General features: G+C 54.8%; 122 protein-coding genes and 2 tRNA genes (1 of these 124 only partly in view). 82 read left to right on the forward strand and 42 right to left on the reverse strand.

Features of this window, described 5'->3' with window-relative positions; translation table 11 throughout:
- Window positions 1-292: 292 nt before the first annotated feature.
- Window positions 293-1,570 carry an ArnT family glycosyltransferase gene (locus QO008_RS04240; RefSeq protein ID WP_307384693.1) on the reverse strand — a complete coding sequence of 426 codons (1,278 nt, stop codon included), beginning with the start codon at window positions 1,568-1,570 and terminating at the stop codon, window positions 293-295.
- A gap of 183 nt (window positions 1,571-1,753) precedes the next feature.
- On the opposite strand from QO008_RS04240, the gene QO008_RS04245 reads away from it, so the two are divergent.
- Window positions 1,754-2,935, forward strand: coding sequence for a coenzyme F420-0:L-glutamate ligase (locus tag QO008_RS04245; RefSeq protein ID WP_307384695.1), 1,182 nt, complete (start codon window positions 1,754-1,756; stop codon window positions 2,933-2,935).
- A 97-nt stretch (window positions 2,936-3,032) separates the two neighbouring features.
- On the opposite strand, the gene QO008_RS04250 is transcribed toward QO008_RS04245, so the two are convergent.
- The 11 genes from QO008_RS04250 to sufC form a co-directional block, all read right to left on the reverse strand.
- The gene (locus QO008_RS04250) at window positions 3,033-3,338 is read right to left on the reverse strand and encodes a CC/Se motif family (seleno)protein (protein ID WP_307384697.1); all 306 of its coding nucleotides are present in this window, start codon (window positions 3,336-3,338) and stop codon (window positions 3,033-3,035) included.
- 41 nt (window positions 3,339-3,379) lie between these two features.
- Entirely contained in the window at window positions 3,380-3,733 is a 354-nt protein-coding gene (locus tag QO008_RS04255; RefSeq protein WP_232006475.1) for a pirin-like C-terminal cupin domain-containing protein, read from the reverse strand.
- On the reverse strand, window positions 3,724-3,861 hold the full coding sequence (locus tag QO008_RS04260; RefSeq protein ID WP_232006476.1) for a cupin domain-containing protein: 138 nt from the start codon (window positions 3,859-3,861) through the stop codon (window positions 3,724-3,726). Before QO008_RS04260 ends, QO008_RS04255 begins: the two co-directional genes overlap by 10 nt.
- 179 nt (window positions 3,862-4,040) lie before the next feature.
- Complete coding sequence (gene murJ, locus QO008_RS04265; protein ID WP_126466251.1) at window positions 4,041-5,600, reverse strand: murein biosynthesis integral membrane protein MurJ; 1,560 nt, start codon at window positions 5,598-5,600, stop codon at window positions 4,041-4,043.
- Between the two features lie 110 nt (window positions 5,601-5,710).
- Entirely contained in the window at window positions 5,711-7,336 is a 1,626-nt protein-coding gene (locus QO008_RS04270; RefSeq protein ID WP_307384701.1) for a DUF1343 domain-containing protein, read from the reverse strand.
- Between the two features lie 119 nt (window positions 7,337-7,455).
- A complete protein-coding gene (locus QO008_RS04275; RefSeq protein WP_126466253.1) occupies window positions 7,456-7,944 on the reverse strand; it encodes a MarR family winged helix-turn-helix transcriptional regulator in 489 nt (162 codons plus the stop codon).
- Window positions 7,945-8,157: 213 nt separating this feature from the next.
- Window positions 8,158-8,583, reverse strand: a complete 426-nt coding sequence (sufU, locus tag QO008_RS04280; RefSeq protein ID WP_126466254.1) for a Fe-S cluster assembly sulfur transfer protein SufU — start codon at window positions 8,581-8,583, stop codon at window positions 8,158-8,160.
- Window positions 8,570-9,817, reverse strand: a complete 1,248-nt coding sequence (locus QO008_RS04285) for an aminotransferase class V-fold PLP-dependent enzyme (protein ID WP_307384703.1) — start codon at window positions 9,815-9,817, stop codon at window positions 8,570-8,572. The genes sufU and QO008_RS04285 overlap by 14 nt, the downstream gene beginning before the upstream one ends.
- A 1-nt stretch (window position 9,818) precedes the next feature.
- Window positions 9,819-10,820: a SufB/SufD family protein gene (locus QO008_RS04290; RefSeq protein ID WP_126466256.1), complete on the reverse strand. Its 1,002-nt coding sequence runs from the start codon at window positions 10,818-10,820 to the stop codon at window positions 9,819-9,821.
- Window positions 10,820-12,226, reverse strand: a complete 1,407-nt coding sequence (gene sufB, locus QO008_RS04295) for a Fe-S cluster assembly protein SufB (RefSeq protein WP_307384705.1) — start codon at window positions 12,224-12,226, stop codon at window positions 10,820-10,822. Before sufB ends, QO008_RS04290 begins: the two co-directional genes overlap by 1 nt.
- The gene (gene sufC / locus QO008_RS04300) at window positions 12,219-12,965 is read right to left on the reverse strand and encodes a Fe-S cluster assembly ATPase SufC (RefSeq protein ID WP_126466258.1); all 747 of its coding nucleotides are present in this window, start codon (window positions 12,963-12,965) and stop codon (window positions 12,219-12,221) included. Before sufC ends, sufB begins: the two co-directional genes overlap by 8 nt.
- A gap of 118 nt (window positions 12,966-13,083) precedes the next feature.
- On the opposite strand from sufC, the gene mutY reads away from it, so the two are divergent.
- From mutY to QO008_RS04315, 3 genes are read left to right on the forward strand one after another with little or no spacing between them, the layout of a single operon-like run.
- Window positions 13,084-14,112 carry an A/G-specific adenine glycosylase gene (gene mutY, locus QO008_RS04305; RefSeq protein WP_307384706.1) on the forward strand — a complete coding sequence of 343 codons (1,029 nt, stop codon included), beginning with the start codon at window positions 13,084-13,086 and terminating at the stop codon, window positions 14,110-14,112.
- The gene (locus QO008_RS04310; RefSeq protein ID WP_307384707.1) at window positions 14,099-14,641 is read left to right on the forward strand and encodes an NUDIX hydrolase; all 543 of its coding nucleotides are present in this window, start codon (window positions 14,099-14,101) and stop codon (window positions 14,639-14,641) included. The genes mutY and QO008_RS04310 overlap by 14 nt, the downstream gene beginning before the upstream one ends.
- Window positions 14,628-15,290: a YoaK family protein gene (locus QO008_RS04315; protein ID WP_126466261.1), complete on the forward strand. Its 663-nt coding sequence runs from the start codon at window positions 14,628-14,630 to the stop codon at window positions 15,288-15,290. Before QO008_RS04310 ends, QO008_RS04315 begins: the two co-directional genes overlap by 14 nt.
- A 64-nt stretch (window positions 15,291-15,354) precedes the next feature.
- Here the strand turns inward: QO008_RS04315 and QO008_RS04320 are convergent, their stop codons facing one another.
- Window positions 15,355-15,708: an arsenate reductase family protein gene (locus QO008_RS04320; protein ID WP_126466262.1), complete on the reverse strand. Its 354-nt coding sequence runs from the start codon at window positions 15,706-15,708 to the stop codon at window positions 15,355-15,357.
- A gap of 31 nt (window positions 15,709-15,739) precedes the next feature.
- On the opposite strand from QO008_RS04320, the gene QO008_RS04325 reads away from it, so the two are divergent.
- Complete coding sequence (locus QO008_RS04325; RefSeq protein WP_307384709.1) at window positions 15,740-16,399, forward strand: thermonuclease family protein; 660 nt, start codon at window positions 15,740-15,742, stop codon at window positions 16,397-16,399.
- Between the two features lie 71 nt (window positions 16,400-16,470).
- On the opposite strand, the gene QO008_RS04330 is transcribed toward QO008_RS04325, so the two are convergent.
- The 13 genes from QO008_RS04330 to rpmH all read right to left on the reverse strand — a co-directional run bounded on the left by QO008_RS04330 (window position 16,471) and on the right by rpmH (window position 26,347).
- Window positions 16,471-17,085, reverse strand: a complete 615-nt coding sequence (locus tag QO008_RS04330) for a cyclodeaminase/cyclohydrolase family protein (RefSeq protein ID WP_307384711.1) — start codon at window positions 17,083-17,085, stop codon at window positions 16,471-16,473.
- Window positions 17,082-17,966: a PhzF family phenazine biosynthesis protein gene (locus tag QO008_RS04335; RefSeq protein WP_126466265.1), complete on the reverse strand. Its 885-nt coding sequence runs from the start codon at window positions 17,964-17,966 to the stop codon at window positions 17,082-17,084. Before QO008_RS04335 ends, QO008_RS04330 begins: the two co-directional genes overlap by 4 nt.
- Complete coding sequence (locus QO008_RS04340) at window positions 17,959-18,783, reverse strand: ParB/RepB/Spo0J family partition protein (RefSeq protein ID WP_307384713.1); 825 nt, start codon at window positions 18,781-18,783, stop codon at window positions 17,959-17,961. Before QO008_RS04340 ends, QO008_RS04335 begins: the two co-directional genes overlap by 8 nt.
- Window positions 18,783-19,532 carry a ParA family protein gene (locus QO008_RS04345; RefSeq protein WP_126466267.1) on the reverse strand — a complete coding sequence of 250 codons (750 nt, stop codon included), beginning with the start codon at window positions 19,530-19,532 and terminating at the stop codon, window positions 18,783-18,785. Before QO008_RS04345 ends, QO008_RS04340 begins: the two co-directional genes overlap by 1 nt.
- A 147-nt stretch (window positions 19,533-19,679) precedes the next feature.
- On the reverse strand, window positions 19,680-20,051 hold the full coding sequence (locus QO008_RS04350; protein ID WP_307384715.1) for a hypothetical protein: 372 nt from the start codon (window positions 20,049-20,051) through the stop codon (window positions 19,680-19,682).
- Window positions 20,052-20,059: 8 nt separating this feature from the next.
- On the reverse strand, window positions 20,060-20,761 hold the full coding sequence (rsmG, locus tag QO008_RS04355; protein WP_307384717.1) for a 16S rRNA (guanine(527)-N(7))-methyltransferase RsmG: 702 nt from the start codon (window positions 20,759-20,761) through the stop codon (window positions 20,060-20,062).
- Window positions 20,742-22,649, reverse strand: coding sequence for a tRNA uridine-5-carboxymethylaminomethyl(34) synthesis enzyme MnmG (gene mnmG / locus QO008_RS04360; protein ID WP_307384719.1), 1,908 nt, complete (start codon window positions 22,647-22,649; stop codon window positions 20,742-20,744). Before mnmG ends, rsmG begins: the two co-directional genes overlap by 20 nt.
- A gap of 9 nt (window positions 22,650-22,658) precedes the next feature.
- Complete coding sequence (mnmE, locus tag QO008_RS04365) at window positions 22,659-24,017, reverse strand: tRNA uridine-5-carboxymethylaminomethyl(34) synthesis GTPase MnmE (RefSeq protein WP_307384721.1); 1,359 nt, start codon at window positions 24,015-24,017, stop codon at window positions 22,659-22,661.
- 35 nt (window positions 24,018-24,052) lie between these two features.
- Complete coding sequence (gene jag, locus QO008_RS04370) at window positions 24,053-24,913, reverse strand: RNA-binding cell elongation regulator Jag/EloR (RefSeq protein ID WP_307384723.1); 861 nt, start codon at window positions 24,911-24,913, stop codon at window positions 24,053-24,055.
- Window positions 24,914-24,915: 2 nt separating this feature from the next.
- Window positions 24,916-25,629 carry a YidC/Oxa1 family membrane protein insertase gene (locus tag QO008_RS04375; protein WP_232006477.1) on the reverse strand — a complete coding sequence of 238 codons (714 nt, stop codon included), beginning with the start codon at window positions 25,627-25,629 and terminating at the stop codon, window positions 24,916-24,918.
- A 17-nt stretch (window positions 25,630-25,646) separates the two neighbouring features.
- A complete protein-coding gene (yidD, locus tag QO008_RS04380; protein WP_126466273.1) occupies window positions 25,647-25,862 on the reverse strand; it encodes a membrane protein insertion efficiency factor YidD in 216 nt (71 codons plus the stop codon).
- Complete coding sequence (gene rnpA, locus QO008_RS04385; protein ID WP_126466274.1) at window positions 25,843-26,208, reverse strand: ribonuclease P protein component; 366 nt, start codon at window positions 26,206-26,208, stop codon at window positions 25,843-25,845. Before rnpA ends, yidD begins: the two co-directional genes overlap by 20 nt.
- Before the next feature lie 4 nt (window positions 26,209-26,212).
- Window positions 26,213-26,347, reverse strand: a complete 135-nt coding sequence (gene rpmH / locus QO008_RS04390) for a 50S ribosomal protein L34 (RefSeq protein ID WP_126466275.1) — start codon at window positions 26,345-26,347, stop codon at window positions 26,213-26,215.
- A 508-nt stretch (window positions 26,348-26,855) separates the two neighbouring features.
- Between rpmH and dnaA the strand changes: the two genes are divergently transcribed.
- The 15 genes from dnaA to arsS all read left to right on the forward strand — a co-directional run bounded on the left by dnaA (window position 26,856) and on the right by arsS (window position 39,905).
- Window positions 26,856-28,187 carry a chromosomal replication initiator protein DnaA gene (gene dnaA / locus QO008_RS04395; protein ID WP_126464491.1) on the forward strand — a complete coding sequence of 444 codons (1,332 nt, stop codon included), beginning with the start codon at window positions 26,856-26,858 and terminating at the stop codon, window positions 28,185-28,187.
- A 149-nt stretch (window positions 28,188-28,336) separates the two neighbouring features.
- Entirely contained in the window at window positions 28,337-29,434 is a 1,098-nt protein-coding gene (gene dnaN, locus QO008_RS04400; RefSeq protein WP_307384726.1) for a DNA polymerase III subunit beta, read from the forward strand.
- On the forward strand, window positions 29,431-29,628 hold the full coding sequence (gene yaaA / locus QO008_RS04405) for a S4 domain-containing protein YaaA (RefSeq protein WP_126464493.1): 198 nt from the start codon (window positions 29,431-29,433) through the stop codon (window positions 29,626-29,628). Before dnaN ends, yaaA begins: the two co-directional genes overlap by 4 nt.
- Before the next feature lie 76 nt (window positions 29,629-29,704).
- Window positions 29,705-30,787 carry a DNA replication/repair protein RecF gene (recF, locus tag QO008_RS04410; protein ID WP_126464494.1) on the forward strand — a complete coding sequence of 361 codons (1,083 nt, stop codon included), beginning with the start codon at window positions 29,705-29,707 and terminating at the stop codon, window positions 30,785-30,787.
- 36 nt (window positions 30,788-30,823) lie between these two features.
- Window positions 30,824-32,743 (forward strand): DNA topoisomerase (ATP-hydrolyzing) subunit B, encoded by a 1,920-nt coding sequence (gyrB, locus tag QO008_RS04415; protein ID WP_126464495.1) that lies wholly within the window; start codon window positions 30,824-30,826, stop codon window positions 32,741-32,743.
- Window positions 32,744-32,752: 9 nt separating this feature from the next.
- Window positions 32,753-35,179, forward strand: a complete 2,427-nt coding sequence (gene gyrA, locus QO008_RS04420) for a DNA gyrase subunit A (RefSeq protein ID WP_307384732.1) — start codon at window positions 32,753-32,755, stop codon at window positions 35,177-35,179.
- A gap of 62 nt (window positions 35,180-35,241) precedes the next feature.
- Window positions 35,242-35,556 (forward strand): STAS domain-containing protein, encoded by a 315-nt coding sequence (locus tag QO008_RS04425; protein ID WP_307384733.1) that lies wholly within the window; start codon window positions 35,242-35,244, stop codon window positions 35,554-35,556.
- The gene (locus QO008_RS04430; protein WP_126464498.1) at window positions 35,556-35,912 is read left to right on the forward strand and encodes an ATP-binding protein; all 357 of its coding nucleotides are present in this window, start codon (window positions 35,556-35,558) and stop codon (window positions 35,910-35,912) included. The genes QO008_RS04425 and QO008_RS04430 overlap by 1 nt, the downstream gene beginning before the upstream one ends.
- A 1-nt stretch (window position 35,913) precedes the next feature.
- Window positions 35,914-36,702, forward strand: coding sequence for a SigB/SigF/SigG family RNA polymerase sigma factor (locus tag QO008_RS04435; RefSeq protein WP_126464499.1), 789 nt, complete (start codon window positions 35,914-35,916; stop codon window positions 36,700-36,702).
- A complete protein-coding gene (locus QO008_RS04440; RefSeq protein WP_126464500.1) occupies window positions 36,702-37,322 on the forward strand; it encodes a phosphate-starvation-inducible PsiE family protein in 621 nt (206 codons plus the stop codon). Before QO008_RS04435 ends, QO008_RS04440 begins: the two co-directional genes overlap by 1 nt.
- Window positions 37,323-37,406: 84 nt before the next feature.
- Window positions 37,407-37,483, forward strand: a tRNA-Arg gene (locus QO008_RS04445).
- A gap of 254 nt (window positions 37,484-37,737) precedes the next feature.
- A complete protein-coding gene (locus QO008_RS04450) occupies window positions 37,738-38,232 on the forward strand; it encodes a MarR family winged helix-turn-helix transcriptional regulator (RefSeq protein WP_164715145.1) in 495 nt (164 codons plus the stop codon).
- A 4-nt stretch (window positions 38,233-38,236) separates the two neighbouring features.
- Entirely contained in the window at window positions 38,237-38,491 is a 255-nt protein-coding gene (locus QO008_RS04455; protein ID WP_307384738.1) for a hypothetical protein, read from the forward strand.
- A gap of 100 nt (window positions 38,492-38,591) precedes the next feature.
- Window positions 38,592-38,867 carry a GNAT family N-acetyltransferase gene (locus QO008_RS04460; protein WP_126464503.1) on the forward strand — a complete coding sequence of 92 codons (276 nt, stop codon included), beginning with the start codon at window positions 38,592-38,594 and terminating at the stop codon, window positions 38,865-38,867.
- A 120-nt stretch (window positions 38,868-38,987) separates the two neighbouring features.
- On the forward strand, window positions 38,988-39,905 hold the full coding sequence (arsS, locus tag QO008_RS04465; RefSeq protein ID WP_307384741.1) for an arsenosugar biosynthesis radical SAM (seleno)protein ArsS: 918 nt from the start codon (window positions 38,988-38,990) through the stop codon (window positions 39,903-39,905).
- Window positions 39,906-39,946: 41 nt separating this feature from the next.
- Here arsS and QO008_RS04470 read toward each other — a convergent pair whose 3' ends face one another.
- A complete protein-coding gene (locus QO008_RS04470; protein WP_307384743.1) occupies window positions 39,947-40,477 on the reverse strand; it encodes a DUF3783 domain-containing protein in 531 nt (176 codons plus the stop codon).
- A gap of 9 nt (window positions 40,478-40,486) precedes the next feature.
- Complete coding sequence (locus QO008_RS04475; protein ID WP_126464506.1) at window positions 40,487-41,920, reverse strand: aldehyde dehydrogenase family protein; 1,434 nt, start codon at window positions 41,918-41,920, stop codon at window positions 40,487-40,489.
- Window positions 41,921-42,074: 154 nt separating this feature from the next.
- Here QO008_RS04475 and QO008_RS04480 point away from each other — a divergent pair, with 154 nt between their 5' ends.
- Window positions 42,075-42,401: a hypothetical protein gene (locus QO008_RS04480; protein WP_307384745.1), complete on the forward strand. Its 327-nt coding sequence runs from the start codon at window positions 42,075-42,077 to the stop codon at window positions 42,399-42,401.
- On the opposite strand, the gene QO008_RS04485 is transcribed toward QO008_RS04480, so the two are convergent.
- The gene (locus QO008_RS04485; RefSeq protein ID WP_126464508.1) at window positions 42,389-43,030 is read right to left on the reverse strand and encodes an HAD family hydrolase; all 642 of its coding nucleotides are present in this window, start codon (window positions 43,028-43,030) and stop codon (window positions 42,389-42,391) included. The genes QO008_RS04480 and QO008_RS04485 overlap by 13 nt on opposite strands.
- A gap of 105 nt (window positions 43,031-43,135) precedes the next feature.
- On the opposite strand from QO008_RS04485, the gene QO008_RS04490 reads away from it, so the two are divergent.
- The 17 genes from QO008_RS04490 to QO008_RS04570 all read left to right on the forward strand — a co-directional run bounded on the left by QO008_RS04490 (window position 43,136) and on the right by QO008_RS04570 (window position 60,461).
- Window positions 43,136-44,173 carry a DNA polymerase IV gene (locus tag QO008_RS04490; protein WP_126464509.1) on the forward strand — a complete coding sequence of 346 codons (1,038 nt, stop codon included), beginning with the start codon at window positions 43,136-43,138 and terminating at the stop codon, window positions 44,171-44,173.
- An 8-nt stretch (window positions 44,174-44,181) separates the two neighbouring features.
- Window positions 44,182-44,565 (forward strand): PaaI family thioesterase, encoded by a 384-nt coding sequence (locus QO008_RS04495; protein ID WP_164715146.1) that lies wholly within the window; start codon window positions 44,182-44,184, stop codon window positions 44,563-44,565.
- Window positions 44,566-44,574: 9 nt separating this feature from the next.
- Window positions 44,575-45,000 carry a PaaI family thioesterase gene (locus QO008_RS04500; RefSeq protein ID WP_126464511.1) on the forward strand — a complete coding sequence of 142 codons (426 nt, stop codon included), beginning with the start codon at window positions 44,575-44,577 and terminating at the stop codon, window positions 44,998-45,000.
- Complete coding sequence (locus QO008_RS04505; protein WP_307384749.1) at window positions 44,990-45,892, forward strand: DMT family transporter; 903 nt, start codon at window positions 44,990-44,992, stop codon at window positions 45,890-45,892. The genes QO008_RS04500 and QO008_RS04505 overlap by 11 nt, the downstream gene beginning before the upstream one ends.
- A gap of 256 nt (window positions 45,893-46,148) precedes the next feature.
- On the forward strand, window positions 46,149-46,889 hold the full coding sequence (locus QO008_RS04510) for a hypothetical protein (RefSeq protein WP_307384751.1): 741 nt from the start codon (window positions 46,149-46,151) through the stop codon (window positions 46,887-46,889).
- Complete coding sequence (locus QO008_RS04515; protein ID WP_307384753.1) at window positions 46,889-47,536, forward strand: DNA alkylation repair protein; 648 nt, start codon at window positions 46,889-46,891, stop codon at window positions 47,534-47,536. Before QO008_RS04510 ends, QO008_RS04515 begins: the two co-directional genes overlap by 1 nt.
- Before the next feature lie 55 nt (window positions 47,537-47,591).
- Window positions 47,592-48,701, forward strand: a complete 1,110-nt coding sequence (locus QO008_RS04520; RefSeq protein ID WP_307384755.1) for a cysteine desulfurase family protein — start codon at window positions 47,592-47,594, stop codon at window positions 48,699-48,701.
- Complete coding sequence (gene mnmA, locus QO008_RS04525) at window positions 48,698-49,771, forward strand: tRNA 2-thiouridine(34) synthase MnmA (RefSeq protein ID WP_307384756.1); 1,074 nt, start codon at window positions 48,698-48,700, stop codon at window positions 49,769-49,771. Before QO008_RS04520 ends, mnmA begins: the two co-directional genes overlap by 4 nt.
- A 13-nt stretch (window positions 49,772-49,784) precedes the next feature.
- A complete protein-coding gene (locus QO008_RS04530) occupies window positions 49,785-50,249 on the forward strand; it encodes a MaoC/PaaZ C-terminal domain-containing protein (protein WP_164715148.1) in 465 nt (154 codons plus the stop codon).
- 198 nt (window positions 50,250-50,447) lie between these two features.
- Complete coding sequence (brnQ, locus tag QO008_RS04535; RefSeq protein WP_307384759.1) at window positions 50,448-51,779, forward strand: branched-chain amino acid transport system II carrier protein; 1,332 nt, start codon at window positions 50,448-50,450, stop codon at window positions 51,777-51,779.
- Between the two features lie 300 nt (window positions 51,780-52,079).
- Entirely contained in the window at window positions 52,080-53,405 is a 1,326-nt protein-coding gene (brnQ, locus tag QO008_RS04540) for a branched-chain amino acid transport system II carrier protein (RefSeq protein WP_307384761.1), read from the forward strand.
- Between the two features lie 132 nt (window positions 53,406-53,537).
- Window positions 53,538-54,416, forward strand: coding sequence for a glucose-1-phosphate thymidylyltransferase RfbA (gene rfbA / locus QO008_RS04545; protein WP_126464520.1), 879 nt, complete (start codon window positions 53,538-53,540; stop codon window positions 54,414-54,416).
- 134 nt (window positions 54,417-54,550) lie between these two features.
- On the forward strand, window positions 54,551-55,969 hold the full coding sequence (gene nhaC, locus QO008_RS04550) for a Na+/H+ antiporter NhaC (RefSeq protein ID WP_126464521.1): 1,419 nt from the start codon (window positions 54,551-54,553) through the stop codon (window positions 55,967-55,969).
- 6 nt (window positions 55,970-55,975) lie between these two features.
- On the forward strand, window positions 55,976-56,524 hold the full coding sequence (locus QO008_RS04555) for a glycoside hydrolase family 73 protein (RefSeq protein WP_126464522.1): 549 nt from the start codon (window positions 55,976-55,978) through the stop codon (window positions 56,522-56,524).
- A gap of 157 nt (window positions 56,525-56,681) precedes the next feature.
- Entirely contained in the window at window positions 56,682-58,808 is a 2,127-nt protein-coding gene (locus QO008_RS04560) for an adenosylcobalamin-dependent ribonucleoside-diphosphate reductase (protein WP_307384763.1), read from the forward strand.
- Window positions 58,809-59,148: 340 nt separating this feature from the next.
- Window positions 59,149-60,291 (forward strand): peptidoglycan DD-metalloendopeptidase family protein, encoded by a 1,143-nt coding sequence (locus tag QO008_RS04565; protein ID WP_307384766.1) that lies wholly within the window; start codon window positions 59,149-59,151, stop codon window positions 60,289-60,291.
- An 81-nt stretch (window positions 60,292-60,372) separates the two neighbouring features.
- Window positions 60,373-60,461: transfer RNA gene (locus tag QO008_RS04570), tRNA-Ser, on the forward strand.
- A 574-nt stretch (window positions 60,462-61,035) separates the two neighbouring features.
- On the opposite strand, the gene QO008_RS04575 is transcribed toward QO008_RS04570, so the two are convergent.
- Window positions 61,036-62,232, reverse strand: a complete 1,197-nt coding sequence (locus QO008_RS04575; RefSeq protein ID WP_126464525.1) for a carboxylate--amine ligase — start codon at window positions 62,230-62,232, stop codon at window positions 61,036-61,038.
- A gap of 184 nt (window positions 62,233-62,416) precedes the next feature.
- On the opposite strand from QO008_RS04575, the gene tpx reads away from it, so the two are divergent.
- The 7 genes from tpx (at window position 62,417) to QO008_RS04610 (ending at window position 66,832) form a co-directional block, all read left to right on the forward strand.
- Window positions 62,417-62,926: a thiol peroxidase gene (tpx, locus tag QO008_RS04580; protein ID WP_126464526.1), complete on the forward strand. Its 510-nt coding sequence runs from the start codon at window positions 62,417-62,419 to the stop codon at window positions 62,924-62,926.
- 2 nt (window positions 62,927-62,928) lie between these two features.
- Window positions 62,929-63,408 carry a 23S rRNA (pseudouridine(1915)-N(3))-methyltransferase RlmH gene (gene rlmH, locus QO008_RS04585; protein ID WP_307384768.1) on the forward strand — a complete coding sequence of 160 codons (480 nt, stop codon included), beginning with the start codon at window positions 62,929-62,931 and terminating at the stop codon, window positions 63,406-63,408.
- 16 nt (window positions 63,409-63,424) lie between these two features.
- Entirely contained in the window at window positions 63,425-63,607 is a 183-nt protein-coding gene (locus tag QO008_RS04590; protein WP_126464528.1) for a CDIF630_02480 family spore surface protein, read from the forward strand.
- A gap of 75 nt (window positions 63,608-63,682) precedes the next feature.
- Complete coding sequence (locus QO008_RS04595) at window positions 63,683-64,249, forward strand: hypothetical protein (RefSeq protein WP_126464529.1); 567 nt, start codon at window positions 63,683-63,685, stop codon at window positions 64,247-64,249.
- A 4-nt stretch (window positions 64,250-64,253) separates the two neighbouring features.
- Window positions 64,254-65,045 (forward strand): nitroreductase family protein, encoded by a 792-nt coding sequence (locus QO008_RS04600; protein ID WP_307384772.1) that lies wholly within the window; start codon window positions 64,254-64,256, stop codon window positions 65,043-65,045.
- Window positions 65,020-65,433 (forward strand): hypothetical protein, encoded by a 414-nt coding sequence (locus tag QO008_RS04605; RefSeq protein WP_126464531.1) that lies wholly within the window; start codon window positions 65,020-65,022, stop codon window positions 65,431-65,433. Before QO008_RS04600 ends, QO008_RS04605 begins: the two co-directional genes overlap by 26 nt.
- Window positions 65,434-65,665: 232 nt before the next feature.
- Entirely contained in the window at window positions 65,666-66,832 is a 1,167-nt protein-coding gene (locus tag QO008_RS04610; protein ID WP_126464532.1) for an MFS transporter, read from the forward strand.
- Between the two features lie 32 nt (window positions 66,833-66,864).
- Here QO008_RS04610 and QO008_RS04615 read toward each other — a convergent pair whose 3' ends face one another.
- Together QO008_RS04615 and QO008_RS04620 are read right to left on the reverse strand one after the other, a co-directional pair.
- Window positions 66,865-67,290 carry a VOC family protein gene (locus tag QO008_RS04615; protein ID WP_126464533.1) on the reverse strand — a complete coding sequence of 142 codons (426 nt, stop codon included), beginning with the start codon at window positions 67,288-67,290 and terminating at the stop codon, window positions 66,865-66,867.
- Window positions 67,291-67,442: 152 nt separating this feature from the next.
- Window positions 67,443-67,853, reverse strand: a complete 411-nt coding sequence (locus tag QO008_RS04620) for a Fur family transcriptional regulator (RefSeq protein WP_232006478.1) — start codon at window positions 67,851-67,853, stop codon at window positions 67,443-67,445.
- Window positions 67,854-68,019: 166 nt separating this feature from the next.
- On the opposite strand from QO008_RS04620, the gene QO008_RS04625 reads away from it, so the two are divergent.
- From QO008_RS04625 to QO008_RS04675, 11 genes are all read left to right on the forward strand, one after another.
- A complete protein-coding gene (locus QO008_RS04625) occupies window positions 68,020-69,033 on the forward strand; it encodes a metal ABC transporter substrate-binding protein (RefSeq protein ID WP_307384773.1) in 1,014 nt (337 codons plus the stop codon).
- The gene (locus QO008_RS04630) at window positions 69,030-69,689 is read left to right on the forward strand and encodes a metal ABC transporter ATP-binding protein (protein ID WP_126464535.1); all 660 of its coding nucleotides are present in this window, start codon (window positions 69,030-69,032) and stop codon (window positions 69,687-69,689) included. Before QO008_RS04625 ends, QO008_RS04630 begins: the two co-directional genes overlap by 4 nt.
- Window positions 69,689-70,495 carry a metal ABC transporter permease gene (locus tag QO008_RS04635; protein ID WP_126464536.1) on the forward strand — a complete coding sequence of 269 codons (807 nt, stop codon included), beginning with the start codon at window positions 69,689-69,691 and terminating at the stop codon, window positions 70,493-70,495. Before QO008_RS04630 ends, QO008_RS04635 begins: the two co-directional genes overlap by 1 nt.
- 59 nt (window positions 70,496-70,554) lie before the next feature.
- Window positions 70,555-71,343 (forward strand): MBL fold metallo-hydrolase, encoded by a 789-nt coding sequence (locus tag QO008_RS04640; RefSeq protein WP_126464537.1) that lies wholly within the window; start codon window positions 70,555-70,557, stop codon window positions 71,341-71,343.
- Window positions 71,344-71,353: 10 nt separating this feature from the next.
- A complete protein-coding gene (gene surE, locus QO008_RS04645) occupies window positions 71,354-72,115 on the forward strand; it encodes a 5'/3'-nucleotidase SurE (protein WP_126464538.1) in 762 nt (253 codons plus the stop codon).
- Window positions 72,105-73,004, forward strand: coding sequence for a DMT family transporter (locus tag QO008_RS04650; RefSeq protein WP_164715150.1), 900 nt, complete (start codon window positions 72,105-72,107; stop codon window positions 73,002-73,004). Before surE ends, QO008_RS04650 begins: the two co-directional genes overlap by 11 nt.
- A 102-nt stretch (window positions 73,005-73,106) precedes the next feature.
- On the forward strand, window positions 73,107-73,886 hold the full coding sequence (locus QO008_RS04655; protein WP_307384774.1) for a hypothetical protein: 780 nt from the start codon (window positions 73,107-73,109) through the stop codon (window positions 73,884-73,886).
- Window positions 73,883-74,194 (forward strand): divalent cation tolerance protein CutA, encoded by a 312-nt coding sequence (cutA, locus tag QO008_RS04660; protein WP_126464541.1) that lies wholly within the window; start codon window positions 73,883-73,885, stop codon window positions 74,192-74,194. Before QO008_RS04655 ends, cutA begins: the two co-directional genes overlap by 4 nt.
- Before the next feature lie 162 nt (window positions 74,195-74,356).
- Complete coding sequence (locus tag QO008_RS04665) at window positions 74,357-75,184, forward strand: deoxyribonuclease IV (protein WP_307384776.1); 828 nt, start codon at window positions 74,357-74,359, stop codon at window positions 75,182-75,184.
- Window positions 75,185-75,304: 120 nt separating this feature from the next.
- On the forward strand, window positions 75,305-76,156 hold the full coding sequence (gene ypfJ / locus QO008_RS04670) for a KPN_02809 family neutral zinc metallopeptidase (RefSeq protein WP_126464543.1): 852 nt from the start codon (window positions 75,305-75,307) through the stop codon (window positions 76,154-76,156).
- 45 nt (window positions 76,157-76,201) lie between these two features.
- Window positions 76,202-76,753 (forward strand): PepSY domain-containing protein, encoded by a 552-nt coding sequence (locus QO008_RS04675; RefSeq protein WP_307384778.1) that lies wholly within the window; start codon window positions 76,202-76,204, stop codon window positions 76,751-76,753.
- An 83-nt stretch (window positions 76,754-76,836) separates the two neighbouring features.
- On the opposite strand, the gene QO008_RS04680 is transcribed toward QO008_RS04675, so the two are convergent.
- The 3 genes from QO008_RS04680 to QO008_RS04690 are packed head-to-tail and all read right to left on the reverse strand — an operon-like array spanning window position 76,837 to window position 78,988.
- Window positions 76,837-77,394 (reverse strand): chromate transporter, encoded by a 558-nt coding sequence (locus QO008_RS04680; RefSeq protein ID WP_307384780.1) that lies wholly within the window; start codon window positions 77,392-77,394, stop codon window positions 76,837-76,839.
- Window positions 77,395-77,403: 9 nt separating this feature from the next.
- Complete coding sequence (locus QO008_RS04685; RefSeq protein ID WP_307384782.1) at window positions 77,404-78,423, reverse strand: PTS transporter subunit IIC; 1,020 nt, start codon at window positions 78,421-78,423, stop codon at window positions 77,404-77,406.
- A complete protein-coding gene (locus tag QO008_RS04690; protein ID WP_126464547.1) occupies window positions 78,416-78,988 on the reverse strand; it encodes a chromate transporter in 573 nt (190 codons plus the stop codon). The genes QO008_RS04685 and QO008_RS04690 overlap by 8 nt, the downstream gene beginning before the upstream one ends.
- 71 nt (window positions 78,989-79,059) lie before the next feature.
- Here QO008_RS04690 and proC point away from each other — a divergent pair, with 71 nt between their 5' ends.
- The 4 genes from proC (at window position 79,060) to QO008_RS04710 (ending at window position 82,738) form a co-directional block, all read left to right on the forward strand.
- Window positions 79,060-79,818 (forward strand): pyrroline-5-carboxylate reductase, encoded by a 759-nt coding sequence (gene proC / locus QO008_RS04695; protein ID WP_126464548.1) that lies wholly within the window; start codon window positions 79,060-79,062, stop codon window positions 79,816-79,818.
- 75 nt (window positions 79,819-79,893) lie between these two features.
- Window positions 79,894-80,466, forward strand: coding sequence for a DJ-1/PfpI family protein (locus tag QO008_RS04700; RefSeq protein WP_126464549.1), 573 nt, complete (start codon window positions 79,894-79,896; stop codon window positions 80,464-80,466).
- A gap of 22 nt (window positions 80,467-80,488) precedes the next feature.
- A complete protein-coding gene (locus QO008_RS04705) occupies window positions 80,489-81,853 on the forward strand; it encodes an MATE family efflux transporter (RefSeq protein WP_307384787.1) in 1,365 nt (454 codons plus the stop codon).
- Between the two features lie 132 nt (window positions 81,854-81,985).
- Entirely contained in the window at window positions 81,986-82,738 is a 753-nt protein-coding gene (locus QO008_RS04710; RefSeq protein WP_126464551.1) for a YwaF family protein, read from the forward strand.
- On the opposite strand, the gene QO008_RS04715 is transcribed toward QO008_RS04710, so the two are convergent.
- Window positions 82,656-83,276 (reverse strand): Crp/Fnr family transcriptional regulator, encoded by a 621-nt coding sequence (locus QO008_RS04715; RefSeq protein WP_164715152.1) that lies wholly within the window; start codon window positions 83,274-83,276, stop codon window positions 82,656-82,658. The two genes, QO008_RS04710 and QO008_RS04715, sit on opposite strands and share 83 nt — an antisense overlap.
- Before the next feature lie 100 nt (window positions 83,277-83,376).
- On the opposite strand from QO008_RS04715, the gene QO008_RS04720 reads away from it, so the two are divergent.
- The 6 genes from QO008_RS04720 to QO008_RS04745 all read left to right on the forward strand — a co-directional run bounded on the left by QO008_RS04720 (window position 83,377) and on the right by QO008_RS04745 (window position 89,623).
- Window positions 83,377-84,912 (forward strand): YjjI family glycine radical enzyme, encoded by a 1,536-nt coding sequence (locus QO008_RS04720; protein ID WP_307384791.1) that lies wholly within the window; start codon window positions 83,377-83,379, stop codon window positions 84,910-84,912.
- Entirely contained in the window at window positions 84,912-85,751 is an 840-nt protein-coding gene (locus QO008_RS04725) for a YjjW family glycine radical enzyme activase (RefSeq protein WP_307384794.1), read from the forward strand. The genes QO008_RS04720 and QO008_RS04725 overlap by 1 nt, the downstream gene beginning before the upstream one ends.
- A gap of 341 nt (window positions 85,752-86,092) precedes the next feature.
- The gene (locus QO008_RS04730; RefSeq protein WP_307384796.1) at window positions 86,093-86,875 is read left to right on the forward strand and encodes a copper amine oxidase N-terminal domain-containing protein; all 783 of its coding nucleotides are present in this window, start codon (window positions 86,093-86,095) and stop codon (window positions 86,873-86,875) included.
- Between the two features lie 241 nt (window positions 86,876-87,116).
- On the forward strand, window positions 87,117-87,530 hold the full coding sequence (locus QO008_RS04735) for a hypothetical protein (RefSeq protein ID WP_307384798.1): 414 nt from the start codon (window positions 87,117-87,119) through the stop codon (window positions 87,528-87,530).
- A gap of 9 nt (window positions 87,531-87,539) precedes the next feature.
- Complete coding sequence (locus QO008_RS04740; RefSeq protein WP_307384800.1) at window positions 87,540-87,929, forward strand: hypothetical protein; 390 nt, start codon at window positions 87,540-87,542, stop codon at window positions 87,927-87,929.
- Between the two features lie 137 nt (window positions 87,930-88,066).
- The gene (locus tag QO008_RS04745) at window positions 88,067-89,623 is read left to right on the forward strand and encodes an acyl CoA:acetate/3-ketoacid CoA transferase (RefSeq protein ID WP_307384802.1); all 1,557 of its coding nucleotides are present in this window, start codon (window positions 88,067-88,069) and stop codon (window positions 89,621-89,623) included.
- Window positions 89,624-89,655: 32 nt separating this feature from the next.
- On the opposite strand, the gene QO008_RS04750 is transcribed toward QO008_RS04745, so the two are convergent.
- Window positions 89,656-91,176, reverse strand: coding sequence for a class I adenylate-forming enzyme family protein (locus QO008_RS04750; RefSeq protein WP_307384804.1), 1,521 nt, complete (start codon window positions 91,174-91,176; stop codon window positions 89,656-89,658).
- A 368-nt stretch (window positions 91,177-91,544) separates the two neighbouring features.
- On the opposite strand from QO008_RS04750, the gene QO008_RS04755 reads away from it, so the two are divergent.
- The 11 genes from QO008_RS04755 (at window position 91,545) to QO008_RS04805 (ending at window position 103,719) form a co-directional block, all read left to right on the forward strand.
- Window positions 91,545-92,207: a GntR family transcriptional regulator gene (locus QO008_RS04755; protein ID WP_126464560.1), complete on the forward strand. Its 663-nt coding sequence runs from the start codon at window positions 91,545-91,547 to the stop codon at window positions 92,205-92,207.
- 80 nt (window positions 92,208-92,287) lie between these two features.
- Window positions 92,288-93,523 carry a CaiB/BaiF CoA transferase family protein gene (locus QO008_RS04760; RefSeq protein ID WP_126464561.1) on the forward strand — a complete coding sequence of 412 codons (1,236 nt, stop codon included), beginning with the start codon at window positions 92,288-92,290 and terminating at the stop codon, window positions 93,521-93,523.
- A 32-nt stretch (window positions 93,524-93,555) separates the two neighbouring features.
- Window positions 93,556-94,347: an acyl-CoA dehydratase activase gene (locus tag QO008_RS04765; protein ID WP_269471178.1), complete on the forward strand. Its 792-nt coding sequence runs from the start codon at window positions 93,556-93,558 to the stop codon at window positions 94,345-94,347.
- A 2-nt stretch (window positions 94,348-94,349) separates the two neighbouring features.
- Window positions 94,350-95,612, forward strand: coding sequence for a 2-hydroxyacyl-CoA dehydratase subunit D (locus QO008_RS04770; RefSeq protein WP_126464562.1), 1,263 nt, complete (start codon window positions 94,350-94,352; stop codon window positions 95,610-95,612).
- A 2-nt stretch (window positions 95,613-95,614) separates the two neighbouring features.
- Window positions 95,615-96,727: a 2-hydroxyacyl-CoA dehydratase subunit D gene (locus QO008_RS04775; RefSeq protein WP_307384810.1), complete on the forward strand. Its 1,113-nt coding sequence runs from the start codon at window positions 95,615-95,617 to the stop codon at window positions 96,725-96,727.
- Between the two features lie 116 nt (window positions 96,728-96,843).
- Complete coding sequence (locus tag QO008_RS04780; RefSeq protein WP_307384812.1) at window positions 96,844-97,833, forward strand: 2-hydroxyacid dehydrogenase; 990 nt, start codon at window positions 96,844-96,846, stop codon at window positions 97,831-97,833.
- A gap of 34 nt (window positions 97,834-97,867) precedes the next feature.
- A complete protein-coding gene (gene brnQ, locus QO008_RS04785) occupies window positions 97,868-99,247 on the forward strand; it encodes a branched-chain amino acid transport system II carrier protein (RefSeq protein WP_307384814.1) in 1,380 nt (459 codons plus the stop codon).
- Window positions 99,248-99,265: 18 nt separating this feature from the next.
- Complete coding sequence (locus QO008_RS04790) at window positions 99,266-100,453, forward strand: pyridoxal phosphate-dependent aminotransferase (protein ID WP_307384816.1); 1,188 nt, start codon at window positions 99,266-99,268, stop codon at window positions 100,451-100,453.
- Between the two features lie 293 nt (window positions 100,454-100,746).
- Window positions 100,747-101,886, forward strand: a complete 1,140-nt coding sequence (locus tag QO008_RS04795; protein WP_126464567.1) for an acyl-CoA dehydrogenase family protein — start codon at window positions 100,747-100,749, stop codon at window positions 101,884-101,886.
- A gap of 21 nt (window positions 101,887-101,907) precedes the next feature.
- The gene (locus tag QO008_RS04800; protein ID WP_126464568.1) at window positions 101,908-102,702 is read left to right on the forward strand and encodes an electron transfer flavoprotein subunit beta/FixA family protein; all 795 of its coding nucleotides are present in this window, start codon (window positions 101,908-101,910) and stop codon (window positions 102,700-102,702) included.
- Between the two features lie 12 nt (window positions 102,703-102,714).
- Complete coding sequence (locus tag QO008_RS04805; protein WP_126464569.1) at window positions 102,715-103,719, forward strand: electron transfer flavoprotein subunit alpha/FixB family protein; 1,005 nt, start codon at window positions 102,715-102,717, stop codon at window positions 103,717-103,719.
- Window positions 103,720-103,844: 125 nt separating this feature from the next.
- On the opposite strand, the gene QO008_RS04810 is transcribed toward QO008_RS04805, so the two are convergent.
- Entirely contained in the window at window positions 103,845-105,026 is a 1,182-nt protein-coding gene (locus QO008_RS04810; protein WP_126464570.1) for an aminotransferase-like domain-containing protein, read from the reverse strand.
- A 382-nt stretch (window positions 105,027-105,408) separates the two neighbouring features.
- Here QO008_RS04810 and trhA point away from each other — a divergent pair, with 382 nt between their 5' ends.
- Window positions 105,409-106,074: a PAQR family membrane homeostasis protein TrhA gene (trhA, locus tag QO008_RS04815; RefSeq protein WP_307384819.1), complete on the forward strand. Its 666-nt coding sequence runs from the start codon at window positions 105,409-105,411 to the stop codon at window positions 106,072-106,074.
- 45 nt (window positions 106,075-106,119) lie between these two features.
- Here trhA and QO008_RS04820 read toward each other — a convergent pair whose 3' ends face one another.
- The 3 genes from QO008_RS04820 to QO008_RS04830 are packed head-to-tail and all read right to left on the reverse strand — an operon-like array spanning window position 106,120 to window position 109,081.
- Entirely contained in the window at window positions 106,120-107,286 is a 1,167-nt protein-coding gene (locus QO008_RS04820; RefSeq protein WP_307384821.1) for a M20 metallopeptidase family protein, read from the reverse strand.
- A gap of 11 nt (window positions 107,287-107,297) precedes the next feature.
- Window positions 107,298-108,092 (reverse strand): nitrilase-related carbon-nitrogen hydrolase, encoded by a 795-nt coding sequence (locus QO008_RS04825; protein WP_307384823.1) that lies wholly within the window; start codon window positions 108,090-108,092, stop codon window positions 107,298-107,300.
- Window positions 108,089-109,081 (reverse strand): aspartate-semialdehyde dehydrogenase, encoded by a 993-nt coding sequence (locus QO008_RS04830; protein WP_126464574.1) that lies wholly within the window; start codon window positions 109,079-109,081, stop codon window positions 108,089-108,091. The genes QO008_RS04825 and QO008_RS04830 overlap by 4 nt, the downstream gene beginning before the upstream one ends.
- A 106-nt stretch (window positions 109,082-109,187) precedes the next feature.
- Here QO008_RS04830 and QO008_RS04835 point away from each other — a divergent pair, with 106 nt between their 5' ends.
- Window positions 109,188-110,342, forward strand: a complete 1,155-nt coding sequence (locus QO008_RS04835) for a homoserine dehydrogenase (protein ID WP_307384825.1) — start codon at window positions 109,188-109,190, stop codon at window positions 110,340-110,342.
- Window positions 110,343-110,395: 53 nt separating this feature from the next.
- Here the strand turns inward: QO008_RS04835 and QO008_RS04840 are convergent, their stop codons facing one another.
- A complete protein-coding gene (locus QO008_RS04840; RefSeq protein ID WP_307384827.1) occupies window positions 110,396-111,445 on the reverse strand; it encodes an ABC transporter ATP-binding protein in 1,050 nt (349 codons plus the stop codon).
- A 184-nt stretch (window positions 111,446-111,629) separates the two neighbouring features.
- Here QO008_RS04840 and QO008_RS04845 point away from each other — a divergent pair, with 184 nt between their 5' ends.
- The 3 genes in view from QO008_RS04845 to QO008_RS04855 are tightly spaced (at most 43 nt apart) and all read left to right on the forward strand, a layout consistent with a single transcriptional unit that may run on beyond the window.
- A complete protein-coding gene (locus QO008_RS04845; protein ID WP_307384829.1) occupies window positions 111,630-111,836 on the forward strand; it encodes a hypothetical protein in 207 nt (68 codons plus the stop codon).
- An 8-nt stretch (window positions 111,837-111,844) separates the two neighbouring features.
- Window positions 111,845-112,915 (forward strand): extracellular solute-binding protein, encoded by a 1,071-nt coding sequence (locus QO008_RS04850; RefSeq protein ID WP_307384830.1) that lies wholly within the window; start codon window positions 111,845-111,847, stop codon window positions 112,913-112,915.
- 43 nt (window positions 112,916-112,958) lie between these two features.
- Window positions 112,959-112,971 carry the start of a carbohydrate ABC transporter permease gene (locus tag QO008_RS04855; RefSeq protein WP_307384832.1) on the forward strand. It continues 863 nt past the right edge of the window, so the window shows 13 of its 876 coding nt (coding positions 1-13); it begins with the start codon at window positions 112,959-112,961; its stop codon lies off the right edge, out of view.

The raw sequence follows: 112,971 nt of genomic DNA on the forward strand, positions 1-112,971 counted from the left end.
ATTCATCGTTCCTCCTGGTTGATTGGTTTTTGTCGACATAATTTTACCAGAAAACGGTGAATCATTTTTTGTTGCACTTAGATTGTAAATTCAAGGCACAAAAAACGCCGCCCTGTACCGGCGGCGCTTTGGGGCGTAAAAGACGCCCTTTCGTCTACACATGACATTTGACAACATAGAATATAGGAAGGAGTGTATCGGGTAGACGATTGACTTTGGAGGTAAATGATATGTTGTATCATCTACTGATTTCATGATATCGTCTTTTCCTCGAAATTGCAAGGGGAAATTTTCAAATTCCGAAACTTTTTTTAAGCCGGCGGCGCCGCACCATGCGCCCGATTCCGTAGACAAAGGCGGCAAATCCCAGCCCCAATGCGATATACCGATAGGGCAAGAGCGTCTGTGCATAGCGGTCGAAGACGTAGGCGTAGGCGTACATGTAGATCTGGATCCAATACATGAGGAGGACAAATAAGACTTCCTTGACGTACTTTCGGCAGACGATCGCCACCACGAGGGCGAACATGGACAGGTAAAACTCGACGGTTCGCGAGAATATGATGGGGTCTTTGGTATGGGGCACCACTTCGTCCCAATAAAAGGTCTCGAAGAGCATCTTCTGCGGCTTGAGCAAGAAATAGCTCCGCAGCATGGAATCGCGGTCGTGCTTCCACCAATAGTCCATGCGCAGCCGCGCCCGCGCCTCGTCGCCCTTCATATAGAAGAATCGGAGGTGCTTTTCGCTCATTTTTCCCTCGTCGTCCACCAGATGGGCGTATTTTTCCATAAGCGGCTCGGTCACCTGCGCATTGTAGTCGAAGGCCTCATCGGGCGGGTAGCCCTCGCCCTGATAGGTGCCCAAGAGCAGCGGGTTGCCGATGCCGTATGTAAGGGGGATCCGTTCCTCAAAGTGGTAGTAATTGCGTATGCTCCAGGGCACGATAAAGAGCGCGAGGAGCACCAGGCCGATAAAGCTCTGCAAATACAGCGTCGTCGACGGGTATTTCTTGAGCGCCAAGTAGGGGATCGGCGCCACAAAGTAAAACATCGCCTGGGCTTTAAGCATCAGACAGCAAAACGCCGCCAAAAAGACGATGACAAAACTGCCCCAGTCTCTGTGCTTCGCCATGCGAAAGACGCCGTAGAGATAGAGGCATGTGAGCATCATAAAGGGCGTCTCGGACAAGATCAGATTGTCCTGCCAGGCGAAATCGGGGGTAAAGAAAAACAGCGTCGGCAATAGCGCCGCGTATTTCGGCGCCCATTCCCGAATGGCGAGATACAGAAACCACGGCGCCAAGGTGCCCATAATACACCAGAGCACTTTGAGGGCGAGCCACAGCCTCTCTCCCGTGCCGAAAAAGGGCACAAAGAGCGAGATCAACGCCGGCATGCCCGGCATAATCTGCGCCGATACGACCCCGTGCATGGTGAGGGTCTTGGTTTCGTAGAGGGTAATCCCCGCCTTGACATAGCTCAAATCGTCGCTTTCCAGTGAATATGTAGGGCCCAGGTGAGAGAGCATATACAGGCGTTCAAAGAGGAGGAGCAGTAGGATCAGGATCATGATCCAATGCTCTCTAAAAAAATGTTTGCGTTTGATGCGTACCGCGCCTTCCACGGCATCCCTTCCCTTCAAAAAAAATTTCGCGATTGCGGTAAGACTCTACCATACAGAATACCACCTTTCTTTCAACTATGGTAGAATAGAAGCAGATTTTATATTGACACGAAAGAGGAGATTGCGATTATGAAACGATATATTGGAACGACGACCCGAGGCATACGCCTGCCCATCGTCCGCGAAGGCGACGACCTGGTAGAGGTGGTCTTCGACTCGGTGGTAAAAGCCGTAGAATCCGAAGACATCCCCGTTCGGGACAAAGACATCATTTGCGTCACCGAATCCCTGCTCGCCCGATGTCAGGGCAACTACGCCACCGTCGACGAAATCGCCGAAGATGTGGCCGGCAAATTCCCCGGCCCCTTCGGCGTCGTCTTTCCGATCCTGTCCAGGAACCGTTTCTCTACGATTCTGAATGGACTCGCCAAGAGCGGCCGAAAACTCCACATTCTGTTGAGCTTTCCCTCCGACGAAGTGGGCAACCACCTTATGGACGACAACAAGCTCTACGGCGCCAAGATCAACCCCTATACCGACGTGCTGAGCGAAGAAGAATACAGACGACACTTCGGCGAAGAAGTCAAACACGAATTTACGGGCATCGACTACGTAAAGCTCTATAAACAAATCGCGCCTGACAGCGAAATCTACTTCTCCAACGATCCCCGCACCATCCTTTCCTATACCGAGGACATCCTCGTGGCCAGCATTCACAGCCGCAACTTTATCAAGCGCGAGCTGAAAGACAACGGCGCCCACCTCGTCTACGGCCTCGACGACATCCTCTCCGATCCCTCCGACGTCCACGGCTATAACGAAGAATACGGCCTTTTGGGCAGCAATATGGCCGGTGAAGAAAAGGTCAAACTCTTCCCCAGAGACGGCATGCCCTTTGTAGAAGAGTTGCAAAAACGCCTGAACGCGCACTTCGGCGTGCATATGGAAGTGATGATCTACGGCGACGGCGCCTTTAAGGACCCGGTGGGCAAGATTTGGGAACTGGCCGACCCGGTCGTATCCCCCGCCTATACCGACGGACTGGAAGGCACGCCGAGCGAACTCAAAATGAAGTACCTCGCCGATACCGAACTCAAGGATCTCCCCAAAGAGGAGATGGAAAGGGTCATCGTCGAACGGATCCACGAAAAAGATCAGGATCTCTTGGGCAAGGACGAAACCCTGGGCACCACCCCCCGGCGCCTCACCGACCTCTTGGGCTCTTTGGCCGACCTCACCTCGGGAAGCGGCGACAAGGGTACCCCCGTCGTCCTGGTACAGGGCTATTTCGACAACTATTCCAATATGTAATTTCGAGCATACAAAAGAGCGACTCCCGTCGCTCTTTTTGTATACGCATCTCCGCACTAAAAAACCGCCCCTTTGCAAAGGGGCGGTTTTTGTATCTTCAGTATTCCGATTCGGCGTTGGCGACATAGAGGGTGGTGATGCCCAAAAATCGCTCCGCGTCGATGCGCACCACGCCGTCGTCGACATTGGTGTAATAGGGATAGTATACGTCGATGCCGTCAACGGTGGTCTTTTTGTAGACATTGGCATCCCGCGTGGGCTTGCCCTTCGAGACCGAAGCATTTCGGATGCCCGGGGCGCCGCAGCAGCCGGAAGCGATCACGTCTACGGAGATGGCGTCGATGCCTTTTTTCTTCAAATATTCCATGGCGGCCGGTGCAATGGCCGCGTCTTTTGCCAACATAGTGCTACTCGTTTCTGTTCGGCGAAATCTATGCGCCGGATTTACTTCGTCTCGGTTTCGTAATCGGCCTTTTGGCGAATAAAGTTGCCGCTCCGCAAGTCGGAAAACGCCTCTTGAATCTCTTCGTCGGTGTTCATAACGATGGGTCCGCCCCAGGCGATGGGCTCTTTGAGGGCGAGGGAGCTCATAAAGAGGATATAGCTCTCGTCGCTGAGACCTTCGACGGTGATCGAATCGCCCTCGGACACCTTGACCGCGGTTTTTTCGGGGATCTCTTCACCGGCGATCTTCGCGTCGCCCAAGAGGGTAAAGAGCATTACCGAACGCGCGGGGTCGGTTTCGATGGTGAGGGATTTCCCCTTTTGAATGTGGATGTCGTAGTAGTCTAGGGGCAAATACTCGCTTTGATGGCCCGTATGCCCGCCCGATAGTCTTCCGGATTTTCGCTGTCGAAGGAATCGAGCATCAAAATGGGGTCGAAGGCCTCCATGGTGCCCGGGCCGAGTACGCGTACCAAATGCACGCCGGCGCCGTCGATGGCCGCCTTACCGCGAACTTTTTATGTTACTTTTCTTTCCATTGGTATACTCCCTTCCGTTGCTTATCAGTTGTACATCACTTATACCCTTTTCGTGGAGATTTAACCGCGGCGAAAGGGCGCGCCGGTGGCCACAAAAAAACTCCGCCCGAAGGCGGAGAGTATTAAGCGGCTTTTCGCTGCAAGTATTTGATGCGCACGATCTTTTTGATGTCCTTGGCTTCTTTGAGGCCCAAGAAGTCGAGGATTACAAAGTACAGTACCGCGGAGAGGCCGACGGTTACGAGGAAATACAAGAGCTTTAGGCTCGTGCTCGTTCCGATAAAGCCCGCGCCGAAATTGTAGAAGTAGTAGGCGAATACGCCCATAATCGCCGATGCGATCACGGTCTTTGCGGTGATCTTGACATAGCTTTTCATGCCGATATGGCCGAGCTTCTTCCACAAGAGATAGAAGGAGACGCCGGTGACGACGGTCTGGGCGATCGAGACGGAAAGCGCCAGGCCGTTGATCCCCATAAACCGCACCAGGACGAGGTTGCAGCCCACGTTAAACAATACATTGATGACCCCGAGATAGAAGGGCGTCTTGGTATCTTCCAAACTGTAGAAGACCCGGTTCTGCACATTGTTCACCGAAATCGAGACCAATGCCAGGGTGTAAAAGCGCAGGCAGATCGCCGTCGCGTCCGCATCCGCCGGGGTAAAGGCGCCGCGCATAAAGGCGAGTTCCACGATGGGACGCGCGAGGACGATCAGTCCCGCCATGGCGGGAATGGTGATGAGGAGCACGGAACGCACGGAGCCGTTCATGATCTTTTTGCCCTTCTCCATATCGCCCTCGTCGAATGCCTTGCTCATGGCGGGGTAGATGACCGAGGTGATGGCGGTGATAAAGATTCCGATCACCAGTACATTCAGCTTGTTGGCGTAGTCCAGCCGGCTCATAGAACCCGATACCAAACCCGATGCCAGAGCGCGGTTGACCAGGGTGTTGATATTGTTGACGCTGACGGTGATAATGGCGGGAATCGCCAGCAAAAGCGTCTGCTTGGTGTGCCGATCCGACAGGTCGAGTATGGGCCGAAACCGATACCCGGTGCGGTACGAACCGTAGATGACGGCGATAAACTCCGCCACCACCGCGAGCACCGAGACGACGGTAAGCCCGTAGATGCCGAATTGCGAAGACATGGTGAACAGATACACCAGGTAGACCGTATTCAGCCAGATGGGGACCGATGCGGCGATGCCGAAGCGATTGTGAAAGTGGAGATAGCCGGTAAAGATCCCCTCGTAGGCGGAAAAGACGATGACCGGCATACCCAGCTGAATGAGCTGTATGGTCAGCGCCTTGGTGCGCGGATCAAAGCGCGGCCCCACCAACATGGCGAGAAACGGCGCCCCGACGATGCCCAGAAGCATTATGCCCAAGGTAAGTAAGCTCACGATCACAAATATGTTGTTGGTAAAGCGGTGTTTTCCCTCTTCGCCCTGTTCCGAAAACACCGATTGGAGTCCGGGGATAAAGACCGTACTGATCCCCATAACGATGTACATACTGACGGTGGACGTGGCGGATTGTGCCGCCACAAAGGCGTCTTTTTCGTATCCCGCGCCGAATACCGCCGCTACGAGGGACTCCCTGCCGAATCCCATCATCTTCCCGATCAGGGAAAATAGGATAATCAGCCCCGTAGACTTTGCGATGGATGTCTTTTTCATACTGCCTCCTCACGAACCTCCATTATACCAAAAACCCCCGCGGCGATTCCTAAAATCTCCCTAAGATCTGCGCAAAAAAACCGAATTCGCTGGGAATCCGGTTTCGGGTGCTATTGATACAGCAGATAGGGCGCCCGCTCGGCGCGAAATGCCTCCACATCGCTTTGGTAGGCCGCGACGATCTCCTCGGGACTCTTTCGGGCGCGGAACATCTCGGCGATGGTCTCGGAGCCCTGAATCAGATAAAACATACTGTAGGGCTTTTTGAGCGTCGGCACGTTGATGGGCCGCATCTGATTGGCCACCGCCAGGGTGTAGATGCCCGTACGGGCGGGGTTAAAGCTGTGGGGATCGGTGACCTCTACGCGTACGCCGCCGCGGGATCCCTTGGGTGCCGCCACAAAGCGCACGCCGGGAAGGTTCTTCGCGTTCAGCCTCCTTGCGTATTCGGCGGAGTTCATGTTTTTTCCGCCGACCCAGTGAAACTTTTCGTCCTGGCCGATACCGGTCTCTTCGCCGCTCCCCGTAGCCATATACAAAAAGGCGCTGGAGAGGTTGGGAATATTCGGACTGGTCTGGGCGAAAGGCAGGCCCGTGTCCTGCCACACCATATCGCGGCGCCAGTTCTTTAAGGGCACCACGGTGAGATCGGCGCCGATCTCGCGATTGAAGAACTGCCCCAACTCGCCGGCGGTCATGCCGTGGGCCATGGGCATCTTGTCGATCCCCACAAAGCTCTTAAAGCGCGTCTCGCGCAAAAAGCCCTCGACGATCTCGCCGCCCAGCGGATTGGGGCGATCCAGTACGACGATGGGAATGCCGTTTTCTTTCGCCGCCACCATGGCGTTTTGTAGGGTGGAGATATAGGTATAGGTGCGGCTCCCGATGTCCTGCATATCGTAGAGGAGCACATCGATGCCCTTGAGCATTTCCTTGGAGGGCTTGCGGGTGGGCCCGTAGAGACTGTAGACGGGCAGATTCATATTTTTGTCGAAATAGCTCGCCACATAGGCGCCCGCCTTCTGCTTGCCGTCGAGGCCGTGCTCGGGGCTATAGAGGGCGACGAGTTGTGCACCGGGATACGCCTTCAGCTTTTCGGCGACCGGGCGCCCTTCGGCGTCCACCCCGGTCTGGTTAGTGATCAGTCCGACGCGCTTTCCGTCGATAAGGTGCTTGTACTCGGTCAACAGCCGCTCGTTTCCGAGAACCACGCGTCCCGCCTCCGGTGCGGGTTGGGGCGCGGGGTCGTTCTTGGGAACGTAGGACGGCGTCTCAACGATAGCGCGGTTATTCGCCTTGTCGTAGCGAACCCTAAAGCCCAAAATCTCGCCCATATCCCGCAGGCGGAAATAGTTAAAGCCGTGGATATTGTAGCAGGCCTGCATGCGGTCTTGGGGAGATTTGCCCAGGACGATCAGCTGCATCTCTTTTTTGAGCGCCCGCTCCCGTGCGCCGCCGGACCGGTCGCCGGGGAAAGAGCGGTAGCGTTCTTCGGTGTTTACGGTGATGACGCGATTGTTGCCGTCGAGGGAAAAATCGAGCTTTCCCGCAAAAACCGCCGCGAGATCCCGCAGGCGGTAATAGTTGTTGTCGTGTATGTTGTAGCCCTTCAGATCCGTCACTTCGCCGTCTACGACGAGGGTCTGGGGGCTCTGAATTCCCTCTGCGCGCTCCGCCCGCACCGTTACGGGGAACAGGAGGAAAAACGCGAGGAATATAGAAAATAATTTCTTCATGAACGACTCCTTTCCCGTCTATTATAAGCCCTTTTTTCGAAAAAGATGTCGAACGAGCCGGTTTGACTTAAATTTGAAATGAAAAATAGTCTATGTAGAGACGGAAAGGCGAACACGCCTTAGCGGTTTTTTCTGCGCCGGCGCCGCTGTTCGTCGCGCACTTCGCGGAGGCGGTCGGATTCGTTAAAGAGCTCGTCGACGGTCTCCATGGACTTCAGCAAAAACCGAAGATCGCCGTCGGTAAGATACTCGCCGAGCTTGTCGTAGAGCGGCGCGAGCATGGAGCGAAACTCCTCCACATAGCCATCGCCCTTTTCGGTCAAAAAAACATAGACGATGCGCGAATCCTCCGTCGATCGCTCTCGGTATACGAAGCCCTTTTCCTCGAGCACCGTACAGATCTTCGAGATATTGCCATGGTCGCGGTGCAGGGATCGGGCGATGGAGCGGATCGAGGTATCCTCTAGAGCGTCGATCTGTCCCAAGACGAGAAACTGCAACTGCGTAAGGGAGTAGCGGGCGGAAAAATAGTCGGTCAGCGCACTCCGGGTGTCGCATGCCTCTTTAATCAGCCGCCAATAGGTCCACATAAATTCTCTTGTATCCACAATGTCCCCCCTTCTTCGGTGTGAAATTTATAGAAATTATTCTGAATAATTATATACGTAATCTCTATTGGATTATATCATACGGGGTAGCGAAAAAAATATGTTTTTACCCCGATTTCTTTCTATTTTTTTATATATTCTTGTTAAATACCGCCTTTCCTTCGGCTCTCTGTCCGAAAAAGGTGATAAAAATAGAACATGCAGATACATGTTCTATTTTTCCAATATGCCTTTGAGCGTATACCACGGGAGGACGGCGCACTTAACCCGAGCGGGCAATTGTGCCACGCCCTGAAACGCCATGGCATCTTCCAGCTCCTCTTCTTCGTCTTCGGAGAGCGAGACGCCTTTGATCATATCGATAAAGGTATCGGCGAGCGCCAAGGCCTTTTCTTTGGTCTTGCCGCGCACGGTGTCGATCATAATAGAAGTGGACGCCTGAGAGATGGCGCACCCCCTGCCCGTATAGGACAGGTCTTTGAGGATATCGCCGTCCATTTTGATCTGCAGAGTGATCTCGTCGCCGCAACTGGGGTTGTGGCCCAGTTCGCAGTAGTCGGGATCGTCCAGATCTTTTTTGTTGTGTTCGCTGCGCGATTCTTCCATAATCAGCGTGGTGTAGATTTCATCGAGTGCCAAGGCCCATCACCCTCCTGACTTCGTCGAGGCTCTTGATAAAGTATTCGACTTCTTCCATGGTGTTGTAGACCGCAAAGGACGCGCGGCACGAGAAATACAGATCGAAACTGCGGTGCAGGGGCTGCGCACAGTGGTGGCCGCTGCGAATGGCGACGCCCTTGGAATCGAGAATCGACGCCACATCGTGGGGGTGCACTTCCTTAAAGTTAAAGGTGATCAGCCCGCCCCGCGGCCCTTCCGGCCGGGAGAGGATGTCGATGTCGTCCATCTTCGACATCTCGTCGTAGGCGTAGTTCAAAAGATGGCTTTCGTATTCGTGGATGTTTTCCATGCCGATGTTTTCCAGGTATTCGATCGCCGCCGGCAAACTCGAGGCCGCGCCCACATCCTGGGTGCCCGCTTCGAAGCGCGCCGGCGCATCGAGGAAGGTCGCCCGGTCTTCGTAGACGTATTCGATCATGTCGCCTCCGTACATATAGGGCTTTAAGGTGTTTAGGAGATCGAGCTTGCCGTAGAGGACGCCCGCGCCCATAGCGGCGAGCATTTTATGCCCGCTAAATACGAAAAAGTCGCAGTCCAAATCCCGCACGTCGACGGGCATATGGGGCGTGGATTGCGCCCCGTCGACCACCGCGCGCGCCTCGGGGCTCACGGTTCTGAGGTGCGCGATCATCTTTTTGACATCGGGCATGGTCCCCAGCACATTGGAGCTCTGGGTAATGGCGAGGAGTTTGGTCTTTGACGTAATTTTTTCTTCCACTTCGGAGAAGGGAATCGTCTTTTTGTCGTCGATATAGAGATAGACGAGCTTGGCACCGGTCTTTTCGGCGACATATTGCCAGGTGACGAGATTGGCGTGGTGTTCCATGATTGAGAGGACGATTTCGTCGCCCGCTTTGATATTCTCGAGCGCCCAGCTATAGGCGATGAGGTTTAAGGCTTCGGTGGCGTTTCGCGTAAAGACGATCTCTTTTGCGTCCTTTGCGCCGATAAAGTCCTTAACCTTCTCCCGCGCGCCTTCGTACACTTCGGTCGCCGCCATAGACAGGCGGTGTGCGCCCCTGTGGGGCCCGCCGTTTTGATAGCTATAGTAGCGGTTCATGGCCTCCAAGACCTGCCGCGGCTTTTGGGTCGTGGCCGCGGAGTCCAAATAGACCAAGGGTTTGTCTTTTGTCGACAGTTCTAAAAAGGGGAAATCCTTTCGGATCTCCATAATTTCGCTATGCTGTAACATCCTATCGCCTCCCCATACTGTAGTCGAGTTCTCGGTAGATGCGCTCGCGCTCTTCTTCGTAGACGATGCCGTCGATCACCGGCGCAAATTTCGCGTCGACGATCATGCGTTCCGCCGTCTTTTCGTCAAAGCCGCGGGTCATAAAGTAAAAGAGCAGTTCCTGGTCGATCCGCCCCGCACTGGCGGCGTGGTTGCCTTCGACGTCGTGTTCGTGGCTCAACAGCGCCGGCACCGACAGGCTACGGGCGGTGGAGTCGAGGAGGATGGCAAATTCTTCCTCGTTGCCGCGGCTTTCGGCCGAGCCTTCCAAAAAGTCTACCCGACTCTTAAAGACTTTGTAGCTTTCGTCCATCAAGGCGCCGTCTACGATCAGATTCGAGGTGGTGTTTTTCCCCGCGTGGATCATATCGTATTGGAAATCGTATTTCTGTGCGCCCTTGCCCAAAAAGATGGACTGCACGCTCCCCAAGGCGCCGTCGCCCACGAGATTGCAACGCACATTGGAGATTTCGTTCCCGTCGCCCATATGGAACACAAAGGCGTCGAGTTTTGCGCCTTCTTCCACCACGGCGATCAGGGACAGGTAGTTTTCCACTTCGCTGCGGTCCAAATTGGCAAAGTACAAGCGGGCGGTGGCGCCTTCTTTGACGTGGATACGCCCCAAGAGCGAGCGGTACCCGCCGGTCTTGTTCGAGGAGAAGTAGCCGGTCATATGGCACCCGGGCTCTACGATAAAGTCCAGGGTCACCACGGCGTCGTCTTCTCCTTCCATTCGGAAGATACCCAAATCCACGTCTTCTTTCGCTTCAAAGCGCTTATATTTCGTAGAGGCGCTCTCGTGCAGCTCGCGGAGCTCGGCACTTACGCCATAGGGCCCCGTAAATACCGCATCCGCCGGTGCGGGGGTGCTTCCCTTTACATCGGTCGCGGGGATATTGCGTTCGTTTACATTCAAATAATGATAGGTTTTGTATTCCAGTATATTTCCCTTGTGCGCTTTCATCAGCCGATGCTCCCTTCCAATTCCAAAGAGATGAGATTGTTTATTTCCACGGCATATTCCAGGGGCAGTTCCTTGGCGATGGGATCGGCAAAGCCGCGCACGACCGTCGCCCGCGCCTCTTCTTCGGAGATGCCCCGGGTCATCAGGTAGAAGATGACTTCATCGGAGATCCGGCCGATCTTGGCTTCGTGGCCGAAGTCCACATCCCGATTGTTGATGTCGATGGAGGGAATGGTGTCCTGGCGGGATTCGCTGTCGAGCATCAAAGATTCACAGGATACCGTGGACTTGGAGTCCTCGGCGTTTTCGGTGACCTTGACCAGGCCGCGATAGGTTCCGATGCCCCCGCCCTTGGAGATGGACTTGGACTGAATGGAACTCTTGGTGTGGTTGGCGGCGTGAATGACTTGGGCGCCGGTGTCGATGTTTTGTCCCGCGCCGGCAAAGCTGATGCCGGTGTATTCGTTCTGGGCGCCGTCTCCGGCGAGGACAGAAGTGGGATAGAGCATGCTCACCTTGCTGCCGAAGGAACCCGAGACCCATTGGATCTTGGCGTCCTTGCCGACGATGGCGCGCTTGGTGTTTAGGTTATACATATTTCTCGACCAGTTTTCGATGGTGGAGTAGCGCAGGGTGCCGCCGTCTTTGATAAAGAGCTCGACCGCCCCGGCGTGGATGTTGAGCGCATTGTATTTGGGCGCGGAGCAGCCCTCGATAAAGTGGCACTTCGCCCCCTCTTCGATAATAATCAGGGTATGCTCAAACTGGCCCGCCCCCGGCGCGTTTAGGCGGAAGTAGGACTGCAGCGGCACGTCTACGTCGACCCCTGCGGGCACATAGACGAAGCTCCCGCCGCTCCAAACCGCATAGTGGAGCGCCGCATATTTGTGCAGACTCGGCGAAATGCACTTGCCGAAATAGGCGCGCACGATGTCTTCGTATTCTCTCAGCCCCGTTTCGAAGTCGGTGTAGACCACGCCCTGATCGGAGAGATGCTTTTGAATGCTGTGATAGACCACTTCGGAATCGTACTGCGCGCCCACGCCCGAGAGGAAGGATTCCTTTTCCGCTTCGGGGATGCCCAGCTTGTCGAAGGTCTCGCGAATCTCCTCGGGCACGTCGTTCCAGTCGCCGGCGAGGTCGGCGTCCGGGCGGATATAGGTGATGACCTTGTTCATATCCACCTCGGAAAGATCCGGTCCCCATTCGGGATTTTGCTTTTCGTTAAAGATCGCCAAGGCCTCCAGCCGCTTTTCGAGCATCCATTCGGGCTCGTTCTTTTCCTTCGAGATCTCTCTTACGATCTCTTCGCTGAGTCCCTGTTCGGTCTTCTTTCTATACGTGAAGGGGTTCTTTTCGTCGTAGACCCCCCGATCCATTTCTTGAATATCGCTTTTTTTACGCATGGGCCTCTTCCTTAATCCAGCCGAACCCTTCGGATTCGATGCGGTCGATAATTTCGTCGCCGCCCTCTTTTACGATTCTGCCGTCGTTGATGACGTGCACATAATCGGGTTCGATCTCTTTTAATATCTCCCGGTGGTGGGTGATGATAATGACGGAGTTTTCGCCGTTCAGATACGCCTTCAGACCGCGACTCACCGTGGCCACCGCGTCGACGTCGAGGCCGGAGTCGGTCTCATCCAAGATCGCCAGCTTGGGATTGAGCATCAAAAGCTGCAGGATCTCGGTCTTTTTGCGCTCGCCGCCCGAAAAGCCGACATTCAAATAGCGCTCTGCGTATTCGGGCTTCATATCGAGCATTTTCATTTCTTTGTCGACGGCCTTCTTAAACTTCAAAATGGAGGTCTTTTCGCCCCGGGCGAGCTTGGCCTGGCGAATAAAGTTTTCCACGCTGATGCCCGGCACTTCGTGGGGCGTCTGAAAGCTCAAAAACAGGCCCTTTTGCGCCCGCTTGTCGGTGGAAAGATCGGTAATGTCCTCCCCGTCGAAGACGATCTTGCCTTCGGTCATGGTGTAGGCGGGGTTTGCCATAATCACATTTGCCAGGGTGGACTTTCCGCTGCCGTTGGGCCCCATAATTACGTGGACTTCGCCCTTACCGACCTCGAGGTCGATTCCCTTTAAGATTTCTTTTTCTTCTACGGAAGCGCGTACGCCTTCCACTCGCAGTAAAGCATCCATCTATTGAAAATTCCTCCTATATCCTATTGATTTTGTATGATATCTGTTTTTTAACTATAACACGATCCGCGAACACCGTCAATATGCCGTTTTTTGCCCCTTTTGTTATAATAGGAGCATGTCTGTTTCAGAAAAAATTTTACAATGGTACAACCCCCACAAGCGGGGGTTGCCCTGGCGAAATACCCGCGACCCCTACAAGATATGGGTATCGGAGATTATGCTCCAACAAACCCGCGCGGCGGCCGCGGTTCCATATTACGAACGATTTATCGAACGCTACCCCACGGTCGAGGCGCTGGCGGAAAGCGACGAAGATGAGTTGTTAAAATTTTGGCAAGGATTGGGCTACTACTCCCGCGCCAAAAACTTGCGAAAAGCAGCCATGCGCGTCGCAAAAGAGGGCATGCCGAAGGATGCCAAAACCCTCGAAACCCTCCCCGGCATCGGCGCCTATACCGCCGGCGCCGTGGCATCGATCGCCTATGGCGAGCCGGTCGCCGCCATAGACGGCAATCTCCTTCGCATCTTTAGCCGGCTCTATGCGGTAGAAGCGCGGATCGACGAGACGGCGGGCAAAAAAGAGATCGCCGCCCTCGCCGCTGCCGAGATCCCCGAGACGGCGCCCGGGGACTTTAACCAGGCGCTGATGGACCTCGGAAGCGAGATCTGTACGCCCAAGCGCCCGCGCTGCCTCGCCTGTCCGCTCCATGCGGACTGCATCGCTTTTCGAGAGGGCCGGCAAGAGGAATTTCCGCACAAAAAGCCGAAAAAGGAAAAGACGCGGGAACAGTACCTGGCCCTCGCCATACGCCACAACGGCGCATACCTCGTCGAAAAGCGGACCGATGGCCTCTTGTCCTCGCTCTGGGGCTTTCCGCTTCTGCCCGGCCGGTGGAAGAAAGAGGATGTGGAGAAGTATCTCGCGGAGCGCGCCATCGTCGCCAAAGAAATCCGCTTCGGCACGCGCTACGAGCACGTCTTTACCCACAAGATTTGGGAGATTACCGTGGTCGTGGCGACGGCCGAGGCGGTATTTACAGCGGCGGAAGAATACACTTGGGCCGATGTAGACGCCCTTCGGGAAAAATATGCGATCCCTTCGGCGTTTCGGCCCGTATTGGAGGAAATCTATGGATTGGATTAAAACCTACGAACCGCAAAATGCACAAGAGGCGGAAGACAGAGAACATTTGCTCCGCCTGAATGGTAAATTGATCGGCACCGATCGCGCCGATCCCTATCACTACACCACATCGTCGATGGTCCTCGATCGAGAAAAAGGCGCCCTGCTGATGATCTACCATCCTATTTATAAGAGCTGGTCCTGGCCCGGCGGACACGTGGAGCCGAAGGAGGACCTGTTGTATGCCGCACTTCGGGAACTGTACGAGGAGACCGGCATACAATATGTCAAGCCGGCGAAAAAGGCGCCCATCGGCATGCAGCTATTGGCCGTCAAGCCCCACAAACGAAAGGGCGTGCCGGTGGATGCGCACTTTCACATCAATTTTACCTTCGGTTTTTTCGGGAAGACCGAAGATACCCTCCTCGTCGAGGAGAAAAATCGCCTATGGGTGCCGGAAGGCGCCCTCGAAACCTTCGTCACCGAAGACCATATGCTCCCCATTTACCGCGAAATGCTCGAAAGGCTGAAGCGCTATGGCGCGGCGTGAAGTCTCGGAATCGCTGATCTTCGCCACCTTCCTGACGCTGGCGGGCGGCCTGCAAGACAGCTATTCCTATGCCCTTAGGGGCAAGGTCTTCGTCAACGCCCTTACGGGGAATGTGGTGCTCCTCGCGCTGAATGTCGTGGAGGGGAATGGGGCGCAGATCCTTCACTTTCTTTTCGCCATCCTCTCCTTCGCTCTAGGGGTCTATGTGTCCGCCCACTTCGGATTTTTGAAGCGACGGGCGCTAAAGCTCAAGTGGCAGCAACAGGTTCTGTTTTTTGAAATTCTGATTCTTTGCGCGGTGGGGTTGATCCCCGTCGCCTTTAACGACATCGCCAACGGCATGATGGCCTTCTCCTGCGGCATGCAGGTCAATGCCTTTCGCGAATTCGCCGACATTCGCTTTGCCACCACCATGTGCGTGGGCAATATGCGCACGGTCATGGACAATCTGGCGGGCTTTCGGCTGACCAAAAAGCGCAGCCATCTTAAAAAAAGCGGCGTGGTCTTTTATATCGTCTTTGTCTTTTTTACCGGCGCGGCTTTGGGAGGACTCCTCTTTTCCCATATGGGGCTGAAGACCATATGGGTTTCCGCGCTTTTTCTTGCCATCGCCTTTGTGCTTCTGATGAAAGACGAGACCGTTTTATAAGCCATTCTCCATAAAAAAAGGGATATGCGACCGCATACCCCTCTCGCGCCCTTCGGGGCGCTATTTATTTTTCTTCCTCGGCCCATTGCTTCCATACATCCGGCGCATGGCCCAGTACGGCGCGCTTTTTGCTGCGCACGATCGGCAGCTTCATAATTTCCGGATGGTCGATAATATAGGACTCTTTGCTTTCTTCGGTGGCATATTTTACATAGGCGAGGCCGTCCTTGTCCTTGCTCTTTTCGTCGATCCAGGCGTCCAAACCGCCGATCGAAGCGGTGATGGAGTCGAATTCTCCCCAGCTCAGTTCCTTTTCCATCAGATCTACGAATTGAAAGGAAATGCCCCGTTCCTTAAAGAACCGCTGTGCCTTTTTGGTGTCGTTGCTCTTTTTGGTGCCGAAAATTTGAATGCTCATATCCACCGCTCCGATCTGTTATACTATTCTTATGAAGAATTTACGTAATATTATCATAACCTGTATCGTACTTTTTGCCGCCGCTTTGCTTTCCTGTGACGACGTCGGCCCGGCCGATGCCGCCACCGTGACCCGCGTGGTCGACGGCGATACGATCGTCGTTCGAAATACCGAAGAATACCGCGTGCGCCTGATCGGCGTCGATACGCCGGAAACCGTGCATCCCAACGGCATCGTAGAACCTTGGGGAAAAGAAGCGTCGGACTTTACGAAGAAGGAACTCACCGGAAAACAAGTGTACTTAGAATACGACGAGGAACCCAAGGATCGCTATGGGCGCCGCCTCGCCTATGTGTGGACCGAGCCGCCGGAGGGCAGCGAAAAGAAGAAGGAAGACATCCTCTTTAACTGCCGTCTGGTGCGCGAAGGCTATGCCCGCGAGCGCTTTTACCCGCCGAACAAACGGCATCAGGCGCTCCTGCAGGCGGCGGAAGAACGCGCCATGGAGGAGAACAAGGGCTTGTGGCATATCGAAGGCGAAGAAGGCCCCGCCAAGGGCAATCGTCGCAGTAAATTATATCATATGCCCGGCGATCCCCAATATGACAGCATCTCCGAGAAAAACGTCATCTACTTCGACACCGCCAAAGACGCGGAAAAAGCCGGGTATCAGCGTGCGTTTCGCCGCTAGCTCCCAGACAGCTCTAAAAAACACGACCTTGTAGGCACAAGGTCGTGTTTTTTATTGTTCCACGTGGAACATTATTGTTTTTGGCTGGTATCATCGAGCAAAGGCGCCGAAACGAGAATCGCTGCATGCAGCGCTTGCACCTGCTCGGCCGCCGTCTGCACGCGTTCTTCATAGCTACGACGGCGCGCGTCGTCTTTTAGTGCGTCGATATTCAGCTTCGCCGTATACCCCGCGCTGCGAAAGGCCGTAAGGGCAAGATCGGCGGCGATATAGAGGTCGCTGACGGCGTTTTTGGTGATTTGTGCTTTGCAATCATTGAGCAAATTCAAAATCTTTTCGGCCGCCCGCATCGTCGAAATGGGTACTTCAATGGCGCGGATATAGCCCTTTTCAATGGCCTCACGGCGCAATGTCTTTTCGCTTTCCGTCTCTTTCGGCAGGCGAAAGGCGGCGAGCACGCCATCGAAAGCGTGGCCGTCGGCATCGATATTGTCTTCGGCATCCAGTGCGATCTCCGCCAGGACGCCAGAAGCCGGGCCGTCGACGCGGCTGAGCTTTAGGATCATAATGCCGAGAGAAGCCGCCAAGGCCGCGTTTAGGGCGGCTACAGATCCGCCGCCCGGAAGCGAAGAGGTGTCCATCGCCTTTTCGATATAGCGACGGACGGGCAGATCGACGAGTTTCATAGGCGCAAAATCCCTTCCATCACGATGCGCGCGGTGCCGCCGACGAATATGTGGCCGTCTTTTTCGGAGACTTCGATCTCCGAAGGCCGGCCGACTTCCTGTCCCTGGCGGGCGCGGAGGCGGTTCTCCGATAAAATTCCGTTTTCTTTCATATAGAAATAGGTACAGCCGCTTCCGGTGCCGGATCCCGCTTCTTCCCATACACTCACCGAAGGGGAGAAGTTCCGCTGCTCTACGATTTTTTTCTCCTCGTCGTAGTAAAACAGGTGAAAGGACTTACAGTGGTATTTTTCGGAAAGCATGGCGAGGTTGCGCCGCTTGGGGTAGACTTCGTGCAAATCCGCCGCCTTTTTGAGCGGAATGATCATCGTCTCTACGCCGCCGTCGACCACTGCCGGAATCAAATTCACATCTCCCGTGCCGATATGGTCCGCGTCCACCTCAAAGGCCTCCGCCAGCGCCTCCAAGTCTTCGACCGCGCTCGTCACCTTCATTTCGGGAAGCTGCACGTCGACGAAGTCGACCTCGCCGCCGCGAAAACTCAAATACACGCAGAGGGGTCCGGCGCCGGTATACTGCAACACCTTTTTCTTCGATTCGCTGCTGCCGATGTAGCCGAATTTGGCGAGGGTCCAAAAAGTGGCGAGGGCCGCGTGCCCGGAGATCTTGATCTCCTCGGTGGGCGTAAAGTAGCGGGCGCTGTAAATATCGCGGTCCAGCTTTCGGATGCAGATGGTCTCGGGATGGTTGAGCTCCCGCGCGGCCTTTTGCATTTCGTTGTCGCTCATATCGCCCTTGGTGAGTACGATTCCCGAGGGATTTCCCACAAACGAGCGGTCGGTAAAGGCATCGGTAATAAAAAATGTATATTCTCTAGTCATCCAGCTCTCCCCCCATAATCATCTCTACGATGCGGGACAGATCGTCCCCGGAATAGTACTCGATCACCAGGCGCCCCTTTTTGCCGTTGCCCTTGAGTTGTGCCTTGGTGCCCAATCGATCCATCAGTTGTTCTTCGATGCTCCGGTAGTAGGGCGAGATTTTTCGCTCCCGCGGTGCCTCTTTGCGGCTCTGTTCGATCGTCTGTTGTTCGCGAATCATCTTTTGTGCGCGCTTGATCTGCTCCCTGCCGTCTTTGATGCCGAGTAGCAGCTTTCCCTGGCTGATGGTGAGATCCCGATTGCGGAGCATTTCCTGCACGGCGGGCTCGAGCTTCATCAGGCGCATGCTGTTGGCCACATAGGGGCGGGATTTGCCCACCAGATTGGCGAGCTGCTCCTGGGTATAGCCGTACTTTTTTCGGAGCGCTTCGTAGCCTTCCGCCTCTTCCATGGGATTGAGGTCTTCCCGCTGGATGTTTTCGATCAAAGAAATGCGGTCCTGTTCTTCCTCGTTCACGTCGATAAAGCGTACAGGCACATCTTCCAGTCCCGCTCTCTTGGCGGCGCGCAGTCGCCGTTCTCCGGCGATCAGGCGAATCTCTTCGCCTTCCCTTTGTACCAAAAGCGGCTGCAGAACGCCCACCGCCTCGATACTGCGGGCGAGTTCCTCGATCCCTTCTTCTCCGAATCGCTTGCGCGGTTGCTCGGGATTGGGGCGAATTTCCGCAATCGGCAAGGTGTCCGGTTCCTTGCTGTCCAAAGGCGCGGTGTTGAAAAAGTTATCCAGACCGCGACCCAAACCACGCTTCTTCTCCATTATGCGTCCCTCCCGATCAATTCTTCCGCCAAGGCGATATAGGCCTTCGCGCCCCGGCTCTTGGCGTCGTAATCCAATATGCTTTTCCCGTAAGACGGCGCCTCCGCCAATCGTACATTGCGGGGGATCACCGTCGAAAATACTTTGTCCTTAAAGTACGATTTGACTTCTTCGACCACGAGCATACTTAAATTCGTACGCCCGTCATACATAGTAAGCACTACACCTTCGATCTCGAGCGAAGGATTAAAACCGTTTCGCACCAGCTGAATGGATTCCATCAACTGTGATAAGCCCTCTAAGGCATAGTATTCGCACTGCACGGGAATCAAGATGCTGTCGCAGGCGGCGAGGGCCGATATGGAGAGGATCCCCAAGGACGGGGGACAGTCCATCAAAATATAATCATAGCCCTCCAATTGTTTGAGGCGTTCCTTGAGAATCATCTGCCAGCCTTCCGTTTGCGCGAATTCGATTTCGATACCCGCAAGAGTGGAACCGGAGGGGATGAGATCCAGATTTTCTTTGATATGCACCACGGGGTCTTCTTCGGACCCCAATAGAAAATCGTAAATCATATTTTCCCGATCTTTTTCTACGTTCAAACCGCTGGTGGCGTTTCCCTGGGGATCCAAATCCAGAATCAGGACTTTCTTTCCGCCAAATGCCAGCGCATCCGCCAGATTGACCACCGTCGTGGTCTTTCCGACCCCTCCCTTTTGATTAAATACAGCAATATACTTTCCCATGATTCCACTCCTTTCCTACCCATAGTATCAAATACCGGGACAAATAAAAAGAGAGGAATGTTCCACATGGAACATTCCTCTCTGGTGCCTATATGTTTTGTTCCATATGGAACAGTTTTCCGAAAAAATAGTGTTCCATATGGAACATTATTTCTTTCCCTTGCGCACGTATAACACTTTCTCTTCTTTATTTTTCATATCTTTAACGATGATTTTTTCGCGCTCTTCGGCGCCAACGACTTCGTTTCCGCCCGATCTTTGACGGGTGATACGGCGTTTCTTTAAATATTCTCGCTTGGATTCGCGCATTTCTTTATGGGACAAATATAAAAACAGAAGGACACATAACACCAGCGCCACCAAAGCGCCCGTTTTCACCGAGGGAATAAAGTAATCGAAGAGATCGCCGTAATACGCGGCACACAAACACAGGATCGGGATCAGCATACCCGTCGCTATACTTCTGTCTTTCCACAGACAATAGAGAAGAGCCGCGAGGGCGACGGCAAAGACAATCATAGGCGCACCTACAGAGGATTTTTGCGGGGTTTTCCGCCCCCGCGGGGATATTTTTTGGGCGTCGGCTTGCTCTTTTCGATCACCACGAGGCTCCGCTCGTCGCCGCCGGGCAAGTGGATCTCTTTGATTTCGGCAACGGTTCCGCCCAGGATGTCGATGGCGCGCTTGGCTTCCTTTACTTCCTCGCGGCCTTCGGCGCCCTTCATGGCGATCAAATGTCCGCCGACTTCCACAAAAGGCAGGCAGTATTCCGCCAAAATAGGCAACCGCGCCACAGCGCGGGAGAGTACGATCTCGTACTGCTCCCGAAAGGCCGGATCGCGGCCTTCTTCTTCCGCACGTCCGTGATAGGTCTTTACATTCTCAACGCCCAGTGCTTCGATCACAGCGTCCAAGAAGGTGATGCGCTTATTCAAGCTGTCCATCAAATGGACATCTCTATCGGGGAGGGCGAGGGCAAGCACCATGCCGGGAAAGCCGGCGCCGGTCCCTAAGTCCAAAATCTTTCCGTCGCCCTGCATTTCCTCGAGCAATAGCGGAGTCAGGGAATCGATAAAGTGCTTATCGATCATCTCTTGCTCCTCGGTAATACGGGTTAGATTCGTGTGCTGATTCCACTCCAAAAGGATCTCTGCATAGCGATCGAATGCCGAAAGCGGTAGCGGCAACCCGAACGCTTCCAATGCGTCTTTACGCGTCGTCCAATCCACTTTCTCGCTCCCTTCTCTGTTGTTCCAAATAGATTAACAATACATTGATATCCGCCGGCGATACCCCACTGATGCGGCCCGCCTGGCCCACGGAATCGGGTCGAATGCTACTTAGTTTTTCTTTGGCTTCGTTTCTGAGGCCGCGGATGGCCATATAGTCCAGGTCCTTGGAGAGGTGTTTATTCTCCATCTTTCTCGACTTTTGAATTTGTGCCTGCTGCTTTTCGATATAACCCTTATAGCGAATCTCAGTCTCCACCTCCGTTATCACGTCTTTGGAAAGCGTCGGTCGATGGGGGTCGAAGACGGCGAGGTTTTCGTAGTTCAACTCCGGTCGCTGCATAAGATGCAAAAGCGAGATGGCGTTTTTCAGCTCTGCAGAGCCGAGGGTCGCCAGAATGCGGCAGTTTTCTTCGGTGGGATTGATCTGAATCCCCAAAAGACGCTCCCGTTCGCGTTCGATTGCGTCCTTTCGCTCGCGGAAGAGGGCGTATCGGGCGTCGTCGACCAATCCGATTTTGCGCCCGAGCTCGGTCAGCCGCAAATCCGCATTGTCTTGGCGAAGGGTTAAACGGTACTCGGCGCGGGCGGTCATCATGCGATAGGGTTCGCGCGTGCCCTTGGTCACCAAGTCGTCGATTAAGACGCCGATATAGGCTTGGTCGCGGCCCAAGATCAAAGGTTCTTTGCCTTCGATGGCCAACGACGCGTTGATGCCCGCCATAAGGCCCTGTGCCGCCGCCTCCTCATAGCCGCTGGATCCGTTGATCTGACCGGCCATATAGAGATTCGGAACGTCCATGACCTCTAAGGACCGATGCAGCTTGGTCGCATCGATCGCATCGTATTCGATGGCGTAGGCCGGGCGCATAAATTCGCAGTGCGAAAGCCCCTCGATCTCGCGATACAAGCGAATTTGCACTTCCAGCGGCAGGGAAGAGGAGACGCCCTGTACGTAGATTTCCTTGGTGTGCATGCCTTCCGGCTCCAAAAACACCTGGTGTCGATCGCGGTCGGCAAAGCGCACCACCTTGTCCTCGATCGAAGGACAGTAGCGGGGGCCTTTGCCCTCGATATCGCCCAGCGCCATGGCGGAGCGGTGAATGTTCTCGCGAATAATATCGTGGGTAGCGGGGGTGGTATAGGTCAAATGACAGGAAATCTGCTCTTTGTCGGAATAGTCTTTTTGAAAATTCAGAAACGAAAAGGAATGAATCTCCGCATCGCCCTTTTGTTCCTCCAAATGCGTATAGTCGATGGAATCCCAATGCACCCGCGCCGGTGTACCGGTCTTCATGCGAAGGGTGGGGATTCCCAGGGCCTCGATGCGATCCGTTAGCGCATTCGCCGGCTGCATGCCGTCGGGCCCGCCGGAATAATTGACCTCGCCCATAAAGATGCGGCCCCGCAGATAGGTGCCGGTGGCGAGAATGACCTTTTTTGCCTTATATACCGCACCACTCTTACAGACGACACCGCAAAGGGCATCGTCTTCGAAGGAAAAGGCGATCACCTCGTCTTGAATGAGATGGAGCCTGTCTTGGTCTTCCAGCGCCGATTTCATGGCGGCATGATAGTCCCACTTGTCGGCCTGGGCGCGCAGAGAGTGCACCGCCGGGCCCTTGGAGGTATTGAGCATTCTGGATTGAATAAAGGTCTTGTCGATATTTTTTCCCATCTCGCCGCCCAATGCGTCGATCTCGCGCACCAGATGCCCCTTGCCCGTGCCGCCGATATTGGGATTGCAGCTCATGGCGGCGATCGAGTTGAGATTCATGGTCAAAAGCACCACAGTATGGCCCATCCTCGCCGCCGCCAGGGCCGCCTCACAGCCCGCATGGCCCGCGCCGACGACCGCCACATCGGTCTCTTTTGCTAAAAATTCCATAGGCCCTCCTTACTTGCCGATACAAAACTTGGAAAATACGTGGTTCAACACCTCTTCGTCGGCGGTCTGCCCGGTGATCTCGCCGAGCTTTGCAAAGGCGTCTTCGATATAGATCTCGGCCAGATCGAGCCCCACGCCCGCTTCGAGATCCGCGATGCCCTTATCGAGCGATTCTATGGCCGCCTGCAAGAGGTCTCGGTGGCGCAGGGAAGTGAGAAATACGTCGTCCGTGCGGATATCGCCCGCCAAAAACCACGATTCGATCTTTTCTTCCACCGCATCGAGGCCCTCTTCTTCGCGAAAACTGGTCTCGATCACCGCACCGGGAAAATATTCTTCCATTTCTTCGGCGGAGACGGCGCTTCCCAAATCACGCTTGTTCAACAGACACAGCGCCCGCTTGTCCCGCACGCCTTCGATAATTTTCAGGTCCGTTTCCGTCAAGGGATTGGAGGCGTCGAAGATCGCGATTACCAGATCCGCATCCTCCATGCTCTTCAGCGCCCGCTCGATCCCCAATTTTTCGACCACGTCTTCGGTTTCGCGAATGCCCGCCGTATCCTGCACCCGCAGGTGGATGCCGTTTAGGGAATATGACGCTTCGAGGACGTCGCGGGTGGTGCCGGGAATCTCGGTGACGATCGCCTTATCCTCCCGCAAAAGGGCGTTTAAAAACGAACTCTTACCCACATTGGGCTTGCCGACGATGGCGGTGGCAATGCCTTCTTTGACGAGTTTTCCGCGATGAAAGGTCTCCAAAAGGCGCTGCATTTCTTCGCGGATTTTCGTCGCGGTATCGATCAAAACCTCGACCCCCACCGGCTCCACTTCTTCGGTCGAAAAGTCGATCTCCGCCACCAGCTGCGCCAAGGTATCCTTTAGAGACGCGCGAAACCCTTCGATCTTGCGGTACAGGGCGCCGGTGAGTTGGCGAACCCCCTGTTTTTGGGCCGAGACGCTCTCCGCCTCGATCATATCCATAATGCCTTCGGCCTCGGTGAGGTCGAGTTTGCCGTTCAAAAACGCGATCTTGGTAAACTCCCCGGGCGTTGCGCCCACGCAACCCGCCTCCAAAAAGGCGGAAAGAATACGCTCGAGTCCTACGCTGCCGCCGTGCGCCTGAATTTCGACCATATCCTCGCCGGTGTAACTGCGGGGGCCGCGAAAGGCGACCGCCAGCACCTCATCGTAGACCTCGCCGTCCTTCACGAAGTGGCCGTAGAGGAGCTTTCGGTCGTTGGCGGGATCCGACAAAGATTCCCGCCCGGAGAAAAATCGCTCGCCCATTATAATCGCGTCCGTTCCGCTCAGCCGTACGATTCCGATGCCCGCCGGCGCCTTAGCCGTAGATATCGCTGCAATGGTCACGCTATCACCTTCCTATAAAAAAGCCTTCATAGAGACTATGAAGGCTGAGATGTTTCTTTATGAATGACGACCCGACGATGCGGATCCTTTCCCTCGCTCCGGGTGCGGACGCCCTCTACATTGGCGAGGCAGGCATGAATTACGCGCCGCTCCTGGGCATCCATCGGTTCGAGTTTAGCGGACTTGCCGGTCTTTAAGACCTTATTGGCCGTCTTTCCGGCGATCCGCTTTAAAGTGGCCTCGCGCTTTTTGCGATAGCCGCTACAGTCGACGATCACGCGCCGAAATTCCCGGCTGCGCTGGTTGATCATCGCCGAAAGCACCGTTTGAATGCCGTTTAGGGTAGAGCCGTGCTTGCCGATCACAATGCCCGTCTCTTCCTGTTTGCCGTCGATGGCAACCTCGATATTTCGATCCCGAAAATCCACCGAGAGGGTATAACCCAGCTCCAGCGTGGTGAGGATCTGATCGACGTATTCGCGGATAAAGGCTTCGATTTCGTCGTCGTCTTCGAAAAACTCCGCCTCCCGGCGCTCCTCTGCGTCGAATTCCGCTTCCTCGTCGTCTTCTTCGTCGCCTTCCTCGTTCGCCCTATCGATAGACGGCGATGGGGTATCGACGATGGTCGGTTCGGGTCGCATCTTCTGTGTATCCGACGGATCCGGCGCGGCGTCCTTTGTCAGCTCATCGCCCAAAATCGCTTCGACGATGTCTTTGCTGTCGATCTTCTCGGAAACCTTGACGATGGCGTCTTTTCCCCCGATCAGCCCTAAAAATCCCTTCGAGGGTTCTTCAATGATCTCAACTTCCGCGCGATCGCGATCGATGCGCAACTCCGCTAAGGCTTTTTCGACGGCTTCTTCTACCGTCTTGGCCGATTGGATGGAAAAACTCATACCTACGCCTCCGCTTCTTTCTCGACGACCTTATTGCTGATCATCTGTTGCAGTATAGAGAAAATGCTCCCGGTGATCCAGTAGAGGACCAGACCGGCGGCCATTCTTCTCGCAAAGATCAAAATCATCAAGGGCATCATTATGCTCATCGTGCGCATCATCTGCTCCGAAGATTCTGTAGAGGGCGCCTTATTGTTCTTCTGTACTATATAGGTAGACAACCAGGTGAAGAATGCGGCCACAATCGGGAGCGCCAAACCGGTGGGATCCGGATGATCCAGACTCTGAATAAAGAAGAAGTTCTTTTGAATCGCATCGTAAAATCCGGCGTCCTGGAAGGCGAACTTCGTGGGAAATTGGAAAATACGATAAAATGCGATCAATACGGGGAACTGGACCAACATGGGCAGACAGCCGCTCAGCGGATTGAATTCCGCCTCTTTATAGAGCTGTTGCTGTTTCTGCGCGAGAAGTTGCGGATCGTTTCCGTACTTTTTCTGTAATTTTTGTCGTTCCGGTTCCAATTTCGCCATCTTGAGCTGGTTGCGCGTCTGCATAATATTCAGCGGCAAGAGGGCGAAGCGGAAGAGCAGCGTCGTCAAAACAATGGCGATGGCATAAAAGGAGATGGCCTTCGGCTCGGCACCCATAGCCGATACGAAATCGTATACGCCGCGCAGAAGGGTTCCTAACAGTCCCGCTAAGAAATTAATCAAGTAAACTTCCTCCTAGTCTATGGAAGTGGGTCATAGCCGCCCTTGTGGAAGGGGTGGCATCGTAAAATGCGCCTTATACTCAAATAAAGCGCCTTTAAGAACGGATATTTAGAAAAAGCCTCGTAACTGTACTGGCTGCAGGTCGGGTAAAAGCGGCAGTGCGCCCCGACGAGGATATAGCGGGAAATGTAGTTCTGATAAAAACGGATGGCCTTAAGCGCCGCTTTTCTCACGATGTTTCCCTCCCCGAGCGAGTTTCGATACGCGAAAGATATGTTCAAAGGCGGATTGCATGCCCCGAAAATCCAATCCACTCACATTGTCCTTAACCACGAGTACCAGATCGTAGCCGGGGCGCAGGCGGGGATAGATCTCTCCATAAAGATGACGCAATCTGCGTTTTATGAGATTGCGAACAACGGCCTTTCCCACCTTTTTGTTGATGGAAAAACCCATCCTCGAATGGTCCAGACCGTTTTTCTTTACGTAGAGAGTAAAATTTCGATTCCCGAAAGTATGTCTCTTCCGATACACTTTTTTAAAATCCTGATCTTTACGGATAAAATACTTTTTTTCCATGAATTTAAGCGGAAAGTTTCTTTCTTCCCTTCAATCTGCGTGCGCGCAAGACCTTACGGCCGCCGCGGGTTCTCATGCGAGCGCGGAATCCGTGTTCTCTTTTGCGTTGTTTACGCTTCGGTTGATACGTTCTCTTCACAGTGCTACACCTCCTCCTGTGGGATATAAAAGTGCCTAAAAGGCCTATTTTTAAAATACACTCTATATATTATAGGGACCGGAAGGGATTTCGTCAATGTTTTTCGGCGATTTCGGGCAAAAATACGACTCTATTTATCTATCCCGGGAAAACTTGTTTTCCTAAATAGTGAAATTCAGTTGCCCTTATGAGACGTGGCGACCTGTTGATAACTGTTTTTTGATTGTGTATAATTATTTACAGCTTGTGAATAAAAAAATGGGCTGTGGATACTTTGTGAGTTATGCACAGTTTGTGGATATCTTGTGCATAACTCTTGTGCTTTTCTATACATTTCCGAAATTTGAACGAAAATCGGGTCTTTTTATGCACAGTTTCCACAAGTTCACCCTGTTTATACTTTTTTATTCCCCACAATCCACAGCTTTGTGGATTGTTTTATCCGCAATGCATTGTTCCACATGTGCATATGTTAATACATTCGAAAGCCAAAGACCGGGAGTGAAATATGATACCTGACGTACACGCTTTATGGGAAAAAGCCTTCCAGTACATACTCGAAGAAAATCTCTATGAATCTCAGATCAACACTTGGTTTCGACCGATTCGCCCGGTTCGGATCCAGGACGATACGCTGATTTTGGGCGTATCCCGAGAATTCGTACTCAACCACCTGCAAAAAAATAACAACAATTATAAAAACCTTATCCGCCGCGCCGTCAAAGAAGCCGCCGGCAGCGATTTGGACATCCGCTTTGTATTGACCGAGGGCGGCGCACCGGCCGAGCCGCAAAACGACAGCATTCGCCCGGAATACCATCTCAATCCGAAATATACCTTCGATTCCTTTGTGGTGGGACCCTCCAATCAATTTGCCCACGCCGCGTCTTTGGCGGTGGCGGAAAATCCCCGCGAAAATCGCGCCAACCCGCTATTTATCTACGGCGGCGTCGGTTTGGGCAAGACCCATCTCATGCACGCCATCGGCCATTTTCTGCACCGAAACGATCCGTCGAAGCGGATCCTCTATGTCACCAGCGAGCAATTTACCAACGAATTTATCGCCTCGATCCAGACCAATCGCAACGAAGAGTTTCGCAGAAAATACCGCTCCCAGGACCTCCTGTTGATCGACGACATCCAGTTTATCGCCGACAAGGAATCCACCATGGACGAATTTTTTCATACCTTTAACGAACTTCACGGCCGCGATAAACAGATCGTAATGACCAGCGACAAACCGCCCAAGGACATTCAAAAACTCGAACAGCGGCTGATTTCGCGCTTTGCATGGGGCCTGGTGGTAGACATTCAGGCGCCGGATCTCGAGACGCGCATCGCGATTTTAAGAAACAAGGCGGAGAGCGACGGCTTCGACGTTCCCGAGGGCGTCATCAACTATATCGCCACCCATGTGAAGAGCAATATTCGGGAGCTGGAAGGCGCGCTTTCTCGCGTGACCGCCTACGCCAAACTCACCACCGGCGAGATCACCGAAGAGACCGCCGCCATGGTGCTGAAGGACATCTACGAAAACAACAAACCCGTCGCGGTGACTGTGGGACGCGTAAAAGAAATTATCGCGGCGGAATACCATATTTCTCTGGAGGACTTAAACAGCAAAAAGAGATCCCGTCCCATCGCCTATCCCCGCCAAATCGCCATGTATCTGACCCGCAGCATGACCGACCTTTCGCTGCCGAAAATCGGACAGGAATTCGGCGGCCGGGATCATTCCACGGTGATCCACGCCTATGATAAAATTGAGGGGGAAATCGAGTCGGATCCGGAAGTCAGTATGCAGATCGAACGGTTAAAGGAGAAGATTAAGGGCAACTGATTGTGGATAACTCTTCCCGTCCTCCATAGCTTTATGCACACTCTATCCACAGCCTCCTTTCCTACCTCCGCGCTTTTCCGCTTTCTATCCACAAATCCACAGCCCCTACTACGATTACGAAGTATTACTCTTATATAGGAGGAGACAACATGCAGTTTCATATCGACAAATCCGCCCTGTCCTCCGTCGTCTCTACGGTCTCCAGGGCCATATCCGCAAAGACCAATATGCAGATTCTGGAAGGCCTGTATATGGAAGCAAAGGGAGGCGAATTGATTCTACGGGGTACGGATACCGAAATCTCCATCGAATCGAAAAGCGCCTGTATGGTCGATACCGAAGGGAGCATTGTCTTAAATGCCTCCCTCTTTGGCGACATCGTGCGCAAATTGCCGGCCGCCATGGTCCACATCGAAAGCGACGGCCAAAAGGTAAAGATCGTCTGCGAGCATTCCCGCTTCGAACTGATGGGGCAAAATGCCGAGGAATATCCGCAGCTGCCCGAACTCGAAGAAAAGGAATCGGTCGTCGTCACCGCCGACGACCTCTTAAAGGCCTTCAAGGAAACCCAATTCGCCACCTCAAACGACGATATGCGCATCGCGCTTACCGGCGTCTTGCTCGACGTAACGCATGAAGGCATCACATTCGTCGCCCTCGACGGGTATCGCATGGCGATGAGCCGCATCGCGGGCGAGCAACAGCTGGAGCGGGATCTCATCCTGCCGGCAAGAAGCGTCACCGAAATCGCAAAGATGGTGGAGGGAAAAGGCGCGCTTTCTATGGAAATCGGCAGCAACCACCTGTTGATCTGCTTAGACGAAACCAAGTTTTATACGAAGCTCTTAAACGGCGAGTTCTTCCAGTACAATAGCCTGATCCGCCGCGAACACGATGTCACGGTGCGTTTGGAGAAGAAGCCGTTTATCGAAGCCCTGGAACGGGCGAGTTTGATGACCGGCAAGGAGCGCAACGGCCTGGTAAAACTCGAAATCTTTGACGATCGCATCGAAATCCTCTCGAATTCCGAGATCGGAAATGTCCACGAAGTGGTGGAAGCGCAAAAGACGGGAGAGGACCTCACCATCGCCTTTAACGCCCGGTATCTGTTGGAGGGGATTCGCGTCGTCGCAGAAGAAGAAATCGAGATGGGATTTACCGACGCGGTCAACCCCTGTATTATTACGCCGAATGCAGCCGATTCGTATCTGTACTTGGTGCTTCCGGTCCGGTTGGCGAGCCTATGAAGATCCAAACCGAATACATCAAACTCGACAGTCTTATGAAATTGATCAGCTGGGTCGATTCCGGCGGCATGGCAAAGACCGTGATCGCAAACGGCGAGGTGCGCGTAAACGGCGAAGTGGAAACGCGCCGAGGCCGCAAGCTCTACCCCGGCGATTCGGTACAATGGGAGGATCTTTGCGAGACGATCGAGTAGAAAGAAATCCGAACGTTTGTACTCTGAGAACATTTGTACTATACTATAAGAGAATGCGGCCCCGGGGGAGGTATGAATGTATGTAGAACGGTTGGATGTGGTTTCCTTTCGAAATCACGCACAACTCTCTCTTACCTTTCGGGAGGGCATATACAGTCTCTACGGCCCCAACGGCATCGGAAAGACCAATTTTTTGGAGGCCATCTATGTGGCGATGACGGGGCGGAGTTTTCGAACCAATACCCTAAAAGAAGTCATCGCTTTTTCGCGGGAACAGGCGTTTTTGCGCGCGCGCATCCAAACCGATCCCTTTCAAAAGGATCTGGAGATTGCCATCGGCGAAAAGGAGCGCAAATACGTGCGGGACAACAACCCCGTTCCCTCCGCCCGAGACTACGCCCGGGGCCTAGCGGCGGTGGTGTTCGAGCCCAAGCATCTGCGTATGGTGCAGGGCCCCCCGTCCGAGCGGCGCTCGATGCTCGACGAAATTTTGCGTATGAGCTCCGCCGCCTACGACGCCGCCTATAGCGGATATCATCATGTGTTGTATCAGCGCAATTACTTACTCAGAAAGCGAGGAGAGGCGGACCTGTTGGAGGTCTACGATCTCCGCCTTTCCACCTATGCCGCCGTCCTCTTAAAGGAGCGACTGGCCTTTTTAAAGCGCATGTCGAAAGTGGCGGCCGCCTACTATAAAGAAATTTCCGGAGAAAAAGAGAGCTTGGACATTCGCTACAAGGCGACCTTTCCCGTCGCCTTCGGCGGGGATCTCAAGGCGGATTTTTACGAAGCGCTCCGGAAAATGCGAAAAGAAGACTACGAACGGGGCCGCACGGCGATCGGGCCCCATTTGGACGATTTGCAGTTTCTGCTGGACGGCAATGAGGCAAAAAAATACGCCTCCACCGGACAGATCCGAAGCATCGTCCTGGCGGTAAAATGTATGGAGATCCATCGCCTCAAGGAGAGCACGGGGAGCGATCCGGTGGTGCTTTTGGACGATGTGCTCTCGGAACTGGACGAGGCGCGCAGAGAGCGCCTGCTTCGCCATTTAAGGGGACAGTGTTTTATCACCACGGCGGAGTATCTGCCGTTTTTAGAAGAATATTCCCGTCCCCTGGATCTGACGGAAATCAAGAATGCATCGAGAAAGGCCTAGGCTTTGTCCGGGTCTTTTTGCGGTAGAGGAGGGCTTATGGCAAAGGGAAATGAGTATAGTTCCAGCAATATACAGGTACTGACGGGACTGGAACCCGTTCGGAAGCGGCCGGGTATGTATATCGGCTCCACGGGGGCAAAGGGCCTGCACCATTTGGTATACGAGGTCGTGGACAACTCCATCGACGAGATCCTCGCGGGTCGCTGCGATTCGGTATGGGTGCGCTTAAACGACGACGGATCGGCCGAAATCGAAGACAACGGGAGCGGGATTCCGGTGGACATCCACCCCCAAACCAAAAAGAGCACGGTCGAGACGGTACTTACGATTCTCCACGCCGGGGGGAAATTCGACAGCGACGCCTATAAGGTATCCGGCGGGCTCCACGGCGTCGGCGTATCGGTCGTAAACGCCCTTTCCGAAAAGCTGATCGCCGAGGTCAAGCGCGAAGGCAAAAAATTCCGCCAAGTCTTTTCGCGGGGCATTCCCCTGACCGATCTCGAAGTGGTGGAAGAAGGCGTAAAAGAGACCGGCACCAAGATCACCTTTTATCCCGATGCGGAGATCTTTAAGGAGACCACGGAGTTCAGCCGCGAAGTGCTAGCGCGCCGTTTCCGCGAAATGGCCTTTCTCAATAAGGGCGCCTATATCGAGTTTCAGGACAATCGCGACGATGCCGATTTTCGGGAAGTCTACCACTATGAAGGCGGCATTATGAGCTATGTGGAGTATTTGAACCGCAGCAAAAAACCCATCCACGACAAGATCCTCTATGTCGACGAGATCGAACAGGACACCGCCGTAGAAGTCGCCATTCAATACACCGACGGCTACCGCGAGACGGTGCTGACCTTTGCCAACAATATCAATACCGAAGACGGGGGCACGCATCTCTCGGGTTTTCGGAGTGCGCTCACCAAGAGCATCAACGAATACGGCAGAAAATACAATTTTATCAAGGAAAAAGAAGAAAACCTCTCGGGCGAGGACGTGCGCGAGGGCATCAGCGCCGTAATCAGCGTCAAGATTCCCGATCCCCAGTTCGAGGGCCAGACCAAGGCAAAGCTCGGCAATTCCGAGACCAAATCGATTGTGGAGCGGGTCCTTTCGGGCTATTTGGAATCCTTCCTCGAAGAAAACCCCAAAATCGGAAAGATCATCCTGCAAAAGGCGCTTTCGGCGCGTCGGGCGCGGGAGGCGGCGCGTAAGGCGCGGGATCTGACGCGCAAGCGCTCGATCCTCGACAATACGCCCCTGCCCGGCAAGCTCGTCGACTGCCAGCTCGACGACAATCGCGTCACCGAGATCTTTTTGGTCGAGGGGGATTCCGCCGGCGGCAGCGCCAAGGGCGGACGCGACAGCCGTACCCAGGCGATTTTGCCGCTTCGGGGAAAGATTATGAATGTGGAGAAGGCACGGCTCGACAAGATCTTAAATTCTAAGGAGATCCGCGCCATGATCACCGCCTTCGGCACCGGGATCGATCAGGAATTCGACATCGAAAAACTGCGCTACGGCAAGATTATCATCATGACTGATGCGGACGTCGACGGCGCCCACATTCGCACCTTGCTCCTAACCTTCCTGTTTCGCCACTTGCCGCAACTGATTGAAGAGGGCCACGTCTTTGTGGCGCAGCCGCCGCTTTACGGCATTAAGCGGGGCACAAAGGTACTCGAGTACTGCTACAGCGACGCGGAACTGCAGGAGGCGCTCGACCGATTGGGGCGCGACAAAAACCTCAAGATCAGCCGCTACAAGGGGCTCGGGGAAATGAACGCCGAAGAGCTGTGGGAGACGACCATGAATCCCGACCACCGCATTCTGCTTCGGGTCGGGGTAGAGGACGCAAAACAGGCGGACGAGGTATTTTCGATGCTGATGGGCCAGGAAGTGGAGCCCAGACGAGAGTTTATCGAGGAAAATGCGATCTATGTAGAAAACATAGACGCGTAGGAGGACAGAATGGCAAAATTTGCAAACGAAAGCGGCATACAAGACGTCGTCCTGGAAAAGGCCATGCAGAAGGCGTATCTGGAATACTCCATGAGCGTCATCGTGGCCCGGGCCCTGCCCGACGTGCGCGACGGCTTAAAGCCCGTTCACCGCAGAATACTCTACGGCATGCAGCAGCTGGGCCTCGCCCCCGATAAGCCCCACCGTAAGTCCGCGCGGCTGGTCGGGGACGTAATGGGTAAGTACCACCCCCACGGCGACTCCTCGATCTACGACGCGGTGGTGCGCCTCGCCCAGGACTTCAGCATCCGCTATCCTCTGGCAGACGGTCAGGGAAACTTCGGTTCTATGGACGGCGACAGTGCCGCGGCCATGCGTTATACCGAGGTGCGCATGAGCAAACTCGCCACCGAGATGCTCAGAGACATCAACAAAGACACCGTGGACTTCGTGCCCAACTTCGACGAAGAAGACACCGAACCCGCGGTACTGCCGTCGCGCTTTCCCAATCTCCTGGTCAACGGCGCCGCCGGCATCGCCGTAGGGATGGCGACCAATATGGCGCCCCACAATATGAACGAGGTCATCGACGGCACCATCGCCTATATCGACGACGAGGACATCAGCCTCGAAGAACTGATGAAACATATCAAGGGACCGGATTTTCCCACCGGCGCCTTTATTATGGGAAAAGAGGGCATCGTCGAAGCCTATAAGACCGGACGGGGCAAGCTCACCGTCCGCGCCCGGGCGGAAATCGAGCCCTACAAGTCCAAACACCGCATCGTCGTCACTGAAGTTCCCTATCAGGTTAACAAGGCAAAAGTCATCGAAAAAATCGCGGAACTCGTCAAGGACAAAAAACTCGACGGCATCAGCGACATACGCGACGAATCCAACCGCCAGGGCGTGCGTTTGGTGATCGAACTTAAGCGCGACGCCAACCCCAATGTGGTCTTAAACCGCCTCTATAAAGAGACACAACTACAGATCACCTTCGGCATCATCAATCTCGCGTTGGTGGACGGCGTGCCCAAAGAACTCAGCCTAAAAGAGCTGATCCACTACTATGTCGAGCACCAGCGCGAAGTCGTCACCCGCAGGACCGAATACGACCTCGCCAAGGCGAAGGCGCGGGTGCACGTGATCGAAGGGCTTAAACTCGCCATCGACCATATCGACGAAATCATCGAGATCGTCCGCAGCTTCCGCACCGACGACGAGATCAAGGCGGAATTTACCAAGCGATTCGGTTTAAGCGACATTCAGGGACAGGCGATCCTCGATATGCGGATCAAGCGATTAAGCGGTCTGCAGGTAGAAAAGCTGGAAGAGGAATACCGGGAGCTGCTCGCCCTGATCGAAGCGCTGGAAAATATCCTCTCCCATCCGAAGATCCTCGACGGAAAGATCAAAGAAGAGCTGTTGGAGATCAAGGAAAAATTCGGCGATCTGCGCCGCACCGTGATCGCAAGAAGCGAGGGAGAGGTAGAGGATATCGACCTGATCGACGAAGAGGAAGTGGTCGTCACCCTCACCAATTCCGGCTATATTAAGCGCATGCCCGAAGGCACCTACAAGCCCCAGCACCGCGGCGGACAGGGGATCAGCGCGCTGAACAAAAAATCCGATGATTTCGTCACCAGTCTGTTTATCACCTCGACATTGGATCAGATCCTCTTCTTTACGGATCGCGGTCGGGTGTATAAAAAACTCGCCTACGAAATTCCCGCCGCCGGCAGAAACGCCAAGGGCACAGCCATCGTGAATCTATTGCAGCTGGAAGACGGCGAGCAAGTGGAATTTATCGTGCCCATTTCCGAGGTGGACGATACGGACAGCTTGGTCTTAATGACGAAGTTCGGCTATGTGAAAAAGACGGACATCGTAGAGTATCAAAACATCCGCAAAAACGGCTTGATCGCCATCGGCTTACGAGAAGGCGACAGCGTCGTGGGCGGCCACCAAATCAAGGGCGGCGAAGACTTGATGGCAGTCACCCGCATGGGCATGTGTCTGCGGTTTCAAGAAGCGGATCTCAGGAGCCAGGGCAGAAGCGCCATGGGCGTGATCGCCATTCGACCGGACGAAGGCGACGAGGTCGTGAGCTTTGTCATTCCCGAGGAAAACAAGACCCTCGCCGTGATCAGCGAAAAGGGCTACGGAAAGCGCACCGCCATCGACGAATACAAGGTGCAAAACCGCGGCGGCAAGGGCCTTTTGACCTACCGCGTCAAGGAAAAGACGGGGGCGCTGGTCTCCGCCAAAATGCTCGAGGAGAAGGATCAGATGATGATGATCACCGAAGACGGCACCATTATCCGCATTCTCGCCGAATCCGTCTCCTGTCTCGGACGGGCCACCTCGGGGGTAAAACTGATGAATATCAAAGACAGTCGCATCGTAGCCGTGGCCGAATATATCGGCGAAGAATAGAGTAGTATTGCGGCGCTGCGGCCCGAAGGGTATACTGTAAAGAGACAATATAGGAGGATGCCATGTTTAATCTGGAAATACGTGACGAAGGCAATCGACTTCGCATGATCCCCACCGGGGAAATGGATATGTACTACACCCCGCAGTTTAAAGAACAGGCGGTAAAGGCCTATACGGAGAATAAAAAAGATATACTCATCGACGGCGCGGATTTGGAATACGTCGACTCCACCGGCCTGGGCGGGTTTATGTATTTGTTGAATGTGGTCAAAGAACAGGGACACGAGATCGCCATATCGAATCTCGATCCCAATGTAAAAAAGCTCTTTACCATCACGAAATTGGACAAAATGTTTACGATCGAAGGGGATGCGTAATGGCGGATCGAGTATCGGTAAAGATTCCGGCAAAAGCCGCCTATCTCTCCTTGGCGCGCCTGTGCGCGTCGGGGATCTGTGCCAATGCCGATGTGGATATGGATACGCTCGCAGACATTCGACTGATCTTAACCGAAAGCTGCAATCTCTCGTTTCGGATCGGAAGAAGCGAGGAGATTACGATCGTCTTGCTGCCGCAGGAAGACGGATTGGAATTTCGCGTATCCGGCATTGCCGAGCGGGATTTGGAAGACGACGAAATGCTCAGAATTTCTTCTATGATTATCGAATCCCTGGCGGATTCCGTGTCCTTCGGAGAAGACGAGATCGTCGTCGTAAAAAAATTCGGAGACTGATATGGACAAAGAAGCATATTACAGCATGGATCTCCCGCTCTCGAAAGAGACGCGCAAAGAACTTTTTGCGGAATATGCGGAAACCGGCGATAAGGAAACGCGCGATATCCTCATCGAGGAGCACCTGTATATCGCAGAAATTCTGGCGAAGAAATATACGGGCAAGGGCATCGACTACGACGATATCTTTCAAGTGGCCTCTATGGGCTTAATCTTTGCCGTCGAGCGCTACGATCCGAGCAAGGGATTCGAATTTTCTTCATTTGCCACGCCGACCATCATCGGCGAGATCAAAAAATATTTCCGCGACAAGGGCTGGACCATACGGGTGCCCCGCCGGGTGCAGGAGCTGTCGAAAAAGATCAACGACGCCAAGGTCACCCTGGCGCAAAAAGAACAGAAGACGCCGACGATCACAGAGATCGCCGAGTTTTTGGACGTCTCTACCGCCGAGGTCTTGGAGGTGATGGAGGCATCCAAGGTCTATTCGCCCGAAAGTCTCGATATGACCTACGATTCCGGCGGCGACGACCGCGAAATGAACAAGGGCGATCGGATCGGCGTGGAAGAGAGCTATTTTCAAAAGGTCGAACTCAACGACTTTTTGGAGCGGGCCATGGAAAAATTTAACGACGTGGAAAAGACCATTTTGATCGACCGCTATCATCACCGAAAGACCCAGGTTTCCATCGCGGAAAAATTGGGGATTTCGCAGATGACCGTCAGCCGCATCGAAAAAAAGATTTTAGAGAAAATGCGTAAAGAAGTCGAAAAATCGGGAGAGATGTAATGAACCGAAAGAGCAATGTGCTCATCCTGAATAAGCTCCTCTACGTGTTGGAACTCGTGATGTGCGGCGTGATCATTTTGGGGATCGTGATGTCGATCCCCGATCTGTTCAAGTATATGCTCGCCATCGTAAACAGCTCAAAGGACTCCAGCTACCAGCTGTTTCAGAATTTCTTAAGCCACGTCCTGTTAATGGTCATTGGCTTGGAATTCGTGGCGATGTTGATCGCCCACGAGGAATTTCAGATCATCTACATTATGGTTATGGTGGTGGCGCGAAAAATGTTGGTTTATGGCGATACCACCACGGACCTGTTTATCGGCGTCGCCGGCATCGCCGTATTGTTTATCGTACGCAAGTATTTTATGATGCACAAAATCCTCTCCAACGCCGGCGTGGGTATTTTTGAGGCGTCTACGACCCTAAAGGATGTAAACATCCATCTTGTCGAAGACATCCCCGCCTCGGAGGGAACACTGGGGGACTATGTCTTTTCGCTGATGGAAGAAAACGACGCCGTGGAACCCGGTACGGTGGTCGAAGACGAACTCTACGCCTATCAGATCGAAACCGTCGAAGAGGGCGGGATGCGTTTGATCGCCGTGGAGAAGAAAAAATAAAAGAAATCCCGGTAAAAATATGGATAAACTATGTAATTATCATAGGTTGACAATATATAAGAGAGCAAGTAAACTGGATGTTGTGGAGCTGTAGCTCAGTAGGATAGAGCGGTGCCCTCCTAAGGCGCGTGTCGGGGGTTCGATTCCTCTCAGCTCCGCCATTGCATATCGGAAATCCGTTGAACGCTTTTCGATCGGGAAGAATAAAAAAGAACAATGTCCGAAAGGCTTGTTCTTTTGTTATTTAATGGAAATTTCATATAAATTTCATACAATAGTCCGTATAATGTAATGTGAAATCGTAAGAATTTGTTTGGAATCGGGTAGGTATAGAGTGGATACCCGAATGAATCTGTTGCTTTACGAAGGCGTCGCAACGACGATCCTCCGTTTCAGTAAAGGAAAAGGTGATATCGTGGACAATAAAGAAAGATCCCTTTCAGAAGTAATGAATTCGATCTACTTAAAATATAAACTAAACTTCTATCAAAATCTCTACCGCAACAACAGCAATCGGAAGGATTCCTTGACGGTGATGGAAAAGTTCTGTGCCGAGGCGATCTATGCGCTGCACGGCCCCACCATCAACCAGTTGGCGAGCTTTATCCGCGTCAGCCAACCCAATGCGGCCTATAAGGTCAACAATTTGGTGAAAAAGGGCCATGTGGAAAAGGTGCGGAGCCAAAAGGACCGCAGACAGACCCATCTCTTTGTGACCGAAAAGTTTAAGACCTATTATCTGGTAAATTTCGAATACGTCGATACCATTATCGAACGCTTGAAGGAAAAGGTCTCGGAAGAAAAGCTCGAGGCCTTTCAAGAGGTGCTCGAGGCCATGGACGACGGTCTTTTGGAAGAGGTTTCCCGGGAGATGGACAAGCACTATTACAATCCGTATCTAAAAGGGTGATTCGATGGACAAGGGACGCGTGCGCAAATTCCGCAGACTGCAACAGGAAATCGAAGAGGCGCAGCGGGAATACACCGCTTCGTTTTTGCGCGCCTTAAACGAGCGGACCGATAGCGACGAGGACATTCTCGCCTTAGAAGAGTCCCACGCGGTGCTTTTGGGTGAGATCGAAAAATTAAAGCGCATCCTCGCGCGTCCGTACGACATCGAAGAAAACGAGATCGAAAAATCCGATCGCCCCATGCGACCCGCGGAGTAAAGAGACCTTCGGGTCTTTTTTTATTGGATTGGGGGGCGCGCATTTTCCTCGCCCGGCAAAGGGGTATATCCCGAGTAGAAACAATAGAAAGGAAGATACTATGGATATTCGTTTTGACGAATCGGCCCATCGCGCCTACGCCCTAGATGGCGACAAAGAAATCGGGGAAAGTACCTACTCCCCTTCGGAAAAGTATTGGATTATCGACCATACCGAGGTCGATAAGGCTTATGGCGGCCAAGGCATCGCCAAGAAACTGGTCGATGCGGTGGTCGATGCGGCGAGAGAGCGGGGCACAAAGATTATGGCCACCTGTCCCTACGCGCTGAAACTCTTCCAATCCAGCGACGCCTACGACGACGTGCTCTACAAATAAGCCCATTCCATTCAACCCGTTTGTATCTTCGGATAGAAACGGGTTTTTTATGCTTTTTTGTCTGTGTCTATGATATGATGAGCACAGATAGGAATCAGATGTATGTATTGGGAGGATTGTATGAAATTTGCGGAACGGGTCGCCGAACCCCTAAAGACCACCGGCGAAATCGGCATATTGCAGATGAACATTACGGGGAAATGTAATCTTCGCTGCGCCCACTGTCACGTTATGAAAAATTCCGAGCACGAAATCATGTCCGATGCGACCTTGGACAAATGCGTAGAGGCGCTCGAAAAACACGGCTTTCGCACCGTCGACATCACCGGCGGAGAGCCCACCACCCATCCGAAGATCGTGCCCCTGTTAAAGAAGGCGCTCGAGACGGTGGACGAGGTGATCTTACGGACCAACGCCGTAGATATCGACGCGAACCCCGCGTTGATGGCGCTGTTGGACGAAGAAGACATCCACGTCGTGGTCTCTTTGCCCTGCTACACCCAGGAAAATGTGGACGCACAGCGGGGAGACGGCACCTATGAGAAGGTCCTCGCCAATCTGAAGCGACTGAACGAAATGGGATACGGAGACAAAAAGCATCTGTCCTTGGTCTACAATCCCCTCGGGGCATTTTTGCCCGGACCGCAAGTCGGTCTGGAGGCGGATTACAAGGAATACTTGGGCGAAAAAGGGGTCCGCTTTACCGATCTCTACACCATTACCAATATGCCCATGGGCTTTTTTGCGGACAAACTGAAGGAAGAGGGATTGGAAGCGGAGTATCGCAAACTCCTCGAGGACAATTTCAATCCGGAGACGGTCGAAAATGTCATGTGTCGCTACCAAATCTCCGTAGATCCCGCGGGCAATATCTACGACTGCGACTTTCACCAGGCGGAGGGCATTCGCGCCAATGGCCCCCGCACCATCGACGAGGTGCTCGAATCAGACGACCTCGGCCGAGAAATCGTCTGGGTGGATTACTGCTACGGTTGCACCGCAGGGAGCGGTTCCAGTTGCGGCGGCGCCTTGGAATAATTTGATACGCGCATTATAAAAGGAGTCCCGCAGGACTCCTTTTATAATGCCTTTTTCAGTTGCTCTATGACAGCGAGGACGTCTTCTTCTTCCAAGTCGTCGCCCTTTAAACGCAGCGCCTTGGACGCTTCGATCGCCTCTTCTCGCTCCTTGCTCGGCGCATCTTCCTGTTTTTTCAGGGCCTCTTTGACCAAGGGGAGCATCTGCGACCAGGCGTTGACCACGGCGTTTTCCCGCTGGATGTGGTGCAGCAGATATGCGAAGGTCCAGTCCTTGGAGGTTTCGGTGAGCGCCGCTTTGTGGGGAAAGATTTCGCCTTCTTTTCGGAGCGCGAGGAGCATATTCTGCAGCGCTTCCGAGGAAAGAGAGACGAACAGCAGCATTTCCTCTTGGATGGGCTCTGCGGTCTTTCCGGTCTTTTCGTAGCCTTCCAGCCCCGCGAGATAGCCGACCAATTCGCCGATTTCATCTTCTTCTACCGCGCGGGTTTCGATGTCCATCGACTTCGCCACGCGCAGCAAGGTGTCTCTTCTATCGGGATCTTCGATCCCGTAATATACGATCTTTGCCATACGGCCTCCTTATTGTTTCTTCGGATAAAAGACAGTTTGTATTTCGTAAAACTCTCGCAGGCCTTCCTCGGCCCCTTCGCGGCCGATGCCGCTTTCTTTAAACCCGCCGAAGGGCGCGTTTTGGGAACGCGTGCCATCGCCTACGATCACTTGTCCCGCGCGGATTTTGGCGGCTGCTGCCAGCGCCTCTTCGTCGTCGGGACCGAACACCATGGCGGAAAGGCCGTAAATGGTGTCGTTTGCGATCTGAACCGCATCGTCCACGTCGTCGTAGGGGATCAGGCAGAGTACCGGCCCGAAGATTTCGTCCCGGGCGATGGTCATATGATTGTCCACATCGGTAAAGATCACCGGGTCCACGGCGTAGTCGCGGCCGTTAAATGTAGGAACTTCTCCCAATAGGACCTTGGCCCCCTCTTCGATGCCCAGCTTTACATAGCGACGCACCTTTTCGAATTGGTCTTTGCCGTTTAAGACGCCCACCCGGGTGTCGGGATCCTTGGGGTTGCCGAATGTGTATTCGTCGGTGAGATCTTTCAAAATGCGTTCGTAGCTCTCTTTTTCTGCGGCGGGTACCAGCATACGGCTGTGGGCCGAGCAAGTCTGTCCCACGTTCAGATAGAGAGTATCGAGCAGGCTCTTTGCGTACTTGCGCTTTTTCTCCTCGTCGATTCCCGGCAAAAAGAGGCCCGGGCTCTTGCCGCCCATCTCGAGCAGAATCCGCTTGGTGGTAGAGGTAAGCCCCAGGGCGCCCACTCCTTTGCCGCCGTCGGTGGATCCGGTAAAGGAGATCGCATCGACGCGCGGGTCTTTGGCGAGGAGATTGCCGACCTCGCTCCCCTTTCCCGGAAGTAGGGTAAAGACCCCGGCGGGAAGATTCGCCGCCGATGCCGCCTCGGCCCAGAAGTAGGCGGTCAGGGGCGCGGATTTCGAGGGCTTTAGGATGACGGAATTCCCCGCGAGTAAGGCGGGAATGACCTTCCGGACGATTTGGCCGAAGGGGTAGTTCCAGGGCGTAAGCGCCGCCACGACGCCCAAGGGCCGGAGGTATACGTCGTATCCGTCCCGATGTTCTACGGTAGAGAGCGCCTCGTGATCGGCGAGAAAGCCGCGCATGGCGGGGGTGTAGATTTCGAGATGGCCCTTTAGGGCAAAACGCTCGGTGCATCCCAGTTCCCGCGCGAGGATCGGGGCGATCTCGGAATAGGCGCCCACGAGATACTCGACCATAGCGGCGACCGCTTCCCTCCGCTCGGCGGGATCGGTGTTCTGCCAGATGTGATACCCCCGTACGGCGCTTTCGATGGCGCGGTCTACATCTTCCGGTCCGCTCCTGGGCACCCGGGCAATGATCGAAAGATCCGCCGGGTCTTCCACTTCGATATAGGCTTCACTCAGCGGCGCGGTGTAGCCGCCGTCGAGATACAGTTTGTCAAAATCCATGGCTTCCCCTCTCTAATTTTCGTAAAGACTCGTGTTTTGTGTGGATTTTGCATTCCTCTATATAACTACCCGCGGCCATGGGCTTTAATCGAAGGACGCTCGATCGGCGAATTCTCGGAAAGGTGATATAATAGGTCGGGAAAGGGGAGCGGCAATGAATATTTCGATACCGATGTTTAACACGCTGATGGATTTTTTGGAAAAAGAAGACCCCGATTGTGCCGCCTCTCTCTACGAGACGGCCGATGCGGAGTCCGACTATGTATTGGAGGCGATGGGGATTCGCGGCATGGAAGAAGTGGAGATCGATCCCGCTATTTTTGCCGGAAAAAAAGAGCCCCTCTGCGCGGCGTGCGAGGAGGCCCTGGCGGCATACGACCCCGCGCTGAGCTATATCGATGCGCGGGAGTGCGGCAGTCTGGATTTGGTGCATGCATTTTTTCAGCAGCTCTCCGAAACGGCGCCCGATCAACGGCGATAGGCCTTCTGCTTGGACCAGCTTAGTTTCGTGTATCCTTCGGGAATCACGGCGGCATTGATCAGATAACGGTGTTTTACGAGCTCCAGCATGGGGCGGTCGGCGGAGAGGGAGTCGCTATAGGCGACGCTGTTGTCGTAGTCGATCTCGATGCCCTTTTCGGTGAGATGGGCGAGGATATTGTCTACCTTTACCGCGTGTTTGTTGTTTTCCCCGACGATCCGATATTCTGCGTCGGTTTCGGTGCCGATAATATGGTCGAAGGGGAGAAAGTCTTTGATATATTGTAGATAGTCCTGGGCCGAAGCGGAGACCAACATCAGATAATAGCCTTCGGCTTTGAGGCGGCGGATCTCCTCGATCGCCTCTTCAAAGGCGTATGCCATCACATTGTCTTTTACAAAGGCCTTGAGTTCGGCCGGCGTATAGTGGCCGATCATAGAGAGGAATTCTTCTTTGATCGCCTTTTTTAAGTCGTCCCGCCGTCCGGCGAAGACGTGGCCCAGACAGTGTCTGTATAGATTTCTGCGAAATCCCGGCTTTTTCTTGGCGGTTTTTTCGTACAAGATCAGGATCGAATCCTTGGCGATGACGGTTTTGTCGAAGTCGAACAGGGCGATTTTTCGTTTCATTGTACCTCCTCGTCGTGGTTCTAAGGGTATTGTAAACCATCGGCGCGAAAAAGTCAGAGGGTATACCTTCGGGAAAGAATTTTGGTATAGTAGTAGGGTGTTGCCATGGCGACGATTTTACACGTAGATATGGACGCATTTTTTGCGGCGGTCGAAATCCTCGACCGGCCGTCGCTTTCGCATGTGCCCCTCGCCGTCGGGGGCGATCATCCCTCGGGCATCGTCGCCACGGCGAGCTATGCGGCGAGAAAATACGGCATCCACTCCGCCATGCCCATGTTTATGGCAAAGAGCCTCTGCCCCGATCTGGTGGTGGTGCCTGCGAGAAAGGGGCGTTATAGCGAAAAGAGCCGCGAGGTATTTGCGATCCTCGCCTCCTACGGCTATCCGCTGGAGCAGGTCTCTATCGACGAGGCGTATTTGGATCTTACAAAAGAGGAAAGGCCCGTTCCCACGGCGCGGGCCATGCAAGATCGGGTGCGAAAAGAGACCGGGCTCAGCATGAGCTGCGGCCTCTCGTACAACAAATTCCTCGCCAAGCTCGCCTCGGATATGGACAAGCCGGCGGGCTTTACCGTGATTGAAAGAAAAGACGCCCCCGCGATCCTTGCGGCACTGCCGGTGGGAAAGATCCACGGCATCGGCGAAAAGACCGAGGAAAAATTGCATCATCTGGGCATCCATACCGGTGCGGACCTAAAGGCGCTGGAGCGGGAATTTTTGGAGCGGGAATTCGGCAAGTCCGGCCGCCTGCTCTATGAGCGGATCCGCGGAATCGACCGCCGCAAGGTAGAAACCGAGCGGAAGCGAAAGAGCATCGGCTGCGAGGAGACCTTTCGCGGCAATCGCGACCGCGATTTTTTTGTCGAAAAGCTCGCGGCCTATAGCCGAGAGACCGCAGAAAACATGGAAAAAAAGGGATTTGCCGGCGCCTATACCGTGACGGTAAAGATCAAGACGGCGGATTTCGAGATCCATACCAAATCCCGCACCTTCGAGCGGCCCGTCGTCGGCGCGGATGCCCTATACGACGCCGCATCGACGCTGTTTTTTTCGCTCTACGAAGGCGAAAAGCTCCGCCTGTTGGGGCTGAGTGCGTCGAATCTCGTACAAACAGCCACGCGACAATTGCGTTTTTTATAGGAGGTCCCGTGAGAACCGAAACATTTCAATCCGTAAAGGATATTTTTGTAAACTATATTTCCCAATTCCCCATAGAGATCCTGGAGTATTCTGAAGAGAGGGTATACGCGCGTTGGACGGTGGAGGAAAAGGACTTTAATGCCCTGGGGATCGCCCATGGCGGCGCCATCCTTTCGGTGGCTGATACCCTGGCGGGGGCGTTGGGATTTTCCCGCAATCATCTGGTGACCAAGGACCTGCACTTTTACTACCATCGTCCCGTCGAAAAAAAAGATACCTATTTCCGCTGCCGATATGCCAAGGCGGGCCGTCGGTCGTCGTTGATCGAGGTAGAGGTATTACAGGATGAAAAGCTCTGCGCCAAGGGATTTTTTACCATGGTGGAACTATAAGGAGGAACTATGACGTCGAAATTCCGTAGAATCGAAGATTCCGTAGACCACCGCCTATTGGACCAATCGAAGATCGAGTTTTTGGAGACCGCAGACGACCACTTGCGGGCCCGCTGGATTGTTTGGCCCGAGGCGCTCAACACCATCGGCATCTGCCACGGTATGATTCCCTTCGGCATGGCCGATACCATTGCGGCGGTGCTTTCCAATCGCGAAGAGATCAAAGTCACCAAAGACGGCACCTGTTTTTATCACCGCACTATGTACGAGGGACCGGTGGACGCCTATGCCTTTTACCAAAAAAAAGGGAAGGTCAATTCGGTGGTCGAGGTCGTCTTTTCCCAAGACGGCAAGCGCTGCTTTCAGGCGGTATTTACCATGGCGGGGGTAAGAGACGGCCTGCGGGCGGAACTGGAGGGAAAGGATGACGCGTAATCGCGCCCACGGGCTCTTGCTTTTGACGTCACTGATCTGGGGCTTTGCGTTTGTCCTCCAGGTTTCAGGGATGGACCACATTCACCCCTTTGCGCTGAATGTGCACAGAAATTTTATTGCGGGGGCCTTTTTGCTCGGGCTGCTTTTTTTTGTGCCCGCCTTTCGTAGGCCCGGTGCGGATAAAAAGCGCACCATCCTCGGCGGCATCGCCTGTGGGCTCTTCCTCGCCGTCGCCATGGCGCTGCAGCAATACGGGTTGATGTCCACCACCGCCGGCAAAGGCGGCTTTATCACCGCCCTATATATCGTACTGGTGCCCGTCGGGGGCATTGTGCTGAAAAAGACCGTCACCAAAAAGACCTGGATCGCCGTGGCGCTCGCCGCATTGGGGCTGTATTTTATCAGCGTCAAAAACGCAGGCGCCTTTTCTATGGAAGCGGGAGATTTTCTCGTATTTCTCTCGGCGATTTGCTTTGCCGCGCATATCCTTTTGATCGACTTTTTGGCGCCTGTGATCGACGGCGTGCTGATGAGCTGCATCCAATTTTTTGTGGCGGGGATCGGCTCCTTTCTGCTTTTGTGCCTAAGCGGCGGCTCCCTCTACGGCGACTTTGGGGCGGCGCTTCCCGCCATACTGTACCTAGGCATTCTTTCGAGCGGCGTGGGATTTACCTTGCAGATCGTCGCCCAAAAGTATACCGAACCCACCACCGCGAGCCTGATTCTGAGTCTGGAATCCCTCTTTGCCCTTTTGGGCGGCGTGCTCTTTCTCTCCGAGCGCATGAGCGCGCGGGAAACTTTGGGCTCGATACTGCTTTTTATCGCCATTGTATTGGCGCAGATGCCGACGGACGGGTTTCGAAGAAAAGGCGCCAAAAAATCCCGCTTTTGAGCCGATATTTTTCTCTCTCTTTCGGTTTTGTGTAGGGAATCCAAAAAATGGGGTATATGCATACAAAGCGTTTGCGATGTAAAAAAGGGGGTTTCCCATGCCGTGTCGATATTGCGGCAATGAATCCCCCGCCGGAGACAAATTTTGTGCATCCTGCGGCACGCCCCTCGTATACCCTTTGGGAAACACAAACGAGGCGGCAAAAGCGGATGGGCAAGGCGCATCCGACGGGATCAGTCAAGAAAAGAGGGAGAGTATGGCAAAGAACGATATGGATCGCAACCAAGAAAAAACGAAACAGGCACAAGACGTATACGGACAGGAAACGCTACGGGAAGGGGAACACGGACCGATGAAGGCGGACTCGAACACGGAACCCGCCGTGGGCAAATTCTCCGCCAACAAGGCAGAAAGCGACGCGGCGGTGGACGAAGTGTACGCCGGGAAGGTAAAACCCACGGGAGCGGAGGACGGGTACGAAAACGCCGGCCTTCGGGAAGGGGAACACGGCCCGATGAAGGCGGATTCGAACACGGAACCCGCCGTGGGCAAATTCTCTGCGAAGGGCAAGGCAGAAAGCGACGCGGCGGTGGACGAAGTGTATGCCGGAAAGGTAAAACCCACGGGCGCGGAAGACGGGTACGAAAACGCCGGCCTTCGGGAAGGGGAACACGGTCCCATGAAGGCGGATTCGAACACCCAGCCCTTGGGCGATAAAAAGCTCGCCCAAGACAATGCCCGCACCGTGAACCGGAATCGTGCACCGGAAAAGGACACCGAGAGCGATACCGACGAAATTCGCCGCGAGCTGGACAAAGAGCGCGCCGAAGAGGCGAGAGAAGAGGCGGTCAAAGAGCGCAAGGAACGCATGGATTCCGTCGACACCGACGAAATCATGCGGGAAAAGGAACGCGAAAAGTCCTCCATGAACCCGATTCTTTTGGTCGTCCTCGTCGCCATCGTCGCCTTTATCGTCTATAAGTTCTTCGTAAAATAATGGATCTGCAAGAACGCCTTCTCGATGCCGCCACAGAAACCCACAAGCGGTTTATGGAAAACTTGCTTCCCGACATTCCGTCGGATACAATCTTAGGGGTCAAGACCGGAACTTTGCGAGAGATGGCCAAGGGGCTGCCGCGCACTTTTTTGGACGAGCTGCCCCATCGCTACTATGAGGAGAATCTGCTCCACAGCTTTATGATCAACGATCTGCCGGCGAAGGAGTTGATTTTTCGCATCGAGGCGTTTTTTCCGTATGTGGACAATTGGGCGGTCACCGACAGTATCTCGCCCAAGGCGATCTCGCGCCATCCCCGCTCCTATCTGCCCGTATTTCGGGATTGGGCGCGGGAAGCGCGTCCGTTTCCGGCCCGGGTGGGGATCGTCCTCGCCCTGCGCCATTTGGGCACCGATCCGGACTATCTGATCGACGAGATGGCAAAGATTCACCACGAAAACTATTATGTGCAGATGGCATTGGGATGGTTTTTCGCCGAGGCGCTCCTCTATCGAAAGGAGCGAGTCTTCGCCCTATTGGCGGCGGAGGATTTTCCGAGCGCTGTTCGCAAAAAGACGATACAAAAAGCGCGGGAGAGCCGGCGGATACCGGACGAAGTCAAAGAAGCTCTGTTACCATACAGATAATCGCAACGGCTCCCTTCGGGGAGCTGTTTTATTGAAGGAGAGGCGAAATAAAGCTATGATATATGCGGATTATGCGGCGACGGCACCCCTTCGAAAAGAGGTACTCGAGGCGATGCTCCCCTATCTGCGCGCGCATTGGGGCAATCCTTCGAGCATCCACGCGCCGGGGAGGGCGGCAAAAAACGCCGTAGAGACCGCGCGCCTGGCGGTGGCGGAACTCTTCGGCGTCTCTATGGGCGAGGTGTTCTTTACCGGAAGCGGAACGGAAGCGGACAATATCGCGATCTTCAGCGTCTTTTCTGCCAAAACGGCATCCCCCGGCCATATGATCACCACCGCCATCGAGCACGAAGCGGTGCTGGAGTGCGCCCGCGCCCTCGAAAAATCAGGCGTAGAGGTGAGCTATCTCGCGCCCGATGCCCATGGCGTAGTATCCGCCGAGCAGGTGAAGGACGCCCTGCGCGAAGACACGTTTTTGGTGAGCGTTATGGCGGTCAACAACGAACTCGGCACCGTGCAGCCCGTGCGCGAAATCTATGAATCCATCGGCGGTCGCGTGCCTCTGCACGTGGATGCGGTGCAGGCCGCCGGTCATATGCCTATAGAGAGCTACGCTTTTGCGGATCTGTTTTCGATCTCCGCCCATAAATTTTCCGGGCCCAAGGGCGTGGGGGCGCTGATTTCGCGTATGCCCCTTACGCCCCGCACCTTCGGCGGCGGACAGGAGCGGGGAATCCGCAGCGGTACCGAAAACGTGGCGGGGATTATCGGCCTAAAGACGGCCCTAGCCCTCGCCGAGGCGGAACGGGAAGAAAGCACAGAAAAAGTGCGCGCCCTTTCCACGTATTTGCGCAAAGCGTTCGCCGATCGAAAGGGACTTACGCTCACCGTCCCCGACGCCGATCCCCGGATCGTACACCTCTTGGTCGAGGGGATCGACCGCGACGTGCTGCTCTTTCAGCTCGATCAGCGGGGTTTGTACGCTTCGGCGGGCAGCGCCTGCCAGGCGGGGGCCTCTACCGAGGGGCATGTGATGGCGGCGATGGGGATTTCGACAAAGGACAAGGCGCCCCTGCGCTTGTCGCTGGATGCGCGAAACACGATGGAAGAAATGGAAGAGATCGTTGAAATTATCGATGCGGTCTTAGACGGGAGGAAAGAATGAGCCGGGTATTGGTCGCCATGAGCGGCGGCGTGGACAGTTCCGTCTGCGCCTACCTCTTGCAAAAAGCCGGACACGAATGTATCGGCGTAACCATGAAATTGTACGAAAACGAGACCGTAAAGAGAAACAGCCATACCTGCTGTTCCTTAGACGACATCGACGACGCCCGCATGGTGGCGGCAAAACTAGGGATGGACTATTTCGTCTACGATTTTTCGGCGCGCTTTCAAGAAGAGGTCATCGAAAAATTCATTCGCTATTACGAAAAGGGCTGGACGCCCAATCCCTGTATCGACTGCAATCGGTTCTTAAAATTCGAAGACCTGTATGCGCGGGCGAAGGCGCTGGACTGCGACTATATCGCCACCGGCCACTATGCAGTGATCTTTCGGGACGAAGAGACCGGAAGATATGGACTCAAAAAGGGGAAAACGCCCGAAAAGGACCAATCCTACGTCCTCTACAGCCTGAGCCAGGAACAACTGGCGCATACGCTGTTTCCCTTGGGGGAAATGGACAAAAAAGAAGTGCGCGCCATCGCGGAATCGGCGGGCTTGGTCAACGCCAAAAAACACGATAGCCAGGACATCTGCTTCGTGCCCGACGGCGACTATAAGGGCTTTTTGGAGGACTTCGGAAAGAAGAGCTACCCGGCGGGAGACATCGTCGATCAAAAGGGAAATGTGCTGGGCAAACACGACGGCGCGGTGGGCTACACCATCGGCCAACGAAAGGGCCTCGGCGTGGCGGCGGGCCATCCCCTCTACGTCCTCGACAAGGATATGGAAAAGAATCAAATCGTCGTCGGTCCCAAAGAAGCGCTGATGAAGCGCGAACTCGACGCCGAAGACTTCCATTGGCTCAGCGCGGCGCCTGCCGATACCATGGAGGTGACGGCGCGGACGCGCTATCACGGCAAGGAGACCGCCGCGACCCTGATCAACCGAAAAGACGGCAAGGTCACCATTCGTTTTCACGAGCCCCACGGCGCCATCGCCGACGGACAGGCGGTAGTATGTTACGACAACGATGTGGTCGTCGGCGGCGGCACCATCGTGTCCTCGAGATAAAAGGCGGTGTAGTATGTTTTTAGAAGACTATCAAAAAGAAATGCGCTTTCAGCTGGCGCCCGTTCGCTTAAGCGAAGAAGAGATTATCGCATATGCGAAAGTACACGACCCGCGGCCGATCCACATCGATCCCGAGGCGGCAAAAAAGAGTCGCTTCGGCGGGATTATCGCCTCGGGCTTTCACACCTTAAACCTCTGCTGGGGGCAGTGGGTGCACACCAAGCTCGATGAAGAGGGCGTCGTCGCCGGCATCGGCATGAACTATCTTCGCTGGCACAAGCCCGTCTATCCCGATATGGACCTCTATACGACCCTCGAAGTGAGAGACATCGAAGAAAAACGGGGCGGCGAGTACGGCGTGGTGCATATGGACGTCTATGTGCAGGACGAGGACGGAGAAATGGTCATGGAACACGACGCCTTGGTGCTCGTGGTCTCTCGAAAAGCGGGTGCTAAAGAGGGCAAAAACACACAATAGAATTCAATATACAATATTAACAAAGAGGTTGGAAAACGGTTGATTCAATTATTTCGGTTAATTTACGGGAAACAAGAAATATATCGGGAAAACCAAATCATTTTTAATCGAAACCTCAGAATTTCTTCATTTTCTAGAGTTCACGTTCAATATTCTGTATAATAAACGAAGAAACGAATAGAATTGAGGAGTGAACTTATGAATAACAACAAGACAAAAGACGTCCTCGTCGTGGGCCTCGCCCTGTTCGCCATCTTTTTCGGAGCCGGAAATCTGATTTTCCCTCCCTATTTGGGATTCCACGCCGGAGACCAATGGTTCTCCGTCATGCTCGGCTTCCTCTTGGCGGATCCCGTAATTCCCGTCATCACTTTGGTCGTTACCATCTTCGCCGGCGGCAAGGCGGTCGACTTGGGACGCAGAGTCAACTATCCCTTTGCGGTCGTACTCGCGGCGGCTGCCATGATCAGCGTCGGACCCGCTTTCGCGATTCCGAGAACCGCTGCCACCACGCACGAAGTCGGCGTACTGCAATTTTTCCCCGGCACCCCGATTTGGGTCACCTCGCTGATATTTTTCGGCATCACCTTGGCCCTGTCGATTAAGGAAACCGGCGTTATCGATATTATCGGTAAGTATATTACCCCTGCACTCTTAGTATTTTTAGGCCTGATTATCGTAAAGGCCATCATCACCCCCATCGGGCCGATCCTTCCGGCAGAAGGCACCGGCTACTTTACCGAAGGGGTAAAGGAAGGCTATCAGACCATGGACGCCATGGTGTCCTTGCTCTGTACCGCCATCGTAACCGGCGACTTGCTCCGAAAGGGCTACGGAAGCGCCTCTCCGAAGGAAAAGAAGAGCATCATCGTACAGGTCTCCGCGATCTCTATGATTCTCCTCTTCCTCGTCTACGGCGGCTTGACCTTTGTCGGCGCCCAAGCGGGCAGCCTCTTCCCCAAAGACGCCACCCGGGTACAACTGCTCGTCGGTTCGGTCGAACTCTTATTCGGCAGCTGGGGCAAACTCGCTCTGGGGGTTGCGGTCAGCTTGGCCTGTCTTACCACCTCCGTCGGACTCACCTCGGCGGCGGGAAATTTCTTCAACTCCGTTTCGAACAATAAGTGGAAATACGAATACGTCGTTATTGCCAGTGTCATCGTGAGCTTCACATTCTCCCTCGTGGGGGTAGAAGGCATCATTAGTCTGGCGGGTCCGGTACTCGACATCGTCTATCCCGCGATCATCGCCATGTCCTTTATCATGATCTTCGACAAAAAGCTGCACTACGACGCCTCTATTATCGGTATGGCCGTAGGCACCATCCTCGCGGCGGGCATTACCACCATCTACAATGCCTCCGGCGCGCTGGAAGGTTTGGCGAACTTCGTCAACTCTATGCCCCTCGCCGAATTCGGCTTTGCATGGCTCTTGCCGGGCCTTGTGGGTACGCTGATCGGCACCCTGCTGGGGAAATATGCCGGCATCGGCAAGACCAGAGACCAACACGATATTCGTTCCGCCTTTTAGGCGACGACGTCAAAAGCACCTTCGGGTGCTTTTTTTGTACCCGCCATCGAAAAATTTGCGAAATACGCGGCGATTCTTTTCTCAGAAAGGGATTCCCGGGCGGAATATTATTTTCAATCGTTTTCCTATACATAAAATTATTCTTTTTTACGGTAAAGCGTAGCAATTCTTTCTGTATACTAAATAGAATATAGATTCTTTTCGTGATTTGAAAAATTTACTCGAAAAACCTGGAAGGATTATGTATAATGTAAGACAAAAGGCGGGGCAACCTTTAAATTTTTCAAAGGAGATGATTGTATGAACAAAAAAACGCAAGATATTCTCGTAAGTGGTCTCGCGCTGTTTGCGATTTTCTTCGGCGCCGGAAACCTGATATTTCCGCCATATCTGGGCGTCACCGCCGGAACTGGCTGGTTCGGTACCATGCTCGGCTTCCTCTTGGCAGACCCCGTTATTCCCATTGTAACCGTTTTCGTCACGGCTTTTGCCGGCGGCACCGCGGTCGATCTGGGAAAACGTGTTAGCCCCGGATTCGGTAAACTCTTATCTTTAGTCGCTATTATCTGTATCGGTCCCGCTTTTGCCATTCCCAGAACGGCAGCCACCACACACGAAGTCGGTATCCAACCCTTCTTCGAAAATATGCCGATTTGGGTGACCTCCCTCGTCTTCTTTATCGTCGTATTTGCCCTGACGATCAAAGAATCCGGCGTAGTGGATATTATCGGTAAGTACATAACTCCCGCACTGTTGGTTTTCTTGGTTTTGATTATTGCAAAGGCCATTATCGCTCCTGTTGGAGAAATCGTTCCCGTAGAAACCGACGGCGGCTTCTTCGTCCGCGGATTCTATGAAGGCTATCAAACCCTGGATGCCCTGGCGGCACCGCTATTTACGGCGATCGTGGTGGCGGACTTGGTCCGAAAAGGCTATGGAGAAGTGAGCGACAGCGAAAAGCGCAGCGTCATCTTTAAGGTCGGCATCGTCTGCTTCGTGGCCCTCGCCATCGTCTACGGCGGCCTGACCTATCTCGGCGCACAAGGCAGTGCCCTTTATAACGCCGATACCTCTCGCGTGGAAATCCTCGTGGGTCTGGTCAGAATGCTCTTTGGCGGATTCGGTCAATTTGCTCTGGCACTGGCGGTATCGCTGGCATGCCTGACCACGGCGGTGGGCTTGACCTCTGCAGCCGGAAACTTCTTTGCCGACATTACCAACGGCAAGCTGAAATACGAAGTGACCGTCGTCGCCGTAACCTTGATCAGCTTCTTTCTTTCCCTGGTCGGCGTCGATGCCATTATCGCATTGGCGGGCCCGGTACTCACCATCGTCTATCCGGTAATTATCGCCCTGGTATTCTACATGCTGTTTGAAAAACACATCAAATACGACATGGCCTTTATCGTGATGGTCGCAGGCGTACTCGTCCTCGCCATTATCGAAACCATCGGCGCGAACATCGGTATGCAGGGACTCGTCGATCAAATCAAGGGATTGCCCTTGGGACAATTCGGTTTTACCTGGTTTGTCCCGTCGCTGATCTGTTTTGCCATCGGCTATGGCCTCGGCAAGGCGGGCATCGGCAAGACGAGAGAAGATCACGTCAACAAGTCCGCATTCTAAGAATAGAGAACAAAAGCCCGCTTCGGCGGGTTTTTTATTGCGAGAAAGCGGCGGTAGAACTTATGGTATGATAGAAAACATACGGCGGGCATTTGTTTCCGCCACAATTATAGAAAAAGGAGACAATTTGAGATGAAGGGAATTATTCTGGCGGCGGGGAAGGGGACGCGTATGTATCCCATGACCCTGCCCGTTCCGAAGCCGCTCTTGCCCGTATACGACAAGCCCATGATTTACTACCCCCTGTCCACTTTGATGGCGGCGGGGATTCGGGAGGTCCTTATCATTACGCCCGCCAAGATGAAGGATCACTTTCGGCAATTGTTCGGCGACGGATCGCGACTGGGCATGAAGATCCTCTATAAGGAACAAAAGGTGCAGCGCGGCATTGCGGATGCGCTCATCGTCGGAAAATCGTTTATCAAGGACGATCCGGTGACATTGATTCTGGGCGACAATATCTTCCACGGCGGTAATGTGGTCGAACAGCTGCGCTCGGTGGTCAAGGAGGAGGAGGGCGCCTTCGTCTTCGGGTATCCGGTCGAAGACCCCCGCGCCTTCGGGGTCTTGGGATTCGACGAAGACGGAAAGATCTCTTCGATCGAAGAAAAGCCCGAGCATCCAAAGAGCAATTATATCGTCCCCGGCCTCTATCACTACGACAAAGAGGTGGTAAAAATCGCGAAGACCGTCGAGCCTTCCAAGCGGGGAGAGCTGGAGATCACCAGCGTCAACCAGATCTATTTGGAGCGCAATACCCTGAACGTCAGAAAACTCGACCCCAAGACCCTGTGGATGGACGCCGGAAATTCCCGCTCTCTATTGGAGGCGGCCAATCGAATCGAAAATACGCAGCGAGAAGCGGGTCTAATCGGCTCGATCGAACTCTGTGCCTACGAAAACGGATGGATCGACGGCACGCAATTGCGCTGGATCGCCCAGGACCTCTGTAAGACCGAATACGGAAAGTATCTGCTCTCGGTCTTGGAGCAAAAGGCGGACAGATCTTAGACCTTTCTTAACGGGAAGCGCGGGCGCATCACTGCTTTTCGATAGGATTTTCGCGATTTTTATATTATAATGTTAACTTAACATATCCGCGTTTGTAGCAGAATAAAGCAGTAATAGAACCCGAGGAGGTTTTTATGGAAACGAACCGCACACCGCGAAAGGCGAAGCTCTGGGAGGCGCTCACCGTCTTCGGCGGTCTTGTGATCATTATGTGTATCAGCATCTTGGTCTTCGAGATCGACCCCCATATCCCCATGTTTATCGGCGTCATTTTTTCTGCCGTTATGGCGCTGTTGATCGGCTATCGCTGGTCGGATATCGAGCGGGCCATGGTGCGGGGGATTTCTCAGGCGCTGCCCTCGGTAATGATCTTGATCACCATCGGGATTTTGGTCGGCGTGTGGATCGCCACCGGCGTGGTGCCGTCGATGATCTACTACGGCCTGAATATTTTAAAGCCCTCGATCTTTCTCGTGACGACGGTCCTGATCTGCTCGATCACCTCCCTCGCCACGGGGAGCAGCTGGGGTACGGTGGGGACGATGGGAATTGCGCTGATGGGAATCGCGCAGGGTATGCATATTCCCGCTCCGGTGACCGCCGGCGCGATCCTTTCCGGCGCCTATTTCGGCGACAAAATGAGCCCGCTGTCGGATACCACCAATCTCGCCCCCGCCATGGCCGGCACCGATGTCTTTACCCACGTCAAGGCCATGATGAAACCCACCATCATCACTTACATCCTTACGCTCATCGTATTCGCCGTGCTGACGACCAAGTACAGCACGGGCGGGGCGGACACATCGGGCATTACGGCGCTGCAATCCGGACTGGAAGAGGCCTTTCACATCAGCCCGATCTTGCTCCTGCCGCCGGTGGTGGTTATCGTCTCCATCGCCTTTAAGATGCCCGCCCTGCCGGGAATCGTATTGGGGATCATCGTGGCTTCGGTGATCGGGCCGATTTTACAACCCACGGTAGACTTCGGCGACATATTGGGCAGCGGCATGAGCGGCTATGTGTCCAATACCGGGATCGAAGCCCTGGACGATTTGCTCACCACCGGCGGGCTCTCGAATATGATGTATTCGGTCTCTTTGACCTTGATCGCCATGATGTTCGGCGGCATTGCCGAAAGCACCGGGCAGATGGAGGTCATCGTCAATTCCTTTGTGCGGGGCATTCGATCCGTCACCGGTTTGGTGGTGGCGACGCTGTTGACCTGCCTGTTTTCCAACGCCACCATGCCCGAACAATACATTTCGCTGGTGGTGCCCGGCCGCATGTTCGCGCCGGAGTACAAGCGCAGGGGCCTGCACCCCAAACTCCTCTCGTCCTCCCTCGAGGCCTCCGGTACCGTCACCAGTGCCTTGGTGCCCTGGAACACTTGCGGCGCCTATATGAAGAGCGTGCTCTTGGTGAGCCCCCTAGCGTATTTGCCCTTTGCGGTCTTTAACTATCTGATGCCCATCGTCACCATTATCCTCACCGCTATCGGACAAAACATCTTTTATATCAAAGACGATCCCGGCACGGTCGTCGATGTGGAGTGATGGCCCTTGAAAACAAGAAAGCGGTATTTGGCGGCGGGCATCCTCTTTGCCCTCGTCCTCTTGTATTGGATGCGGCCGCGCTACAATCCCGAGCCGGCGGGTGCGCTGTCTCGGGAAGAATATATCGAGACCTTTGCGCCGCTTGCTGTCGAGGTATCCGAGCGCTACGGCCTCATCCCCTCGGTCGTCCTCGCCCAATCGGCGTTGGAGTCGAACTTCGGGGAAAGCGAATTGAGCCGAAACTACAATAACTACTTCGGGATTAAGGGCAAGGGCGATGCGGCGATCGTGCTCCCCACCGAAGAGATCGAAGGGGGAAAGAGCCGGCGCGTATCGGACGGATTTCGTACCTATGACTCCGCCCGCGAGAGCTTCTTCGATTACGGAAAACTGATCGCAGACGCCGATCGATACCGCCTCGTGCGCGAAGCCGAAACCAAAGAGGCCTATGCCGAGGCGCTGTATCCTGCGGGCTATAGCACCAACCCCCGCTACGGCGAGCGGCTGCTTTTTCTCATCGAAACCTATAATCTGGATCGATATGATCCGCAATAAGGCGAATTCCTTCGCCTTATTTTTTTGTGCGCCTTGAAATTTCGTCGTCGATACGGTAGTATAAGCACTGAACACTATATCTAGTGTGTAAACAGAAAGTTAACCACAATATGTTGATAAAATTGTGGATAAGTACGATTGTGACTAGGGGGAAAACATGGAAGTTCGCAAGAGAAACGGCCGAATCGTCGGCTACGATGCGGAAAAAATCGTCGTGGCCGTAGAAAAAGCCATGGCGGAAACGGAAAAGGGAATCGACAGTGCGATCTCCCGGGCGGTGGCACAGGATGTCAGCGACAGATTTCAAGGGGAAGAAATCATCGACATCGAATCCATCCAAGACGCCGTCGAGTTTTCGCTGATGCAGAAGGATCCGGAGACGGCGAAGAAATACATCCTGTACCGCGAAGAGCGGACGCGGCTCAGAGAACACGGATGGGCCATGACGGATCTGCAGCGAGACATTTACGAAAAGAAGTACCGCTACGATTCCGAAACCTTTGAAGAATTCCTCGATCGGGTAAGCGGGGGCAACTCCGCCATCAAAAAGGCGATCGCCAACAAGGAATTTATGCCCGCAGGCCGCATTTTGGCGGGACGCGGCCTCGATGCCTACGGCAAAAAGATCACCTTGTCCAACTGCTACGTAATGCCCCAGGTGGAGGACAATATCGAATCCATCTACGATACCGCCAAGTGGATGGCGCGTACCTACAGCTATGGGGGCGGCGTGGGCCTGACCTTAAACAAATTGCGCCCCAAAGGCGCGCGGGTCAATAACGCCGCCTCCTCTACTACCGGTGCGGTGAGCTTTATGGACCTTTACTCCCTCACCACCGGCCTGATCGGAATGCGGGGCCGCCGCGGGGCGCTGATGCTCAATATGGACGCCTCGCACCCGGACATCGTGGAATTTATCAATGTCAAGCGAGACCTGGACAAGGTCACCAGCGCTAATATTTCCGTCAACTTCGGCGACGACTTCTTCGAAGCCTACAAGGCGGATCGTCCCTTTTCGCTCCACTTCGAGGTGGAAGCCACCGGAGAGGTGATCGAAAAAGAGGTCAGTGCGCGCGAAATTATGCGCAACATCGCCTTTAACAACTGGGACATGGCCGAACCCGGCGTCCTGTTCAAGGACCGCATCAATGCGTGGCACATTATGAGCGAAGACGAGAGCTTTTCCTATGCCGGGGTCAATCCCTGCGCGGAAGAGCCGCTGCCGGCCTTCGGCTCCTGCAATCTTTCGAGTATCAATCTGGGGCAATTCGTCAAATACCCCTTCAGCAAATTTGCGCGCTTTGAATTCGAAGCCTTCGGCAAATTGGTGCGCGAAGGCGTCGTCTACCTGAACGAAGTCCTCGACGAAAACATGCAGCTTCACCCGTTGGAAGACCAAAAGCGCCTGTCGAGAGAGCTTCGCCAGATCGGCCTGGGCATTATGGGCTTGGCGGATATGTTTATTAAAATGGGCATCCGCTACGGCTCGCCGGAATCGTTAAGCCTGATCAACCAAATCGGTCGGGTATTGGTCAACGAGGCGCTGCGGCAGTCCGCCCTTTTGGCCAAAGAGGACGGCCCCTTCCCCCGCTACCGGGGCGAAAAGGTGCTGCAGGCGGAATTTATCCGCGCCAATGCCGACGACGACGTACTGGCGCTGATCGAAGAGTACGGGCTCAGAAATTCGCAGCTCTTGACCATCGCGCCCACCGGCTCCATCTCGACTTTGATCGGGTGCAGCAACGGCGTCGAGCCCATCTTCCAAATCTCGTATGTGCGAAAATCCGAATCCCTCCACGCAGAGGACACCTTCTATACGGTCTATACCGAAATCGTGCGCGATCTGATGGAAGCCAAGGGCCTCTCTCAGGAGGACGAGCTGCCGGATTACGTCATTACCACGTCCAATCTGAACTACAAAGACCGGATCAATGTGCAGTCCACCTGGCAACAATTTATCGACGCGTCCATCTCCTCTACCGTCAACGTGCCCAAGGAATTTACCGTCGAAGAGGTAGAAGACCTCTACGTCTACGCCTGGGAAATGGGCCTTAAGGGCGTTACCATCTATCGGGACGGCTGTGCCCGCAGCGGCATTCTGATCACCGAGGAAAAGAAAGACGGCAAAGACCGCATACAAGAGCTGCAGGACGAGCTCAATCGGGAAGTCGCCAAACAGATGAGCGAAAACCCCGACGTCTGCCCCATGTGCGGCGGCAGCATGCACCACAGCGGCGGCTGCGCGGAGTGCGCCGACTGCGGTTACAGTCCCTGCGCCATTTAACGCGCGCCATACACTCCATTCGCAGAAAAAAGAAGGCTTCGGCCTTCTTTTTTTTTGTGCGCAAATATATCTACCACACGAAACGCGATCCTCTCGTTTTTTTGTATATGTAAAGAGAAGATAAAGAGGACGGGCGGAACTTTACGAACATTTTGCATACGTATGTCATTCAACTGTAATCATTCTGACCCGATTTCGCCATAGACAGCGGCGAAATCTCTGTTATAATAGATCTCGCGCGTCGAAAGAGTTACAAAAAAGTAACGAAGCGCATTTTATTTTTTCAGGAATTAATTTTTACAGAATGATATTAGAAAGTTGGATGAAGATGAGATACGAAATGAAACGAGCATATGTCACGGCGGGATTGGCCGTAGCCCTGGCATTCGGCGGGTTACATAGCACCGCCCTCGCCGCATCGGCACAGGATATCGCCGCACGTCCCGCGACGGAAAACGCGACCGAAGCAAAAAAGGCATCGGAAGTCACCGTATACGTCGGCGACAATCCGACCTTCCGCATGCAGAGTCAAAAAGATTACGAAGCCTTAATTCAAAAATTACAAAAGAGCTTCCAAACCGAAGGATCCGAGATCGTAAACTTCCGACTGGAACCTGCCCTCTCGGTCAAAGATAGCGGCGCCGAAGAAGGCGATGTAAAGACCGTCGACGAAGCCTTTGTGCTTCTGACCCAAGGCGGCCGCGAAGAGGCATTGTATGTCGCCGAAGAGACCGAATCCTTGGAATCCATCGCAAAGCGCTTTAAAATGACCCTAGACGAGATCAAGGCCTTGAACGAAAACTGGGAAGACCCCGTTACCAAGGGCACCAAACTCGTCGTCCTGCAACCGGCGCCCATGATCAAGGCGGAAATCGAAGAGATCGCCACCACCGTGACCGACATTCCCTTCGCCACCGTGACCAAGGAAGACCCGGAACGCTTTGAAAACCAAAAAACCGTCGAACAGGCCGGCGTAAATGGCAAAATGGAAAGCCGCGTGCTGACCACCAAAGTCGACGGCCGCATCGTCTCTTCCGTCACCGAAGGCAGCCGCATGAGCGCCGAACCCGTTGCGGAAGTCGTCCTCGTGGGCACCAAAAAGGGCGCACAGACCAACAGCTTTATTCACCCCGCCGTGGGTCGCCTCACCTCTCCTTACGGACCGCGTTGGGGACGCTTCCACTACGGCATCGATGTCGCCAACTGCGTCGGGACCGACATCATCGCCTCCGACGGCGGCGTCATTACCCGCGCCGGACGTGCCGGTACCTATGGCAACCTCGTCGAAATCGACCACCAAAACGGATACAAGACCCGCTACGCGCACTTGAGCCGCGTCGACGTCAAGGTGGGCGATATGGTAGGACAGGGACAATCCGTCGGAAAGATGGGTAGCACCGGACGCTCTACCGGACCCCACCTGCACTTTGAAATCATCGAAAACGGCAAAAATATCAACCCGGCTATCCACGTTCAATACTAAAAATACGGGCGCATTGTAAATCGCACTTTAAAAACAAGTGATTTTCTTGTATAATAGAAGTGTTCCGGCTTTGCGCCATACGGAGCGGTATCGAAGTGGTCATAACGGGGCTGACTCGAAATCAGTTTGCCTTCACGGGCACGTGGGTTCGAATCCCACCCGCTCCGCCAAAGTAAAACCGGCTTCATTGCGACAGTATTGCAATGGAGCCGGTTTTTTCATGCTCATAGTTTTATGTTTTTGCTATATGGAGTGAAATCTCGCTTGAAATCCTGCTTAGATCCGTGGTTATTGTCTTTGTTTTCCGTACAATATCTTTAAGGTATTATTGTGCAGCGATACTGTCAATCTTCATGGAGTATCCGAGGACCTCTCCGACATCCGTAACTTCGCCCTTAACAACAACGGTTTGACCTTTCTCTATTTCAGCCACGACATCTCGTTGTTCATCTTTAACAATATAATACGGTAAGCAAGACTTAAATTAAAGAGAAATTGATATAATTTATAGAATAATTGAGAATAATTCACGGGAAAATAATATATTCATAAATCTATAGGAAAAAGTTGATCCACTGTCTATACCGTGCTTGTTTTCAAGTTGCGGATAGCTTGCTTTTCCGCTTAAATATTCATACACAATTTTACGCTTCAATTCATAACTGTATTTTGCTATAAAAAGACCCCAAAAGTTGGTTTTCTAGGTCCAACTTTTGGAGGTCAGTGCACGTGCATCGTTTTTTCTTATTTTTTTCGAGCGAGTCGCGCCGGAATTTTTTTCAGCGCCTTTCCCACCAGGTGGCCGAAGTAGTGAAAACCCGGTCCCATATCGTCCCACGCCCAGGTGGAGTTGACTTTGCGGAATCGGTAATCGGAGATGATTTTTGCGGGGCTCATTTGGCCGCTCTTCAAGTACCCGCGTACGGCAGAGATGTCCTCGTGTTTGTATTTCCAATGGCAGTTGGTGTCGTGGCGGATAAATTTTTTAGGAATTTCGCCGCCGGTCACGTCCATATAGTGCATATAGGGGGTCTCGAATCCGAGGTGGCAGAGCATTTCGGTAAAGTTAATAAAGCGCACATTGATTTCGATCAGATAGACTTTTTGGCTGAATTCGTCGCGCTTGAGCTCCACTTCGGCAAACCCGCGAAAGTCGACGCCCTGAAAGAGGGGATCGACGAGGGGGATCAGTTCGGGGATCCACTTTTGCTTGGCGTAGGTACTGGCCCCGAAGTTGTTGGGCCATTGGCGAATTTTTTCGGTGGTGAGATAGCCCATCAATTCGGTGTTGGGGCCGTAATAGACGTCGGCGCTGTAACAATTGCTCTCCGGGCCCGGGATGATGCGCTGTATAAAGCAGGAAGAGAGGTCGTCGATGCGGCCGATCTTGTCTTTGAGCATGGCCTCGTCTTCGAGGAAGAACGCCTTTTCCCGAAACATCCGTACGAATTCGGCGGAGTTTTTGGGCTTTAAGATACAGGGGTAGCCGATCTCTTTTGCCACCCGTTCTACGAGATTGTCTTCGTTACAGAGTATTTTTTCCGGAGTGGGGATGCCGTAGCGATCGGTGTATTCGACGAGGATATCTTTGTCCATCAGGCGGGAGAGGAGCCCCGCTTCTTCGGTGGCGAAGAGATAATGTTTTTTTAAGACCTCGAAGTTGCGGTCCAAAAACTCCACATAGGGGTCGCTGGAGAGGAAGAGAACGGGCTTTACGTCGAGACTCTCGGCGTATTCTACCATGGTCTCGATCAGCTTTTCTTCTTCCTTTTCGTAGTGGGGCACCAACAGGGCTTCGTCGGCGTACCGGCTGATCCCGTAGGGAGAGGGTTCGTAGTCCATGGTCGTTACGGGGATGCCGTGGCGTCCGAGATTGCGGACGATGGCCAGGCCGATATAGTAGTTTGTGCCCATAACGACGGCTCTGTGCTTATATTCCATATTGCCTCCTTGTATTTCTCTTACATATTATAGTACAAGCGCCGCGTTTCGGCGACCGCGAAGGGGCGTTTGCGCGAATCGGCCTTCGAAATTTTTGTGAGATTTGTGCCCCGCGTGTTTAATTCTTCCCTTTTCGGATATAGTTCATACATAAGCATACCAATTAGACTGAGGAGGTAAGACAATGTCTAGAGAAAACATTACATTTGGCGGAGATCCGATTACCATCGCCGGTGAAGAGATCAAGGTCGGCGATACGGCCCCTGATTTCGTGGCTTTGAATAACGACTTGACTCCCTTCGATTCGAAGGAATTGAACGGCACGGTTCGTATCTATTCCGTCGTTCCTTCTATCGACACCGGCGTATGTGCGCTGCAGACGGAAAACTTTAACGAAATGGCGACCAAACTCGGCGACAATGTGCACGTGATCACCATTTCCAATGACCTTCCCTTTGCACAGGAACGCTTCGGCGCTGCAGAGGGGATCGACCGGGCAAAGCTGGTGAGCGACCACAGAGATCTGGACTTCGGTAAGAAATACGGATTTTTGATCGACGGCCTGCGCCTATTGACCCGCGGCATCGTGATCGTCGGCGCTGACGACAAGGTAAAGTATGTAGAATATGTGCAAGAAGTCACCAACCATCCGGATTATGACAAAGCACTGGAAGAAGTGAAGAAGCTTATCTGATCGTGAAGGTTCGCATCGTAGCTTTGGGCAAGCTGAAGGAACCGTCTTTGCGGACGCTGTGCGGCGAGTACGAAAAACGCCTCGGCGCCTATATGGATCTGGAGGTCGTTGCCCTAAAAGACGAGCGGGCGCCGGAAAAACTCTCGGATCTCGAGCGGACGCGCGTTTTGGAACGAGAAGGCGCGCGTATTCTCGAGAAGATCCGGCCACAGGATACGGTGATCGTCCTCGCCATAGAGGGCAGGCAATACGATTCCGTGGCATTTTCCGAAACATTCTATGATATGATGGATATATGCTGGGGAGATATGGTTTTTGTCATCGGCTCCAGTATGGGGCTGAGTCGTGCGGTAAAAGAGCGGGGCGATCTGCTCCTCTCCTTTTCGAAAATGACGATGCCCCATACCCTGATGCGCGCCGTGCTCCTCGAGCAAATTTACCGAGCGAGTAGGATTCGAAGCGGTCATGTGTATCACAAATAGGCAATAGGAGGCAACAATGTCTGAACAAAAAGCAAAAGAAGCAAAATCCAGAAGAGAACAAGAAAACCAAAACCCGGACGCACCGGCTTCCGACGTGTACGGTAACCTCGAAGGCAAAGACCCCGAGACCGGCGTAGAAAAGCCGACGGAAGACGCCGTAGAAAAGTCTCGTGAATGGGTGAACGAAAACGCAAAATAAAGGCAAACTACAGGGGGTGTCGCCTTGGCGGCACCCTTTTTCTTGCTACATAAAGAACGGCCGGAGGAGTGTACGATGGAAGACGAGAGACGGGAATGGTATCTGAAAAGTTCGCGCCTGCCCGACGAGAACGGCAGGCTGGAGACCGAATCGGATTATAGCGAGCGGATGGCGCCCGGGGACGTGCTGTGGCTGATCGATCGCACGGCGCGGGCGTATCGGGTGCAGGCGGTGTATCCCGGCGGCTTGATTTTGCATGATATGGGTATAGAAGAAGATACGAGCCGGTTTCCCGATACCGACGCGATCTTCGGGGCGGCGGATGTCGATCCGGGGGCGGGGCTTGCGCTGCGCCTGCCCGCCACCCGGCCGTCTTACGAGCTGGTGCCGCTCTTTCCCCGAAAGCCCATCGCCGTCGAGGTAGAACACCGGGAGACTTCGGGTCCCGGAGAAATGATTATCGAGCTCTACGACAAAAAAGACCCCCGGCCCCTCAGGCGTTCGGGGGACGACGAGTTGGACCGCTTAATGGCGGATTCCTTCGAGACTTTGCTGCGCCTGCAGCTTAAAAATCTGGAGGCGAGCGCGGAAATCGGAGAAATGTGGATCAAATACCTAAAATATAAGAGAGGGAAGGGATAAGTCCATGCGCTATGAGGAACTGTTACGAGAGCAACTGGAGCACCGTACCATACGGGAGTTTAAGGACGAGCCGGTAGATCCCGCGCTTTTGGAAGTGCTCAAAGACATTATGAACCGCACCGCCACGGCGACGGGCATGCAGGCCTATTCCGTGATCCGGATCACCGACGAAAAGACCAAAGAAGCCATCGCCGAAGTGGGCGCACAGGAATACATCGCCCGGGCGCCGGAGCTGTGGATCTTTGTCGTCGACGTGTATAGAAACAGCCGCATCGCCCGGGAACAGGGCTACGAACTCGAGGCCGAAGCCGACGCGGACCGGTTCTTTCAGGGCTTTACCGACGCGGCATTGGCGGCGCAGAATGTCACCAATGCCGTAGAGCGCGCGGGACTCGGCGCGGTGTTTTTGGGTTCCATCCTAAACGATGCGCGAAAGATTATCGAGATTTTGGATCTGCCCCGCCTCACCTTCCCGGTGGTGGGTCTGGGTTTCGGGGTGCCGAACCAAGAGCCGCAGCTGAAGCCGCGTATGCCCTTGGAATTTAAGTTCTTTACCGATCGCTACCGGGAATACGACAACTATATGGACGTACTCGCCGATTACGACGAGGAAATGAAGACCTATTACGATTTGCGCGATGCCAACCGCCGCGTAGATTCCTTTACCGATCAGGTGGTTACGCGCCTCGAGAAGGCGACCCGAAAGCGCGCCGAGCTTGCCGTGATCGCAGAGGAACAGGGTTTTCATTTGGTGACGGGGGAGAGAGACGATGCTGGATCTGAAACAGGGGAATAAAGAAATCGGCGTAGAGGTCTTGGAATACGAATATCCGCCGGGCTGGGGCGCGGGGATGCCCTATCAGACGGACTATTTGATTTGCCGCATTACCTGGGACGACGGCGCGGCGGGCGGCACCGAAGAAGAGAGCTTTTTCCGATTCGGCGAGCTGGAGGCGATCGCGGAGGCGTGTAGCGCCATTTTGGAAGGGGACAGCTTCGGATTTGAGGCGGCGATCGAACACCCTCGGGTCTTCTTTTCCGTCGAGATCGAAGACGGATTTCTCTTTCCCGCCCTCTCCCTGGAACGCCCGGGCGTGACGGTGCGGAAAAAGCAGACGCCCGACGAGTTTCGCGCCATGACCGAAGCGATTTACGACACGCTTCGGAGCGTGGCGAGAATGTAGCAAAATGCAGTAAGAAAGATCGGCGAATCGGTTGACGGGACAGGGTTTTCATGGCATAATGTATGCAATCGATGGGAATGATGCCTGCTTACTCCTAGCCTTTTGTTGTTTCTTACTTACTGTTGCTTACCAAATATCGGAAAGGCACTCCATCGATTCGACTTTTGAAGTCGCAAAAGGGGCGACCACGCGGTCGCCCTTTTTGTGTGGATACATATCGTAAGGAGGATCTATGGAAACCCACCGTCGCAATCCGTACATATGCACCGCCCTCGCCCTGTACTTTACCTACTTCGTCCACGGCATCGGCGTTTCGATTCTTTCTCAGTACAAGACGGAACTCGCCGGGGCCTGGGGCAGCGGCGATGTGGCCGCGGTACTGGGCGTGATCGCCGCCTTGGGACTCGGGCGCTTGATCGCGCTCCCTGTGGCGGGGCCGGTATCGGACCGCTTCGGCAGAAAGACATCGGGCCTGATCGGCGTCGTGCTCTATGCCCTGTTCTTTTTGGGCGCGGCGCTTTCGCCTTCGGCGCGTGTCGCCTATATTTGGGCCCTGGCCGGCGGCATCGCCAATTCTTTTCTCGACACCTGTGTCACCCCCTCGATCCTCGAGATCTTCGGGAGCCGGGGACCACGGGCCAATATGTTTACGAAATTCGCCATGTCGATCGGGCAGTTCGCCCTGCCCTTTATGATCGGCTTTGCCGCACGTACACAGCTTTCTTTCCGCGCGCTGTTTTATGGAATGGCGGCCCTTATCGCCATCGACGGCGTATTGCTCCTCTTTTTGCCCTTCCCCCCGAAAGAAGGCGGAAAGGGAAAGGACGAGACGGGCGCCATGGGCATCAAAAAAGGCGCGCCGGCGCTGGTCGCCATGGGCTTTACCGCCACGGCCACTTTTATTCTCTGGCTGAACTGCAATCAGGAACTGGGTGCGCTCTACGGCGTGGCGGATCCATCGAAGATCCAGTCGGTCTATGCCCTGGGGACCATACTCGCCATCCTCGCCACGGCGGGATTCGTACTTAAAAAAATGCGAGAGGAAGACGTATTGGTCCTCTATCCCGCCCTTTGTTTGGCCGCATTGGCGCTGGTCTACTTCGTGCGCACGCCGCTTTCTGTGTTGGTCGCGGCATTTTTGATCGGCTATGGCGGCGCCGGCGGCGTGCTCCAGTTGGTGGTGGCGACGGCCAACGAGCTCTACCCCCGGCACAAGGGAAAAATCACCTCGACGGTGATGATCGCCTCCTCTGTCGCCAACTATGTTGTATTGGACGCGGCGGCGCGAATCAGCCGCGCGGCGGGGGCCGAGGGGCCGGTCTATGTCGTCCTCTTCAATATGGCGATTACCGCTGCGGGCATCGCATTGGCCCTGTATTTTCGCAAACAGCGGGCATAGAAAAAGATCTCTGTTTTTACAGAGATCCTTTTTTATTGCGCATCTTCGGGCGAATAGAGCGAGAGCATCCAGCCGATGCCGTAGGGATCCCGCAAGATTCCGTATTTCTTCGACCAAAAGGTCTCGCCCAGGTCCATTTCCACCGTACTGCCGGCTTCGATAAAGGCCTGCCATACGGCATCCACCTCATCGGCATCGGTCGATCCCCAACTCAAATACATGCCCCGGGGCGCGGCGTAGTCTCCGGTAAAGTTGTCCGATCCCATGAGATGGGTCTTTCCGATCGCCACAGAGCCGTACATCACCGCCTCGGGGTCCATGCCGGCTGTGCCTTCGGCGGGGGCGTCTTTTACCCGCATCAATTGCGGAGCGTCGGTATCGAATACTTCGCGGTAAAAAGCGAAAGCGTCTTTGGCATTGCCGTCGAATTCGACGAACACTTCGAGCATTTGCGTCATAAAAACCTCCTTAGGGGTGGGTAGTTCGCGTATATACCACCTACCCCGGAAGCTGAGATTTTTTCGCCGCCCCTTATAAAATTTGTGTAAAGTTTCCAACAAAAACGACCCGGCGATACAGCCGGATCGTCATGGTTCCCGAAAGACGGACATTATGGATTCGCCTTCTGGCAGTCGGGGCAGATGCCCTGCAACTGGAACAGGTGGCCGGTGATATCGTAGCCGGTGGAGGCGACGATATGCGTGTCCAAGGCGTCCAGGGGACAGTCGCGAATGGGCGTAAATTTGCCGCATTCGGAGCATACGATATAGTGGTTGTGTACTTCGGTCTTGTATTCGTAATAAGTAACCTCGTCCTTGTGCATACTCGCCTCCAACAGCCCCACTTCCGTGAGCTGGTTTAAGATGCGGTAGACCGTAGACAGAGAAGAGCAGGCGGTATCCGAGATCGCGGCGTATACCTCCGATGCGCTCATGGGGCGATTGGATCGCTGCATCAGCTTCAGAACCTGCAGGCGGCCGCGCGTCGCCTTCAATCCGCGTTGTCGTAGAATTTCTTTCACTTTACACCTCAAATCTGTTTCGCATATATTTATATTAATCGATTTAATCGGAAAAAGAAAGTTATCTTATGTGAAATAAGTGGATTTTCTCAAAAAACTATCGAAACGCGGGGGTTTCTGATATACTGCTCATTAAGTAGTAATGATTTCTATTAAAGGAGGCTATATGAGAATGAAACAATGGATCGCGATTGGCATGTCCTGTTTGCTGCTCGCGGGCTGTGCGGCGGGTGCGGGCAAAAATGCCGATGCCGAAGCGCCGAAAGAGACTGCGACGGTAGAAAACAGCGCGGACAAAAAGGCGGAAGGGCTCCGGGTCGTCACTTCGACCTTTATTCTGGAGGATTTGGCGCGAGAAATTGCGGGCGAGCGCGCCGAGGTGCACTGCCTGATTCCCGAGGGCGAGGGAACCCATGGTTTTGAACCGACGCCGAAGGATATAAATACATTAAACGAAGCCGACGTCTTCCTCTACAATGGAGCGGGATTGGAATCCTGGACCGACACCTTAATCGACCAGCTTCCCGATACCGTAGCGGTGGCCGAGGCTTCGGAGGGAATTGAACTCCTCGCCGGCGGCCATCACCACGACCACGACGGGGAAGACGCCCGCGAACACGACGCCGACGCGCACGGCCACGACGCGGCGGAACACGAACACGATCACGGCGGCAAGGATCCCCACGTTTGGATGGCGCCCGAAAACGCGCTGGTGATGGCGAAAAACATCACCCGGACGCTCAAACAAAAGGATCCCGACGGCGCCGAGACCTATGAGGGCAACTACAAACGCTTAGAAGAAAAATTACAACGCATGGACGAAGCGCTGCAGAAGGGCCTGAAAGACATTCCCCAACGGGAAATGGTGGTCAGCCACGAGGCCTACGGCTATCTCGCCGCCGCCTATGATTTGAAGCAGATTCCCATCGAGGGCATCAACTCCGAAGGGGAGCCGGATCCCAAGGCGATGAAAGAAATCGTAGATCATATGCGCGAAAAGGGCATCAAGACGGTGTTTACCGAGCCCGAAAAGAACGACAATATCGCCAAGGCCGTCGCCAAAGAGGCGGGGGACGACGTGAAAGTCGTGGAGTTGGATCCGATGGAATACAAATCCGACAGCAGCTATATCGACCGAATGCAGAAGAATCTCGATGCATTGGAGAACGGATTGCGATGAAACACATTTACGAAATCGAAGACCTGCATTTTTCCTACGGGAAAAATGTGGTGCTTCGCGGGGCAAATCTCTCTGTCAATCAGGGAGATTTTCTCGTATTGATCGGCGCAAACGGCGCCGGCAAGTCTACTTTTGTGCGCCTCTTGTTGGGGATCGAGACGCCGGATGCCGGCGAGATCCGCTTTTTGGGCGAGCCGGTGCGCGAGGAGGCGGATTTTTCGGAGGTCAGCTATGTGCCCCAGCTTACGGTGACCGCCTACGACTTTCCTATTACGGTGGCGGAGCTGATCGATTTGGGCAACTACGGCGAGAAGCTTTCCCGCGCGGAGCGGCGCCGCCGTAGAGACGACGCGCTGAGTTTGGTGGGACTCGAGGGTTTCGGCGAACGCCTATACGGGGCGCTATCCGGCGGCCAGCGCCAGCGGGTGTTGATCGCCAAGGCGCTGATTTCGCTCCCGAAGGTGTTGTTGCTCGACGAGCCCACTACGGGGATCGACCACGAAGCGCGGGCGTCCCTTTTCGAGCTCCTCTTACACCTGCACCGGGACCACGAAATCACCATTCTTATGATCACCCACGAACTGCATCTGATCGAGGGCGCCGTCGACGACATCTACGTCCTCGAGGACGGGCGCATAGAAAAGAGGGGGAACTGATGGCGGACATCTTACAATACGAATATATGCGTCGCGCGCTTTTGATCGGGCTCGCCCTCTCCTTGGTGATTCCCTCTATGGGCGTGGTGATCGTCAACCGGCGGCTCTCTATGATCGGAGATGCCCTCAGCCACGTTTCCCTCGCCGGGGTCATGCTGGGGCTGCTCTTGGGTTTTAACCCCGTGGCGGGGGCGATCCTCACCTGCGTCTTCGCCGCCTTTTCGATGGAGTGGATTCGGCGCCGATTTCCCTCTTACGGCGAGATCGCCACGGCGATTTTGATGAGCGCCGGGGTGGGGCTCGCTTCGCTTCTATCGGGATTTGTGCGGGGCGGGGCGAATTTCGAGTCCTTTCTCTTCGGCACCATCGTCGCCATCGGCGATTTCGAGTTTTATATGATCCTCGCCGTCGCCCTGGCGGTACTCGCTTTTTTGTACTTCGGCTATGAAAAGCTCCTGTACCTGTCCTTCGATCCGGTGGGGGCGCGCCTGGCGGGCATTCCCACGGATTTTTTAAGCGGCCTCTTCGTCGTATTGACGGGCCTTACCGTGGCGATCTCGGCACGCACTGTCGGGGTGCTGATCATTTCGTCGCTTTTGGTGCTCCCCGTATCCTGTGCGCTGCAGCTTAAGCTCAGCTACAAAAAGACCCATATCGCCTCGACGATCTTCGGCGTCCTCTTTACCGAAGCGGGGCTGATCCTATCCTATGCATTCGGCCTAAAGCCCGGGGGCAGCATCGTGCTCTTGGGGGTCGCGACCTTAATTTTGCTGCTCCTTGCGCCCGCCGCTAAAAACATCGTATAATCCGCCGCGGGGGTAAGTATACTGTTTTTCTTCTGTTATAATAGACATCGGAGGAAAATATGAAGTTTTGTTCATTGGCCAGCGGCAGTAGCGGAAACTGCCAATATATAGAAACCAAAGAAAAGAAAATACTCATAGACGGCGGCCTAAGCGGCAAAGCCATCGAAAACAATCTGCGTGCCATCGGGGTCGATCCCGCCACTTTAGATGCGATCTTCGTCACCCACGAACACAACGACCATGTCAAGGGCGTGGGGATTTTGGCGCGCAGATACCATCTCGAGGTCTTTGCCAACGAAAATACCTGGCTCGCCATGGAAAAGACCGTAAAACACATCGACGAAAAGAAACGCGCGGTGTTCGAGAGCCGAAAGCCCTTCTTTTACGGGGACCTTTCGGTCTATCCCATGCCTCTGTTCCACGACGCGGCGGAAGGCTGCGGCTTTGTGGTCTCGGCGGGGAACAAGAAGATCTCGCATCTTACCGACACCGGCTGGGTAAATACCGATATGCTCGAGAAGATGCGCGGCAGCGATCTGTATTATTTGGAGAGCAATCACGATACCGAAATGCTTCGAAACGGGCCCTACCCTCGCGTGTTAAAAGAGCGGATCGCCTCTACCCGGGGGCACTTGTCCAACGACCACTGCGCCGAGCTCTTGTCGGGGCTCTTAGAAAAAAAGGGCGAGCACGTGGTTCTCGCCCATCTGTCCGGCGAGAACAATCTGCCGCTGTTGGCGGCGCGTTCCGCCCGGGAGGCCCTCGCCGAAAACTCGGTCTACGAAGGCGTCGATTTTATGCTTCAGGTGGCGACCCCCAAGGTGCCCTGCCGCTGTATCGAATTGTAAAGGAGAAGTCATGAAGATATTACTCACCAACGACGACGGCTATTTTGCTCCGGGGATCCGGGCGCTCGCCAAGGTGCTCGAGAAGGACCACGACGTGATCGTTGTCGCCCCGGAAACCGAACACTCCGGCCAGAGCCACGCCATCACCATCAACCGCGCGCTGGTGGTAAAAGAAGTCGAACTCGAAGGCGTACAATCCAAAGCGTATAGCGTATCCGGCACGCCGGCGGACTGCGTGCGGGCGGGGGTCGACAAGATCGTGCCCGAACGGCCTGATGTGATTTTTTCGGGCTGCAATCTGGGCTACAACGCCGGCATGGACATCATCTATTCCGGCACCGTCAGTGCGGCGCTGGAAGGCTCACTTTTGGGGATTCCCTCGGTCGCCGTCAGCGCCCGCTGGGTAGAAGGGGACGCTAGGTACGACGCGGCCGCAAAGATCGCCAAGGAGATCTTCGATAAGGTGGAGGACGCCTTTATGCACTATCCCGAACCTATGGTCTTAAATATCAATGTGCCCTATTTGCCCTACGAAGAAATTAAGGGGATCCAGGTCGCGGAGATCGGCGACAACGCCTATGACTACTATTTCGAAGAAGAAGTGGAGGGCGTACGTCGATTATCCCTGCGGGGTCGCGCCAAGACCGACCACGCCGCCGGCACCGACCGCTATTATTTGGAACGCAATTATGCCACCCTCACCCCCTTGGTCTACGGGATGGCGGATCCGCATCAAATATTGCGGCTCAAGAGTTGGTTCGATGAAGCGTAAAACCATCGATCCAACGACGCAGGCAGAACTGATGTTGTGGGCGCTGGCCATGATCTGGGGCGGAAGCTTCGTCGCCGCGAAGTTTTCCATAGAGAGCTTCTCTCCCTACCCGGTCATGGTCATTCGCTTTTTTTTGGGCGCATTGCTCCTACTCCTCGCCGTTCCCGCGGCCCGCAAGCGGCCGGATCGGATCACGTGGATCGGGGGCATAGAGCTCGGTCTCCTGCTGGGCATTGCCACCGCCTTTCAGATGGTGGGACTCCAGTACACCACGCCGGCCAATCAGACCTTTATCATCGTAAGTTATGTGGTCACCGTACCCCTATTGCGCTTTGTATTCCGCCGCGTGGTACCGGGGCGACATATCGCCTTGGCCGCGCTCTTTACCGTGGCGGGCGTGGGTTTTTTGACCGTGGGACCGAATTTTCACCTGAACCGGGGCGACGTACTCACCTTTATTATGTCGCTGCTCTTTGCGGTGCAGATTCTGCGGATCGACCGCTATATGCCGCATATCGATAATGCGGTACAGTTTACCGTCATCCAACTCATCGTGGCGGGCGCGATCTCTTTGGCGCTGTGGTTTTTTATGAAAAGGCCCGTATTTACGGGACCCGTAACCCTTCGCGCCGTAGGGGGACTGACCTATATCGTCGTCTTAAATACCGCCATCGCCTACCTCTTGCAGAACTACGCCCAGCGCTACGCCCCGCCCGATAAAAGCGCGCTGATCATCAGCTCCGAATCGCTCTTTGGTACCTTTGCCGCCTATGTCTTTGCCGGCGAGGTATTCTATCCGAAAAAGATTCTGGGCTGCGTGCTCATCCTCGTGGGGCAATTTTTTGCCCAGGTGCTGCCGACCCTAAAGCGGCGGGCAGCAAAAAAATAGGAACGTTTTTGTAGAAATCGCGTAAAATATAAAAAAATCGGGTATATGTGCAAAAAGTACGAACAGAATCCGACGGAACGCAATCGCAAAAAAGGGGTTATTATGCAAAAATCAACGCAAGATATATTCAAAGAAATGTGGAAAGTGATTCTCGCCTACGTGGTTTTATCGGGAATCATCACTGCCGTTTTGGATCTGGGGGGTCTGGGCTTGACGGCCGCTATCGATCCGGCGGACTTCGCCGGGGGATTTCAGTTCGATCCCTCTATGATCACCGGCATGATCCCCGCGCTTTTGACGCAGTTTGTCGTCAATCTCGTCCTCGACATGGTGAGTTTGGGGATCTTTCTCGCCATCTACCGCAATAAGGTCTACGATACGCAGGTGGAATTTGCGGACATCTTCTATTTCTTCAACGGGGAGGCCCCCAAGACCGTTCTCGCACTGATTCTTAAAAACATTCTGTCCCTTATCGGCCTGGTCCTCTTCCTCGTCCCCGGCATCGTATTTACTATCGCCATGATCCCCTTCGGCGTCGTGGCGGGCTTGATCCAGGTGCACGGCGAAATGGAAGTATGGGGTTCGATCAAAAAGACCTGGGAGACCTCCAAGGGCTATAAGGGCCTGATCTTCGGACGCGTGTTGATCGCGGCGATTCTGAGCGGCGTCATCGGCGGAATCGTCGGCCTCTCCAGCATTCTCGCCCCCGAAGTCTTTGTCGCACAGCCTGCAAAGGCGATTATGAACCTGATCGTCGTGATCGTTACCGGCATGATCTACTATGTGGTATGGATCGACCTCATTCGCGAAATGACCGAACGCGGCGCCTTCCGCCTGTTGGTGGCCGATCCCGATCGAATCGAGGAGGCGGAGCAGCTATGAAGTATATCAAGGTAGAAATCCTGATGCCCGAGGCTTTTGTGGTGGAACTCGCCAACGACTTGAACGAAGCGGGCATCTTGAAAGAAGATTGTTACGACTACACCTTTTCCGTAAGCCGCGTGCAAGGACACTGGCGCCCCTTGGAAGGGGCCGACCCCTACGACGGCGAAGTGGGCAAGGTACAGACCAAAGAAGAAGCCAAGGTGGAGTTTCGCATTCGCGAAGAGGATCTGGAAGAGGTGCAGCGCATTATCGACCGCATCCACCCCTACGAAGTGCCCGTCGTCAACTACATCCCCCTCTTGTAATAAGGGGAAATTTAAGAAACATCCAAATTCGAAGAGAGAAGTGCCGCAGGGCACTTTTTTCGTCCCGAAATTCGCTACACTCTATATAAAGTGAGGCGAAATTATGATCGGAATTATTGTATGTATCATTATCATCATTATGTGGTTTTTATAGGAGGCAATATGCGCGCCATCGGCTATCATATTTCGGCGTCTCGGGGACTTGTCCGCGCCATGGAGGAGGCGACGTCCTTCGGGGCGAGCGCCATGCAGTGTTTTACGAGAAACCCCCGAGGTTCGCGGGCAAAGGCGTTGGATCTCGACGACATTCGCCGCTTTGAGGCGGTGCGAAAGGGATTCGGCCCGCTCTTTCTGCACGGCGCCTATACCATGAATCTCGCGTCGAAAGACGAGGGGGTGCGCGCCCGCAGCGAGGCGCTTTTGGCCGATGACCTGGCACGGCTTCAGGCCTACCCCGCCGATACGATCTACGTCTTTCACCCCGGCGCCCATACCGGCGACGGCATAGAGACGGGGATCCTCCGCATCGTGCGCGCCCTGGATCGCCTGCGCGAGGACTTCGGCGCGGGGACGATTTGTCTGGAGACCATGAGCGGAAAGGGAAGCGAGGTGGGCGGCCGACTGGAGGAGATCGCCGCCATACTCTCGGCCGTGGGCGATCCGCATCTGCACGTGGTCTTGGACAGCTGCCACCTATACAGCGCGGGCTACGACCTCGCCCGACCCGAAGCGGTGGCGGCGGCGATCGAAGAGACGGTGGGACTTTCGCGGGTGCGCGGCATCCACTTAAACGATTCGCTTACGCCCTTGGCTTCGAAAAAGGACCGCCACGCCCCCATCGGCGCGGGGCATATAGGGACGGAGGTCTTGGCGCGCTTTGTCGGCTATGAGGCATTTTCGCATCTGCCCATCGTCCTCGAGACGCCGGGCGAAGGCGCAGACCACGCCAAAGAGATTCGAGCGCTCCGACGCGCTTTGGGCGAAGGGTAAGGGAAAGGAATCGACCCTTTCGGCATAGAAATAGGGGAAAACGGGTACAGACTATGCTATAGCGAGAATTGCGCGCGGCGCACTGTGCGCACGCGATTTGCCGAAGAAAGGGGGGCCCCGATGAAATTTCAAGGACGTAGGGGAAGTTCCAATATTAACGATATGCGCGGCGGCGGAGGCGGCGGTCGCTTCCCCGTGGGCGGTCTGGGCATCGGGGGGATTCTGATCCTCTTGCTCCTGCGCCTGTTGGGCGGCGGGGGATTCGACGTGAATCCCGGCACAGAGACGACAAGCCCGCCGGCGCAGACGCGCCAACAGGCGAGCACCGAGGATACGCTCTATGAATTCGCCTCGGTGGTCCTCGCCGACACCGAAGACATTTGGACCGAGCAGTTTCAGGAGCACGGGCAGGAGTACCATCCGCCGCAGATGAATATATTTACCGGCGCGGTACAGAGCGGTTGCGGCTACGCCTCGGCGCAGACCGGTCCCTTTTACTGTCCCGCCGACCAATCGGTGTATCTGGATCTGTCCTTTTACGACGACCTGACCCGTAAGCTCGGCGCCCGGGGCGACTACGCCTTTGCCTATGTCATCGCCCACGAGGTGGGCCACCACGTGCAGCGGGAATTGGGCGTGATGAGTCAGGTGCAGAACATTCAGCAGCGTGTCTCGAAAGAAGACGCCAATCGCTGGAGCGTGGCGCTGGAACTCCAGGCGGACTATCTCGCCGGGGTGGTGGCGCGGCACCAACAAGAGGCGGGCTATTTGGACCCGGGCGACATCGAAGAGGCGATCTCCGCCACCATTGCCGTCGGCGACGATACCCTGCAGAAACGGGCGCAGGGCTATGTGGTGCCCGACTCCTTTACCCACGGCACCGCCGAACAGCGCACCGAGTGGTATAAGCGGGGATGGAATGCGGGGGATCTCTCCGACTGGAACACATTCTCCGCCCTGGGCCTGCAGTAAATTCGATCCTATACACGCATACCGAACGAGAGTGAGGAGGACCCTATGAAGAAATTGCTACCCCTATTGGCGCTGAGCGCCCTGCTCGTCGCCTGCGGTCCCCGGGCCGCCACGGAAGGGGCAGATTCCCCAAACGCGCCGACCGGCGCCGAAAAAGAGACGGGAAGGCAATCGGAAGGCTTTAACCCCTCCGATGCGGAAAAGTCTTTGATGGATGTAGCCGAGACCTTCCTCAGCGAATTTCCCCAGGGGCAGATCACCGAGATCGAGTACGAAGCCGATACCGGTCGTTTTGTCGTAGAGGGCGTGATGGGCGAAAAAGAGGTATCGATCGAAATGCCCGCCACCGGAACCAAGATCGTCTCCAAGGAAAAGGGACGCGAGGGGGATGCGGCCGAAGCGCCCGTCCTCGACGTGGGGCCCCTCGCCGAGTGGAAAGAAGCCGTCGAGCGCGCCCAAGAGGAGCGGCCCGAGGCGTCTTTCGAGGGCTTTGAATTGCATCGGGAAGGCGAAAAGACCGTCTACGAGATGGAATTCGAGGAAGCGGACGATCTCAAGATGGACGCCGAAAGCCTGGCGATCCTATCCGATTCCTAAATACTCTTTCGACCGGCCGAAGCGCCGGTTTTTTTGTTGCATTTCTACACAAAAAAATCCGCCCGCAGGCGGATGCGATAGGATTATGGGACAAAGGACATCAGCAGTTTCAGCGCAATGCCGATGGCCGCCCCCAGGCCGATCAGCCGGATCAGATCGGCCTTTTTGTAGTAGAGGATGCCGCCGATCACAAAGGTGACGAGGGCCACCGGCTCCAAGCCGCCGCCTTCGGGGAAAAAGGCGTTTTTCGACATCTGGAGCGCCGCGATAATGATCAATCCCACAATGCCCGGCTTAATGCCCCGCAGCAGCATATCCATGAGCTTAAAGTGCCGCTTCTTCGTAAAGAGAAAATAGCCCAGCACCGTCATCAGCAGCGTTTGTGGTGTTACCGCTCCCAGGGTTGCCACCACCGAACCCGCCGGCCCCGCCACCTGGGCGCCCACAAAGGTGGCGGAGTTGATGGCGATGGGCCCCGGCGTCATTTGGCTGATGGTGATGAGGTCGGTAAATTGGGTCATGGTGATCCAACCCTCCTGCTCCACGATATACTGCTGAATCAGCGGGAGGGTGGCGTAACCGCCGCCGAAGGAAAAGGCGCCGATCTTTAGGAATTGGACATAGAGTTTCAGTAAGAGCACGGGCACCTCCTAGATCTCGAGTTTCATATCCCCGTCTTGGATCCACCCCTTTTTGTAGAGGAGGCGGTAGAAGAGATAGCTCAGCACAGCGGGCAGAAGAATATGCACCAACACCACCGCCGCCAAAAGAGGCAGGGTTTCCATGCGGCCTTGCATCGCCTGGAATGTGGCGATCTGCCCCACCAGGCCGCTGGTGCCCATGCCGCTGCCTAGCGGCGTGTTTTCCAGCCGAAAGACCACCGTGGAAAGGGGAGAGGTCAACGCGCCCGCGAGGGTCGGAGGAATCCAAATGCGGGGATTTTTTACGATATTCGGCATCTGTAGCATACTGGTACCCAGGCCCTGGGCGAAGAAGCCGTCAAAGCCGTTGTCCCGAAACGAGATCACCGCAAAGCCGATCATTTGGGCGGAGCAACCCACCGTCGCCGCGCCGCCGGCGAGGCCCGCCAACGAGAGCATAATGCAGATCGCGGCGCTGGAGATGGGAAGGGTGAGCGCGATGCCGACAATGGTCGAGACCAAAATCCCCATCAAGAGCGGCTGCTGGGCGGTGGCGGCCATAATGAGTTCGCCCACCGTCTCCATAAACCATTGAATCGAAGGGCCCACCGCCTTCGCCACCAATAGGCCCGTAAGTACCGTCACCGCCGGGGTGAGCAAGATGTCGACCTTGGTCTCTTTGCTGATCAGCTTGCCGCATTCCGCGCAGACGATGGCGGCGAGATAGACCGCCACGGGACCGCCGATCTCGTAGCTGCCCGCGCCCACCACCGCCGATGCGAACAGCACCAAAGGCGGCGCATCCAGCGCGTAGGCGATGGAGATGGCGATGGCGGGGCCGGTGGCCTGCTGCGCCACGGGCCATAGAAAGTCCGTCAAAAAGGGAATGCCGAGGCGTGTGCCGATGGTGTTCAATATGGTGCCGATCAACAGGGTGGCAAACAGCCCGTAGGCCATGGCGCCCAGGGCGTCGATGCCGTAGGTGCGCAGATTCGGGTGCACCTTTTTTCTCTCTAAAAAGTCATTCATCGCGATTCCTTTCCCGAGACGATTCGTATTTCGTCAAGAAAATGCCGGCAAAGCCCATCATCAAAATGACGAGCGCCGTATTTACATCGGTGAAAAGCCCCAACCCCAAGGCCAGGGCGATCATCCCGCAGGAAAAGAGGCGATCGGTCTCGAGCGCCTTCTTTCCCAAATTCCAGGTGGTCAACAAGAGCACGGCGGAAATTACGCCGCTGATCCCCACCAGGGCGGCGTTTACATAAAAATTCGAGCGAAAGCGGGCGTAAGCCATATTGATCGTGAGGATAATCACCAGACAGGGCGTTACGCTCGCCAACAGACAGACAAAAGCGCCCGCCGCACCGCGCAGCCGATACCCCGTAAGGAGCGAGGTGGAAATCGCCATGGCGCCGGGGCCCGACTGGGCGAGGGCGACCAGATCGAGCATCTCGTCGTCGGGGATCAGCTTTTGCTTTTCGACGAACTCGTCCCGTATAATGGGGACGATGGTATAGCCGCCGCCGAATGTAAAGGTATTGATCTTCAAAAAAGTGAGAAATAATTTCACGAGGGAAACTTTTCGTTCCATGTTTTTCCTCCCGCTTCATAGTATACTGTAAGGAGAAATCGGCTTCAAGCAGAGGAAAAGAGAGGGATGCGATGGATATTTCTATCATCGGGCTCGGCAATATGGGCCGGGCGTTTTACGATCTGTTTCACGGGGCGGGACACAATCTGTATGTGGGTTGTCCCCACCAAAAGGACATAGAGAGCTATCAGAGTCGGGACAATGCCGAAGCGGCGGCGCGGGGCGAGATCGTCTTTCTCGGCGTAAAGCCCCCGATGATCCCCGCAGTGGTGGCGGAGATTCTTCCCGCCACAGAAGATGCCGTCCTCGTCTCGATGGCGGCGGGGGTTTCCCTGGCGCGCCTTTCGGAAATGGCGCCCGGGCGAAAGATCATCCGCATTCTCCCCAATACGCCCATCGCCGTGGGGGCGGGGGTCGTCGCCTATACGCCGGGCTATGCGATGGACGCAGAAGAAGCGGCGGAATTTGAAGCGCTCCTCGCACCGGCGGGGAAGGTGATTCATACCACCGAAGACGATCTGGACATCGTATCGGCCCTCGCGGGTTCCATGCCCGCCTTTGTCGCCGCCATGATTGAGGCCTTTTCCGACGGCGCGGTGGCCTGCGGCATGAAGCGGAACGCCGCCTACGAGATCGCCCGCACCGCCGTGGCCGGCAGCTGTACCCTGATGGACAAAAGCGGCCTGCACCCCGGCGCCATCAAAGACGCGGTCACTTCGCCCGGCGGCACCACCCTCGAGGGGCTTTTGTTTTTGGAGTCCCGGGGGATGCGCTATACCCTGGCCGAGGCAATCCGAAAAACCGTCGATAAAAATAAAAATTTGGGGTAAATACCGACTAATGTCCCGTGGAGGACTTCGAATGTTTCTGCATAGTTTCTGAATAGAAAGGCATAGGAGGATAGTATGTCGAAAGTAGCGGTTATCGTCGGAGAAGAATTCGAAGAAGCGGAAGTCGTCGTCGTATCGGACTATTTGGTCCGCGCCGGCATCGAGGTGCAACTGCTCGCGGTAGGCGAGTCCATGAAGATCGAAGGGGCCCACGGCCTGCGCATCCAATGCGATAAGCTGTTGTGGGAGGCGAAGCCGAAGAAATTCGACGCCGTCTATCTGCCCGGCGGCCCGGGGGTCGAGGCCCTTAAAGAAGACGAGGACGTCGAAAAGTTCGTTAAAAAAGCCAAGGACCACGACGCGCTAATCGCCGCGCTCTGTGCGGCACCGGCGCTTTTGGATCGCTACGGTATGGTCGAAGACGAGGGCTTTGTCATCTACCCCGGCATGGAAAAAGACCTCTCGAAAAAGCCGAAAGCGGCCGCGGAAATCGTCGTAGAAGGCGACATCATCACCGGGCCCGGGCCGGCCTTTGCCCAGGAGATGGCCTTTGCCATTATTCGGGCATTGGACGAGAAAAAAGTGGAAGACGTAAAAAAGGATACACTCTACGACAAGGTCGTGGCGTACAGAAAAGAAGCGGAGTAAACCGCGGGGAAAGTGAGGGCGCATGAATCGGGAAAATGTAGATCTGACAAAAGGTATAATTTGGAAGAGACTGTTATCCTTTACAATGCCGCTCTTGCTGTCCGCACTGCTGCAGCAGCTGTATAACACGGTGGACCTGTTGATCGTCGGCCGATTTGCCGGCGAGATCGACATGGCGGCCATCGGGGCGGCGGGGCCCATCGCGGTCCTCGTCATCGCGCTGTTTATCGGGCTTTCCACCGGGGCGTCGGTGCTGGTCGCCCAGTACTACGGCGCCAAAGACCACCACGCCCTTTCCCGCATCGTCGAGACCAACTACGCCATCGCCGTATTCGGCGGCCTGGTGCTGACGGTGCTTACGGTGTGGCTGACGCCGCAGTTTTTGCGGTGGATCTCCACCCCCCAAAACATTATGGCCCCGGCCGTAGCCTATATGCGGATCCTATTTATGGGGCTCATGCCCGTCATGGTCTACAATATGGGTTCGGCGATCTTAAGGAGCGTCGGCGACAGCGTGCGCCCCTTTAACTTCCTCGCCGTATCGGCGGGGGCGAACATCGCCTTGGACCTCCTCTTCGTCGGCGTATTTCACATGGGCGCCGTGGGGGCGGGGATCGCGACGGCACTCGCCCAGTCGATCTCGGGGGTGTTGGTTACCATCAGTCTCTTGGAAACCACCGACATCTACCGTTTGCGCATCAAGCGCATCCGCTTTCACAAAGACGCACTGATGCGCACCTTTTCCATAGGGCTGCCGGCGAGCATATCGGCGGGGCTGATCTCCCTTTCCAATGTCATCATCCAATCGGAAATCAACGTCTTCGGCGCCGATGCCATCGCCGGCGTCGCCGCCAGCGGACGGATCGACGGGTTTTTGTTTACCTCGCTCGAAGCCTTTGCCCTGGCGATGACGACCTTTGTGGGGCAAAACATCGGCGCGCGCAAATCTGAGCGGTTGAAGCGCGGCATACAGACCGCCATGGCGCTCTGCCTCGCCTTTGTGGCGGGGATCTCGATCCTCTTGTTCCTGTTCCGCGAGCCCTTGATGGCGATCTTTAACGGCGATCCCAAGGTCATCGACTACGGGGCCGAGATGATCCGCATCCTCGCCCCCGCCTATATCCTCTTCGGCGCCACCGAAGTCTTTTCGGGCGCCGTGCGGGGAAGCGGCGCGGCGATTCCCATTATGATCATCACCCTGATCGGCATGTTTATCGTGCGGATCGGCTGGATCCTACTCGCCATGCCGATCTTTCAAAATATCGAGGTCATCTATTACAGCTATCCCATCAGCTGGATCTTTACCTTTCTCCTCACCCTTTGGTACTACTATCGGGGCGCCTGGCGAAAGGATTTGCCCTCGGATTTGCAGCAAGAATCGCAATAAAAAAAGCCTCCCGCGGGAGGCTTTTTTGTCGCACCAATGGATATTTCGACCATAACCAGAATTTTACACCGTTTCTACGGCCATTTGAAATGCGGCTGTTAGGATAAGAATATACCACAGGAGGTGTATAGAATGGTAAAATTCGGGGAATACGTTCCGCTTTTGGGGGCGGATCATATGCTCTATTTGGGCGGCTTCTTTCTCGTGTTGTTTTTGATGGTCTATTATCGCGACGCGATTCGCCAAAACCGGCGCCGGGCGGATTTGGTGCTCGCTGCGGTGATCGTGTTTCAGCAGACGGTGCTCTATACGTCCTATGCGGTCTTTTTCGACTTCACCCTGGGCGAGGCGCTGCCGCTGCATATCTGCCGCTTGGCGAGCCTGATGATCCTCGCATGGATCGCCACCGAAAACCGCACCTGTTATGTGCTCGCGGCGGTCTACGGGCTCTTCGCCTTTTTGAGTTTCGTCTACCCGTCTCGGGTCTACGGCGTGGTGCACCCCATCGGCTGGAGCTTTTTCTTGAGCCACGCGGTGAATCTCCTCTTTCCGCTCTATGCCTATATCGCAGGCGGCGAGACGCTGAAAAAGGAGGACATCGCCTTTGCCTATAAAGTCTTTTTGGGCTATTTTGTCTTCGTGTACTTCTTAAATCCGCTGATCGACGGCAACTACTTCTATCTGCGCTACAAGCCGGTGGTGGGCGATATGAGCGATCTGATCTACGTGCCGGCGGTGCTCATTTTGTGCCGCCTGCTGTTCGAATTCGGCAGCCGCTTGTATATGCACCTCTTAGAGCGCCTTACAGAACTTCCCCGAGCCTCCGGGCGATTCGGCGATAGGACGGCGCGTCTATTTGAATCCGTCCTCCGCTTCGGGAAATAAAGCCCTCCCGTTCCAGCGCGCCGAGGTGGCGGTACAGGCTCCTAAGCGAAAGGCCCGTCAGATCCGCGAGATCCGCGCGGGTAAAGGGAAAGGTGAAGGGAAAGGGCGGCTCGGCGGCGCGGTAAAAGGTGTATAGGAGGAGATCCTCCGGCGAAAGGTTCTTCTCCGACGCCCGCCGCTCCATCTCCTGCACGTGGAGCGCGGCGAGGTAGCGCAGCAAGAGCGCGAGCACCGCCGGGTCCCGAAACACGGCATCGCGCGCGTCGACGGCGTAGTATCGCCCGGCGGTAAGCGCCCGCACGCCCGATAGGATCTCGGTCTTTGCCAGGCTTTCGATCAGCCCCAGGCATTGGGGCGCGGCGAGAATGCTCTGTAACAGGCGCCTTCCGTCGCGGTCGTAGCGCGAGATTTCTACCGTGCCCTCTGCCACAACTAAAATCGAGGACGCGCGGCTTTCGGGAAAGAGCAAAATCTCTCCCTCTTCGAATACCGTGGCGGCGCGATCGCTGAGCGCGTCAAATAATGCAGAAAAATCCATATTCTCCTCCCTAAAGGTGCCAAATGGCATCTTTTTTTCTTCGAGAAGAGTATACACTGAAGTTAATAGGAAGTCTATGAGAATACAGGAGGGACGACATATGGAACGATTCAAGACCGTAGATAGCATCGTCGAGGCGGTGCGTAACGTACAACAAGACGACGCCCAAACCTACGAACAACAGACCTACCGATTGGCGAAGATCGCCGAAAACGTCGTGGATTACCCCGTGGCGGAAGACGACGCCTTCTACGCCCTGTACGAGAGCGGCCAGATCTGCGATCTCGACGAGGGCCATGCCCCCTATGCGCCCCGCTATATCTTGCCCGACTATGAAAAATACTTACGGGAGGGGAGCGCCTTTTTGCGCATCGATCCGCCCGAAACGCTCTTGGATGCCACCACCGCGCTATTGGTGCTCTACCACCACGTGCCGAGCATCACTCGATTCCCGGTCTATATCGGCGCATTGGATGCGCTCCTCGAGCCCTTTGTCAAAGATACGGATCCCGACACGGCGCGTTCGATCCTCAAAAACTTTTTGCTCCAGATCGACCGCACCGTCACCGACTCCTTTTGCCACGCCAATATCGGCCCCGAGGAGACCGAGACCGGCCGCATGATTATCGACTTGGTGGGCGAACTGCAAAACCCCACCCCGAACCTCACCTTCCTCTATGACGAGGCGGTGACCCCCGATGCCTTTGCCGAACGCGCCGTGGCGGCGAGCTTGGTCTGCGCCAACCCGGCCTTCGCCAACGACGCCTACTATAAGAAGGACTTCGGCGATGTGGACTACGGCATCGCGTCCTGCTATAACGCGCTTCCCAAACACGGCGGCGCCTTTACCCTAAGCCGCCTGCGGCTCAACAAGATCGCCGAAGCGGCGGGTTCCACCGAAACATTTTTCGAAAAGACCCTGCCCTTCGCCATCGACACCATGCTCCGCTTTATGGAGGCGAAGATCACCTATTTGGTGGAGGAAACGGCCTTTTTCCGCGCCAACTTTATGGTCAAAGAAGACCTGATCGACGTCGACAACTTCGTCGGCCTCTTCGGCATTGTGGGCTTGCACGAATGCGTGCAGACTCTCTTGGGCTATGACGAGATTCCGGGCACCTTCGGCACCGACGAGGCGGCCGATGCCATGGGAATTCGCGTTATGGACTATGTAGAGGAACGGGTCGGCGCCTTTACCTCCCGCTACTCGCCGGTGTGGAACCACAAGTTTATGCTCCACGCCCAAGTAGGCGCCGCGGGGGACCTGGGCACCACTGCCGCCCACCGCATTCAGATCGGCAAAGAACCCGATCTCTATACCCACCTGCGCCAGGCCGCCAAGTTCCAGAAATACTTCCCCTCCGGCGTGGGCGATCACTATCCCTTCGATTCCACCGCCAAGAAAAATCCCGGCGCGGTGCTCGACATCTTTAAGGGCGCCTTCCGCCTGGGGAACCGCTATGTGAGCGCCTACAACGAAGACGGCGACTTGATTCGCGTCACCGGATACCTCGTCAAAAAGAGCGATGTCGAGGCCTTCCGCCGGGGCGAAGCGGTGCATTACGACACCGTGCAGTTCGCGCTGGATCCCCTGACCGAATACGGCGTGAACAAGCGGCAGGTCGAGGGCGTATAATGCTCGTCGTCAATCGACTCATTCCCATGAGCGTCGTCGACGGCCCCGGCAACCGCTTTGCGATCTTCCTCCAGGGCTGTAACTTCAACTGCCAGTATTGCCACAATCCCGAGACCATCGGCCGCTGCGTGCAATGCGGCCACTGCGTGGACCTCTGCCCCGCCGGCGCCCTTTCCCGCACCGAGGCGGGGCGCGTGGCTTGGGACGAGAGCCTGTGCATCGACTGCGACCGCTGCGTCGCCGCCTGCCCCCACGGCGCATCGCCCAAGCTGAAGTATATGGAGACCGAGGCGCTACTGAAAGAAATCGACGACGCCCGCCCCTTTATACAGGGCATCACCGTAAGCGGCGGGGAATGTACCCTACAGGCCGAGGCCCTGATTCCCCTCTTCGAAGGGGTGCACGCGCGGGGCCTGACGGCGCTGTTGGACTCCAACGGCGGCATCGACTTTTCCCGCGGGACGATACAAAAATTGATCGAGATCTCCGACGGCGTTATGCTCGACATCAAGGCATGGGATGCGGCGGAACATGTGGCCCTTACCGGCCGGGACAACGCCGTGGTGAAGGCGAACCTCGCCTATCTCGCATCCATCGACAAACTCCTCGAAGTGCGGCTCGTGCTCTTAGAGGGGCGCGACCACGAAAAGACCATTCGCGGCATCGCCGACATCCTGGGCGAAAAAATCCAAAACGTCGCCATCAAACTCATCGACTACCGGCCCTTCGGCGTGCGGGCAAACAATGCCGCGCATCTCGCCGGCGTAGGGCGCAAAGAAAAAGAGCAACTGATCCACTGCGCCGAGGACTTGGGTTTTCGCGCGGTCATCGATATATAACAAAGGTGGATTTTCGGATCCGCCTTTTTGTGTGCTGTTTTTAGGAAAGTAGACTTCCGCTTTCAAAATGTTCACCGACTCCGTTATTTTCGCGTTGTACTCGATTTGTAACCGAAAAAATAAAAGTATGAACCTATTGTCATTTGCAAAATTTGCACGGGGGGGTATACTCCCTATAGGGGAAGGTGCTAAAGGACAAAAGCTGCAAAGATAAAGATCTCTTGCCGGTACATACTGTGAAGCATAGGTTTTTATCCGCGCGCCGACGTTTAGATACGGCCATTCCTCGACAATAGATACTGTGTTTGCGGCGAGGACCGCAGAAAAGAAAGGAGAGGCCTATGAAAAAATTGGCAGTATTGGCACTGGCATTGGTCCTGTTGCCCCAGGCGGCCTTTGCGGATGCCCGCCCGGTTTCGGTGTATATGAACGGCATCAACATCACCGAAGGAACGGAGCCCCTGAAGCCCATACTTCGAGACGATCGCAACTACTTGCCCCTACGCGCGGTAGCGGAAGACATGGGTATGAAGGTCGATTGGAATGCAGAAAAACGCGTGGTCACGGTGGGCGAAAAGGAGCGCGGCATCACCATGACCATCGGAAAGAAGACCTATACCAAGGCGGGAAAGGCCGTACAAATGGACGTGGCGCCCTTTATCGAGGCCGACCGCACCTATGTGCCCATGCGCTTTGTAGCTGAAGGCATGGACATTCCCGTCGATTGGGACAAAGAACAACGCATGGCCGTGGTCGGCAGCTACGCCAAAAAAACCGATTTCGACGAAGCCGATCGCGTACAAGCCGAGGGCTATTCGTATATTCTGCCCAAGGCATGGCGGGATCGCATCGTCGTTACGAAAATGGGCAACGATTTGGTCTTTTACGATAAGGTGAATTCCACAGACGGTTTCGGCCGCATCGGGCAGATGCAAGTGGAAAAAGACCCCGTACAGATCCCCGTCCCCACCATTCTGCTCGGAAAGGCGGAGGGCGGATATCGGGTATTTACCTTTGCCAGCGACGTACAGGTCAAAGACATCGAAGACAAAACTTTGACGGAATCCTACGCGACCGCCCGGGCCGACGTACAGGAACTGTTAAAAACCTACAGAGCCGAGTAATTGATAAGAATATACACAGTCCACAGGGAGCCCGCAGAAAGCGGGCTCCTTTTTGTGTGGGAAAATGACAAAAAGAGAAAATTTGCAAAAAAAACTAATATGATATATATGGTGTTGAACGCGTGGGGACAATGGCAAAGGTCTGTCGAAGTTCTTTCCGCAACTGCCGCAAAGGGCGGCAGAATGCCCTTCTCTGTGATAGGATAGAGGCGAGCAATGGCAGTAGGAGACAGGAGGAAGTATGAAAATCGTCTATAAAGACCCCGTCCGGGCGAGCCGACTGTATGTGGGGATTGTGACCGCAGTGTATCTCGTGTTCCTCGGCGCCTTTAGCGCAAAGGGGATGGGATACGGGGCAAGTCTTTCAGATTCGTTTTTCGATGCGGCAAGAAAGCTATTTTATATTGCCGCGTTTTGTGCCGTGATCGGCTGGGCGCTGATCCCCAAGACGCCGGCGGTTTGGGCGCTGATTGCGATCCCTGTGGCGTTTCACATCGGCGTCGGGATTCTGTTTCTCGTGCGGGGAGAGGGAAATATTCTGATCGCCCTTCCCGAATACGTCAATCGACTGGTGGCGGAACCGTTTCAAATGATCGAGGCATTCGCGGCCTATCGCGGGCCGATTGGCGACGCTACATTGGGACTCTTCCCGTAAGGAGGGCATATGAAAATCGTATATAAAGACCCGGCGGCGGCACAAAAGCGCTTTATCCGCATTGCGTGGATCAGCTATATAGTGGTGGTCCTGCTTTTTACCTTGCGTGGAATGTCGGTCGGGCAGAATGTAACAACGGCCATCGACGGCGGTCTGTATTCTTTGATTCCCCTCTCGGGATTTTTTGCGCTGATCGGCTTGTTCTTTATCCCCAAGAGTCCTTGGGTATGGGTGAACATCGCCATTCCCCTTGCCTTGAATCTATTTTCTATGGTTCTCTTGATGGGGTTTCTGGACGGACACGGGTATTTTGGTATGTTCGGCCAGTACTTGGGCTATATGGTGGCTGCGCCGTTGTTCCTATTGCGCAGTTTGGTATATTTTAAGCAGTATGGGTAATCCGCCGCACGGTATGCAGCACTCTGATAAAGAGTGCTTTTTTATTGGGATTGTTGACTTCGTTTTCCCCCTTGGTATAGACTGAAACAAAATCGAAAGAAGCGGCGCAGAGCGCCCCAAGGAGGCAGTGGCGAACTATGAAAGTGATTACCGTGGCAGAGGCCGCACAATGTATAGAAGATGGAGACGCGCTGGCGGTGTCGGGCTTTTTGCTCGCCACCACCCCCAGCGAGATTTTGCGCGCGGTGGGCGCGCGCTACGAGCGGGAGGGCGCGCCCAAGGGCATGACGCTTTTGCAGGCGGCGGGGACGGGAAACAACGGCGACGAGGGGATCTACGAGATCTCTCGCCCCGGGATGATTCGCCGCTATATCACCGGGCACTTCGCCAACAACCGCAGGCTCGAGGCGCAGGCCATGGCGGAGGAGATCGAGGCGTATAATTTTCCCCAGGGCGTGCTGTCCAAAATGTATCGAAATCTGGCGGCGGGAAAGGACGGGGAGCTCACCAAGGTGGGGCTGATGACCTTTTGCGATCCCCGTTACGGCGGCGGCAAGGTAAACGCCCGCACCACCGAGGGCCTGGTGGAATGCGTCACCCTCGGGGGTGAGGAGTACCTATATTACAAGGCGCAGAAGATCGACGTGGCGCTGATCCGCGGCACCACCGCCGACGAAGACGGCAATATTAGCTTTGAAGAGGAATCGGGGATTGTCGATGCCCGGGAGATCGCCATGGCGACGAAGGCCTGCGGCGGCAAGGTGATCGTGCAGGTAAAGTATCTCGCCGATGCGGCTTCGGTGGCGCGAAACGAGGTGCTGATCCCGGGGATCTTCGTAGACTATGTGGTGGTCGCTGAGACCCCCGAGCGCACGCATCGCCAGACGGTGGCGGCCTATTACGACCCGGCCATCGCCGGACACCGCCGGGTGTCGGTCAAAAAAGCGGCGCCGTATCCGCTCAATGCCCGAAAGGCGATCGCCCGGCGCGCCGCGATGGAACTCTCCCGCGGCGACGTGGTGAATTTGGGCAAAGGCATCCCCGAGGTGGTGGGCCTGGTGGCCGAGGAAGAGGGGATCGGCGACGATATCGTGCTCACCTTGGAAAGCGGCATTCTCGGCGGCATCCCTCTGGGCGGCGCCCACTTCGGCTCGGCGGTCAACGCCATGGCGGCGCTCCCCATGAGCCAGATGTTCGATTTTTACAACGGCGGCGGCCTGGACTGTGCGTTTTTGGGCTTTGCCCAGGTGGACGGCGCGGCGAATATCAATGTCAGCCACTTCGGCGATCGGATCGCCGGCTGCGGCGGCTTTATCGACATCTCCCAGTCGACGCAAAACATCTATTTCGTCGGCACCCTGACCGCCGGGGGCCTCGTAGAGCGGGTAGAAGGGGGAAAGCTCGTTATCGAGCGCGAGGGACGGGCGAAGAAGTTCCTCTCTTCCATTGATAAGATTACTTACAGCGGCGAATACGGGCAGAAGCACGGGCAGAACATCACCTTTATCACCGACCGCTGCGTCATGCGGCCCGCGAAGGGGGAGATGGTGATCACCGAGATCGCCCCGGGCGTCGATCCCGCGCGGGATATTTTGGCGCAGATGGAATGTGCGGCGCGGATCGCCGAAGATTGCATCGAGATGGACCCCCGGATCTTTCGGGCGGGCCCCATGGGCATTGTAGATGCGCTTTAATACAAAAAACCGAGGCAGAGCCTCGGTTCTTTTTATAGGGCGTGTTCTTTTTTGTAGCGCTTCCAGCGGCGGGAAAGAGCGCGGTCGTCGATCTTTCCCGTGCCGCCCGCCGGCAGTGCGTCGTGAAAGAGGATGTATTTGGGGATTTTGTAGCGCACCAGATGTTCGCCGATAAAGTCGCGGATCTCGTCTTCGGTCTGCTTTTCGTCCCGCTCCTCGTTTAAGGAGATATGCAGACAGATTTCCTCGCCCATATACTCGTCGCGCACGGCCAAGGCGCGGGCCTGTTCGATATAGGGCAGGTCTTTGACGACGTTTTGGATCTCGATGGCCGATATATTTTCTCCGCCGCGGATGATGATGTCCTTGCTCCGGCCCGATACATAGAGATTGCCGTCGCGGTCCAACAAGCCCACATCGCCGGTGCAGAGCCAGTCGCGTTCGGTGTAGCGGCGCTCGCCGTTGATATAGCCCTTCATGACATTGCGGCCCCGCACTTGTATATGGCCGGGGTGATTGGGCGGTACGGGGTTGCCGTCTTCGTCGAAGATCGCCACCTCGCAGCCGGGAATCGGCGCGCCGACGCTGGTGGCATATAGGGTGGGGGAATCACCCGGGCGGTTCATGGTGACTGCCGGGGAGGTCTCGGTCTGGCCGTAGGACTGGATTAAGGATTCGAAGCCGAAGCGGATCTTAATCTCCCGGTACTCCTTGGCCGTAAGGGGGGCGCCGGCGATAATGCCGCTCCGCAGGGTAGAGAGGTCGTATTCGGATACGTCGTTGTGGCGCATCATGACGATAAAAAGCGTCGGCACGCCGTTAAAGATCGTCACCTTGTCGCGGCCGATGGACTGCAGAATATGCGAGGACTGAAAGGGCTCCACGATGGTGAGTTCCGCCCCCAACATAAAGGCGCAGAGGGTCGTCGCCGTCAGCCCGAAGCAGTGAAAGAGCGGCACCGTCAGGAGGAAGATATCGTCTTTGCACCAGCCGGCGACATCGGCCGTGGTGGTGCAGTTGTGGAGCAGATTGTCGTGGGTGAGCTGCACGCCCTTGGGGATGCCGGTGGTGCCGGAGGTGAGGAGGATACAGGCCACATCCTTTGTATCGTCCTTGCGCGTAAGCTGCAGCAGGGGGGAGTATTGGCCGCCGCGGTCCATAGGAAGAAGCACATAGTCCCGTTGTAGAGCGTGGAGGCCGCGGATGCGCGCCGTCACATTTTGAAATTCGTTATATAGGATGACTTTGGCGCCGACGATCTCCATAATCTGACCCAGCTCCCGGGGGGTAAAGGAGGGGTTTACGGGCACGGGGACCGCGCCCAACAGCTGGAGGCCGAAGAACGAAAAGAGCCAATCGGCGGAATTTTTGCCCATAAGGACCACCGCTTCCCCTTCTACGATGCCGGAGGTGGCAAAGTAAGAGGCGAAGGAGGCCGACTTTCGGTAGAGTTCTTCGTATGTATAGGTGACGCCCTTATATTTTAAGGCGCGGCGTTCTTGAAATCGCGTGTTCCAATCTTCCAGCGCGGCGCCGATGGTCGTATATGTCATGAAAATCCCCCAAATGAAATCGTTCTACCCCCAGCAAAAGCCGTTAGGATACTTGTATACAAGTATTACATTACTATAAATTAAAAATTTGGCAAGGGGTTTCGAAAAATTTTTGACGGGGATTCGGAAAAAATATTTGCCCCGAAGGACAGAAAAACGGGGCAAAAAAGGAAAACTATTTCCGAAATCGTTAAAAAAGAGCCGAATATTCGGAAATTTGTGAAACTCCATACAAACGCTATATATAGGCGATAGCAGCGGGTATTCTATTTCGAGAGAAATTTGACGAAGGGATTGTTAAATTTTACAGAATCTTCTTGCAATTGTTTTTTCTTAATAGTAGACTAGTACACAAGAAGGAGAAGTCTATGCTTACAAAGATAAACTCAGAGACCCTGTATAGGGAACTGCTCCGACGGATTATCGATCTGGAACTCTATCCGGGAATGCGCATCAGCGAAAACGCTGTCAGCGAGGAATTCGACGTATCCCGATCGGTGGTCCGGAACGCTTTTGCCCGTCTCGCCCAGTCCAAACTCTTAAAGGTGTACCCCCAGCGGGGGACGTATGTAAATCTCGTAGACTTGAACTACATACGCAAGGCGCTGTTGATCCGCGTCTCGGTGGAAAAAGAGATGTTACGCCGCTTTATGAGACAGGCCGACAAGGAAGAGACCCTCAAAAAGATGGAAAGAAACCTCGAGGAGCAGAGGAAGTATTACGACGAGAAGAGGTATATCGACAAGTTCAGGCTGCTGGACGAAGAATTTCACAATCTGATTATCGCGAGCCAAGGCTCTGAGGATATACTTTATTTAATGGATACGCACCTCCTTCACATTGCTCGCTGGAGAAATATCTACGTTCGAAGCGGGGTTTATCTCGCGATTCTCGTGGACCAACACACGCGGATTTTGGAAGCCATATGGGAAGACGACCTGGACAAGGCGTTGGAGGCGACCGAGATCCACATCGACACGGTGCACGATATGGTCGTGATCGATCCGGATTTTGCGGATTATTTTCAGTAGCCCTGTCGTCGCTCTCGTCGGTTACAGCAGTATTTCCCTGGGGAAAACGAAATCCCGCAGGCAAGGAAAGGATGGATACGATGGAAAACAGAAAGAAGCCCTTAGAGGGCGTAAAAGTTGTCGAGCTGGCGACCTTTATCGCCGCCGCCACCACCGGCCGCTTTTTAGCAGACCTCGGTGCAGACGTCATTAAGATCGAAAGCGCAAAGGGCGATCCCCTTCGCTACACGGCGCCTTCCGAAGGCAGACCCCTGGATATGTACGAAAACACCACCTGGGAATTGGAAAACGCCAACAAGAGATGTCTCTCCATCAACACCCGCGACGAAAGAGGAAAAGAAGCCCTTTTTAAGCTATTGGAAGATGCAGACATCCTGATCACCAACTGGCGCGTGGGCGCGCTCCAAAGAGCCGGCCTCGACTATGAAACCCTGAAGAAGAAGTTCCCGAAATTGGTCTACGGCATTATCACCGGCTACGGCGAATTCGGTCCCGACAAGGATCTCCCCGGATTCGACTTCACCTCTTTCTTTGCAAGAGGGGGCTATTTGGAAACCCTGCGTCAAAAAGACGACGTGCCCTTTAACGTCGTACCGGGCGTCGGCGACCACAATGTCGGCATGAACCTCGCCTGCGGTCTTTTGGCGGCATTGTATCACGCAAAGATGACCGGCGAAGGCGAAAAGGTAGAAACCAGCCTCTTCGAAACGGCGATCTTCAACATGGGCATGATGGTGCAAGCCGCCCAATACCCCGATTACGGCAGCACCTACCCCATCAACGTACGGGAATCCAACAACCCCTTCCTCGCCTGCTGGAAGAGCAAGGACGGCCGTTATGTGCAAACCTGTATGCCCGACTACAACACCTATTTTGAACGTTTTATGACAGCGCTGGGCCTCACCCAATACCTAAACGACGACCGTTACTTCCCCGTAACGAATCTGCAAGAAAACAAATTGGGTCCCGATCTCTATGACGCCATTATGGAACGCTTCGGCACCAAGACTTTGGACGAATGGAACGAAATCCTCGTAGAAGCCGACATTCCCTTTGCGTTGGCAAAGAACTGGGAAGAAATCCTCGAAGACGAACAGGCTTGGGCCAACAACTGCTTCTACAAGATGGACTACCCCAACGGCGAACGCATCCTCGTCAACCAACCGGTACGCTACCACGAAATGGGCGCCACCGAATACAACAAGGGCCCCTTGATCGGCGAACACAGTGTGGAAGTCCTCAAGGAACTGGGATATTCCGACGAAGAAATCCAAAACATGCTCGACGAAAAAGTCGCCTATGTTTGGGATAAATAAGCTGTCGCTCAGGAAATAGTAAGGACGGGAATGTGGACATCTTAACCATGGGAATCGATATCGGTTCCACCTCTTCGAAATGCGTCGTGCTGAAGAACGGAACGGATATCGTCGCAAAAGAAATCGTAAATTTGGGCGCGGGCACCAAGGGCGTCAAGCAGGTGCTCGAAAAGATCGCCGCCGAAACGGGCCTCGACCGGGACGACATCGACGTGCTCGTCGCCACCGGTTACGGACGAAATTCCTTCGAGGACGCGGACAAGACCATGAGCGAATTGAGCTGCCATGCGCGCGGCGGCGCCTTCTTGTTCGGCGAAGTCAACACCATCGTCGACATCGGCGGCCAAGACATCAAGGCGCTTTCGCTCAGAAACGGAATGCTCCAAAACTTTCTGATGAACGATAAGTGTGCGGCGGGAACCGGTCGGTTCCTGGAGGTGATGGCCCGGGTATTGGACGTAGAGATCGACGAATTGGGAGAACTGGATGCGCAGGCGACCGAAAAAGCCTCCATCAGCTCCACCTGTACCGTGTTCGCCGAATCTGAAGTGATCTCCGCCTTGGCCAAAAACATCCCCATTCCCAATGTCGTTCGCGGAATTCACGCTTCCGTGGCGACGCGGGTGGCGGGTCTCGCCCGCCGGGTGGGTCTGAAGGAGCCCGTCGCCATGACCGGCGGGGTCTCCAAAAACCCCGGCATCGTCCGCGCGCTGGAAGAAGAATTAAAATGCGACGTAAAAGTTTCAAAGGATTCGCAATTGGCAGGTGCCTTAGGCGCCGCACTCTACGCCTTTGACGAGTATGAAAAGAAAAGGAAGGATTGAGTATGTCGAAAGAATCGCTAAAAGAGAGAGAAGCGCAAATTAAAGAAGAATTTGCCGACTTGCCCGCAGCGAAAATGCTGGGCAAAATCGTAGGAAAGAGCTACAAGGATGCCTTCGAAGCCAAAGAAGCCGGAGAACCGGTGGGCTGGTGTGCATCCAACTTCCCCCAAGAAATCCTGGAAACCTTGGACATCAAGGTCGTGTTCCCGGAAAACCAAGCGGCCGCTATTTCTGCCAAGGGCGGCGGGGAAAGAATGTGCAATATCGCTGAAGACAGCGGATATTCCAACGACATCTGTGCGTATGCGAGAATCTCTTTGGCCTATATGGACGTAAAGGATGCGCCCGAGATGAATATGCCCCAACCGGATTTCGTCGCATGCTGCAACAATATCTGTAACTGTATGATCAAATGGTACGAAAACATCGCTCGTGAACTGGACATTCCCTTTATCATGATCGATGTACCCTACAACAACGAGTACGAAGCCGAAGAAGACCGCGTCGCCTACTTAAAAGGACAATTCGATCACGCCATCAAACAACTCGAAGAGATCTCCGGTAAGAAATGGGACGACGAAAAGTTCCAAGAAGTTATGGACATTTCCCAAAGAACCGGCCGTGCATGGCTCGACGCCACCGGATACGCCAAGTATACGCCCTCTCCCTTTAGCGGATTCGACGTATTTAACCACATGGCGGTTGCCGTATGTGCACGCGGTAAGTTGGAATCGGCCATCGCCTTTGAAAAACTCGCCGAAGAATTTGCCGAAAACGTCAAGACCGGAAAGTCTACCTTTAAGGGCGAAGAAAAATACCGCATTATCTTCGAAGGTATCGCATGCTGGCCGCACCTCCGTCACACCTTCAAGGGTCTGAAGGACAACGGCGTCAACGTAGTCGGTACCGTATATGCGGACGCCTTTGGATACATTTACGGCAACACCAACGAACTCATGCAGGCATACTGCGGAACCCCGAACGCGATCAGCTACGAACGTTCCCTCGATATGCGTCTGAAACTCGCGAAAGAAAACAATGTAGACGGCATGCTCGTCCACATCAACCGCTCCTGCAAACAGTGGAGTGCGATTATGTACGAAATCGAACGCGAGTTCAGAGAAAAGACCGGCATCCCCACCGCATCCTTTGACGGCGACCAAGCCGACCCGAGAAACTTCTCGGAAGCCCAATATGATACACGCGTGCAAGGCCTCATCGAAGTGATGGAAGCCAACAAGCAAAAGGAATCTAAGGAGGCGTAAGGATGACAGCGAAAGAACTGATTCAAGAATTAGATATCGACGTACTCGGTCGCATCGATCAATACGTCAACGAAGGCAAGAAGGTAATCGGCGTTTCCGGACCCTTTGCACCGGAAGAGCTGGTATACGCATCGGGCATGATTCCCGTAGGCATTTGGGGACAAGAAGGCGAAGTCGTAGGCGCTAAGGAATACTTCCCTGCATTCTACGCTTCGATTATTCTCCGCACCTTGGATTTGGGTCTCGAAAAGAAGCTGGACAAACTCTCCGGCATGGTGATCACCAACCTGAGTGACGGTCTGAAGGGCTTCAGCCAAAACTGGAAGCGCGCCGTCGACGTGCCCCTGCTCTACATCCCCTATGGACAAAACCGTAAGATCGAAGCGGGACTGGACTACAACGAAAAACAATATATAAAACTGAAAGAACAGTTGGAAGAGATCTCCGGCAACAAGATCGAAGACGACAAGATTGAAGAAGCCATCGCCCTCTACAACGAACACAGAAAGGCCATGCGCGAATTCAACGATCTCGCCGCCAAGCACTTGAACACCGTAACCCCGATTCTCAGAAACCGCGTGTTCTCCAGCGCCTATGTCTATGACGTAAAAGAACACCTTGAAAAGGTCAAGGCCATCAACGAAGCCCTCGCGGCCATGCCCGAAGAAGAATTTAAGGGCAAGAAGGTCGTCACCACCGGTATCCTCGCCAACTCCGAAGACATCCTCAAGATCTTCGAAGAATACGGATTCGGCATCGTAGACGACAACATCTGCCACGAATCGTTGCAATACGAAACCCCGATCGACGAAAAGACCGGCAATCCCGTGCGCGCCCTCGCCAAGGAATTCTCCGACATCGAAGGCAATCTCTTTATCTTCGACGAAAAGAAATTGCGCGGACCGATCCTCGCAGAAAAGGTCAAGGAAAAAGGTGCCGACGGCGTCGTCTACTTGCTCACCAAGTTCAGCGATACCGACGAATTCGACTATCCCATCATCCGCAAGGACCTGGAAAAAGAAAATATCCCCTTGATCAAGATCGAAGTGGACCAACAAATGGTTAGCTTCGAACAAGCCAAGACCGCACTGCAAACTTTTGCGGACATGATCTAAGCTATACGGAAGATACCGTGTAGATAGCCCGAACCCGACCCCCGAAGCGGGGGTTTCGGCTACCGGGCAGGAAAACTATTTCCCCGTGTCAAAGGCATCACGAAAGGAGACTGAAAATGGTAAAAATTAGAAGTACTTGTAACAAAAACTATGTAGAAAAATTTGGCGTCGAAAGACCGGCCGATTGGGACTACCAATACATCAACTACCCCTGCTCTGACGAAGAACTGGTAGAACAATGTAAAGATGCCGACATCATCCACTGCGGTCCCGTCGACTTCTTCCGCAGAGAAGTCATCGAACAACTCGACAACTGCAAGCTGATCCAATCTCTGGGCGTAGGATTCGACAAGATCGACCTCGAAGCCGCCAAGGAAAAGGGCATCTACGTATGTAACAACCGCGGCGTAAACGCAAAACCCGTAGCAGAACTCGCCGTTGCCCATATGCTCACCAGCCTTCGCCGCATGCCCGAAGCCGATATGAAGATCAAACTCCACGGCGCCAAGGGATTTGCCGAAAGCTATAAAGAATTTACCGAAAAGGGACAAAACGAAATGGGTTCCCGCGTGGTCGGTCTCGTAGGCCTCGGCGCTATCGGACACGAAGCCGTAAAATTGCTGAAACCCTTCGGCTGCAAGATCCTCTACTACGACGTAGTGCGCCACGAAGAGTTCGAAAAAGAACACGACCTCACCTACGCCACCTACGAAGAAATCCTCGACCAATGCCATATCATCTCTTACCACGTACCGGTATTGGATTCCACCCGCGAAATGATCCGCAAGGAAACCATCGACAAGATGAAACAAGACGCCATCGTCGTCAACGTCGCCCGCGGCGAATTGGTCAACAACCAAGACCTCGCAGACGCGTTGAACGCCGGCAGAATCTTTGCCGCATTGGACGTAGTCGCTCCGGAACCCCCGGCAGAAGACCACCCCTTGTTCCAACTCAACGAAGTCGGCCAAGCCAGACTCTCTATCACCCCCCACATCGCAGGTACCACCGACGACTCCTTTATGCGCATGAGCCAATGGTCCTACGACAATATGCAGAGAATCGTCGACGGCGAAAAGCCCATTAATATCGTAAACGGTTTATAAAAGACCAGAGCCGAAATCGGCTACAGGAGTGCTTATGGAAATCAAAAGAAAAGACATACTGGTCTGCGGTTTTGCCCTATTTGCCATCTTCTTCGGCGCAGGAAACCTGATCTTTCCGCCCTATCTCGGCGTCCTCTCCGGGGACCGCTGGTTTACCGCGGCGGCGGGGTTTCTGACATCCGACCCGGTTATGCCCATTCTCGGGGTAATCGTAACGGCAAAATTGGGCGGCAGGGCCGTCGACCTCGGAAAGCGAGTGGGGTATACCTTCTCGATTATCGTAGCGGCGATCTCGATACTGATCATCGGACCGTTCTTCGCGGTACCCCGTACCGGCGCTACGACCCACGAAATCTTCGTCATCCCGAACTTCCCGGCGATTCCCCCGGTGGTGACCTCCGTCGTATTCTTCGGATTGTCCCTGTACCTGGTATTGAATCCCGGCAAAGTCATCGACTATATCGGACAGTTTTTGACCCCGGCGCTGTTGGTGATCCTCGCGGTCATCGTGGCCGTCGCTATCGCCAATCCTCCGGGCACCATGATTACCACCGATACCCCCAAGCTCTTTGCCATGAGCTTTAAGGAAGGCTACCAAACCATGGACGCCCTCGGCGCCTCGTTGATGAGCGGTATCGTACTTACGGACTTGATCCGACGGGGATACCACGACAAGGAAACCCAATTTAAGGCCAGCTGGCAAATCGGCGTCGTCGCCTTTATCTGCCTCGCCCTGGTATACGGTTCTTTGACCTATGCCGGCGCCACGGTGAGCAGTTTCTACACCCCCGACACCGAGCGTACCGTGATCCTGATCGGCATGGTAGAAAAACTCTTGGGCTCCGTCGGACGGACCCTCCTCGGTTTGGGCGTCGCCCTGGCCTGCCTCACCACCTCGGTGGGCTTGACCTCGACCTGCGGCAACTTCTTCGAAGACGTATCCAACGGCAAGCTCCCCTATAAGAAAGTCGTCGTCGTCGCGACGATCGTAGCGTTTATCATCTCCCTCGTCGGCGTCGACGGCATTATCAACATCGCGGTGCCCGTCCTTACGGCGGTATTCCCCGTGGTGATCTTCTTGATCCTCGCCTCGATCTTCGACGAAAAGATCAAACACAATCTCTTCTTTACCGGCGGCGTGATCGGCGCATTGGCCGTGAGCCTGGTAGAGGCGATCAACCTCTTCTCCGTCATGCAGGGCGGCAGCGCTTTGCAGGATCTGGCCGATAAAATCTATGCCCTTCCCTTGGGACAGATCGGTCTGGAATGGTTTGTGCCCGCATTGATCTGCGCCATCATCGGCGGACTGATCGGTAAGTACGCAAAAGTGGGCGGAACCCGCGAAGACGTCTATCGTCTCGAAGCGATCCGCGACGAACAAAGAGCCAAAGAAGCGGCTGCAATCGAAAAGTAAATTCAGTTTGGAGGAACTATGAGCAATAAAAAAATGACCCAGTTGGGCAAACAGAAGTCCGTAATCCGTGAACTCGCCGGATTCGGCGCCGAACGCGCAAAAGTCGTCGGCCCCGAAAACGTACTGAACTTCAGCATCGGCAACCCCAGCGTACCGGCGCCCAAGGAAGTACAAGAGGCGATCATCGACATCGTCACCAACGAAACGCCCCAGGCGGTACACAGCTATTCCGCCAGCAACGGTTTTGAATCTACGAGAAAAGCCATCGCCGACAACTTAAACGAACGCTACGGCACCGACTACACCGCCGACAATCTCTACATGACTTGCGGCGCGGCGGCATCTTTGAACATCTCGTTGGCGGCCTTAATCGAAGAACCCAGCGACGAAGTCATCGTACTCGCGCCTTTCTTCCCCGAATACACCGTATTTATCGAAAGCCAAGGCGGCAAAATGGTCCTGGTGGAAGCCCTCGAATCCATGGAACTCAATCTCGAAGGCATTGAAAAGGCGATCACCAAAAACACCCGTGCCGTCTTGATCAACACCCCGAACAACCCCGGCGGCGTGATCTACGGCAAAGAAGACCTCGAGGCGCTCGCAAAACTCCTCACCGAAAAGAGCAAAGAAATCGGACACGATATCTTTATCCTAAGCGACGAACCCTACCGCGAACTCGTCCTCGTCGACGATGCCGAAGTGGCATGGGTACCCAGCCTCTACAAAAACACCGTCGTATGCTACAGCTGGTCCAAATCCCTCTCCCTGCCGGGCGAACGGATCGGATACATCCTCGTTCCCTCCGACGTATCGGATAAGGATTTGATGGCAGCCGTCGCCGGTGCGGGCCGCTCCCTCGGATTCGTCTGTGCGCCGACCTTGATGCAAAAAGTCATCGAACGCTGCGTAGGCGTAGAGCCCGACGTGACCGTCTACAAAAAGAACCGCGACCTCTTGGCCGATGCCCTGACCGAAATGGGATACACTGTGGCCAAACCCGCCGGCGCGTTCTACCTCTTTATCAAATCTCCGGACGGAGACAGCGAAACCTTCTCCGAACGGGCAAAAGAATACGATATGTTGGTCGTTCCGGGCACCGGATTCGGCTCCAAGGCATTTATGCGTCTGAGCTACTGTGTGGATACCGAAACTTGTGAAAAATCCATCCCCATCTTTAAGGAAATGATGGAAAAATATTATAGCTAAGACCTTGAAAAATGCGGTTTCGGGCTTTGGAAACAAAGTCCGAAATCTCGCATTTTTTGCTTGTTACTAAAGGGACAATGCGGTATACTAGTAGACAAGGTAAACGTGAAGGTTTTCATTCCCTTCTCCGGAACCAAGGTATGCTTACGAGTATTCGTAATTAGCGATTGTAGAAATGTAAACGTGAAAATTTTCCCGTGTGGGAAAACGGTAGCGTACACTGCTCCGGTACATTTCCGACCGGTGCACTGCACGATTTTTTGTGCGAAAATACCGATCATTAGGAGGAAAACATGGAATTTACGAAAGAGCACCAACTGATTCGGGATCTGGCAGCGAAATTTGCCGATACGGAACTCACCGATGAAGTACTCGAACAAGCCGAAGAGACCGGCTGTCTCGATATGGACGTCGTCCGCAAGATGGGCGAAGCCGGATTTTTCGGCATTAAGACGCCGGTAGAATACGGCGGCGCAGGCGGCGACCACGTAGCATATGTAGCCGTTATGGAAGAAATCTGCAAGAGAAGCGGCGTGGCCGGGGTCTTTGTATCCAGCCCCAACTCCCTCTGCGGTACCCCGATCCAACTCAGCGGCACCGAAGAACAAAAGAAAAAGTACTTAACCGGCATCGCCACGGGCGAAATGACCTTCTGCTTCGGCCTCACCGAACCGGGTGCGGGCAGTGACGCGGGCGGCACCAAGACCACCGCCGTCCTCGACGGAGACGAATACATCATCAACGGCCGCAAGACCTTTATCACCGGCGCGCCTTTGTCCGATTACTGTATCGTATACGCCAAGACCGACATGACCCAAGTGGGATCCCGCGGCATCTCCGCCATCATCGTCGACTTGAAGAGCGAAGGCGTATCCTTCGGTAAGCCCGAAGACAAGATGGGCATTATCGGCTGCCCCACTTCCGATATCGTGTTCGAAAACGTGCGCGTACCCAAGGAAAACCTCCTGGGCAAAGAAGGCAAGGGCTTCTCGAACGCCATGGCCGCCCTCGATACCGGCCGTATCGGTATCGCCGCGCAATCCATCGGTATCGCCGGCGCCGCCCTTGAAGAAGCGATCTCCTTCGCCAAGGACAGAAAGCAATTCGGCCAACCCATCGCAAAATTCCAAGGCATTCAGTTTATGCTCGCCGATATGGCCACCAAACTCGAAGCCATGCGCCTGTTGGTATACGAAGCGGCAGCAAGAAAAGACAAGGGCGAAGACGTCACCAAATTGGCTTCTATGGCGAAATACTTCTGTGCCGAAGGCGCCAACGAAATCTGCGCCAAAGCGGTACAAATCCACGGCGGTTACGGCTACATTAAGGAATACAAAGTCGAACGCCTCTATCGCGACGCCCGCATCCTGACGATCTACGAAGGTACCAGCCAAATTCAACAAATCGTCATCGCCAGCCAAATTTTGAAATAAGATCAGTACAGGAGGAAGATCATGAATATAGTGGTATGTATCAAACAAGTACCCGATACGACCGAAGTTCGATTGGACCCGAAGACCAACACCTTGATCCGCGAAGGCGTCCCCAGCATCATCAACCCCGACGACCTCTCGGGTCTCGAAGTGGCGCTCAGAATCAAGGACCAAGATCCCGAAGGCGTAAAGGTCATCGCCCTTTCCATGGGGCCCCCGCAAGCGGAATACGCATTGCGTGAAGCCCTCGCCATGGGCGCAGACCAAGGCATCCTCGTGAGCGACAGAGCCTTCGGCGGCGCTGATACCTGGGCGACTTCCTGCACCATAACCGCGGCCATCGAACAAATCGACTACGACTTGGTCATCGCCGGTCGTCAAGCCATCGACGGCGATACCGCACAAGTCGGTCCCCAAATCGCAAGACACCTGGGCATCCCGGCCATTTCCTATGCGGAAGGGGTTGAGCTCGAAGGCGATAAGATCGTCGTAAAACGCCAATTCGAAGACCGTTACCACGTACTCGAAGCGGATATGCCGATTTTGATCACCACCCTGACCGAAGTGGCAAAGCCCCGCTATATGAGCATCAAGGGCATCTACGACGCCTACAAAGAAGAGATCACCGTATGGGGTCTGGAAGACATCAAAGACAAATTGGATATGTCCAATATCGGTCTGAAGGGATCCCCCACCCGTGTTAAGAAATCCTTCCCGAAACAAGGGAAATCCGCCGGTGAAATCGTAAAAGACGTATCTCCGGACGAAGCGGCACAGGCCATTCTCGCAAAACTCAAAGAAAAGTACATTATCTAAGGGGAGGACGAAATGAGTAAAGATATATTCGTATTTATCGAACAACGTGATAACCACTTAGAAAAAGTCGGCATCGAACTGCTCGGCAAGGCCCGCGAACTCGCCGACGATCTGGGACAAAAAGTAGTCGGCATGCTGATCGGCGGAAGCGTAAAATCCGAAGCGGAAATTCTCTTCCGCCACGGCGCCGACAAGGTCATCGTCGTAGAAGATCCCCGCCTCAAGGAATTCTTGAGCGAAGACTATGCGGATGTGGTCTACGGCATCATCGAAAAATATGAACCCGAAATCGTGCTCTTCGGCGCGACTTCCATCGGACGCGACTTGGCGCCGAACCTCGCCGCCCGCGTACACACCGGCTTGACCGCAGACTGCACCAAGCTGGAAATCGACCCCGAAACCAAGCTGCTGATGATGACCCGTCCTGCATTCGGCGGAAACCTTATGGCGACCATCGTCTGCGAAAACTTCCGTCCCCAAATGGCGACCGTACGCCCCGGCGTAATGTCCAGCATCGACGTCGAAGGCGTAGAAGGCGAAATCATCGAAGACAAATTCGAATTCTCCAACCCCGAACCTAAGGTTCGCCTGCGCGAAGTGCTCAAGGTCGAAAACAAGAAGAAAGACATCACCGAAGCCAATGTATTGGTATCGGGCGGCCGCGGACTCGGCGGCCCCGAAGGATTCGATCGCCTCGAAGGCCTGGCAAAAGAGCTGGATGCGGAAATCTCCTCCTCCAGAGCGGCCGTCGATGCGGGCTGGATCGAAAAATCCCAACAAGTCGGACAAACCGGTAAGACCGTACGTCCCGAACTCTACCTCGCATTGGGCATCTCCGGCGCCATCCAACACGTCGCCGGTATGGAAGATTCCGATCTGATCATCGCCGTCAACAAGGACGAAGGCGCACCGATCTTCGACATCGCCGATTTGGGCGTCGTGGGCGATATGAACGCCATCATCCCCAAATTGGAAGAGCTGATCAAGAAGGAAAGAGAACTCAACGAACAACTGTAAGAGAAAAAAGCCGGAGTGATCCGGCTTTTTTAATGCGAAACTATAACATGAAAAAATCCCCGGACGGGCATAGCCGCTTCCGGGGATTTTTCTATTGAGAAAGAAGGAAATTTCGGGAACGTAATTTATTTCATTGCGTCCTTGATAACTTCTGCAAGGCGCTTGATGCCTTCTTCGATCTTTTCTTCGCTCATGCAGCTGTAGTTCAAGCGGAAGCAGGATTCGCGGGGATTTTCCGCAAAGAATGCGCCGCCGGGAACAAATGCGACCTTCTTTTCGATGGCCTTCATGCCGAGTTCGCGTGCGTTCATGTATTCGGGGAGTTCTACCCACAGGAAGAGGCCGCCTTCGGGGTTGGTGAAGGTAACGCCTTCGGGGAAGTACTTCTTCATGGCGTCGACCATGACGTTCTTGCGTTTGCCGTAGAGGTCGATGATCTTCTTAATGTGTTCTTCGAGATCGTTGTCGTCGAGGAATTGTGCCAGGATCATTTGGGTGGTGGTAGAGGTTTGCAGGTCGGCACCTTGTTTTACCATGTTGAATTTTTCAAGGATTTCGGGCGCTGCGTTGAACCAACCTACGCGGATACCGGGGCTGAAGATCTTGGAGAAGGTACCCATAAAGATAACGCGTCCTTCGGTGTCGAGGCTGCGGAGGGAAGGTTGAATTTCGCCTTCAAAGCGCAGTTCGCCGTAGGGGTTGTCTTCGAGGATCATGACGTCGTATTTGTTCGCCAGATCGATCAGGCCTTTTCTTCTTTCCATGGTCCAGGTCTTGCCGGAGGGGTTTTGGAAGTCGGAAATGGCGTAGATGAACTTCACATTGTCGTGGCTTTTCAGCTTGTTTTCCAGGTCTTCGAGGTCCATGCCGTATTCGTCGAGTTCGACTTCGAGGAACTTGGGTTCGTACGCCTTAAACGCGTTCAAAGCACCTAGATATGTAGGGCTTTCAACTACGATGTAATCGCCCGGATCGATAAATACTCTGGGGACGAAGTCGAGACCTTGTTGGGAACCGGAGAGGATTTGAATGTCCGCTGCGGTACAGTCCACGCCGACTTTCTTCATGCGGGTTACGATGTGCTCTCTGAGACCCAAGACGCCGTCGGTGGGGCCGTATTGCAGAGCAGCCGCGCCGTTGTTCTTCATAACCTTGTTGGATGCTTCGATCCATGCGTCGATGGGGAACATTTCTGCCGCGGGGAGACCGCCTGCAAAGGAAATAATGCTGGGATCGGCCGTCAATGCCAAAAGCTCGCGGATTTCAGAAGCTTTCAGATTGTTCATTCGTTTTGCAAAATTAGGCATTAAAAACTCCTTTCGTGAATCAATCGTAGGGAAACGTTTCTACAAGTCTATTGTATACGCAGCGAAGGGTAAAGTCAATCGCGGGGAGGGCCAAACTCCGTCCATAGGCAGTCGCTTTTGAAGGAAAAAGCAGGAAAGTGGAAAAAGGGCGCAAACTTTCTCAAAAATCGCCGAAATCGGTAAATTATAGGAAAAGATCGTAGAAAACCGGCGTAAAAAAAGTATATTCGATTCTACCATCTGGACAGAAAGGGCGCCTCTTCGTATAATGAAAGGGAAGGAAAAGCGGCAGCGGGCATCCGATGCGGCGTCGAGGAAGACGGCGCTCGGGAATATATATGAAAAGGATGTCATTCGCGATCGGACACAAGAAAGGAATCGTATGAAGACGAAAGATTGGGAGGCGGAGCGCTACGATCCCCGCGAGGAGCGATCCAACGCGCTCTCCCATTGGCTGGGGGCGCTCCTCGGGGCGATCGGGTTGAGTGTGTTGTTGTTTTGCGCCATACGAAATCGGTCGGTGGCGCAGATTGTGAGCTTTTCGATCTACGGCGGCTCCTTTATTCTGATGTATATCGCCTCGGCGAGCTACCATTCCGTACAGGCGCCGCGGATCCGAAAGATCTTGCGGGTGGCGGATCACAGTGCGATTTTTCTGTTTATCGCGGGCACCTATATGCCCATCGCCATTTTGAGTTTGCGCGGCGGGCTCCGCGTGGGCATCAGCTGTGCGGTGTGGGGGATCGCGGTATTCGGCGTAGTCTTTAAGATCCTTACCGCCAAGCGCCTCAGCAGCACTAAAAATGTGTCGCTGTTTTTGTACCTCGCCCTGGGCTGGCTGGCACTGTTGATCGTACGGCCGATTGTGGAGACGGTGGGGATTCAGTTTCTCCTCTTTCTCCTCGCGGGGGGCCTGTTGTATTCCGCCGGGACGGTATTTTATGCCAAGCGTACCCTGCGGTTTCACCACGCCATATGGCATCTGTTTGTGCTGGCGGCATCGGTGGTGCATTATATCGGCATATTGGACGCCTACGCCCTGCCGTAGGCAAATAAAAAACGTCGAATGCGATTACGCACTCGACGTTTTTTGTTATTCGCTCTCTTGCAGCAGATACAAGGCGGCGGCCACTTCGCCGGCGATGCCGTCAAAGAGCGCCGATTCCTGGGGCGCAAAGCGGGAGGAATGGGTGGGGTAGACCGGCCCTTCCTTCGGCGCGACGCCGATATTGAAGAAGGTGCCGCGGGCGGCTTCGGCAAAGTAGGCGAAGTCCTCGGCGCCCATGCTCGCCGAGGGGAGGGCGCGGACGCGCTCTTCTCCGAAGGCGTCGGCCAGCGCGCGGCGCACCTTTTCGGTGGTATCGGGATCGTTAAAGAGGGGGATATAGCCCTCCAAGATCTCGACCTTCGCCTCGCAGTCGAAGGCGCGGGCGGTTGTCTCTGCGATCTCCGCGAGCTTTTTTTGCAGATAACCGCGGTTGATCGCCGTATGGGCGCGGAGCGTCCCCGTAAGGGTAAAGGTGTCGGGGATGATATTGGGCTTGGTGCCGCCGTGGGCGCTTCCCACGGTTACGACTGCCGGATCCAAAGGCGACAGCTTGCGCGAGACGATGGTCTGGAGCGCACAGATTACATGGGCGCCCGCCACGATGGGGTCCTTGCACTCCTGGGGATGGGCGGCGTGGCCGCCCTTTCCGCGGATCTCGATGACGAAGTCGTCTACGCTCGCGTTCATAAAGCCCGGCAGTACGCCGTAGACGCCCAGGGGCAGTTGATGGGATACGTGGAGGCCGATGACGTAGTCCACGCCGTCCATGGCGCCCTTTTTCACCATGGGCTCGGCGCCGCCGTTTTTCTCCTCGTCGGGCTGAAACAAAAGGCGCAGGGTGCCGGGAAAATTGCGGTGGTGCATAAAGTAGCGAGCGGTTCCCAAGAGCACCGCCATATGCACGTCGTGGCCGCAGGCGTGCATCACCCCTTCGTTTTTGGAGCGGTAAGACAGCCCGGTCTCCTCGAGAATGGGAAGGGCATCGGTATCGGCGCGGATCGCCACCAACCGGCCGGGGCCGCCTTCGCCCACGATGTCGATAGAGAGGGCGTGTTGGCCGTAGTCCTTGACTTCCGGCCCCAGCGCCTCGAGTTCCGATTTTAAGAAGCGGGCGGTCTCCGCCTCCTCGCCGCTCAGTTCCGGATGGGCGTGCAGATGCCGATAGACGGCGCGTATTTCTTCCGCTATGGTCTCGATCGTTTGAATATGCATAGTACTCCCGTCTAAACGGAGAGATCTCCGTATATATCGCTGCGGCGTTCTTTCCACAGGTCGAAAAACGCCTTTTCGGCTTCCACTTCGCCGAGATCCAATTCGGCGACGAATACCCCCGGCGCTTGATCCGCCATTACCAGGGCGCGCCCGTCGGGGGCGAAGACACAGCTTCCGCCGCCGCCCATGGCGGGGTAGTCGCCGAGCTTGGTGCAGTTGGTCGCCACGACGAAGCATTGGTTTTCTACCGCCCGGGCGCGGGCAAAGAGGTGCATATGCTCGATGCGGCTGAGATGCCACGCCATGGGGACAAAGAGGATCTTCGATTCGCCCCGTATGGCGAGGCGTACCCATTCGGGAAAGCGCAGGTCGTAGCAGAGCACCATGCCGCAGGCGACGCCCGTCAAGGGAAAGCGGCAGCTACGATCGCCGGCGCGAAAGACCTCGTGTTCCCCGCCTGGGCTGAACAGATGCGCCTTGTCGTAGGTGCTCACGATGCGGCCCGTCTTGTCGAAGACATAGGCGCGGTTGACGCGCGCGCCATCTACGATTTCGGTGAGGCTTCCGCCCACCAGCGCCACGCGGTGCTTGCGGGCAAAGGCGGCCATTTCTACTTTTAGGCGATCGGCCGCGTAGTCGTCCTCGCGCACCAGCACCTCGGGATAAAAGCCCGTGTTCCACATCTCGGGCAGGACGATCACATCGGGTTTCGATTCCATCGCCTGCGCCAACAGCGAAAGCACCGATGCGCGGTTTTCCTCGACCCGCATGGGCCCTATGGGCGCCTGGATTAGTGCGACTTTCAAGCGCGTGCCTCGACAAGGTGTTCCAAGATCTGGATGGCGTTTAGGGCGGCGCCCTTTCGGGTGTTGTCCGCCACCACCCATAGGTTTAAGCTGTTTTCGGCCGAGGGGTCCTTGCGAATGCGGCCCACAAACACTTCGTCTTTGCCTTCGGCATAGATCTGCATGGGGTAGACGAGAGAGGCGGGGTCGTCTTGGAGCACGACGCCTTCGGCTTCCGAGAGGGCGGCGCGAATGTCTTCGAGCGCAAAGGGTTTTTGAAGGGTCACATTGACCGAGATCGCGTGGGCGCTTTTTACCGGCACGCGCACCGCGGTGGCGGTGATCTTCATATCGGGGCGGTGGAAGATCTTTCGGGTTTCGTCGATCATCTTCATCTCTTCTTTGGTGTAGCCGTCCTCGAGGAAGTCGTCGATATGGGGGATGCAGTTATAGGCGATGGGGTAGGGATACATCTCCGGTTCTTCGCCGGCGACGCCCCGCTTTAGATCCGAAAGGCCCTTTACGCCGCTTCCGCTGACGGCCTGAAAGGTGGTAAAGACCACTCGATCGATGCCGTACTTCTCCTCTAAGGGTGCAAGCGCCACCACCGACTGAATGGTGGAGCAGTTGGGGTTCGAGATGATCCCCGCCCCGCCTTTGGCATCCGCCATATTGATCTCCGGCACCACCAGGGGCACCTCCGGATCCATGCGGAAGCGGGAGCTGTTGTCGATCACCGTGGAGCCCGCCGCCTTGGCCGCCGGGCAAAAGCGCGCGGCCAGATCGCCGTCCAAGGCGCTCAGCACATAGTCGAAGGCGCCTTCTTTCAGAGCGTCTTCGGTGAGTTCCCTTACGGTCAGGGTCTTTCCCCGAAAGGCAACGGTCTTACCCGCGCTGTTTTCCGAGGCGAACAGGGTCAAATCCCAATCATCGCTCCGTTCCTCTAAGATATTTCTCATATTCTGTCCGACCAGGCCCGTAGCCCCTAAAATTGCAATACGCTTCGACATACAGATACCTTCTTTCTGAAATATAGTGTTGTTTTTCTTGACTATAGCAAAAACAGTCTAGTATAGTCAATTCAGAATAACGGAGTACTGAAATAAAGGGGGAAGTATGAAAATCGCAATTATCGGATTCGGCACCGTCGGAAGAGGTGCCTACGACATCTTAAAAGACCGCAAAGAAATTCTCGCACAATACACTGAGCCCATAGAGGTATCGTATATCGTCGTCACGGAAAGAAGTAAGGCGCGTCTCGCCGAGCAGTTTGGCGATACGGTCGTCACCGGCGCCGACTACGACCGCGTACTGGACGAGGTGGATCTCATCGCCGAAGCGACGGGAGATACGGAGAGCGCCTTCGATTACATGAAACGGGCGCTGGAAAAAAAGATCGCCGTCGTCACCGCTAATAAGGCGGCGGTCAGCGCCCACTACCGGGAACTCGTCGAGCTCGCCGAAAAAAACGACACGCCCTTTCTCTGTGAAGCCGCCGTGGGCGGCGGGATTCCCGTCCTTACGCCCCTGCGGGGTCTCGCCCTTCAAAATGAGATTCGCGGCGTACGCGGCATCCTAAACGGCACCTGCAACTATCTACTAAACGCCATGTACGACGACGGCGCTGATTACGCGGAAGTCCTCGCCCAATGCCAGGAGATGGGCTATGCCGAGCAGGATCCCACCGACGATGTCGAGGGATTCGACACGCGCAGAAAGCTGCACATTTTGATCGAGATGGCCATGGGCGCCATAGACGGCGACGCGATCCCCACCCGCGGCATCGCAGAGATCGACGGGGACATCGTCGGCTATTTGAAGGCGCGGAACAAAAAGATCAAACTCGTCGCCTCTGCGACAAAGACCGCCCGCGGCATAGAAGCGGTGGTGGAACCGTTGATCGTCGATGCCGACAGCGCCTTGGGCGTACTGCCCCTCGCCATCAACCAGGTACAGGTCAAGGGCCACTGGGTGGGCGATGTCGCCTTTACCGGCCCCGGTGCGGGAAAAGAGCCCACCGGCAATGCCGTCGTCGCCGACATCGTAACCGCCGCGACGAAGAGCGATCTGCCCCTGCTCCGCCGCGAAAGCCTGCCCCTCGCCGGCGTGCGGGGCCGCTACTTCGTCGCATATCCCTTAGAAGGAGACATCGTCGATCGCATCGACGACGGCTATGCGATTACCAAAGAGATCAAACGCGAGCGCCTCTCAGAGCTGCTGCCCGATACGGTCTTCTTCGCCCGCATCGAAGGAGACGAGTGGAACCGTTAATCGTCGCCCGACACAAAAACAGCCCCGCCGAGAAAGGCGGGGCTGTTGCGTGCTTAAAACACGAGGCGGCGTTCGGTGGTGGGATCGAAGAGGTGGATGCCTTCGGTGGGGATCGAAAGCGCCACCCGATCCCCCACCCGATAGGGGGATTGGGCGGGGGCCTTCACGATGATTTCCGCATCGGCACCGCCCGCGCGGGTGAGGGTGATCAATTTTTCGCTCCCGAGATTTTCGACGAGCGTTACCCGATGCCCGTCGCCCGGCGAAAGGCGCGCGTCTTCGCTCCGGATGCCCGCGATAACGGGGCCGTCGGGGAGGGGAATAGCATGTAGGGTGCCGAAGAGATCGAGTGCGCCGTCTGTAATGTGGGTCTCGAAGAGATTCATTTCGGGGGAACCGATAAAGCGGGCGGTAAAGAGATTGTCGGGGCGACGATAGAGCGCATTGGGCGCGCCCTTTTGCAGAATCTTGCCTTCGTGCATCAAGACGATCGTCGTCGCCATCGTCATCGCCTCGATCTGGTCGTGGGTCACATACACCGTGGTGACGCCGAGTTTTCTGTGGAGCTTCACAATCTCCGCCCGGGTCTTGGTGCGTAGCTTTGCGTCCAGATTCGAGAGCGGCTCGTCCATCAAAAACGCCTTGGGATTGCGGACTATCGCCCGGGCGAGCGCCACTCGCTGCATCTGCCCGCCGGAAAGCTGTGCGGGCTTTCGGCCCAAGAGATCGGATATGGCGAGCGTATCGGCCACCGCCGCCACCCGGGCCTCGATCTCCGCTTTCGGCGTTCTCTTGAGCTGCATGGAGATGCCGATGTTTTCGGCGACCGTCATATGGGGGTAGAGGGCGTAGTTCTGAAACACCATGGCGATGTCCCGGTCCTTGGGGTGCCTGTCGGTAATGTCCTCGCCGTCGATATACAGGCGGCCCACTTGCACCGACTCGAGCCCCGCGATAATGCGAAGCAGCGTACTCTTTCCGCAGCCGGAGGGCCCCAAAAGTACCAAAAACTCGCCGTCCGCCACGGCGAGGTCGAAGTCCTCGATCACATTTTGTTGTCCGTCGTACGATTTCGTCACGCCTTCCAAGCGAATTCCCTGCATGGTACATCCCCCTATGTATACGATAAAATATTTCCATTTGTATCGTAACACGGGGGATAGGGGAAGACAACGGAATAGAAAACACCTATGCGCACAGAACGGCATAGGGTTTAACGATTGAAGAATAGAAGGAATTTGCATACACTATATGTGTAGAAAAAATCATATACATAAGGAGGATATCATGAAGAAAGTGATGAGACTCGCATCCATGTTGCTCGCGGCCGTATTTTTATTGGCAGGCTGCGGCGGCGATGCGACGGCGCCGGCGGAAAACGCGCCTGCAGAAGAGGGCAGTGCCACAGACGGCACAGAAATTACGCTGATGATCCCCGACTGGGGTGCCCCCACCGAAGAGATGCTCGCCGAATTTAAGGCGAGACCGGCATAAGTGTCAAGGTGCTTCCCACTGCGTGGGACGACACCAAGTCCAAGGTTTCCATCGCCTCTGCCGGAAAAAACGCCCCGGCGGACGTAATCGAAGTGGACTGGTCCTGGGCGGGCGAATTCGTAAGCGCCGGCTGGCTCGAACCCCTGGAAGTGGACGACGAGACCAAGGAGGACATTCCCTCGGTTTCCTATTTCGATTTCGACGGCAAGACCTACGCGGTGCCCTATGCCAACGGCCTGCGCCTCGCTTATATGAACAAGAAGATGATGGAAGAGGCGAAGATCGAAAAGGCGCCGGAAAACTGGACCGAACTCGAAGACGCATTCAAACAGCTCAAGGAAAGCGGCGCGGTGGAATACCCCTATCTCTTCCCCCTGGCGGCGGAAGAAAAGACCACCACGTCTTTTATGTCCGTGGCCTATACGCGTAACGGCGTCATCTTTAACGACGACGACACCCTAAATCGCGAGAGCGTCCTCGACGCGTTGACTTTGATCGACGACTGCGTCAAGAAGGGCTATATCAATCCCGATAGCGTATCGATCGCCGGCATCGACACCTTTAAGGGCATCAACAATGCCGAAGGCGCCTTCCTATTCGGGCCCACATCTTTTATCACCAGTTCCAACAATCCCGAGGTTTCCAAGGTGGTCGACCAAATCACCACCATCCCCATGCCTTCCAAAGAAGGCCCTGCCGAGAACACCATCTCCTTTACCGAGGCCGTAGGCGTCAGCGCCTTCTCGGAAAACAAGGAAGCGGCAAAGAAATTCGTCGAATGGTTCTCCCGTCCGGAAACCCAACTGGCGCTCAACAAGGCGATCGACAACACCCCCACCCGCACCTCCGTCATCGAAAAGATGGTCGAAGAGGGCATTATCAAGGAACCGGGTTCCATCGTCGAGCAGTCCAAGATCGTCAACACCCCCTTCCCCAACGGCGTGCCCAAGTACTACACCAAGATGAGCACCGAGATGTTCAACCTGATCAACCAAATGGGTCAGGGCAAGATCACCCCGGAAGAAGCCGCCGACAAAATGGTGGAAGCGGTCGACAAATTGATCGAAGAAAACAAATAGAAGAGAGTCGGGTTCGCCCGGCTTTTTTCGTATGAGGTATCCTATGAAACAATCCG

Source organism: Aedoeadaptatus ivorii (assembly GCF_030815095.1).
GTDB classification, from domain to species: Bacteria; Bacillota; Clostridia; order Tissierellales; family Peptoniphilaceae; genus Aedoeadaptatus; species Aedoeadaptatus ivorii.

Bases quoted from the DNA above. Each gene is read 5' to 3' on its own strand.
- gyrA (WP_307384732.1), top strand. From the start codon at position 32,753: ATGGCAAAATTTGCAAACGAAAGCGGCATACAAGACGTCGTCCTGGAA.
- dnaN (WP_307384726.1), top strand. From the start codon at position 28,337: ATGCAGTTTCATATCGACAAATCCGCCCTGTCCTCCGTCGTCTCTACG.
- mutY (WP_307384706.1), top strand. From the start codon at position 13,084: ATGTCTGTTTCAGAAAAAATTTTACAATGGTACAACCCCCACAAGCGG.
- surE (WP_126464538.1), top strand. From the start codon at position 71,354: ATGAAGATATTACTCACCAACGACGACGGCTATTTTGCTCCGGGGATC.
- QO008_RS04590 (WP_126464528.1), top strand. From the start codon at position 63,425: ATGTCTGAACAAAAAGCAAAAGAAGCAAAATCCAGAAGAGAACAAGAA.
- QO008_RS04745 (WP_307384802.1), top strand. From the start codon at position 88,067: ATGAAAGTGATTACCGTGGCAGAGGCCGCACAATGTATAGAAGATGGA.
- QO008_RS04505 (WP_307384749.1), top strand. From the start codon at position 44,990: ATGACGCGTAATCGCGCCCACGGGCTCTTGCTTTTGACGTCACTGATC.
- brnQ (WP_307384759.1), top strand. From the start codon at position 50,448: ATGAATAACAACAAGACAAAAGACGTCCTCGTCGTGGGCCTCGCCCTG.
- jag (WP_307384723.1), bottom strand. From the start codon at position 24,913: ATGAGTTTTTCCATCCAATCGGCCAAGACGGTAGAAGAAGCCGTCGAA.
- QO008_RS04820 (WP_307384821.1), bottom strand. From the start codon at position 107,286: ATGCATATTCAAACGATCGAGACCATAGCGGAAGAAATACGCGCCGTC.
- QO008_RS04310 (WP_307384707.1), top strand. From the start codon at position 14,099: ATGGATTGGATTAAAACCTACGAACCGCAAAATGCACAAGAGGCGGAA.
- QO008_RS04510 (WP_307384751.1), top strand. From the start codon at position 46,149: ATGGCAAAGAACGATATGGATCGCAACCAAGAAAAAACGAAACAGGCA.
- QO008_RS04455 (WP_307384738.1), top strand. From the start codon at position 38,237: ATGGACAAGGGACGCGTGCGCAAATTCCGCAGACTGCAACAGGAAATC.
- QO008_RS04715 (WP_164715152.1), bottom strand. From the start codon at position 83,276: ATGGATTTTTCTGCATTATTTGACGCGCTCAGCGATCGCGCCGCCACG.
- QO008_RS04435 (WP_126464499.1), top strand. From the start codon at position 35,914: ATGGACAAAGAAGCATATTACAGCATGGATCTCCCGCTCTCGAAAGAG.
- QO008_RS04720 (WP_307384791.1), top strand. From the start codon at position 83,377: ATGGAACGATTCAAGACCGTAGATAGCATCGTCGAGGCGGTGCGTAAC.
- dnaA (WP_126464491.1), top strand. From the start codon at position 26,856: ATGATACCTGACGTACACGCTTTATGGGAAAAAGCCTTCCAGTACATA.
- QO008_RS04500 (WP_126464511.1), top strand. From the start codon at position 44,575: ATGACGTCGAAATTCCGTAGAATCGAAGATTCCGTAGACCACCGCCTA.
- QO008_RS04340 (WP_307384713.1), bottom strand. From the start codon at position 18,783: ATGGAGAAGAAGCGTGGTTTGGGTCGCGGTCTGGATAACTTTTTCAAC.
- QO008_RS04565 (WP_307384766.1), top strand. From the start codon at position 59,149: ATGAAACGAGCATATGTCACGGCGGGATTGGCCGTAGCCCTGGCATTC.
- QO008_RS04485 (WP_126464508.1), bottom strand. From the start codon at position 43,030: ATGAAACGAAAAATCGCCCTGTTCGACTTCGACAAAACCGTCATCGCC.
- QO008_RS04490 (WP_126464509.1), top strand. From the start codon at position 43,136: ATGGCGACGATTTTACACGTAGATATGGACGCATTTTTTGCGGCGGTC.
- nhaC (WP_126464521.1), top strand. From the start codon at position 54,551: ATGGAAACGAACCGCACACCGCGAAAGGCGAAGCTCTGGGAGGCGCTC.
- QO008_RS04780 (WP_307384812.1), top strand. From the start codon at position 96,844: ATGGTAAAAATTAGAAGTACTTGTAACAAAAACTATGTAGAAAAATTT.
- trhA (WP_307384819.1), top strand. From the start codon at position 105,409: ATGAAGACGAAAGATTGGGAGGCGGAGCGCTACGATCCCCGCGAGGAG.
- QO008_RS04320 (WP_126466262.1), bottom strand. From the start codon at position 15,708: ATGAGCATTCAAATTTTCGGCACCAAAAAGAGCAACGACACCAAAAAG.
- ypfJ (WP_126464543.1), top strand. From the start codon at position 75,305: ATGAAATTTCAAGGACGTAGGGGAAGTTCCAATATTAACGATATGCGC.
- QO008_RS04685 (WP_307384782.1), bottom strand. From the start codon at position 78,423: ATGAATGACTTTTTAGAGAGAAAAAAGGTGCACCCGAATCTGCGCACC.
- QO008_RS04290 (WP_126466256.1), bottom strand. From the start codon at position 10,820: ATGAAAGCGCACAAGGGAAATATACTGGAATACAAAACCTATCATTAT.
- QO008_RS04245 (WP_307384695.1), top strand. From the start codon at position 1,754: ATGAAACGATATATTGGAACGACGACCCGAGGCATACGCCTGCCCATC.
- cutA (WP_126464541.1), top strand. From the start codon at position 73,883: ATGAAGTATATCAAGGTAGAAATCCTGATGCCCGAGGCTTTTGTGGTG.
- QO008_RS04315 (WP_126466261.1), top strand. From the start codon at position 14,628: ATGGCGCGGCGTGAAGTCTCGGAATCGCTGATCTTCGCCACCTTCCTG.
- QO008_RS04630 (WP_126464535.1), top strand. From the start codon at position 69,030: ATGAAACACATTTACGAAATCGAAGACCTGCATTTTTCCTACGGGAAA.
- QO008_RS04250 (WP_307384697.1), bottom strand. From the start codon at position 3,338: ATGTTGGCAAAAGACGCGGCCATTGCACCGGCCGCCATGGAATATTTG.
- QO008_RS04735 (WP_307384798.1), top strand. From the start codon at position 87,117: ATGAAAATCGTCTATAAAGACCCCGTCCGGGCGAGCCGACTGTATGTG.
- QO008_RS04710 (WP_126464551.1), top strand. From the start codon at position 81,986: ATGGTAAAATTCGGGGAATACGTTCCGCTTTTGGGGGCGGATCATATG.
- sufC (WP_126466258.1), bottom strand. From the start codon at position 12,965: ATGGATGCTTTACTGCGAGTGGAAGGCGTACGCGCTTCCGTAGAAGAA.
- QO008_RS04810 (WP_126464570.1), bottom strand. From the start codon at position 105,026: ATGCCTAATTTTGCAAAACGAATGAACAATCTGAAAGCTTCTGAAATC.
- QO008_RS04425 (WP_307384733.1), top strand. From the start codon at position 35,242: ATGTTTAATCTGGAAATACGTGACGAAGGCAATCGACTTCGCATGATC.
- gyrB (WP_126464495.1), top strand. From the start codon at position 30,824: ATGGCAAAGGGAAATGAGTATAGTTCCAGCAATATACAGGTACTGACG.
- QO008_RS04650 (WP_164715150.1), top strand. From the start codon at position 72,105: ATGAAGCGTAAAACCATCGATCCAACGACGCAGGCAGAACTGATGTTG.
- QO008_RS04835 (WP_307384825.1), top strand. From the start codon at position 109,188: ATGAAAATCGCAATTATCGGATTCGGCACCGTCGGAAGAGGTGCCTAC.
- QO008_RS04805 (WP_126464569.1), top strand. From the start codon at position 102,715: ATGAGTAAAGATATATTCGTATTTATCGAACAACGTGATAACCACTTA.
- QO008_RS04625 (WP_307384773.1), top strand. From the start codon at position 68,020: ATGAGAATGAAACAATGGATCGCGATTGGCATGTCCTGTTTGCTGCTC.
- QO008_RS04430 (WP_126464498.1), top strand. From the start codon at position 35,556: ATGGCGGATCGAGTATCGGTAAAGATTCCGGCAAAAGCCGCCTATCTC.
- brnQ (WP_307384761.1), top strand. From the start codon at position 52,080: ATGAACAAAAAAACGCAAGATATTCTCGTAAGTGGTCTCGCGCTGTTT.
- QO008_RS04595 (WP_126464529.1), top strand. From the start codon at position 63,683: ATGGAAGACGAGAGACGGGAATGGTATCTGAAAAGTTCGCGCCTGCCC.
- QO008_RS04700 (WP_126464549.1), top strand. From the start codon at position 79,894: ATGTCGAAAGTAGCGGTTATCGTCGGAGAAGAATTCGAAGAAGCGGAA.
- QO008_RS04775 (WP_307384810.1), top strand. From the start codon at position 95,615: ATGACAGCGAAAGAACTGATTCAAGAATTAGATATCGACGTACTCGGT.
- QO008_RS04350 (WP_307384715.1), bottom strand. From the start codon at position 20,051: ATGATTGTCTTTGCCGTCGCCCTCGCGGCTCTTCTCTATTGTCTGTGG.
- QO008_RS04515 (WP_307384753.1), top strand. From the start codon at position 46,889: ATGGATCTGCAAGAACGCCTTCTCGATGCCGCCACAGAAACCCACAAG.
- QO008_RS04560 (WP_307384763.1), top strand. From the start codon at position 56,682: ATGGAAGTTCGCAAGAGAAACGGCCGAATCGTCGGCTACGATGCGGAA.
- QO008_RS04475 (WP_126464506.1), bottom strand. From the start codon at position 41,920: ATGGATTTTGACAAACTGTATCTCGACGGCGGCTACACCGCGCCGCTG.
- QO008_RS04790 (WP_307384816.1), top strand. From the start codon at position 99,266: ATGAGCAATAAAAAAATGACCCAGTTGGGCAAACAGAAGTCCGTAATC.
- brnQ (WP_307384814.1), top strand. From the start codon at position 97,868: ATGGAAATCAAAAGAAAAGACATACTGGTCTGCGGTTTTGCCCTATTT.
- QO008_RS04345 (WP_126466267.1), bottom strand. From the start codon at position 19,532: ATGGGAAAGTATATTGCTGTATTTAATCAAAAGGGAGGGGTCGGAAAG.
- QO008_RS04330 (WP_307384711.1), bottom strand. From the start codon at position 17,085: ATGAAACTCGTCGATCTGCCCGTCCGTCGCTATATCGAAAAGGCGATG.
- QO008_RS04530 (WP_164715148.1), top strand. From the start codon at position 49,785: ATGTTTTTAGAAGACTATCAAAAAGAAATGCGCTTTCAGCTGGCGCCC.
- sufB (WP_307384705.1), bottom strand. From the start codon at position 12,226: ATGCGTAAAAAAAGCGATATTCAAGAAATGGATCGGGGGGTCTACGAC.
- QO008_RS04640 (WP_126464537.1), top strand. From the start codon at position 70,555: ATGAAGTTTTGTTCATTGGCCAGCGGCAGTAGCGGAAACTGCCAATAT.
- QO008_RS04665 (WP_307384776.1), top strand. From the start codon at position 74,357: ATGCGCGCCATCGGCTATCATATTTCGGCGTCTCGGGGACTTGTCCGC.
- QO008_RS04440 (WP_126464500.1), top strand. From the start codon at position 36,702: ATGAACCGAAAGAGCAATGTGCTCATCCTGAATAAGCTCCTCTACGTG.
- QO008_RS04655 (WP_307384774.1), top strand. From the start codon at position 73,107: ATGCAAAAATCAACGCAAGATATATTCAAAGAAATGTGGAAAGTGATT.
- QO008_RS04610 (WP_126464532.1), top strand. From the start codon at position 65,666: ATGGAAACCCACCGTCGCAATCCGTACATATGCACCGCCCTCGCCCTG.
- QO008_RS04760 (WP_126464561.1), top strand. From the start codon at position 92,288: ATGGAAAACAGAAAGAAGCCCTTAGAGGGCGTAAAAGTTGTCGAGCTG.
- QO008_RS04795 (WP_126464567.1), top strand. From the start codon at position 100,747: ATGGAATTTACGAAAGAGCACCAACTGATTCGGGATCTGGCAGCGAAA.
- QO008_RS04740 (WP_307384800.1), top strand. From the start codon at position 87,540: ATGAAAATCGTATATAAAGACCCGGCGGCGGCACAAAAGCGCTTTATC.
- QO008_RS04725 (WP_307384794.1), top strand. From the start codon at position 84,912: ATGCTCGTCGTCAATCGACTCATTCCCATGAGCGTCGTCGACGGCCCC.
- QO008_RS04575 (WP_126464525.1), bottom strand. From the start codon at position 62,232: ATGGAATATAAGCACAGAGCCGTCGTTATGGGCACAAACTACTATATC.
- proC (WP_126464548.1), top strand. From the start codon at position 79,060: ATGGATATTTCTATCATCGGGCTCGGCAATATGGGCCGGGCGTTTTAC.
- QO008_RS04600 (WP_307384772.1), top strand. From the start codon at position 64,254: ATGCGCTATGAGGAACTGTTACGAGAGCAACTGGAGCACCGTACCATA.
- mnmG (WP_307384719.1), bottom strand. From the start codon at position 22,649: ATGGAATTTTTAGCAAAAGAGACCGATGTGGCGGTCGTCGGCGCGGGC.
- rfbA (WP_126464520.1), top strand. From the start codon at position 53,538: ATGAAGGGAATTATTCTGGCGGCGGGGAAGGGGACGCGTATGTATCCC.
- QO008_RS04755 (WP_126464560.1), top strand. From the start codon at position 91,545: ATGCTTACAAAGATAAACTCAGAGACCCTGTATAGGGAACTGCTCCGA.
- QO008_RS04845 (WP_307384829.1), top strand. From the start codon at position 111,630: ATGAAGAAAGTGATGAGACTCGCATCCATGTTGCTCGCGGCCGTATTT.
- QO008_RS04605 (WP_126464531.1), top strand. From the start codon at position 65,020: ATGCTGGATCTGAAACAGGGGAATAAAGAAATCGGCGTAGAGGTCTTG.
- QO008_RS04730 (WP_307384796.1), top strand. From the start codon at position 86,093: ATGAAAAAATTGGCAGTATTGGCACTGGCATTGGTCCTGTTGCCCCAG.
- QO008_RS04460 (WP_126464503.1), top strand. From the start codon at position 38,592: ATGGATATTCGTTTTGACGAATCGGCCCATCGCGCCTACGCCCTAGAT.
- arsS (WP_307384741.1), top strand. From the start codon at position 38,988: ATGAAATTTGCGGAACGGGTCGCCGAACCCCTAAAGACCACCGGCGAA.
- murJ (WP_126466251.1), bottom strand. From the start codon at position 5,600: ATGAAAAAGACATCCATCGCAAAGTCTACGGGGCTGATTATCCTATTT.
- QO008_RS04615 (WP_126464533.1), bottom strand. From the start codon at position 67,290: ATGACGCAAATGCTCGAAGTGTTCGTCGAATTCGACGGCAATGCCAAA.
- QO008_RS04840 (WP_307384827.1), bottom strand. From the start codon at position 111,445: ATGCAGGGAATTCGCTTGGAAGGCGTGACGAAATCGTACGACGGACAA.
- QO008_RS04285 (WP_307384703.1), bottom strand. From the start codon at position 9,817: ATGTTACAGCATAGCGAAATTATGGAGATCCGAAAGGATTTCCCCTTT.
- QO008_RS04800 (WP_126464568.1), top strand. From the start codon at position 101,908: ATGAATATAGTGGTATGTATCAAACAAGTACCCGATACGACCGAAGTT.
- QO008_RS04690 (WP_126464547.1), bottom strand. From the start codon at position 78,988: ATGGAACGAAAAGTTTCCCTCGTGAAATTATTTCTCACTTTTTTGAAG.
- mnmA (WP_307384756.1), top strand. From the start codon at position 48,698: ATGAGCCGGGTATTGGTCGCCATGAGCGGCGGCGTGGACAGTTCCGTC.
- QO008_RS04335 (WP_126466265.1), bottom strand. From the start codon at position 17,966: ATGACTAGAGAATATACATTTTTTATTACCGATGCCTTTACCGACCGC.
- QO008_RS04520 (WP_307384755.1), top strand. From the start codon at position 47,592: ATGATATATGCGGATTATGCGGCGACGGCACCCCTTCGAAAAGAGGTA.
- QO008_RS04830 (WP_126464574.1), bottom strand. From the start codon at position 109,081: ATGTCGAAGCGTATTGCAATTTTAGGGGCTACGGGCCTGGTCGGACAG.
- QO008_RS04750 (WP_307384804.1), bottom strand. From the start codon at position 91,176: ATGACATATACGACCATCGGCGCCGCGCTGGAAGATTGGAACACGCGA.
- QO008_RS04770 (WP_126464562.1), top strand. From the start codon at position 94,350: ATGTCGAAAGAATCGCTAAAAGAGAGAGAAGCGCAAATTAAAGAAGAA.
- QO008_RS04480 (WP_307384745.1), top strand. From the start codon at position 42,075: ATGAATATTTCGATACCGATGTTTAACACGCTGATGGATTTTTTGGAA.
- QO008_RS04470 (WP_307384743.1), bottom strand. From the start codon at position 40,477: ATGGCAAAGATCGTATATTACGGGATCGAAGATCCCGATAGAAGAGAC.
- QO008_RS04675 (WP_307384778.1), top strand. From the start codon at position 76,202: ATGAAGAAATTGCTACCCCTATTGGCGCTGAGCGCCCTGCTCGTCGCC.
- yaaA (WP_126464493.1), top strand. From the start codon at position 29,431: ATGAAGATCCAAACCGAATACATCAAACTCGACAGTCTTATGAAATTG.
- QO008_RS04270 (WP_307384701.1), bottom strand. From the start codon at position 7,336: ATGAAGAAATTATTTTCTATATTCCTCGCGTTTTTCCTCCTGTTCCCC.
- QO008_RS04325 (WP_307384709.1), top strand. From the start codon at position 15,740: ATGAAGAATTTACGTAATATTATCATAACCTGTATCGTACTTTTTGCC.
- tpx (WP_126464526.1), top strand. From the start codon at position 62,417: ATGTCTAGAGAAAACATTACATTTGGCGGAGATCCGATTACCATCGCC.
- QO008_RS04705 (WP_307384787.1), top strand. From the start codon at position 80,489: ATGAATCGGGAAAATGTAGATCTGACAAAAGGTATAATTTGGAAGAGA.
- recF (WP_126464494.1), top strand. From the start codon at position 29,705: ATGTATGTAGAACGGTTGGATGTGGTTTCCTTTCGAAATCACGCACAA.
- QO008_RS04240 (WP_307384693.1), bottom strand. From the start codon at position 1,570: ATGATCCTGATCCTACTGCTCCTCCTCTTTGAACGCCTGTATATGCTC.
- rnpA (WP_126466274.1), bottom strand. From the start codon at position 26,208: ATGGAAAAAAAGTATTTTATCCGTAAAGATCAGGATTTTAAAAAAGTG.
- QO008_RS04635 (WP_126464536.1), top strand. From the start codon at position 69,689: ATGGCGGACATCTTACAATACGAATATATGCGTCGCGCGCTTTTGATC.